The organism is Mesorhizobium sp. WSM4814, from assembly GCF_055811595.1.
Genome location: NZ_JBVVQT010000019.1, coordinates 1 through 111,221, shown reverse-complemented (window position 1 = coordinate 111,221; position 111,221 = coordinate 1). Strand labels below are relative to the sequence as shown.

The 111,221-nt window shown below is 63.6% G+C and carries 109 protein-coding genes and 1 pseudogene (1 of these 110 running past the window's edge); 67 read left to right on the top strand and 43 right to left on the bottom strand.

Features of this window, described 5'->3' with window-relative positions; genetic code table 11:
* The 5 genes from AC0L2V_RS24455 to AC0L2V_RS24435 all read left to right on the top strand — a co-directional run.
* Positions 1-67, top strand: the end of a protein-coding gene (locus tag AC0L2V_RS24455) for a FadR/GntR family transcriptional regulator (RefSeq protein ID WP_473521433.1). The gene continues 662 nt to the left of window position 1, outside the view; the window shows 67 of its 729 coding nt (coding positions 663-729); the start codon falls outside the window, past its left edge; the stop codon is at positions 65-67.
* A 2-nt stretch (positions 68-69) separates the two neighbouring features.
* A complete protein-coding gene (locus tag AC0L2V_RS24450) occupies positions 70-507 on the top strand; it encodes a VOC family protein (RefSeq protein ID WP_473521432.1) in 438 nt (145 codons plus the stop codon).
* A 68-nt stretch (positions 508-575) separates the two neighbouring features.
* Positions 576-1,622 (top strand): ABC transporter substrate-binding protein, encoded by a 1,047-nt coding sequence (locus AC0L2V_RS24445; protein WP_473521431.1) that lies wholly within the window; start codon positions 576-578, stop codon positions 1,620-1,622.
* Complete coding sequence (locus tag AC0L2V_RS24440) at positions 1,622-2,398, top strand: ABC transporter ATP-binding protein (RefSeq protein ID WP_031254866.1); 777 nt, start codon at positions 1,622-1,624, stop codon at positions 2,396-2,398. The genes AC0L2V_RS24445 and AC0L2V_RS24440 overlap by 1 nt, the downstream gene beginning before the upstream one ends.
* Positions 2,395-3,153, top strand: coding sequence for an ABC transporter permease (locus AC0L2V_RS24435; RefSeq protein ID WP_473521430.1), 759 nt, complete (start codon positions 2,395-2,397; stop codon positions 3,151-3,153). The genes AC0L2V_RS24440 and AC0L2V_RS24435 overlap by 4 nt, the downstream gene beginning before the upstream one ends.
* Positions 3,154-3,254: 101 nt before the next feature.
* Here the strand turns inward: AC0L2V_RS24435 and AC0L2V_RS24430 are convergent, their stop codons facing one another.
* On the bottom strand, positions 3,255-3,728 hold the full coding sequence (locus tag AC0L2V_RS24430) for an SRPBCC family protein (protein ID WP_473521429.1): 474 nt from the start codon (positions 3,726-3,728) through the stop codon (positions 3,255-3,257).
* A gap of 39 nt (positions 3,729-3,767) precedes the next feature.
* Complete coding sequence (locus AC0L2V_RS24425; protein WP_473492826.1) at positions 3,768-4,637, bottom strand: SDR family oxidoreductase; 870 nt, start codon at positions 4,635-4,637, stop codon at positions 3,768-3,770.
* A gap of 103 nt (positions 4,638-4,740) precedes the next feature.
* On the opposite strand from AC0L2V_RS24425, the gene AC0L2V_RS24420 reads away from it, so the two are divergent.
* The 5 genes from AC0L2V_RS24420 to AC0L2V_RS24400 all read left to right on the top strand — a co-directional run bounded on the left by AC0L2V_RS24420 (position 4,741) and on the right by AC0L2V_RS24400 (position 9,535).
* The gene (locus AC0L2V_RS24420) at positions 4,741-5,631 is read left to right on the top strand and encodes a LysR family transcriptional regulator (protein WP_473521428.1); all 891 of its coding nucleotides are present in this window, start codon (positions 4,741-4,743) and stop codon (positions 5,629-5,631) included.
* Positions 5,632-6,144: 513 nt separating this feature from the next.
* Positions 6,145-6,786 (top strand): peroxiredoxin-like family protein, encoded by a 642-nt coding sequence (locus AC0L2V_RS24415; RefSeq protein WP_473521453.1) that lies wholly within the window; start codon positions 6,145-6,147, stop codon positions 6,784-6,786.
* A gap of 339 nt (positions 6,787-7,125) precedes the next feature.
* Positions 7,126-7,308: a hypothetical protein gene (locus AC0L2V_RS24410; protein WP_413468436.1), complete on the top strand. Its 183-nt coding sequence runs from the start codon at positions 7,126-7,128 to the stop codon at positions 7,306-7,308.
* A 180-nt stretch (positions 7,309-7,488) separates the two neighbouring features.
* Positions 7,489-8,991 carry a serine hydrolase gene (locus AC0L2V_RS24405; RefSeq protein ID WP_473521452.1) on the top strand — a complete coding sequence of 501 codons (1,503 nt, stop codon included), beginning with the start codon at positions 7,489-7,491 and terminating at the stop codon, positions 8,989-8,991.
* Between the two features lie 124 nt (positions 8,992-9,115).
* Entirely contained in the window at positions 9,116-9,535 is a 420-nt protein-coding gene (locus AC0L2V_RS24400) for a DOPA 4,5-dioxygenase family protein (protein WP_473521427.1), read from the top strand.
* A 294-nt stretch (positions 9,536-9,829) separates the two neighbouring features.
* Here AC0L2V_RS24400 and AC0L2V_RS24395 read toward each other — a convergent pair whose 3' ends face one another.
* The 6 genes from AC0L2V_RS24395 to AC0L2V_RS24370 all read right to left on the bottom strand — a co-directional run bounded on the left by AC0L2V_RS24395 (position 9,830) and on the right by AC0L2V_RS24370 (position 20,494).
* A complete protein-coding gene (locus tag AC0L2V_RS24395; RefSeq protein ID WP_473521426.1) occupies positions 9,830-15,211 on the bottom strand; it encodes an NACHT domain-containing protein in 5,382 nt (1,793 codons plus the stop codon).
* A 363-nt stretch (positions 15,212-15,574) separates the two neighbouring features.
* Positions 15,575-15,820 carry a MoaD/ThiS family protein gene (locus AC0L2V_RS24390; protein WP_473521425.1) on the bottom strand — a complete coding sequence of 82 codons (246 nt, stop codon included), beginning with the start codon at positions 15,818-15,820 and terminating at the stop codon, positions 15,575-15,577.
* Positions 15,808-18,084: a xanthine dehydrogenase family protein molybdopterin-binding subunit gene (locus AC0L2V_RS24385; RefSeq protein ID WP_473521424.1), complete on the bottom strand. Its 2,277-nt coding sequence runs from the start codon at positions 18,082-18,084 to the stop codon at positions 15,808-15,810. The genes AC0L2V_RS24390 and AC0L2V_RS24385 overlap by 13 nt, the downstream gene beginning before the upstream one ends.
* Positions 18,085-18,086: 2 nt before the next feature.
* Complete coding sequence (locus AC0L2V_RS24380) at positions 18,087-18,563, bottom strand: (2Fe-2S)-binding protein (protein ID WP_027154241.1); 477 nt, start codon at positions 18,561-18,563, stop codon at positions 18,087-18,089.
* A complete protein-coding gene (locus AC0L2V_RS24375) occupies positions 18,563-19,423 on the bottom strand; it encodes an FAD binding domain-containing protein (RefSeq protein ID WP_473521423.1) in 861 nt (286 codons plus the stop codon). Before AC0L2V_RS24375 ends, AC0L2V_RS24380 begins: the two co-directional genes overlap by 1 nt.
* Before the next feature lie 135 nt (positions 19,424-19,558).
* Positions 19,559-20,494 carry a hypothetical protein gene (locus AC0L2V_RS24370; protein WP_473521422.1) on the bottom strand — a complete coding sequence of 312 codons (936 nt, stop codon included), beginning with the start codon at positions 20,492-20,494 and terminating at the stop codon, positions 19,559-19,561.
* 117 nt (positions 20,495-20,611) lie between these two features.
* On the opposite strand from AC0L2V_RS24370, the gene AC0L2V_RS24365 reads away from it, so the two are divergent.
* Positions 20,612-20,911, top strand: a complete 300-nt coding sequence (locus AC0L2V_RS24365) for a hypothetical protein (protein ID WP_139172690.1) — start codon at positions 20,612-20,614, stop codon at positions 20,909-20,911.
* A gap of 69 nt (positions 20,912-20,980) precedes the next feature.
* Here AC0L2V_RS24365 and AC0L2V_RS24360 read toward each other — a convergent pair whose 3' ends face one another.
* Positions 20,981-22,954: a putative bifunctional diguanylate cyclase/phosphodiesterase gene (locus tag AC0L2V_RS24360; RefSeq protein ID WP_473521421.1), complete on the bottom strand. Its 1,974-nt coding sequence runs from the start codon at positions 22,952-22,954 to the stop codon at positions 20,981-20,983.
* A gap of 21 nt (positions 22,955-22,975) precedes the next feature.
* Entirely contained in the window at positions 22,976-23,455 is a 480-nt protein-coding gene (locus AC0L2V_RS24355) for a putative pterin-binding protein (protein ID WP_473521420.1), read from the bottom strand.
* Here AC0L2V_RS24355 and AC0L2V_RS24350 point away from each other — a divergent pair.
* From AC0L2V_RS24350 to AC0L2V_RS24330, 5 genes are all read left to right on the top strand, one after another.
* Positions 23,454-23,597 carry a hypothetical protein gene (locus AC0L2V_RS24350; RefSeq protein WP_473521419.1) on the top strand — a complete coding sequence of 48 codons (144 nt, stop codon included), beginning with the start codon at positions 23,454-23,456 and terminating at the stop codon, positions 23,595-23,597. The two genes, AC0L2V_RS24355 and AC0L2V_RS24350, sit on opposite strands and share 2 nt — an antisense overlap.
* Before the next feature lie 235 nt (positions 23,598-23,832).
* Positions 23,833-24,705, top strand: coding sequence for a DMT family transporter (locus AC0L2V_RS24345; RefSeq protein WP_473518843.1), 873 nt, complete (start codon positions 23,833-23,835; stop codon positions 24,703-24,705).
* A gap of 176 nt (positions 24,706-24,881) precedes the next feature.
* A complete protein-coding gene (locus AC0L2V_RS24340) occupies positions 24,882-25,622 on the top strand; it encodes a 2OG-Fe(II) oxygenase (RefSeq protein WP_473521418.1) in 741 nt (246 codons plus the stop codon).
* Between the two features lie 460 nt (positions 25,623-26,082).
* The gene (pstS, locus tag AC0L2V_RS24335) at positions 26,083-27,168 is read left to right on the top strand and encodes a phosphate ABC transporter substrate-binding protein PstS (protein WP_473521417.1); all 1,086 of its coding nucleotides are present in this window, start codon (positions 26,083-26,085) and stop codon (positions 27,166-27,168) included.
* An 87-nt stretch (positions 27,169-27,255) separates the two neighbouring features.
* A complete protein-coding gene (locus AC0L2V_RS24330; RefSeq protein WP_473521416.1) occupies positions 27,256-28,986 on the top strand; it encodes a Na/Pi cotransporter family protein in 1,731 nt (576 codons plus the stop codon).
* Between the two features lie 185 nt (positions 28,987-29,171).
* Here the strand turns inward: AC0L2V_RS24330 and AC0L2V_RS24325 are convergent, their stop codons facing one another.
* Positions 29,172-29,930 (bottom strand): pseudouridine synthase, encoded by a 759-nt coding sequence (locus AC0L2V_RS24325; protein ID WP_473521451.1) that lies wholly within the window; start codon positions 29,928-29,930, stop codon positions 29,172-29,174.
* A gap of 256 nt (positions 29,931-30,186) precedes the next feature.
* Positions 30,187-30,402 carry a hypothetical protein gene (locus AC0L2V_RS24320; protein ID WP_287222894.1) on the bottom strand — a complete coding sequence of 72 codons (216 nt, stop codon included), beginning with the start codon at positions 30,400-30,402 and terminating at the stop codon, positions 30,187-30,189.
* 288 nt (positions 30,403-30,690) lie between these two features.
* Here AC0L2V_RS24320 and AC0L2V_RS24315 point away from each other — a divergent pair, with 288 nt between their 5' ends.
* From AC0L2V_RS24315 to AC0L2V_RS24295, 5 genes are all read left to right on the top strand, one after another.
* Entirely contained in the window at positions 30,691-30,954 is a 264-nt protein-coding gene (locus AC0L2V_RS24315; RefSeq protein ID WP_027154260.1) for a metal-sensing transcriptional repressor, read from the top strand.
* 1 nt (position 30,955) lies between these two features.
* On the top strand, positions 30,956-31,984 hold the full coding sequence (locus tag AC0L2V_RS24310; RefSeq protein WP_473521415.1) for a cation diffusion facilitator family transporter: 1,029 nt from the start codon (positions 30,956-30,958) through the stop codon (positions 31,982-31,984).
* 39 nt (positions 31,985-32,023) lie between these two features.
* Complete coding sequence (locus AC0L2V_RS24305) at positions 32,024-32,200, top strand: hypothetical protein (RefSeq protein WP_473521414.1); 177 nt, start codon at positions 32,024-32,026, stop codon at positions 32,198-32,200.
* Positions 32,201-32,508: 308 nt separating this feature from the next.
* Complete coding sequence (locus AC0L2V_RS24300) at positions 32,509-34,278, top strand: cation:proton antiporter domain-containing protein (protein WP_473521413.1); 1,770 nt, start codon at positions 32,509-32,511, stop codon at positions 34,276-34,278.
* Positions 34,279-34,506: 228 nt separating this feature from the next.
* Entirely contained in the window at positions 34,507-34,863 is a 357-nt protein-coding gene (locus tag AC0L2V_RS24295; protein ID WP_023799084.1) for a VOC family protein, read from the top strand.
* A gap of 25 nt (positions 34,864-34,888) precedes the next feature.
* Here the strand turns inward: AC0L2V_RS24295 and AC0L2V_RS24290 are convergent, their stop codons facing one another.
* Positions 34,889-35,254 (bottom strand): VOC family protein, encoded by a 366-nt coding sequence (locus tag AC0L2V_RS24290; protein WP_473521412.1) that lies wholly within the window; start codon positions 35,252-35,254, stop codon positions 34,889-34,891.
* Positions 35,255-35,403: 149 nt separating this feature from the next.
* On the opposite strand from AC0L2V_RS24290, the gene AC0L2V_RS24285 reads away from it, so the two are divergent.
* Both AC0L2V_RS24285 and AC0L2V_RS24280 read left to right on the top strand, forming a co-directional pair.
* Positions 35,404-35,715 carry a hypothetical protein gene (locus AC0L2V_RS24285; protein WP_023799082.1) on the top strand — a complete coding sequence of 104 codons (312 nt, stop codon included), beginning with the start codon at positions 35,404-35,406 and terminating at the stop codon, positions 35,713-35,715.
* Positions 35,716-35,725: 10 nt separating this feature from the next.
* Positions 35,726-36,616, top strand: a complete 891-nt coding sequence (locus AC0L2V_RS24280; protein WP_473521411.1) for a sigma-70 family RNA polymerase sigma factor — start codon at positions 35,726-35,728, stop codon at positions 36,614-36,616.
* 26 nt (positions 36,617-36,642) lie between these two features.
* Here the strand turns inward: AC0L2V_RS24280 and AC0L2V_RS24275 are convergent, their stop codons facing one another.
* The gene (locus AC0L2V_RS24275; RefSeq protein ID WP_473521410.1) at positions 36,643-37,740 is read right to left on the bottom strand and encodes an AraC family transcriptional regulator; all 1,098 of its coding nucleotides are present in this window, start codon (positions 37,738-37,740) and stop codon (positions 36,643-36,645) included.
* Between the two features lie 76 nt (positions 37,741-37,816).
* Here AC0L2V_RS24275 and AC0L2V_RS24270 point away from each other — a divergent pair, with 76 nt between their 5' ends.
* Entirely contained in the window at positions 37,817-38,929 is a 1,113-nt protein-coding gene (locus AC0L2V_RS24270) for a DUF1330 domain-containing protein (RefSeq protein ID WP_473521409.1), read from the top strand.
* Between the two features lie 56 nt (positions 38,930-38,985).
* Here AC0L2V_RS24270 and AC0L2V_RS24265 read toward each other — a convergent pair whose 3' ends face one another.
* Positions 38,986-40,143, bottom strand: coding sequence for a sulfite oxidase (locus AC0L2V_RS24265; RefSeq protein WP_473521408.1), 1,158 nt, complete (start codon positions 40,141-40,143; stop codon positions 38,986-38,988).
* 254 nt (positions 40,144-40,397) lie between these two features.
* Here AC0L2V_RS24265 and AC0L2V_RS24260 point away from each other — a divergent pair, with 254 nt between their 5' ends.
* The 3 genes from AC0L2V_RS24260 (at position 40,398) to AC0L2V_RS24250 (ending at position 43,547) form a co-directional block, all read left to right on the top strand.
* Positions 40,398-41,030, top strand: coding sequence for a DUF1326 domain-containing protein (locus tag AC0L2V_RS24260; protein WP_473510584.1), 633 nt, complete (start codon positions 40,398-40,400; stop codon positions 41,028-41,030).
* A gap of 8 nt (positions 41,031-41,038) precedes the next feature.
* Positions 41,039-41,938, top strand: coding sequence for a DUF2182 domain-containing protein (locus AC0L2V_RS24255; protein ID WP_473521407.1), 900 nt, complete (start codon positions 41,039-41,041; stop codon positions 41,936-41,938).
* A gap of 91 nt (positions 41,939-42,029) precedes the next feature.
* Positions 42,030-43,547 carry an FAD-dependent oxidoreductase gene (locus tag AC0L2V_RS24250; protein ID WP_473521406.1) on the top strand — a complete coding sequence of 506 codons (1,518 nt, stop codon included), beginning with the start codon at positions 42,030-42,032 and terminating at the stop codon, positions 43,545-43,547.
* A gap of 96 nt (positions 43,548-43,643) precedes the next feature.
* Here AC0L2V_RS24250 and dinB read toward each other — a convergent pair whose 3' ends face one another.
* A complete protein-coding gene (gene dinB, locus AC0L2V_RS24245) occupies positions 43,644-44,885 on the bottom strand; it encodes a DNA polymerase IV (RefSeq protein WP_473521405.1) in 1,242 nt (413 codons plus the stop codon).
* Between the two features lie 329 nt (positions 44,886-45,214).
* On the bottom strand, positions 45,215-45,583 hold the full coding sequence (locus AC0L2V_RS24240) for a hypothetical protein (RefSeq protein ID WP_473521404.1): 369 nt from the start codon (positions 45,581-45,583) through the stop codon (positions 45,215-45,217).
* A gap of 193 nt (positions 45,584-45,776) precedes the next feature.
* Here AC0L2V_RS24240 and AC0L2V_RS24235 point away from each other — a divergent pair, with 193 nt between their 5' ends.
* Positions 45,777-46,079 (top strand): hypothetical protein, encoded by a 303-nt coding sequence (locus AC0L2V_RS24235; protein ID WP_023799072.1) that lies wholly within the window; start codon positions 45,777-45,779, stop codon positions 46,077-46,079.
* 281 nt (positions 46,080-46,360) lie between these two features.
* Here the strand turns inward: AC0L2V_RS24235 and AC0L2V_RS24230 are convergent, their stop codons facing one another.
* Entirely contained in the window at positions 46,361-47,056 is a 696-nt protein-coding gene (locus AC0L2V_RS24230) for an XRE family transcriptional regulator (RefSeq protein ID WP_023799071.1), read from the bottom strand.
* 458 nt (positions 47,057-47,514) lie between these two features.
* On the opposite strand from AC0L2V_RS24230, the gene AC0L2V_RS24225 reads away from it, so the two are divergent.
* The 3 genes from AC0L2V_RS24225 (at position 47,515) to AC0L2V_RS24215 (ending at position 48,996) form a co-directional block, all read left to right on the top strand.
* Positions 47,515-47,907 carry a hypothetical protein gene (locus tag AC0L2V_RS24225; protein WP_473521403.1) on the top strand — a complete coding sequence of 131 codons (393 nt, stop codon included), beginning with the start codon at positions 47,515-47,517 and terminating at the stop codon, positions 47,905-47,907.
* A 110-nt stretch (positions 47,908-48,017) separates the two neighbouring features.
* Entirely contained in the window at positions 48,018-48,617 is a 600-nt protein-coding gene (locus AC0L2V_RS24220) for a DUF6456 domain-containing protein (RefSeq protein WP_473521402.1), read from the top strand.
* 106 nt (positions 48,618-48,723) lie between these two features.
* A complete protein-coding gene (locus AC0L2V_RS24215; protein WP_473521401.1) occupies positions 48,724-48,996 on the top strand; it encodes a DUF2285 domain-containing protein in 273 nt (90 codons plus the stop codon).
* 285 nt (positions 48,997-49,281) lie between these two features.
* Here the strand turns inward: AC0L2V_RS24215 and efp are convergent, their stop codons facing one another.
* Complete coding sequence (gene efp / locus AC0L2V_RS24210) at positions 49,282-49,848, bottom strand: elongation factor P (RefSeq protein ID WP_091598816.1); 567 nt, start codon at positions 49,846-49,848, stop codon at positions 49,282-49,284.
* A 129-nt stretch (positions 49,849-49,977) separates the two neighbouring features.
* Here efp and epmA point away from each other — a divergent pair, with 129 nt between their 5' ends.
* A complete protein-coding gene (gene epmA, locus AC0L2V_RS24205) occupies positions 49,978-51,021 on the top strand; it encodes an EF-P lysine aminoacylase EpmA (RefSeq protein WP_473521400.1) in 1,044 nt (347 codons plus the stop codon).
* A gap of 199 nt (positions 51,022-51,220) precedes the next feature.
* Here the strand turns inward: epmA and AC0L2V_RS24200 are convergent, their stop codons facing one another.
* Positions 51,221-51,841 carry a DUF922 domain-containing Zn-dependent protease gene (locus AC0L2V_RS24200; protein WP_473521399.1) on the bottom strand — a complete coding sequence of 207 codons (621 nt, stop codon included), beginning with the start codon at positions 51,839-51,841 and terminating at the stop codon, positions 51,221-51,223.
* A 231-nt stretch (positions 51,842-52,072) separates the two neighbouring features.
* On the opposite strand from AC0L2V_RS24200, the gene msuE reads away from it, so the two are divergent.
* From msuE to AC0L2V_RS24175, 5 genes are read left to right on the top strand one after another with little or no spacing between them, the layout of a single operon-like run.
* Positions 52,073-52,624, top strand: coding sequence for an FMN reductase (msuE, locus tag AC0L2V_RS24195; protein WP_128170707.1), 552 nt, complete (start codon positions 52,073-52,075; stop codon positions 52,622-52,624).
* A 59-nt stretch (positions 52,625-52,683) separates the two neighbouring features.
* Positions 52,684-54,048 carry an LLM class flavin-dependent oxidoreductase gene (locus tag AC0L2V_RS24190; protein ID WP_473521398.1) on the top strand — a complete coding sequence of 455 codons (1,365 nt, stop codon included), beginning with the start codon at positions 52,684-52,686 and terminating at the stop codon, positions 54,046-54,048.
* Positions 54,049-54,074: 26 nt separating this feature from the next.
* On the top strand, positions 54,075-54,923 hold the full coding sequence (locus AC0L2V_RS24185) for an ABC transporter permease (protein ID WP_473521397.1): 849 nt from the start codon (positions 54,075-54,077) through the stop codon (positions 54,921-54,923).
* Between the two features lie 57 nt (positions 54,924-54,980).
* Complete coding sequence (locus AC0L2V_RS24180) at positions 54,981-55,979, top strand: ABC transporter substrate-binding protein (RefSeq protein WP_473521396.1); 999 nt, start codon at positions 54,981-54,983, stop codon at positions 55,977-55,979.
* 13 nt (positions 55,980-55,992) lie between these two features.
* Positions 55,993-56,754: an ABC transporter ATP-binding protein gene (locus AC0L2V_RS24175; protein WP_236377479.1), complete on the top strand. Its 762-nt coding sequence runs from the start codon at positions 55,993-55,995 to the stop codon at positions 56,752-56,754.
* 75 nt (positions 56,755-56,829) lie between these two features.
* Here the strand turns inward: AC0L2V_RS24175 and AC0L2V_RS24170 are convergent, their stop codons facing one another.
* The 5 genes from AC0L2V_RS24170 to AC0L2V_RS24150 all read right to left on the bottom strand — a co-directional run bounded on the left by AC0L2V_RS24170 (position 56,830) and on the right by AC0L2V_RS24150 (position 61,171).
* Positions 56,830-58,797 (bottom strand): acyltransferase family protein, encoded by a 1,968-nt coding sequence (locus AC0L2V_RS24170; protein ID WP_287052908.1) that lies wholly within the window; start codon positions 58,795-58,797, stop codon positions 56,830-56,832.
* A 553-nt stretch (positions 58,798-59,350) separates the two neighbouring features.
* Complete coding sequence (locus AC0L2V_RS24165) at positions 59,351-59,713, bottom strand: SPW repeat protein (RefSeq protein WP_473517202.1); 363 nt, start codon at positions 59,711-59,713, stop codon at positions 59,351-59,353.
* 138 nt (positions 59,714-59,851) lie between these two features.
* Positions 59,852-60,073, bottom strand: coding sequence for an alkylphosphonate utilization protein (locus AC0L2V_RS24160; RefSeq protein ID WP_473521395.1), 222 nt, complete (start codon positions 60,071-60,073; stop codon positions 59,852-59,854).
* Positions 60,074-60,431: 358 nt separating this feature from the next.
* A complete protein-coding gene (locus AC0L2V_RS24155; RefSeq protein WP_128170714.1) occupies positions 60,432-60,659 on the bottom strand; it encodes a hypothetical protein in 228 nt (75 codons plus the stop codon).
* A gap of 248 nt (positions 60,660-60,907) precedes the next feature.
* Positions 60,908-61,171 carry a hypothetical protein gene (locus AC0L2V_RS24150; protein ID WP_473521394.1) on the bottom strand — a complete coding sequence of 88 codons (264 nt, stop codon included), beginning with the start codon at positions 61,169-61,171 and terminating at the stop codon, positions 60,908-60,910.
* Positions 61,172-61,460: 289 nt separating this feature from the next.
* On the opposite strand from AC0L2V_RS24150, the gene AC0L2V_RS24145 reads away from it, so the two are divergent.
* Both AC0L2V_RS24145 and AC0L2V_RS24140 read left to right on the top strand, forming a co-directional pair.
* Positions 61,461-62,390, top strand: a complete 930-nt coding sequence (locus tag AC0L2V_RS24145) for a hypothetical protein (RefSeq protein ID WP_473521393.1) — start codon at positions 61,461-61,463, stop codon at positions 62,388-62,390.
* A gap of 165 nt (positions 62,391-62,555) precedes the next feature.
* On the top strand, positions 62,556-64,571 hold the full coding sequence (locus AC0L2V_RS24140) for an AI-2E family transporter (RefSeq protein ID WP_473521392.1): 2,016 nt from the start codon (positions 62,556-62,558) through the stop codon (positions 64,569-64,571).
* Positions 64,572-64,594: 23 nt separating this feature from the next.
* On the opposite strand, the gene AC0L2V_RS24135 is transcribed toward AC0L2V_RS24140, so the two are convergent.
* From AC0L2V_RS24135 to AC0L2V_RS24105, 7 genes and pseudogenes are all read right to left on the bottom strand, one after another.
* Positions 64,595-65,524 carry a phosphatidate cytidylyltransferase gene (locus AC0L2V_RS24135; protein WP_473521391.1) on the bottom strand — a complete coding sequence of 310 codons (930 nt, stop codon included), beginning with the start codon at positions 65,522-65,524 and terminating at the stop codon, positions 64,595-64,597.
* A 177-nt stretch (positions 65,525-65,701) separates the two neighbouring features.
* A pseudogene (locus tag AC0L2V_RS24130) lies at positions 65,702-66,361 on the bottom strand (lysophospholipid acyltransferase family protein); the annotation flags it as partial.
* 8 nt (positions 66,362-66,369) lie between these two features.
* Positions 66,370-66,798 (bottom strand): hypothetical protein, encoded by a 429-nt coding sequence (locus tag AC0L2V_RS24125; RefSeq protein WP_473521390.1) that lies wholly within the window; start codon positions 66,796-66,798, stop codon positions 66,370-66,372.
* Positions 66,795-68,126, bottom strand: coding sequence for a phosphatase PAP2/dual specificity phosphatase family protein (locus tag AC0L2V_RS24120; protein WP_473521389.1), 1,332 nt, complete (start codon positions 68,124-68,126; stop codon positions 66,795-66,797). Before AC0L2V_RS24120 ends, AC0L2V_RS24125 begins: the two co-directional genes overlap by 4 nt.
* A gap of 2 nt (positions 68,127-68,128) precedes the next feature.
* Positions 68,129-69,910 carry a bifunctional alpha/beta hydrolase/class I SAM-dependent methyltransferase gene (locus AC0L2V_RS24115; RefSeq protein ID WP_473521388.1) on the bottom strand — a complete coding sequence of 594 codons (1,782 nt, stop codon included), beginning with the start codon at positions 69,908-69,910 and terminating at the stop codon, positions 68,129-68,131.
* Positions 69,911-69,940: 30 nt separating this feature from the next.
* Positions 69,941-70,543 carry a CDP-alcohol phosphatidyltransferase family protein gene (locus tag AC0L2V_RS24110; RefSeq protein ID WP_473521387.1) on the bottom strand — a complete coding sequence of 201 codons (603 nt, stop codon included), beginning with the start codon at positions 70,541-70,543 and terminating at the stop codon, positions 69,941-69,943.
* A gap of 130 nt (positions 70,544-70,673) precedes the next feature.
* A complete protein-coding gene (locus AC0L2V_RS24105) occupies positions 70,674-71,792 on the bottom strand; it encodes a nucleotidyltransferase family protein (protein WP_473521450.1) in 1,119 nt (372 codons plus the stop codon).
* Positions 71,793-72,061: 269 nt separating this feature from the next.
* Between AC0L2V_RS24105 and AC0L2V_RS24100 the strand changes: the two genes are divergently transcribed.
* From AC0L2V_RS24100 to AC0L2V_RS24075, 6 genes are read left to right on the top strand one after another with little or no spacing between them, the layout of a single operon-like run.
* On the top strand, positions 72,062-73,051 hold the full coding sequence (locus AC0L2V_RS24100; protein ID WP_473521386.1) for a TIM barrel protein: 990 nt from the start codon (positions 72,062-72,064) through the stop codon (positions 73,049-73,051).
* 39 nt (positions 73,052-73,090) lie between these two features.
* Positions 73,091-74,149 (top strand): sugar ABC transporter substrate-binding protein, encoded by a 1,059-nt coding sequence (locus AC0L2V_RS24095; RefSeq protein ID WP_473521385.1) that lies wholly within the window; start codon positions 73,091-73,093, stop codon positions 74,147-74,149.
* A gap of 56 nt (positions 74,150-74,205) precedes the next feature.
* Entirely contained in the window at positions 74,206-75,759 is a 1,554-nt protein-coding gene (locus tag AC0L2V_RS24090; protein WP_473521384.1) for a sugar ABC transporter ATP-binding protein, read from the top strand.
* The gene (locus AC0L2V_RS24085) at positions 75,756-76,733 is read left to right on the top strand and encodes an ABC transporter permease (protein ID WP_473521383.1); all 978 of its coding nucleotides are present in this window, start codon (positions 75,756-75,758) and stop codon (positions 76,731-76,733) included. Before AC0L2V_RS24090 ends, AC0L2V_RS24085 begins: the two co-directional genes overlap by 4 nt.
* Positions 76,730-77,608, top strand: coding sequence for a MurR/RpiR family transcriptional regulator (locus AC0L2V_RS24080; RefSeq protein WP_473510629.1), 879 nt, complete (start codon positions 76,730-76,732; stop codon positions 77,606-77,608). The genes AC0L2V_RS24085 and AC0L2V_RS24080 overlap by 4 nt, the downstream gene beginning before the upstream one ends.
* A 33-nt stretch (positions 77,609-77,641) precedes the next feature.
* Entirely contained in the window at positions 77,642-78,532 is an 891-nt protein-coding gene (locus AC0L2V_RS24075) for a ribokinase (protein WP_473510631.1), read from the top strand.
* 330 nt (positions 78,533-78,862) lie between these two features.
* Here the strand turns inward: AC0L2V_RS24075 and AC0L2V_RS24070 are convergent, their stop codons facing one another.
* Positions 78,863-79,399 carry an Hsp20/alpha crystallin family protein gene (locus AC0L2V_RS24070; RefSeq protein WP_473521382.1) on the bottom strand — a complete coding sequence of 179 codons (537 nt, stop codon included), beginning with the start codon at positions 79,397-79,399 and terminating at the stop codon, positions 78,863-78,865.
* 58 nt (positions 79,400-79,457) lie between these two features.
* The gene (locus AC0L2V_RS24065; protein ID WP_473510635.1) at positions 79,458-79,922 is read right to left on the bottom strand and encodes an Hsp20 family protein; all 465 of its coding nucleotides are present in this window, start codon (positions 79,920-79,922) and stop codon (positions 79,458-79,460) included.
* Between the two features lie 231 nt (positions 79,923-80,153).
* Here AC0L2V_RS24065 and AC0L2V_RS24060 point away from each other — a divergent pair, with 231 nt between their 5' ends.
* Positions 80,154-80,372: a hypothetical protein gene (locus tag AC0L2V_RS24060; RefSeq protein ID WP_023799042.1), complete on the top strand. Its 219-nt coding sequence runs from the start codon at positions 80,154-80,156 to the stop codon at positions 80,370-80,372.
* 130 nt (positions 80,373-80,502) lie between these two features.
* Entirely contained in the window at positions 80,503-80,751 is a 249-nt protein-coding gene (locus tag AC0L2V_RS24055) for a DUF982 domain-containing protein (protein ID WP_473510636.1), read from the top strand.
* 139 nt (positions 80,752-80,890) lie between these two features.
* Here the strand turns inward: AC0L2V_RS24055 and AC0L2V_RS24050 are convergent, their stop codons facing one another.
* Positions 80,891-81,160 (bottom strand): usg protein, encoded by a 270-nt coding sequence (locus AC0L2V_RS24050; RefSeq protein ID WP_473521381.1) that lies wholly within the window; start codon positions 81,158-81,160, stop codon positions 80,891-80,893.
* A gap of 364 nt (positions 81,161-81,524) precedes the next feature.
* On the opposite strand from AC0L2V_RS24050, the gene AC0L2V_RS24045 reads away from it, so the two are divergent.
* The 4 genes from AC0L2V_RS24045 to AC0L2V_RS24030 all read left to right on the top strand — a co-directional run bounded on the left by AC0L2V_RS24045 (position 81,525) and on the right by AC0L2V_RS24030 (position 84,223).
* The gene (locus AC0L2V_RS24045) at positions 81,525-81,842 is read left to right on the top strand and encodes a co-chaperone GroES (RefSeq protein WP_473510638.1); all 318 of its coding nucleotides are present in this window, start codon (positions 81,525-81,527) and stop codon (positions 81,840-81,842) included.
* Positions 81,843-81,900: 58 nt separating this feature from the next.
* Positions 81,901-83,529: a chaperonin GroEL gene (groL, locus tag AC0L2V_RS24040; protein ID WP_473492907.1), complete on the top strand. Its 1,629-nt coding sequence runs from the start codon at positions 81,901-81,903 to the stop codon at positions 83,527-83,529.
* A gap of 98 nt (positions 83,530-83,627) precedes the next feature.
* On the top strand, positions 83,628-83,843 hold the full coding sequence (locus tag AC0L2V_RS24035; protein ID WP_091598888.1) for a hypothetical protein: 216 nt from the start codon (positions 83,628-83,630) through the stop codon (positions 83,841-83,843).
* Positions 83,844-83,905: 62 nt separating this feature from the next.
* Positions 83,906-84,223, top strand: coding sequence for a DUF982 domain-containing protein (locus tag AC0L2V_RS24030; protein ID WP_473521380.1), 318 nt, complete (start codon positions 83,906-83,908; stop codon positions 84,221-84,223).
* 206 nt (positions 84,224-84,429) lie between these two features.
* On the opposite strand, the gene AC0L2V_RS24025 is transcribed toward AC0L2V_RS24030, so the two are convergent.
* The 5 genes from AC0L2V_RS24025 to AC0L2V_RS24005 form a co-directional block, all read right to left on the bottom strand.
* Positions 84,430-85,446 (bottom strand): ABC transporter permease, encoded by a 1,017-nt coding sequence (locus AC0L2V_RS24025; protein WP_023799033.1) that lies wholly within the window; start codon positions 85,444-85,446, stop codon positions 84,430-84,432.
* Complete coding sequence (locus AC0L2V_RS24020; protein ID WP_473521379.1) at positions 85,443-87,014, bottom strand: sugar ABC transporter ATP-binding protein; 1,572 nt, start codon at positions 87,012-87,014, stop codon at positions 85,443-85,445. The genes AC0L2V_RS24025 and AC0L2V_RS24020 overlap by 4 nt, the downstream gene beginning before the upstream one ends.
* Before the next feature lie 231 nt (positions 87,015-87,245).
* Complete coding sequence (locus AC0L2V_RS24015) at positions 87,246-88,196, bottom strand: substrate-binding domain-containing protein (RefSeq protein WP_023799031.1); 951 nt, start codon at positions 88,194-88,196, stop codon at positions 87,246-87,248.
* A gap of 308 nt (positions 88,197-88,504) precedes the next feature.
* A complete protein-coding gene (locus tag AC0L2V_RS24010) occupies positions 88,505-88,678 on the bottom strand; it encodes an EamA family transporter (protein ID WP_473521449.1) in 174 nt (57 codons plus the stop codon).
* A gap of 35 nt (positions 88,679-88,713) precedes the next feature.
* A complete protein-coding gene (locus AC0L2V_RS24005) occupies positions 88,714-89,163 on the bottom strand; it encodes a hypothetical protein (RefSeq protein WP_473510644.1) in 450 nt (149 codons plus the stop codon).
* On the opposite strand from AC0L2V_RS24005, the gene AC0L2V_RS24000 reads away from it, so the two are divergent.
* From AC0L2V_RS24000 to AC0L2V_RS23970, 7 genes are all read left to right on the top strand, one after another.
* Positions 89,153-90,592 carry a LuxR C-terminal-related transcriptional regulator gene (locus AC0L2V_RS24000; RefSeq protein WP_473510646.1) on the top strand — a complete coding sequence of 480 codons (1,440 nt, stop codon included), beginning with the start codon at positions 89,153-89,155 and terminating at the stop codon, positions 90,590-90,592. The genes AC0L2V_RS24005 and AC0L2V_RS24000 overlap by 11 nt on opposite strands.
* An 88-nt stretch (positions 90,593-90,680) precedes the next feature.
* Entirely contained in the window at positions 90,681-90,905 is a 225-nt protein-coding gene (locus tag AC0L2V_RS23995) for a hypothetical protein (protein ID WP_029351283.1), read from the top strand.
* 372 nt (positions 90,906-91,277) lie between these two features.
* Positions 91,278-93,764 (top strand): DNA ligase D, encoded by a 2,487-nt coding sequence (ligD, locus tag AC0L2V_RS23990; RefSeq protein WP_473521378.1) that lies wholly within the window; start codon positions 91,278-91,280, stop codon positions 93,762-93,764.
* Between the two features lie 89 nt (positions 93,765-93,853).
* Complete coding sequence (ku, locus tag AC0L2V_RS23985; RefSeq protein WP_473510648.1) at positions 93,854-94,768, top strand: non-homologous end joining protein Ku; 915 nt, start codon at positions 93,854-93,856, stop codon at positions 94,766-94,768.
* Positions 94,765-95,868 carry a tetratricopeptide repeat protein gene (locus AC0L2V_RS23980; RefSeq protein ID WP_473510649.1) on the top strand — a complete coding sequence of 368 codons (1,104 nt, stop codon included), beginning with the start codon at positions 94,765-94,767 and terminating at the stop codon, positions 95,866-95,868. Before ku ends, AC0L2V_RS23980 begins: the two co-directional genes overlap by 4 nt.
* A 229-nt stretch (positions 95,869-96,097) precedes the next feature.
* Positions 96,098-96,742 (top strand): alpha/beta hydrolase family protein, encoded by a 645-nt coding sequence (locus tag AC0L2V_RS23975; protein ID WP_473521377.1) that lies wholly within the window; start codon positions 96,098-96,100, stop codon positions 96,740-96,742.
* A gap of 9 nt (positions 96,743-96,751) precedes the next feature.
* Complete coding sequence (locus tag AC0L2V_RS23970; RefSeq protein WP_473510653.1) at positions 96,752-97,522, top strand: exodeoxyribonuclease III; 771 nt, start codon at positions 96,752-96,754, stop codon at positions 97,520-97,522.
* Positions 97,523-97,752: 230 nt separating this feature from the next.
* Here the strand turns inward: AC0L2V_RS23970 and AC0L2V_RS23965 are convergent, their stop codons facing one another.
* Positions 97,753-98,217 carry a GFA family protein gene (locus tag AC0L2V_RS23965; protein ID WP_473521376.1) on the bottom strand — a complete coding sequence of 155 codons (465 nt, stop codon included), beginning with the start codon at positions 98,215-98,217 and terminating at the stop codon, positions 97,753-97,755.
* Positions 98,218-98,435: 218 nt separating this feature from the next.
* On the opposite strand from AC0L2V_RS23965, the gene AC0L2V_RS23960 reads away from it, so the two are divergent.
* Positions 98,436-99,917 (top strand): WD40 repeat domain-containing protein, encoded by a 1,482-nt coding sequence (locus tag AC0L2V_RS23960; RefSeq protein ID WP_473521375.1) that lies wholly within the window; start codon positions 98,436-98,438, stop codon positions 99,915-99,917.
* 249 nt (positions 99,918-100,166) lie between these two features.
* A complete protein-coding gene (locus tag AC0L2V_RS23955) occupies positions 100,167-102,185 on the top strand; it encodes an amidase (RefSeq protein ID WP_473521374.1) in 2,019 nt (672 codons plus the stop codon).
* Positions 102,186-102,243: 58 nt separating this feature from the next.
* Here AC0L2V_RS23955 and AC0L2V_RS23950 read toward each other — a convergent pair whose 3' ends face one another.
* Positions 102,244-102,573: a hypothetical protein gene (locus AC0L2V_RS23950; protein WP_287178459.1), complete on the bottom strand. Its 330-nt coding sequence runs from the start codon at positions 102,571-102,573 to the stop codon at positions 102,244-102,246.
* Between the two features lie 176 nt (positions 102,574-102,749).
* On the opposite strand from AC0L2V_RS23950, the gene AC0L2V_RS23945 reads away from it, so the two are divergent.
* The 3 genes from AC0L2V_RS23945 to AC0L2V_RS23935 all read left to right on the top strand — a co-directional run bounded on the left by AC0L2V_RS23945 (position 102,750) and on the right by AC0L2V_RS23935 (position 107,553).
* Entirely contained in the window at positions 102,750-104,372 is a 1,623-nt protein-coding gene (locus AC0L2V_RS23945) for an ABC-F family ATP-binding cassette domain-containing protein (RefSeq protein WP_473521373.1), read from the top strand.
* 386 nt (positions 104,373-104,758) lie between these two features.
* Entirely contained in the window at positions 104,759-106,063 is a 1,305-nt protein-coding gene (locus AC0L2V_RS23940) for a mechanosensitive ion channel family protein (RefSeq protein ID WP_473521372.1), read from the top strand.
* A gap of 371 nt (positions 106,064-106,434) precedes the next feature.
* Entirely contained in the window at positions 106,435-107,553 is a 1,119-nt protein-coding gene (locus AC0L2V_RS23935) for a KamA family radical SAM protein (protein ID WP_473521371.1), read from the top strand.
* Between the two features lie 169 nt (positions 107,554-107,722).
* Here AC0L2V_RS23935 and AC0L2V_RS23930 read toward each other — a convergent pair whose 3' ends face one another.
* Positions 107,723-108,166, bottom strand: a complete 444-nt coding sequence (locus AC0L2V_RS23930) for a hypothetical protein (RefSeq protein ID WP_473521370.1) — start codon at positions 108,164-108,166, stop codon at positions 107,723-107,725.
* On the opposite strand from AC0L2V_RS23930, the gene AC0L2V_RS23925 reads away from it, so the two are divergent.
* The 4 genes from AC0L2V_RS23925 (at position 108,152) to AC0L2V_RS23910 (ending at position 111,041) form a co-directional block, all read left to right on the top strand.
* A complete protein-coding gene (locus AC0L2V_RS23925) occupies positions 108,152-108,493 on the top strand; it encodes a BA14K family protein (protein WP_287222783.1) in 342 nt (113 codons plus the stop codon). The two genes, AC0L2V_RS23930 and AC0L2V_RS23925, sit on opposite strands and share 15 nt — an antisense overlap.
* 125 nt (positions 108,494-108,618) lie before the next feature.
* Positions 108,619-108,948 carry a DUF2934 domain-containing protein gene (locus AC0L2V_RS23920; RefSeq protein ID WP_091600644.1) on the top strand — a complete coding sequence of 110 codons (330 nt, stop codon included), beginning with the start codon at positions 108,619-108,621 and terminating at the stop codon, positions 108,946-108,948.
* 3 nt (positions 108,949-108,951) lie between these two features.
* Positions 108,952-109,101, top strand: a complete 150-nt coding sequence (locus AC0L2V_RS23915; RefSeq protein WP_091600645.1) for a hypothetical protein — start codon at positions 108,952-108,954, stop codon at positions 109,099-109,101.
* Positions 109,102-109,268: 167 nt separating this feature from the next.
* Positions 109,269-111,041, top strand: coding sequence for an adenylate/guanylate cyclase domain-containing protein (locus AC0L2V_RS23910; protein ID WP_473521369.1), 1,773 nt, complete (start codon positions 109,269-109,271; stop codon positions 111,039-111,041).
* Positions 111,042-111,221: the final 180 nt, after the last annotated feature.

Sequence of the window (111,221 nt, the reverse complement as noted above, 5' to 3'; positions counted from 1 at the left end):
CCGGCACATCGAAGGCGCCGCATCGCGCGTAGGCGTCGAGCTCACCGCGATCAATCGAGGCAAATGACCATGTCGCTCGGGCAGACCAAGGCAATCACCGATATCTGCCTGCTCGTAGAGGATATCGACCGCACCATCGACTTCTACACGCAGAAGCTTGGCTACCGGATCAGACGCCGCGCCGAGGGCTTTGTCGATTTTCATTCCGAGCGCGTGACGCTCGCTGCATGGCAACTGGACCACATCAATCGCCACTGCGGCGTCTCGAATGTCCGCTCACCGAAGCGGGCGCACAAGGCATGCGTCGCCATGGAACTCGAAAGCGCCGGCGAGGTCGACCGGCTCTACGCCGAACTGTCGGACAAGGGCGTGCCGTTCGTCGGGCCGCCCGGCGACTATGTCTGGAACGCGCGCTGCGCCTACTTCCACGATCCGGACGGGACGCTGTGGGAACTCTATGCCTGGACCGGCGCGGGACCGGGCGACTATCACGACACGCAAGTGTGATTGGATCGCGACGGCCTCGCAAGAAAGGGCCGCGCCGCATGCAAGCAGTCCAACAAAGGAGCAAGAAGATGAGTGGGAACGCATCGCAGTGGAATCGTAGATCGATCCTGAAGGCCGGCGCCGCCGGCCTGGCGGCTTTCGGGCCGGGACTTCAGCTGTTCGGCGCCAGCGCCTCGGCAGCCGCCAAGCTCGTCGTCCAGTATGACTGGCTGATGTCGAACGGCCAGATCGGCGACGTCGCAGCCGTTGCCAATGGCTACTTCAGCGAAGCTGGGCTTGAAGTGGAGTTCAGCCCCGGCGGGCCGAACGCCGCCACCGTGCCGCCAGTGGTGTCCGGTGCCGCCCAGCTCGGCCAATTCTCCGAATCGCCTCAACTCTATGCCGCGCGGGCGAGCGGCGTTCCGGTGAGGATAATCGCCTGCGGCTATCGCACCGGGCCCTATGCGCTGACGTCGAAACCGGAGAAGCCGATCCGGTCGGTGGCGGATCTGAAGGGGATGCGGATCGGCACGCAGCCGACCGCGCGCTTCGCCATCGACGCGATGCTCGCGAAGAACAAGATCGACCCTTCCGAGGTCACCATCGTCAATGTCGGGTTCGACAAGGCGCCGCTGGTTCGTGGCGACGTCGATGCGATCGGCGGCTGGATCACCAACACGCAGGCGCTCAGCGTCGTCGGTGACGATCGCATCGATCTGCTGTTGTCGGAGCTCGGCCTGGCGTCCTATGCCAATGTCTATTTCGCGACCGACAGCGCCATCGAATCCGATTCCGCGACCCTGGCGAAATTCATCGGCGCGGTGGCCAAAGGATGGGGCTGGGTCCACGCCAATCCCGAGCAGGCGGTCGACAAGCTTGTCGCGGCCTATCCCGAGATCGACGCGGGCTGGGAAAAGAAGACGATCCCCCTGGTGCTGAAACTGTCGTTCGACGACAACACGAAAAAGGATGGATGGGGCACCTTCGATCCTGCCTCGATCGAGAGCCAGATCGCGCTGCTTGACCAGATTGGCCAATACCCGAACGGCAGGCCGAAGGCCGAGGACGTCTATACGACGAAGCTTCTCGAACTCACTGCGGCTGATCGGCCGAAGCTCGGCGCGCCCGCCTCTTGATGGCCGCGCCGGCCATCGAAACCTCCGGGCTCGACGTCGGCTATCCCGGCCGGCGCTCGCCCGTGACGGTGATCTCCGGCCTCGAACTGACAGTCGAGGCCGGGACGTTCCTGTCGATCCTCGGGCCTTCGGGGTGCGGAAAGTCGACCTTTCTGCGGGTTGTCGCCGATCTTCTGGCGCCGCTCGCGGGCACGATACGCGTGATGGGCGAAACGCCGTCGGCGGTGCGCTCCGGCCGCGGTGTGGGCTTCGTCTTCCAGGACTCGACCCTTTTGCCGTGGCGCACGGCGCGCGAGAATGTGCGGCTGCCGATCCAGGTCGGCCGCCGCAGCCTGTCGCGCATGATAGACGACCGGGCCGACGAGCTGCTCGAACTCGTCGGCCTGTCGGCGCTCGGTGAGCGCCTGCCGCATCAGCTTTCCGGCGGACAACGCCAAAGGCTGGCGATCGCCCGGGCGCTGCTTGGCGAGCCACGTCTGCTTCTGATGGATGAACCCTTTGGCGCGCTTGACGAGATCACCCGCGATCGCCTCAACGACGAACTGCTGAACCTTTGGCGGCGGACCGGAACGACCGTGCTGTTCGTCACGCATTCCATTGCCGAAGCGGTCTATCTCGGACAGCGTGTGATCGTGCTTGCCGCCCATCCCGGCCGGATCGTCGCCGACCACGACCTTCGTCCGCTGAAGGGGCCGGACAACAGATGCTCGCGCGAGGATCCGGCGATCGTCGCGGCAATGGCCAGGATGCGCTCCGCCCTCGGAGCGGCGTCGTGAACCAGGGCGCGCTTTCGCCATTCGCACAGGCTGCGCTGCCGATCCTCGGCGCCGGCTCGCTTATTGTCGCATGGCAATTCCTGCTGCCGCTCGCCGGCGTGCCCGCTTACATCGTTCCGACGCCGACCGCGATAGCGGGCGTGTTTGCCGGGAACGGATCGCTTCTCCTGTCGAACCTCTGGCCGACGGCCATCGAGGCGCTCTCCGGCTTCGTACTAGGCAACCTCGCCGCAGTGCTGCTGGCTATCGTCTTCGTTCACAGCCGTACGCTGCAGGCGGCCTATTTTCCGGTCGTGCTGTTCTTCAATACGATCCCGGTGCTGGCGCTGGCCCCGGTCGTCATCCTCATCTTCGGCCTCGGCATGCTGCCCAAGATCGTGATCGCGGCGGTGATCTGTTTCTTCCCAACGCTCATCAACATGATCCGGGGTCTGGAATCGGCGAGCCCCAGCGAGCACGAGCTGTTCCGCGTGCTGTCGGCGACGCGCTGGGAAGTATTCTGGCGCCTGCGCCTGCCGCGCGCGCTGCCAATGCTTTTCGCTTCGCTGCGGATCGCCTCGGCGACCGCGGTGATCGGCGCGATCGTCGGCGAGTGGATCGGCTCCGACAAAGGTCTCGGCGCGCTGATCATCCAGGCGACCTTCAACTACCAGTCCGACCGGCTCTACGCCGCCATCGTGCTCTCATCGCTGTTGTCGATCGGGTTCTTCATGACCGTCGTTGCCGCTGAGCGGTGGTCGGTTCGATACCGTTAGAGGCGGCTGAACGCGTCGGCGACGGACGTAGCATCATTTGTTCCCGCGAAGGCAGGGCGCCTCCTTGAGAGCCGCCCTGTTGCTTGTGTTTCTGGCGATGATTAGAGCTTTCCCGCTGCGAGCAGTTCGCGGGTCCGCTTCAGCGTCGACAGCAGGGCGGCCTTGTAGCCCTTTTCGCTGGCGAACTGAGCCTGCTCGGCCTGCTCCTCGCGACCGTTTGGCTCTTTGCCGCGCAGGCCAATGTAGCAGTAGAAGCGAAGCTGCAGTGCGCCTTCTCCATCTTCGAACAGTTCGTTGACAATCGCTCCCTCGCGCGGACCGGATGCCTGGAAGAAGGTGACCTTGCTTTCTGGCTCGAGCGTGACGATTTCGCGCAGGTCGTGGCCACCGATCGTGGCCTCACGCACGAAGTGGGTAGCGCTTTCCTCCACAACGTCGCAACGGGTGCAGAGACCCGTGACAAGGAACAAGCGGGCGTCGCGTGCTTTCAGCTCGAGACCCTTCCACACTTGAGCGCGCGTCAATGGGACTTCGCCTTCCGGGTTCACCGGAACTGTGGCAGTTGAATAAATCATGATGACAGTCCTTGTGATCAGACAGGAGCTGCGCTTCCGTCAGGCGGAGGCAGCGGTTTCCGAGGCGAAGGCTCGATATGGGCGCAGTGGACGTCCGAGCAGGGCAGTCAGGCGCTCGACGTCGCCGGCCCCAGGCAGCATCCCGTCGGTGAAGAAGCGCTCCCCCATCAGACGCATGTCGTAGGCCATCCAGGCGGGCACGAACTGCTTGAGATTTTGCTCAAAATCCTCGGTATTGTCGCCGCCGTAGTTGATCGGGCGGGCGAGCACCTCTGACCAGATGGCGGCGATATCTGCCCCAGTCAGTGTCTCTGGACCGACGAGGTTGATCCAGTCGATCGCAAGCGGCTCTGCGGCCTGTTCACGGCGCAGCAGCTCAAGGGCGGCGATCTCGGCGATATCACGGACGTCGATCATGGCGAGACCCTTGTCGCCGATCGGCATTGTGTAGGTGCCATAGCCGGTGATGACGTCTTTGATCATCAGATCGTTCTGGATGAAGTAAGCTGGGCGCAAGATCGTAGCCTTGAAGTCCATCTGCTCGATCATTCGCTCGACGCCGAACTTGCCAGCGAAATGGGGCACGTTCACGTAGCCGTCAGCGTGGATCACCGACAGATATACGATCCGCTCGATACCGGCCGATCGGGCGACGTTCAGCGCGACCAAAGCTTGGGTGAATTCGTCCGGAACTACGGCGTTCAAAAGGAACAGAGTGGAAACTCCAGACATGGCTTTGCGCAGCGAATCGACATCGAGAAAGTCGCCTTGCACGACGGATACGCCTGCCGGGAAGTTGGCTTTCGACGGATCGCGGACGAGAGCACGTACATCAGCGCCGCGCTTGACGAGGTGTTCGACGACTTGGCGGCCAATATTGCCTGTGGCCCCGGTAACGAGAATGGTCATGAAATTTCTCCTGTTGGGTTGCTTGACACGGCCAATATGTGTGGCTCACTGAGCGTCCAACAGGCTGAAATTTTAGACGCACCGTCTCGCTGGTGGAACACACATGGATCTTCTTGCCCTCGCCGATTTTAATCTCGTTGCCCGCCACGGTGGTTTCGGCAAAGCCGCAAGGGCCACCGGACGGCCTAAGGCGACCCTGTCGCGGCGCGTTGGAGAATTGGAAAGCAGCCTTGATCTGCGCCTGTTTGAACGGGGTGCGCGTAGCCTGAAGCTCACCGAAGAAGGACGGGCGCTCTTCGAGCGGACAGGGGCACTGCTTGCCGAACTGGACGAGACGGCTTCGGCGATTGCCTCGGGCGGTCAGAGACCCAGGGGCAGATTACGGATTAGCGCACCTTTGCTTTTTTCTCAGACCGCAATGGGGAGGATTGCTGCGGGGTTTGCCCTTAAATATCCGGAGGTGAGGCTGGAGGTTACGACTGAGGATCGGCCTGTTGACATGATCGAGGAAGGCTACGATCTGGTAATCCGAGTCAATCCAGATCCCGACGAAAGCCTGGTTGGACGGGCGTTTCTCCGCGACCGCCTGGTCGTAGTGGCGAGCCCTGACCTTCCTCGCGCGAGTGGTGGACTCGCCGCTCCTGGCGTCGCGCGCTGGGCGGGCGATCGGCAAACATGGCACGTGAAGACACAAGGTGGCCGGTCAACAATTGCAATCGAGCCTGTCCTCGCTTTGTCGATGCTCATCATGGTCCGGGATGCGGTGCGATCCGGCGTCGGTGCAGCACGTCTTCCCATTTCGTTGGTGGCCCACGACTTGGCTGACGGCACGCTGGTACTATGGGGGGATATCGACGGCCCCGAGATCGCTCTATGGGCGCTCTATCCATCTCGGCGGCTACTCAGCGCGCGAGTGTCGGCGTTCTTGAATTTTCTAAAACAGGCCTTCCCAAATGGGACGCCGGACGAACTAGCCGCCTATATTGGCAGGTGATGACCGAACCCGCGTTCGGGCGTAGAAAGTCCTATGCAACAAAAAAACGAAAACTGAGAAGCGCTTTGCCAGCGTCATGGATGAACTCACGTCCCATGCCAGCCTGCTTAGCAAAATGTGCTGGAACTATGGCCTGTCTTCCGATGCACTTTGTCAACAGAACCTAATGGTGAAAGTCTGACGCTTGGTGCCGGTGGACGGCAAGAACCGACCTGTTGACGACCTTGGGCGTTGCAGACTTGAACCTCCAAATCGAGGTCGGGAACCTGACCTTCAGCGCAAGAGCATTCGGGAGTGCGCTCGCGTAAGGTAATTCACCACATTTGGCGGCACCCGCGGATGCTTTTTCGTGTTAGGATGGGCTTGCAACGCGCGTAATCTCGACCTCGGCAATATGGCAGAGGTCGAAAGCTATTGCCTTGGCACAGGAAGCTTTCGCCCCAGCACTTGATCGCCTCCGAAACGCTGGGTGTGCTGCTTTCCCTGACTGACCCCGGGGCGAGGAGGTTGTCCATGTCCATGAGTAGTGTTGACCGCCCGCTGCAGCCGGGCGACCGGGCACCGAATGTTGTGCTCAATGCGATCTCACGCGAAGGCAAGATCGCGCTCGATGATTTTCGAGGCCGTAGCCCGTTGTTGATCGGTTTGTTCCGAGGCCTGCACTGTCCATTCTGCCGGCGCCATGTCGCGGCGATGGCGCAACTCAAGCCGGCCCTGCGTGAGAAAGGCGTCGAATGCCTGGCTGTGGTCAATACGCCGGTCGAGCGGGCGCGGCTCTATTTCCGTTACCACCCGGCACCCGATCTTCTCGCCGCATCCGACCCGGAGCGAGCCTCGCACCGTGCTTTCGGCTTGCGCGAGGTCGGGATGGACACGGTCATGGCGATACCGTTCCATCTCCCGGGCGAGTTGCCCGAGCCTATGGACGTCATGGCAATGAATGAATTTCTTAACAAGAAGGAAGGATATGAGATTACGGAAGTCGATCAGCAGGCGATGGCTTCCAGCCAGGCGCAGCTTGTCGGTCAGTTCCTAATCGACCGGGCGGGCATCGTACGCTGGAACTTCACTGAAGTTCTGGAGGATGGCCTCAACACCTTCAGAGCGCTGAATCCCGAGGAATTGATGTCGGCAGCTTCCCAAGTTGCACATTAATAGGCTGCGGAAATGGGCTGCTGAAAACTCGCTCGACGGCCACCGTCCTGTGGTGATTCTTTGGATTTAACAATCATCGAAATGCTCAGCGCAGGAGGCTAAGGTCTGCCCGTGGGCTTCGTAGCGATTTCGATTCAACGGTCTGCGGACCGCCCCGACGCTAGAGTGAGCAAGCCGCATAGGCGGGGCGACGTCCGCTCCTTGCCGCAATCACGTCGTTCCGACAGGCGCGCATACGGCAAGTTTCCACCCTGAGCTGCCCTACGCGTCGGGTAGCAAGCGTCAGGCTTTTACCACTAGGCGCCGCCTCCGGCGGCTTACCGCCGCGATGCGACCGCGGTGATCGGCGCGATCGTTGGCGAATGGATCGGGTCCGACAAGGTCTTGGCGACGATCGTCGACGCGACCTTCAACTATTGGTCCGACCGGCTCGACGCCGCTATCGTGCTCTCATCGCTGTTGTCGTTCGGGTTCTTCATGACGGTCGTCGCCGCCGAGCGATGGTCCGTTCGATATTTTTGACCGGTTGACACCCGGGGATGGCCGCTTGGCGTCGCGCAGCGGACTTTGCTGTATCGCGCAGGCGAGGGCTGGCCTTCCCTGCGTCGGCCTGTAGTATGACAGTGCTTGCAGGGGAGGAGTTCGAGCGTGGGGTGGGGTCGGAATTTCCGCCGTTGGGGGACGTTGGCCTTCATCGCCGTCATGGTGCTTTCGCCGCAGGCGGCGTCGGCCGACAGCCTTACGCCAGACCGGGTCGCTGCCGCCCTGTCGAAGCTCGAGGCGCTCGCCGAAGGCGTCGTCGCGGATGGCGGGGTGCCTGGTCTCGCCATCGGCGTCGTTCATGACGACAAGGTGGTCTTTCTCAGAGGGTTCGGGCATCGCGAGACCGGCAAGCCGGAGACCGTCGACGCCGACACGGTGTTCCAGATCGCCTCCCTCTCCAAGCCGGTCTCGGCAACGATCGTGGCGGCGCTGGTCAGCGAGGGCATCGTATCCTGGGATGCGAAAATCGTCGATCTCGATCCGGCCTTCCGGCTGTCCGAGCCCTATCCGACCAGTGAACTCACGGTCCGCGACCTGTTTTCGCACCGCAGCGGACTTCCCGGAACCGCCGGAGACGATCTCGAGGACATTGGCTACGATCGCGCGGAGATCCTGCGTCGTCTGCGGTTCGTGTCGCCATCGTCGAGCTTTCGCGCCGGCTACTCCTACAGCAATTTCGGACTGACCGAGGGTGCCGTCGCGGCCGCGAAGCCGACAGGCAAGTCCTGGGAAGAGGTCGCCGAGGAGAAACTCTACCGGCCGCTTAAAATGGTTTCGACCAGCTCCCGTCATGCGGACTTCATCAAGCAGGCCAATCGCGCTGCGCTCCACGTCAAGATCGACGGCGTCTGGGCCGCGAAGGTAAAGCGCGATCCGGATGCGCAGGCGCCCGCGGGCGGTGTCAGCTCCACGGCGCGCGATCTCTCGCAATGGGTGCGCCTCGTGCTCGGCAATGGGGTCTATGCCGGCGAGACGCTCATTAAGGCCGATGCGCTGGACCAGACGCATGTTCCGCTGATGGAACGCGGCAAGAACCCCGTCTCGGGCGGCACGTCCTTCTACGGCCTCGGCTGGAATGTCGAATTCGGCCGTCACGGCCTGAGCTGGGGCCATGCCGGCGCCTTCAGCGTCGGCGCCCGCACCCTGGTGACGCTCTTCCCGGAGGAGAAGCTTGGCATCGTCATCGTCGCCAATGCGTTTTCGACAGGCGTGCCGGAAGGCCTGTCCGAGAGCTTCGCCGATCTCGCCTTTGACGGAAGGGTCGAGAAGGACTGGGTCAAGGCATGGGACGATGCCTATGCGAGCCTGTTCGGCCCGGCGGTCGCGGCGGCCAAGGCCACCTATGCCGCGCCACCGTCTCCGGCAAGTCCGGCCCGGCCGGCCAGCGCCTATGCGGGCCGTTACTCCAACGATTTCATCGGCGATGCGGTCGTGTCGACTGCGGGGGACGCTCTTGCGCTCAAGGTCGGGCCAGCCGGCGCCCGGTCCTATTCACTGGAGCATTTCGACGGCGACATGTTTCTGACCTATCCAGACGCCGAGACGCCGGACAGGCCCTCGGGCGTAGGCTTCGACATCGGCCCCGACGGCAAGGCGTCGGCCATGACGATAGAGTTTCTCGACGATAACAATCTCGGCACGCTGCAGCGCGTCGGAGACTAGGGTCAAATGGTAGTGAGACAGTTGTCCCAGTTATCCCCCTGCAAGACGCGGCATCAACGCTGCCTCGACAGGGCCGACCTTCCATGCTTCGGGTCTGCCGGAATCATCGAAGGAGAGCACTGAGGTGAACGAAGACGCTGCCAGTCCAAGGCCGCTTTCGGAAATTGCCAGCTATCATGCGCATATCTACTACGACGGGCAGGCCGAGCGGCAGCATGCCGAGTGGCTGCGCCTGCGCATCGGCGAGCGTTTCCGCGTGCGCCTGGGCAATTGGCGCGACGAGCCGGTCGGCCCGCACGAACAGGCCATGTACCAGGTCTCCTTCGCCACCGGGATTTTCGCTACCCTCGTTCCGTGGCTGATGCTGAACCACGGCGGCCTGAGCATCCTCATCCACCCCAACACCACCAACCCCAAGCGCGACCATCTGGTCGACCCGATCTGGATCGGCCGGCCGCTTGGGGTGCACGGCGAGGTGCTTGGCGAGGAGCATGAGGCGGAGGAGGCGCTGGAGGTGAATACGGAGCCGACGCTGGGGGCGTAGGAGAGGGGGGGCCGCGTTCGGCAATGTTGGGGCTCGGCCTCGGAAATAGCATTCGCCCGCAGAGTTAGCTCAAGCAGAAGTGGCCCCCTGCTTTGCGCCGCAAGTCGGTCGTTAAGCATGTTCCTACAGGATCCGATAAGCGGACATCCAAACGCACCGCTGAAGTGGCATGTTGGAGCCAAAGCATGAAGTTGCCAGCTCGTCGCCACATTGGCTGCTCGTGGAAACAGGCTGCTCCAAACTTGGAGGATGCCGGGCTCGGTGTTCCTTGCTACGTGGAGAAACGAGAAGCGACTAGGCAATTGCCATCGGATCCGAGGATCGGGCCTGCACTCCCTTGAATGCCTCGGTTTGTTCAAGTCCAGCGCTTCTCCGATCGCCAAGGTCGATCAACGCGTCGAGAATCCGCAGCAGACCCTGAGCCTGATCGGGCCGCAGTGGGAAATTGGCGTCGGCGAGCCGTTGCACCGCCGCTGCCGTTCGCGCCGGAAGGCTGGTTCCCACCCAGTTGCCCTTTGCGTTGTCCAATTTCGCGAGTACTGCGCTGACCTGTTCGATGAAATGGTCGAGCGGGTACGCGGTCCCGGCGCGCTGACATAGCAGCAGAAACTTCGACATGACGAAGGTTGACCAACCGGTGGCGGTCACCAAGCGAGTGACCGTTGGCATGACCAGACCGATCTCGGACCAATCGCCATTTACGAAGCGGGCGGCTCCGGTAGCCCGTTCGACATTGACCATTAGGAGGGCCTTGATGAGCTTCGGCATATCGTGACCGGAGACTTCTCCCGCGCGGTATCCGCCCGGCCGAAACGTGCTGTCGGCGATTACGTGGTCGACGCAGAGCCCCAGCAACTCAAAAGTACCGGCGGGTATCCCTGCGGCGTCCAGAACGTGGCGCGTGACCAACCTGTCGGTGAACGCGGCGATAACATCAAGTTCGTCGTCATCGTGGTTTTGCAAGAAGGGCGCAAGAAGCTCAGCCTTGACGAGGGCAAGATCGAAGAATGGTGCTGCACGCACCAATACATCGCCCAGCGCATCGTTCCAACCAATCAGATCGGTGGTACGGTCGCGCCGCCGTCCTGTGCCTCCCGGCGGGTTCATGCGCAGCACCGTCCAGTTGACGAGGCTTCGGATCAACACGAGCACGAGCGGCTTTATCTCATCAGAAGCGCACCACTTCTCGATCGGAAAATTCTCGAGGTATTTCTCGGCCTGTTGCGGATCAAACACCGGATCAGGTTCAGTCCATCTGCCGTTATTGTCAGCATCATCGTCGTCGTCCGAAGCTGATGGCAACTTTACCCAAGCGGGCGGCAACGGACCAAAAGGTTCAAACTTCTTTGACTTGAGCCCTCTGAGCGCCTTATCAAATACCGCTTTCGCTGCCCTTTTTGTCGCACGGGTGTCCTGCTCGCCGTCCTGACTTATCGTCGGTCGGTGGTAGCGAGCCCTTTCCAGCGCAAATTGAGCCGCGACCCACGACACATGGGCATCGGGGTCGGCAAGCAGCGCTTTCAAAGCGAATTGTGCAGCCTCCACGTGCGGGTGAGCCACTATCCGGACCAATCGTCGCGCAGACCCGAGATCAGACGGATTGGTGCGCCGCAGGTGAAGCAATGCGAAGATCAATTGCAGCACAGGATGCCAGGCGATTTTCGAGCCGTAGAAAAAACCCACGGTCTCCTTCATCCCGTCGATCCGCGCCGTTACATTCATCGCCCATTTGTGGTCGTCGGACGCGGCGTCCCCGAAACAGATGACACATGCTGCGACGGCCGCGACCACGCTTTGGGGCGTGTGGCCTTCGACATCCAAGCGCACTGCAAAGAGCGTCGGGTGGTCCAGTGGGCGAGCAAGCGCGACCGCATCGACCAACGTCTTGTCGGGGGCGAGCGTGAAAGCGCGCAATGATTTCATCGCCCACACCAGGATACTATTTTGCTGCAAGTACACGCCCGCTGCCTCGCCGCGCTTAATAGTCTCCGGGGAAAGCGAGGGCTGATAAGCAACGATGATCTGTTCATCGGGTGTGCGATATCCTTGATAATTTTCGACGATGGCAAGCTCCGCATATTCTTCTGCCTGCTTGGTGAGAGCCACCTTCGCCGCCGGATTAGAGCGCTGCTCCTCCAGCTCGTAGGGGAGATCAGTCAAAAAGCCGGCCAATGCCTGCCTAAACCGTTCGGTGAGCGCATCGTCGCCATTCACCGCGAACTGCATGGCGAGCTGCTTCACGTCGCGGAACCGGCTTAGCCGCTTATCCAGGTAGTCCTGCGCGACCTTCTTGTTGCCGGTGAGTTGATCAAACAGTCCCAGTCCAAACAGGTCGATGTTTCGCGTCGGTTCTTGGCGCGCACGCGCAGTATCGAAAGGCCAAAGACGTTGGCATGCCACTAGTGCAAGAGTGACTTCGGATTTATGAAGCGTCTCCAGCGCCAAGCGAAGCGCTAGGCCAAGGGCGGCGATCGCCTCGTTGCCCTGCACGATCAGCTGGATCACCTCGTCAGCGGGTCGGCCGCTTTCGATTTGATGGAAGGCCCAATAGCTCATGGCCAGAAAGGCGCATTCAAGCGGCTGCGCACCGAGCTGGCCAAGCTGCCAATTGTAAGCGGTCCAATCGCCCCAAAACTGCTGCTCGCCCCATGGAAAGACAATTGTCACCGGAATCGGGGTACCATGTTGACGACGGGTGATGTTTGCGATCTGTCGCCAGCCGGTCGTTGCGCGGTTGGAGAGATCCCGAACCAGTTCGAGTGCAACTTCCGGCTTCTTGGCGAAGAGGCTGGCGAATGGTTCATGCGCCGCTGAGACCGGGTAGTAGAAGTTGTGGCGTCGGTCGATCCCGATTTCCTCACGACCATAGCCATCATAGCTGTGCGGGATGTGAAAGTACGGATGTTCTAACGCCCGCTTTTCATTGTCAGTGCGCTCGCTTTCCGGCTTGTTACGAATTCGTTTTATCCGCTCAACCCTTTCCCGCTGTTCGCGCTTCTCGCGGTCAATGTGATCCTGCGGCAGCTCCTGCTGCAGCTCTGCCTTGGTGACAGCCGCCAATCGTTCGGGCGACACCTCCGCCATCATCCAGGCGAGCGCCATCAGATCAGAATACGCGTCGCCGCGCATTCGCTCGTCGGTCACCGCCCGGTCGAAAAGCGCATTGGCGTGTTCAGGAAACGCCCGCGCGGCCCGAAGGATGACGATCCGCAGCGCGGTAGCAAACTGGTTTTGCGCGTCGCGACCAAGCTCGTCCCATCGGCCGCGCTCGAATGCCCGTTTGTCCGGGTAAGCAGCTTTCTCAAATTCGATCAGCCAGTTGGCGCAGGTGGTGACGATGGCTTTCGATCGCGCCGTGCGGAAATCTGAAAGGGCGTTCTGCCAAACGGAGAAGACTTCGACGATCCTGGGGAGGAGCCGGACGGGCAGTGTAGCCGCGAGCGGCAGGAGCCAGTCAAGAAAACGTCCCCAGCTTGTAAAATCCGAGGGCCAACTCAGAAGCTCGGCAAGGCCCACCTGATCGAGCCCTGATTGACCCGGCGAGGCCTGGGCAAGGACAGTAGGGCTCGGAATTGTGTGTTGGGCCTGGAACCATACCAAAAGCTTTTCGAGCAACGCGTAGTCGTTAGCCGTCACAAGTTCAGCGAATTCCTTCTGTCTATTGACGAATGCGCTTGTGAACGGTGGTGCGGTTAGCCATTCCCGACGCCATTGGGGCCGAAGCGCCGATCCATCAAGGGCGGCGTAGCTGGCCGACCACTTGCCCGGCTCGACGATGGAATGCTGGGCCAAAAGGCCGACAACGCGGCCGAGTAGCGGGGGCTCGCCAGCCTTCGCCAGCCCTTCGATCCACGTGTCGCCAAGGTCGATAAGAAGGCGGAAGAACGTCCACTCAAAGAATATGTCGTGCGTAAAAGAATATGAGGCGTCTCCATTGTTTCCACGCAAAAGCAGGTCGCTCTTCATCGCCGTGATGTGCTCGAACGTGGGTGGTGCCAGCGAGCGGGCCGCGACGTTCTTCCCAAGGTTTGCGACTCCTTTTTCCGCGATATCGAGCAGCGCGCGTTGCCGCTGCGGCACGACCTGCGCCGGGGCGTCGTGTCCTGCTCGGGCCCACCAAGCGTTGATGAGATCGACCTCTGTCTGCGGTTCGGTCGTCCCATCGCTAAAGTTGCGGGCAAGAACCGCGGCGAAGAACGGACGCCGCGCAATCGCCCTCACTGACGGCGGGCCCATCAAAAGGTGACGAAGACCAGGTTTTTCCTTCGCCAGGGCCTCAGCTTCGTCGTCGTTGAACGGCTCAACCTGAAAGTCAGCAATCTGAGTGCCGCTATAGAAGCTTGCTGGAAACCAAGCGCGATATGTTTCAAGACCTTGGTCGCGTGATGTGGCCAGAACCCGCCAATTGCTGAGGCCAGGGTTAGATTCGATAACATTGAGTATGTCGAGAATGATGCGCTTTTGGTCGGGGTTGATGCGATCAATTCCATCAATGTAGAGCGTGGCCGTGCCGGATGCGCTGATCTCTGCGAGGAGGTCATCAAGCTTTCGATGTTTGAGGCCTAGCGCTGCCGCAAACTCCACCCAGCTCTTCCCGGTCAGCCGGTCCGACTTCAGGAAAAGGATCGGCCCGCGCTGCCTAGCCTCTGTGGCTACCCGTTTGAGCATGACAGATTTGCCGCACCCCGGGAGTCCGCTGATGTTCACGACACGGCTGACGCCGAGCCGCTCACATACGTCTTGTTGAAGAGCAGCCCGGTCAACCTCGAACCCGTCGATGGTCTCGGCAATTTCGTTGAGACCATCAGTGGAGAACTGAACAAGGGTGTCGATGTCGTCGCGGAAGCTCGGCGAGACCTTTAGCCGGACGACCCCGCGAAGTTGCGCGAGCAGCGTAGCGCGGGTCCATTTACGGGCTGTGCCAGCGCCATCGCGAACAATGCGGCAGAGGCGATCAAAAAGCAGAACCACCTGCCCATCCTCATTGCTCGCAACAAGCTCTTGAAGACGGTTTGTGATCTCCGTCCAAACGATGCCGGTCTCGCTGAGGCCGTTAAGTCGGGCGGCAACAAACTGTCGGTAGAAATTCCATTCGTCCTCGGCGCTGCTCGCCTCGACTAGCGGGGCCAGCTCGTCCCGAAGAGCACGTTCGGCGGCTGCGGCTGCGCCATCTTCCACAAAGCGCCGATCAAAATCCGCAGGGGCGGGGCTACTCACGGCCCAGCCGATGAGGCGGTTGAGCGACCGATGTCCGGCCTCAGCTACATTCTCAACGACGTATCCGTAAGCGTCCCGATCGGCTTGAAAAGCTGGAGTCTGCCGGGTCTCTCGCGCCCGGTTGAGGATGTCGCGGAAATCCTTGTTTGTAGCGGCCCCGCTCACCGTGATCGTGGACTTCACTTGAAGCCCCAGGATTCTTGGGCCGTCAGTATCTCGAAACTCGACGATAAGATCATCCATCGGCTGGCCGTGGCCCGCCTGCTGGACGGCAACGCTGCTTACACTGCCGTGCTGAAGCATCGCCTTCTCACCGCGGAGAAGAGCTGCCAAATAATAGGCGACCACCTTGTCTTCGTAGGTGAAGCCAGCGCCACCGGTCAGTTCCGTGGATGTTGCCTGCTTTTTCTCCAGCGCTCCCTGTTGTGAAGCTTGTTTGTTCTTTGCCGATTTAGTCAAATCTGCCTCTACTCAAATCGTCAGCACTCGTCCGAGCCTGAAATGCGAGGGCCACACCCAACGAGCGCAATCCAAATTGGAATCGAGTCTAGCGTGGCGCGAACAATGAGGGAACGGGTCTCGTGCTAGCAGTAGCGCTGATACTTCCGCGACCCATAAGCGAAGGAAGCTGGCAGAATCTCGCAGACTCCGGCCTTAGGGCCAACAACGGAGTCCGTTTGGGGCAAATCCTGGACACAGCCTCATGGGTTCGGGTGTCCGCTTTTTCGCGCCGCAAATACCAACAGCGGGCAGTCCGCTAACGTGAAATCCAAGACGTTCGAGACTTGGCTGCTAGGCGAGGGTGGAGGCAGGTCCCCCACATTACCCTCCAGCCAATCTCGGCAGCAGAAAAATCTCCGCCCCCGGCGGCAGTTCCTTCGACCACGTATCCCTATAAATCGTCCCGTCGATCGCCACGGCAATGCCCTTCTCGATGTAGGGCGCGAAGCCGGGATACTGCTCAGCCAGCTTCCTGAACAGCTCCCGAATATCCTTCGCCTCGATCTCGACCTTGCTCTTGCCTCCGGCGATTGCGCCGAGCGATCCCCAGAGCGTTACTTCGACCATCGGCCTCCCCGTTCCGCCTCGATCGCCGCGAGAATCCGCGGCGGCGACATCGGGATATGCGTCATCCGCACGCCCGCGGCGTTCGACACCGCATTGGCGATCGCCGCCAGCGGCGGCACGATCGAGGTTTCGCCGACGCCCCGCACCCCGTAAGGGTGGTTGGGATTGGGGATCTCGAGGATCTGCGTGTCGATCATCGGCAGGTCGGAGCAGACCGGGATGCGGTAGTCGAGAAAGCCGGGGTTCTGCAGCCGCCCGTCCTTGCCGTAGACGTACTCTTCGTTGAGCGCCCAGCCGATGCCTTGCGCGGCACCCCCCTGGTACTGCCCCTCGACATAGGTCGGGTGCACCGCCTTGCCGGCATCCTGCACGACCGTGTAGCGCAGCACCCTCGTGGCGCCGGTCTCCGGATCGACCTCGATATCGCAGATATGGGTGGCGAAGGAGACGCCGGCGCCGTCGGCGACGAGCTCGCTGTGGCCGGCGATCGGCCCGCCGGTCTTTCCTGACCCGGCCGCGATCTCCTTCAGAGACAGCGCCGCAAGGTTGCCGTACTTCTCGCCTTTGGCGATGGCGTGGCCGTTTTCCCAGACCACGTCGTCGACGGGAACATCCCACATCTGCGCGGCGCGTTCCCGCAGGATCTTGATGGCGTTGCGGGCGGCCGAGATCGTCGCCATCGAGGAGGAGAAGGTACCGCGGCTGCCGTCCGTCATGTCGTTGTAGCCGAGGCTGGAGGTGTCGGCGACCACCGCCTTGACCTGCTCATAGGCGATGCCGAGTTCCTCCGCCGCCACCAGCGACAGCGACGCGCGGGAACCACCCACATCGACCGTGCCGACGGCAAGCGAGACCGAGCCGTCCATGCCGATGTTGAGGTCGGTGCAGGTCTGGCCGCCGAAGTTGAACCAGAAGCCGCAAGCCATGCCGCGGCCCTGGTTCTTGCCCAGCGGCGCCTGCATGTGCGGATGGTTCTTCGCCGCCTCCAGCGTCGGGCCGATGCCGATCGGGCCGTAAACCGGGCCGTAGGACGATCGGGTGCCTTCCTGGGCGGCGTTCCTGATCCGGAACTCGACCGGATTCATGCCGATCTCCTTGGCTAGCTCGTCGACGGCACTTTCCACTGCAAACGCCGCCATCGGCGCCGATGGCGCGCGATAGGCCGCCGTCTTTGGCCGGTTGACCAGCACTTCGTAGCCGACCGTCCTGACGTTAGCGAGATTGTAGCAGGCGAACGCGGTCATGGCGCCGAGCTCGGCCCACATGCCGGCATAGGGGCCGCAGGAATAGCGCAGCGTCGCCTCGGCCGCGGTGATCGTGCCGTCCTTGCGGGCGCCGATCCTGACGTCGATCGAGGTGGCACTGGTCGGCCCGGAGGCGCGGAACACCTCGTCGCGCGTCATCACCAGCTTGACCGGCCGGCCGGCCTTGCGCGAGAGCGCCAGCGCCACCGGCTCGGCCCAGACGTGGGTCTTGCCGCCGAAACCGCCGCCGATCTCCGACGAGGTGACGCGCAGCTTGGAGGCTTCCATGCCAAGCAGCTGAGCGCAGTGCTGGCGGTAGACGAAATGGCCTTGCGTGCAGACCCAGAGGTCGGCGGTGCCGTCGGAACTGACGCTCGCCACGCAGGCGTGCGGCTCGATATAGCCCTGGTGCGTCTGCTCGGTTTTGAAGGAGCGTTCGACGACGAAATCGGCCTGGCCAAATCCCTCATGGATGTCGCCATGGCCGTACTGGCTGCGTTTGGTGACGTTGGACGGCTTGACGGGCTTTTGCTCAAGGCCCTCGGTGAGGATGGTGTCGTCGAGCACGGGCGCCGAGTGCTTCATCGCCTCGTCGACATCGGTCACATGCGGCAGCACTTCATAGTCGACCTCGATCAGCTTCAGCGCCTGCCTTGCCGTGCGGGCGTCGACCGCGGCGACCGCGGCCACCGCATGGCCGTCATAGAGCGCCTTCTTGCGCGCCATGCAGTTGTCGAGGATGTCGTGCATGGCGGCATCGCCGTCGGTGAGGTCGGGCAGGTCGGCCGCGGTGATCACCGCCTTCACGCCGTTGAGCTTCTCCGCCTTCGAGGTGTCGATCTTCCTGATCGTGGCGTGCGCGTGCGGGCTTCTCAGGACACGCCCGACCAACTGGCCGGCCATGTTGAAATCCGCGCCATAGCGCGCGCGGCCCGTTACCTTGTCGACGCCGTCGGGGCGGATGGGACGCGTGCCGACGGAGGCGAAATTGCGTCCGGAATAGCGCGGATCGAAGTTCATCGTCAGGCTCCCTTCATCACGCTTGCGGCGTCCTGAACGGCCCGCACGATCTTGTCATAGCCGGTGCAGCGGCAGAGGTTCCCGGCGAGGCCGAAGCGGATTTCCTCCTCGGTCGGGTCGGGGTTCTTGGCCAGCAGGTCTTTCGCCGCGATCAGGAAGCCCGGCGTGCAGACGCCGCATTGCAGCGCTGCGTGTTCGAGGAACTTCTGCTGCAGCGGATGCAGCCTGTCGCCGTGCGCCATGCCCTCGATGGTTTCGACGCGCCGGCCCTCGGCCTCCGCGCCAAGCACCAGGCACGAGCATACCAGCCGGTCATCGAGGATGATGCTGCAGGCGCCGCAGTCGCCGGTGCCGCAGCCTTCCTTGGCGCCGGTCAGCCCGAGGCGGTCGCGCAGCACGTCGAGCAGCGTCTCGTCCGGGTGGCAAAGGTACTCGACATTGTCGCCGTTGATCGTCGTTGAGACTGCAATTGCGGCCATCACTTGCCTCCTGCACGCGCATAGGCGGTCGTGGCGGCCCGCCTGGCCAGCACACCCGCAACGTTTCTTCTGAACTCGACCGTGCCCCGCTTGTCGTCGATGGGGCGGCAGGCCCCCGAGCAGACCTTGGCGAGCCGCTCAAGTGCTGCTTCATCAAGTTTCCTGCCGATGAGGGCCTCGGCCGCCTCTTCCACCAGCAGCACCGTCGGCGCCACGGCACCCAGCGCCACGCGGGCCGATTTGACGACACCTTGCTCGTCGAGCGTCAGGTTCACCCCGGCGCTGACCACGGCGATGTCCATCTCCGTGCGTGGAATGAAACGCAGATAGGCATCGCCGGAGCGCGGCGCGCGCCTGTCGAGCAGGATCGCCTCGATGATTTCTCCCTTGGCGAGCGACGTCTTGCCAGGCCCGGTCGGCACTGCCTCCACCGCGACCGTGCGCCTGCCTCCTGGTCCGACAATCAATGCCCTGGCGCCGGCGGCCACCAGCGCCGGCACGCTGTCGGCCGCCGGCGAGGCGTTGCAAAGATTGCCGACGATCGTGCAGCGACCCTGCACCTGTTTAGAGCCAATCAGCTTGGCCGCTTCGACGACGCCCGGCCATTCCCGGTTCAAGGCCGCGCTCTCTCCCATCAGGGCGCAGGACACCGCGGCACCGATGCTGAAGCCTTCCGCCGTTTCCCTGATCTCGCCCAGTCCGTCGATTGCCTTGATGTCGACGATCAGGTCGGGCTCGATAAAGCCGCCTTTCATCCTCACCAGGAGGTCGCTGCCTCCGGCGAGAATGGCGGCGGTGCCGGGCGAGCCGGCCAACTGGCCAACGGCATCTTCCATTGAAAGCGGACGTATGTAGCGCATCGTCTCCCCTTGATCATCGCAATTCCATCGGCCCGTTATAGAGCCTTGGATCGGAATGGTCATCCGGTTCTGCATGAGCAGCGATTAGGCCAGGCCGCGGCGGGGCGGCGGGCCGCTTGCCGGCGCGTTCTCAACTCAGGGCGCCGGGTTGAACTGGAGCAATTTGAAACAATCGCCGCTTCCCGACTTCAACTGCGTCAGGAAGCGTTTCGACCGGTCGATCCATTCCTGGTGCGACCTGGCATCGGCTTCGATCTCGTCGACCGGTCCAAGCTTGACGAAGCTGCGCCCCTCGCTGAAAAGCCAGCACGCACGGCCGAGAAGTCTCCGGCTGCGCTGGCGCAAGAGGTCAGCATCATAAAAGATGTCGAGCACCTCCTGCTTGATCTTTGCCTCCTTTTCAGGATTTGCAATCGCAACCGCGATCGAGTCTCCGCCGATCGCATCCTGCAGGTCCTTGTAGTCGAGGGCGAGCTGAGTGGTGGCATATTTGATCTCGCTCTCATCCTGGACGATGTTGAACCACAGCGCGGGATCGAGCTCGTTGACGACGAACGATGCCTCGAAGTCGCGCGATAGGTTCAGGATCTCGAACCCTTGAACCTCAACATCGCGCTCAACCAAAAGGATCTCGGCGACCTGCTTGCCGAGTTCCGCCCCATGCGCGCTGATCGCGGCGTTGGTCCCGCCGAGTTCCGGACTGGTATAGGGTCCGCCATCATCCAGTAGCGCATCGAATTCGCCCAAATATTCGACGACGGCAGCCCCGCGCGCAATGCGTGCGGCCAGTTTGGCAAGAACCAGCTGGAGCTCCGTTTCGCGTTTGCGCTGGTCCTGATAATTCTGCTGAAAAAAGAAGATGAACAGAGAAACGCCAATTCCGATCAGGATGACGCCGAGCTGGGAAAAGATGTTGCGATAATATTCCAGCAGCTTTTCGCGATGGCGCATGTCGTGGCGCACGCTGTGCGCCACACGAGAATTGACGATCAGTGAAAGGATCAGCAGCCCGGCACCGACCAGGATGAGGCCGCCGATGAGGAAATAGCCTTGGCCTGAACTGAAATCCATTCTTTTGCCCGCGTCCCTTAAGCCCGAGACCGCGCAGACTAATCCCATTCCGTTTCAACGCCTACGGGCACCTCCCAAACCGCGCGCTCGCCTAATACTTTAGTTGTAATCTGTCGCGTGTTTGATATCGTGACAGTGGGAGGAATTCAGATGGCCGTGGAGTGCAAATCCGCGCCCTATATGGGCGTCTTTTCAACCATTGAACTGGATCTCTTGAGGGGTGTGGTTCGGGAAATTTTGCGGTCCGGCGAAGCGGAGCTCGACAACGAGGACGCCGAAATGATCGCGCGCGTGGTCATCGCAACCTACAAGGACGGCGCCTCGGGTCGCGAGGAATTGGTTGAAGCCGCCCGGATTGCCGCCAGGCGCTGCGCTCTCGACCATTTTTACGATCGAGCAGTCGGCTTGTTCGCATAGGATTTCGCATCTGGAGGCCGGCCGGCAGCGACCTTTCAGGCTCAGGACCACTTCCTCCGTGCAAATGCTCTACGCAGAAAGGCCCAGCCTGAACTTGTCCGTATCTTTCATCCTGCCTCGCCTCGCAGCCAGGTGGTTCGTCAGCCGATTTTCTTCGATCGGTTGTGACAGGAAAAACCCCTGAGCGCTGTGACAACGCTCGGCGATCAGGAAATCGAGCTGCGCTTCGTTTTCCACCCCCTCTGCCAGAACGGTCAAGCCGAGGGAATTGGCCAGTGCTATAATGCCTCGAACGACGTTCTGTTTTTTCTTCGACGCTTCCAGACCGCTCAAGAACGATCGGTCGATCTTCAACCGATCGAGGTTGAAATCGGCAAGGTAGCCGAAACTTGAATAGCCGGATCCAAAATCGTCGAGTGCCAGACCGACGCCGATATTTCGAATTTCCGTCAGCATGTTCAAGGCGTTTCGGCTGTTCTGGATAAGCACCCCCTCCGTTATTTCCAGTTGCAGGCGCGAGGGCGGCAGTCCTGTTTGTTGCAGCACCAGAACAAGGTGGGCGAAGTACGCATCGTTCTGAAGGCTTTTGCCCGAAAGATTGACCGAGCAAACGAAATCATCGGCAGATAGTGGCGCCCATCGAGCTGCCTGCAGGCAAGCCTTGCTCAGCACAGCCTTGTCGACTTCCAGTATCAGGTCGCTTCGTTCGGCAATTGGAATGAATGACATCGGCAGACGAATCGCTCCCGAAGCGGGGTCGCGCCAGCGCACAAGCGCCTCGGCGCCGATCATGCGGCCGGTTGCCAGCTCGAACTGCGGTTGCCAAACCAGAAAGAACTCGTCGCAGTTAAGCGCACGCTTGATCCCAGCTTCTTCGCCGAGCTGCATATCGAACTGATTGAGGATTGCAGGCGAGAACGTCACGAAGCCAGAGCGTCCTTCGGCTTTGGCGACATAAAGAGCGCTGTCCGCGTTGCGCAACAGGGTGGAAATATCCGAACCATGTTCGGGGAAACACGCCATGCCGATACTGGCTCCCATCCGCACGTGGTGGCCCGCGAGTTCGGCAAACCGGTTCAATTGCTCGCGAAGCCGATCGCCGAGCGCATCGGCTGCCGCGTGCCGGTCCCCGATCGCCATGACGGCGAACTCGTCGCCACCCAAACGGATGGCGACAACTTCGTCGGGCCGTTCGACCGATTGCAGGATTTCGGCGACGGCTTTCAGCAGCAGATCACCGATGTGATGACCGAACGTATCGTTCACGCCCTTGAAATGATCCAAGTCTATCAGGAAAAGGCGGAGTTGCTTGCCGGCCAGCCTTGCCCGGTCCAGCATCACGTCCCTGTTGGCTGACATCCAGGCACGGTTCTTCAATTCCGTCGTCGCGTCGCGCCAGGCCAGAAACTCCAGTTTCCTTATCGTTTCCCGACGGCCGATAAGCAATACGGCAGTTCCGATCGCCAGCAGCGACAAGACCGCCAGAGCGAATGCAATCTGGTAGTTGAATCTCTTCAGGCTTTTTTCCGCCGAATAGAGATCGACGTTGATCTCATCTCCATATTTGTAATATTCGTCGTTCATTCTCGCTACGAGATGCTCGAGTTCCAGCCCCATTTCCTTCAATATATTTTCATCGAGAGGCGGCCCGGCCGCAATCATGGCATCAAGCCGTGTCACCGCGTCAACGACACGCGGAACGATACTTGCGTAGGCGGGAATCTCGCTCGCTGTCCCGGTGCCGTCGATCCGCTTGAAACGGATGTAGACCAGGTCGTTCGCCGCCGATAACTGCTCAAGACTGTCTGCTGAGCCGGGGGCTGCCTGGGCGAGCGATGTCATGTCTTTGAGGTGGGTTACATCGCGTATCGCAATGTGGAACTCGCGGATGGCGAAAAAGCCGAACCGCGGCAGCGAATATTCGATCTTGCTGAGGCTGAGAAACAGTACGGTGATCAGGACGGCAGAGCTGGCTGCTGCAGCCGCAATGGCGGTCCCGTAGGTGACGGGAACGCGCCAGCCTCTCGATCCAAAGCGTGCCATTCGAGCCACGCCGGAACTCGATCAGCCGCCAGGCTCGAGCGTCTTGATCAGCCAGACCCACCGGGGTTTGTGGATTGGCGTATCGAAGGCCGGGTGGTCGTTGAGCGGATAGACCAGCCGGGTCGGACCTTGCGTGCGTCGGGTCAGCAATTTTCCGTTCTGGCGGGTGGCAAGCAGGAGAGGACCTTCCGTCCAATCTTGGCGCGGAATTATCTGCACATATTCGTCCACCGCCCGCAGAACAACGGAATCCTCGCCTTCCAATCCAACGAGCTTGAGCACATCGCGGAACAGGACGCCTTCAAATGTAAGCTGCCCCTTTTCAAATGGACTTGCGGTGGTGACCCGGTAGAGACCGAGCTTTTCCAGCTGTCGCAACGTGACTGGGACCGACTTGCCGTTGTTCTGAACATTGAAGGCCACAGTGTCTGGCGATTCCGGGAGATCAACGGGCTCCAACGCCCCGGCCGGCAGGATGCAAAACGCCAGGACTGCCAGCATGATCAGACTGCGCTTAAGCGATGAACGTCCTGTGTTGAGCAAGGATGACATGCGCAATCCTTTTCTTGTCGATGGGCCAGCACCCAGCCGTCGCCTGACCTTCATTCGGGCAGGCGGGTTTAACATTGCCATGAATGTCTGATTTTTCCGTTAGCCCTGTTCGGCCGGGAAGAGACGCGCAACGGCGAAACTGCCGATCTCCCCCCTCGTGGGGGAGATGCCAAGTGGGGGCAAAGAGGGCAGGCCAGAGGGGCGTGAAGGATCGCGGCCTCATTCCAGCCTGGGTTCCTCGCCACCACAGCTCGATGCCAGCGCGTAGGCGATCCGTAAGCGGGCATCTGCCAGCCTTCCCTCGACATCCAAGCGAGGGGAGGCCGATGTCGAAGCTCCATGCCAACCTTGTTCTTCTGTTTGCCGCAGCCCTGTGGGGCTTCGGCAATATCCCGCAAAAGACTATTCTCGACCATCTCGACCCGTTGAGCGCGGTCGGCATGCGCTGCCTGATCGGCGGGCTTATGGTCCTGCCGCTGATCGCCACCGAACCCCGACAGCCGGCAGGCGGCCTCTATCGCGCCAGCCTGGCAAGGGTAAGCGCGTTGTTTGCGGTCGCGGTCGTTTTTCAGCAGATCGGCTATCTCGGCACGTCAGTGACCAATGCCAGCTTTCTGGTCAGCACGTCGACGGTGATGACGCCGATTGCGGCGCGGCTGCTGATCGGCGAGCGATTGACGACGACCGTTGGGCTCGCCGCCGGCCTGTCGGTGGTCGGCGCGCTGCTCCTGTCCGGCGGCATCGCGAGCTTCAACCGCGGCGATGCGGCGATCATGCTGTCGGCGGTCTGCTTTGCGCTGTGGATGGTCGAACTCGGCCGCCATGCGCAAACCTACGGACGTCCGTTCACCGCCATGGCGACGCAATGCCTCGGCGCGGCGGTGGTCACCCTGCCGTTCGGCCTGTTGCACGGCAATCTGTCGCCTGCCACCGTGATCGACGCCTGGCCGCAATTGCTTGTGCTTGGCGTGTTCTCGACCGCCGTCGGCTTCAGCATCCAGACCGTCGCCCAGCGCTTCACCTCGGCCAGTCACGCGGCGGTGATGCTTAGCGCCGAAAGTGGGTTCGGCGCGTTGGGTGCCGCGCTTTTCATGGGCGAGCGGACGTCGTCGGCAGGCGTGCTCGGCGCGACGATCATGCTCGGCGCCGTCCTCTACCTCGCCACGTCCGGCGGCAAAACTGCCAAAGCCGGCGCCTGAGGAACCCGAACCGGTGCCTCGCTGGAGGCATTGAAATCGCTCGTCAAACAGGCCTAGGCGGGGGCGCGGGTGACGCTTCGCTCTGTGCAACACCCCTTGGCAGGAAACGGGTGGTTTGCACGCGCCGATTCACCCATCTGATTGCAGAAGCCGATGAAGCCAGAGGAGGCAGAGCCATGACCATACACACGGTTCCAGAAGCAGCGGTCCGATCGGCGGAAGCGCGCGTCGCCGGATATGACTGGCAGGCACTGGCCGAGGAGATGAGCGGCTATGGCTGCGCGGTGATGGAAAAGCTGCTGACACAGCAAGAATGCCGGGAGATCGCCGGGCTCTATCCCGACGAAAGCCATTTCCGCAGCCATGTCCACATGGCGCGGCACGGCTTCGGCAAGGGCGAGTACCGCTACTTCCGCTATCCCTTGCCAGAGCTGATCGGCGGCTTGCGCACCGCACTCTATCCGCGCCTTGCCGCCGTCGCCAACGACTGGAACGAGCGCATGGGCATCGCCCAGCGCTACCCGGACGAACAGGCCGCGTTCCTCAAGCATTGCCACGAGCAGGGCCAGACGCGGCCGACGCCGCTCCTGCTCCAGTATGGCCCTGGCGACTTCAACTGCCTGCATCAGGATCTCTACGGCGATCTTGCCTTCCCGCTGCAGGTGGCAATCCTGCTGTCGGAACCGGATAAGGATTTCACCGGCGGCGAGTTCGTGCTGGCCGAACAGCGCCCGCGCATGCAGAGCCGCGCCGAGGTGGTGCCGCTGCGCCAGGGCGATGCAGTCGCCTTCGCGGTCCACAATCGTCCGGTGCAGGGCAGCAAAGGCAGCTACCGCGTCAATCTCAGGCACGGCGTCAGCCGGCTTCGCTCCGGCCAGCGCCATACCGTCGGCATTATCTTCCACGACGCGAAATAGGGGCTGTCCCTGCGTGAGGCGACCAGCAACTTCGTGCCAAGGGGATCAGTTGTCGGAGTCGGCGCCGCCCCTCATCGCCCTGCCGGGCACTTCTCCCCGTTTAGTGACGGGGAGAAGGCGGGAGTCGCAACCTTGGCGTGCATTCTATAACATCTAAAATTGGCGAAACATCGATGAGAGCGCCCCTCTCCCCGTCACTATACGGGGAGAGGATGCCGGCAGGCAGGTGAGGGGCAGCGCAAAGCTGAAGCGATTGGCTGCCGAACAATTCTTCAGGCAACCGCGGCAATCGCGGAAAAATAAAAATCTCGCCCACAAAGATCTTTGTCATCCAATCGTTAACCAAGGTTCATACGGTGAGCGGTGTTGTTTCTCTGCCGGCGTTCGTTCGCCGGGCGGATGACTGTTGATATCTGCCAAGGCTGAAAACTAGCTATTTGTTCGCGCGTCGGGGATCGCCATGATGTTTCCAGCAAGCTTTGCGTCACTACGGCGCAAATCGGCGAAGATCAGCGGCGCCATCACGCTTGCTGTTGGCCTGATGATCGGGGCCGCTGCGCAGGCCGAGCCTATCCGCGGCGCCGGATCGACACTGGCCGCCCCGATCATCGGCAAATGGGCAACGGCCTACGAGAGCGCCCGCGCCGACGGCGGGGACTATGTCTCGCCCGACTGGAAGGTCGACTATGAAATCGTCGGCTCGCTCGCCGGCGTCCTGCGTCTCGATCAGCCGGACATCGACTTTGCCGCGACGGATGCGCCGATCAATGCCGCCGAACTCAAGAAGTCCGGCCGCCAGCAGTTTCCGATCGTGATGGGCGCCATCGCCGTCGTCGTCAATCTCGACGGCATCGGCCCGGGAAGCCTTCGCCTGACGGGGCCGGTGCTGGCCGACATCTATCTGGGCAAGATCCAGTCATGGTCCGATCCCGCGATCAAGGCGGTGAATCCGGATCTGACGCTGCCCGATCTCAGGATCAGCGTTGTTCACCGCAAGGATGGCTCCGGCTCGACCTTTGTCTTCACCGAGTACCTGTCGGCGGTCAGCGGGGAGTGGAAGGCCAAATACGGCGCAAATACACTGATCTCGTGGCCGCTCGGCACTGACGCGGAAGGCACACAGAACCTCATCCAAGCCGTGCACGACACGAAGGGCGCGATCGCCTATGCCGAATCCCGCCAGGCCCAGCGCGCCAGCCTTGCCTACGCGCTGATCCAGAACAGATCCGGCAAGTTCGTCAAGCCGGAGCCGGAGGGCGTGCAGGCTGCCGCGACATCCATCGACTGGGCGCAAACGCCCGACTTCTTCGCTTCGCTGACCGATCGTAACGGCGATGCCGCCTATCCGATCAGCACGGCGGTGTTCGCGGTCGTTCAGGTCTCGGGCCGTTCGGAACATCGCTATCGCCGCGTGCACGACCTTTTCCGGCTCGCCTTCGCGCACGGCGCGGATGACGCCGCCGCGCTCGGCTACGTGCCGCTGCCGAAGGCGCTCGTCGCCCGGATCGAGCAATACTGGGCAGGGCAGGGGCACGTCGCAAACTGAGCGGAAGAACCAGGCTGCTGCTTCGCGCAGCACCTGAACTGAAATTCATATCGCGCCGTGATGGCGGCTTGTTGGGGACTGCGTGACATGGACATCGATATCTTCAAGGACATCCTCGTGCCGGTGATCGGCGGGTTGGGCATCTTCATGCTCGGCCTCGACTTCATGGCCAACGGCATCCAGGCGCTGTCGGTCAACCGGATGCGCGCCTTTCTCGCCAAGGCCGCCGGAACGCCGATCAAGGGCGTGCTGGCAGGAACGCTGATCACCGGCGTCATCCAGTCGTCGACGGCGATGAGCGTCATGGTCGTCGGGCTGGTCAATGCCGGCGTCATTGCCCTTCGACCGGCGATCAGCGTGATCATGGGCGCCAATATCGGCACCACGCTCGGCAACGGGCTCATCGCCCTGCCGCTCGGTCCGCTCGGGCTGATCCTGGCCGGCGTGTTCTCGCTGATTTACTGCTTTGCCAAAAGCGAGAAGGTCAAGAACATAGCGCTTGCCGGCATGGGCTTCGCGCTGATCTTTTATGGCCTCAACCTGATGACCGGCGGCCTGCGCCCGTTGCGCAACCTGCCCGAAGTCATGGCCCTGCTGCAAACGCTGACGGCCGACTCCTACCTCAACCTGCTCAAATGCGTGTTCATCGCCGCCGGCGTGACCGCCATGATCCATTCGTCCTCGGCGACGATCGGCATCGTCATGGGCCTTGGCGCCGCCGGCATTCTCGACTGGACGACAGCCGTCGCCTTCTCGCTCGGCGCCGATCTCGGCACCACGATCACCTCGTGGATGGCTTCGCTCAATCTCTCGAAAAACGCCAAGCGCACCGCTTACGCGCATATCTCGTTCAACATCATCGGCGTGTGCATCACCATCCCGCTGTTCTTCGTCTCCATGCAGGTCCTGGAATGGGCGATGCAGTTCTTCGGCGGCGATCCCGCCATTCCGGTGATCGTCGACGGCAAGGAGACCTTTCCCCTGGTGCCGGTCGCGGTCGGTCTTTACTCGACCTTCTTCAACGTCTTCAACACGCTGTTGCTGTTTCCGTTCATCGGGGTGTTCGAGCGGGTTCTGTCGCGTGTCGGTCACACGGATGCCGAGGACACGGAAGATTTCTCGACGCCGCGATTCCTCGACCGCAAGCTGGCCGGCGATTTTGCCAAGGCCGTTCCCGCCGTCCAGCAGGAGACGGCCCGTCATCTGCAAGCCGGCGCCATGTTCCTCGACATCGCCCGTTCGTCGAAGAAGGCGCCGTCGGATCCCGGCGAGCACTATCTCGCAACCGATATCCTCAGCCGCGACATCCGCGCCTACACCGCCGAACTGATGAAGGAGGATTTGCCCTACGACCAGCTCGACCTGATCGCCAGCCTCATCGAGGAAGCCGACTTCACCGCCGCCCTGACGGAATCGATGCATCAGGTGGCGCGCCGCGTGCGGCGCGAAAAATTCAGCAGTCCGGCGCAGGCCATCGTCGACGTTGCGCTGAGCAAGCTCGATGCCTCGCTGCGGCAGATTTTGCCGACTTACGGCATCTCCGACCCGAAGGTGCCGGCCGGCCATGTCAATCTGCCGGAGGTCGAGGAACTGCGTGCCCGCACGCTGGCGCTCGGACCCAATGCCGGCGCCGCCGAACGCGGCACGATCCTGGCGCTGCTCGGGTCGATCGAGCGCGCGGAAATCCTGATCCAGCGCATCGATGCCGAGCGCAAATCGGTCAACCGGCAGAGCGTGCTCGCCCGGGCGTCGGCACGCAAGGAATCCAGGCCGCACGCGCTGGGCGATCCCGGCCTCAGCCCGGTCCCGGCCGAGTAGCGGGGCGCGCGTCCCTTTCCCTTCTCCTTGTGGGAGAAGGTGGCCTCGCGAAGCGAGGTCGGATGGGGGGTGTTCCAGCTTGGCGCCGACGGCGATCCTTCCAGCACCCCTCAACCGTCTTGGCGCTACGCGCCAATCCACCTTCTCCCACAAGGGGAGAAGGGAGCGCGCTTCGGCGCCTTCGCTCAGGCCGCAAACAGCGCCAGTTCTTCGGCCGTGAGGTGGCGGGCCTTGCCCTTGGCGAGGTCGCCGAGCCGCAAGCGGCCGATCGCCACCCGCACCAGGCGAAGCACCTCGACATCGTGCGCGCCGAGCAGCCGGCGGATGTGGCGGTTGCGGCCCTCGTCGAGGGTGACTTCCAGCCAGGCGGTGCTGGCGCCGCTGCGCAGGATGTCGATCGACCGCGCCGTCAAATCTTCGCCATCGACCGTGGCACCGGCGCGCAACCGCGCCAGCAGGGCCGCGTCGGGCAGGGCGCCGATCTGCACATGATAGATCTTGGCGACGTGCGAAGCGGGGTCGAGCAGGCGCTGGGCGAAGCGGGTGTCGTTGGTCATCAAGAGCAGACCTTCGCTGGCCTTGTCGAGGCGGCCGACCGGCGACACGAAGGGCAGGTCGAGTTCTGCCAGGCAGTCGTAGACGGTGCCGCGGTCCTGCGGGTCGTCGCGGGTGGTGACCAGGCCGCGCGGCTTGTTGATCATCAGATAGACCTTGCGCTCGGCGACGACGCGGCTGCCGTCGACCTCGATCCGATCGCGGCCGGGATCGACGCGCAGCGAGCCGTTGCGCACGATTTTGCCGGCGACCCGGACGCGCCCTTCGGCGACCAGAATTTCCGCCTGCTTGCGCGAGCACAGCCCAAGTTTTGACAGGGCACGACAAAGGCTGACGCTGGGGGAACTGACGCCTGGGTTGGGCCGGCCGGCGTTCGGCCGTGGCGCCATGGTTTTGCGTGATCGTTCCGGCAAGTCAGGTCTTTCCCGCCACCTGAGGTGAATATTTGCTAACAGAAAGCCGCCGGGGTGGATATCTGGATTTCTCGATAGGAGTATCCGGACGTGTGAGCTGCGGCCCTCCGTTGCGACAGGTCGCCTCCGGACATCATGGCAAAGTTGGCAGGACAGAGGGGGGCGCCGTAGAGCGCCAACATTTCGAGCCTCGCACGCGCCCCGACGCTGATCGCCGGGGACGCCACGATCGTCAGTTTGCCCTGGGCTCGTCCTCGACAACGAAAGATGCGGCAATCAGGTCGTCGGCATCGATCCGCAGGGAGCCTTCACCTGCTCCCATGACAGCGGCTACCTTCTGAAAAATCTTGATCTCGTGCTCGGTAATCCGGGCGCTCCGCATCCTGGCTTTGAGATCAGCGATGCGCAGCCCCAATGTGTGGGACGTTCCAATTTCACGGTTCGACATGACAACATGCTCCTCCCCGACCCATGCTTTTTGCCTCCCCACCGCTATTCGCCCGTCGCCTATCATGCTTGCCCAAAAACAAGGCATCGCGAATACAGCGCCCCGAACGCTGGTGCGAGGGGAAGGTTCCGGCGCAACATGGTCACGAAATAATACGGGCCGCCGCCACCGGCGGGTTACCCGCAGGAGGTGGCTGGCCGTCATTCTTCGATTTGTGACGGACTCGCCGGCAAAGTGAGCTCAAAAGAAGATTTGACTGGATCCTCCCGGGGAGGATACAAAACAGGCATGTCCGAAGGCATCCATCGTTCGCATCCGGCTATCGTGAAGCGTCTGAAGCGCGCGCAAGGCCATCTTGCGGCGGTGCTGTCGATGTTCGAGGCGCATCGTCCTTGCGTTGACCTGGCGCAGCAGCTCCACGCCGTGGAGAGCGCCATCAGCAGTGCAAAGCGCGAACTGATCCACGATCATATCGAGCATTGCCTGACGGACACCGCGGAAGCCGGCGGCAACTCGCTGGCGGAACTCAAGCAACTGGCGAAATATTTGTGAAATGCCTGTGCTCGGCGCGCGCATCCTCGACTGGTTCGGGTTCGGGCCGCGCGATCACGCCGCGCATGGTCATGGCCATCACGATCATGTGAGCGGGTCGCATAGCCACGGGGTCATCGATGCGACCATTGCCACGACCGACCGCGGCATATGGGCGATAAAATGGTCGTTCGTCATCCTGGCAATCACCGCGGCGATGCAGATGGTCGTGGTCGCGCTGTCGGGCAGCGTGGCGCTGCTGGCCGACACGGTCCACAACATCGGTGACGCCACCACCGCCATTCCGCTGTGGATCGCCTTCCTGCTGGCCCGGCGCAAGCCGTCGCCGACCTTCACCTACGGCCTGGGCCGGGTCGAGGACCTGGCCGGCATGATCATCGTCGGGATCATCCTGTTCAGCGCCATCGTCGCCGGTTACCAGGCCATCGACCGTTTGATCAATCCACGCGTGGTGACGCATCTGGGCTGGCTGGCGGCGGCGGGCATTGTCGGCTTTCTCGGCAATGAGGCCGTCGCGGTGTTCCGCATCCGCGTCGGCCGCGAAATCAACAGCGCCGCACTGATTGCCGACGGCTACCACGCCCGCACCGACGGCCTGACCAGCCTTGCCGTGGTCCTCGGAGCGTTCGGCGTCTGGCTCGGTTTTGCGCTGGCTGACCCGATTGTCGGCCTGCTCATCACGCTTGCCATCTTCGGCATCGTCTGGCAGTCGGCGCGCTCGGTGCTGACCCGCATGCTCGATGGTATAGATCCTGAAGTCATCGGCGACATCGACCATGCCGCCGCGCATGTGCCGCAGGCGCGCATTGTCGATGCCAAGGCGCGGTGGATCGGTCACAGGCTGCACGCCGACATTGCCATCGCCGTCGAAGAAAGCCTGCCGGTCAGCGAAGCGCAGAAGATCACCGCAGCTCTGGAACACGAGTTGTTCGAGCACATGCCGGCGCTTGCGGCGGCGAATATAAGATTGGCGAACGCGGATGCCGATCACCGCCACGGACATGGCCACGGCGAGCACGACGGCCACTAACGGTCGCTCCGACCGACTCGCTTTTGTTATCCTCAGCTGATGTTCCAAATTCTTGTCGAGTTGCAACGAACGATCTATCTGGCGGTCGGCGAGCAGATCAAACTGCTCTCGGCGGGAGGCGACTGGCTGGCGTTCATGGGCTTCCTGCCGATGGGCGTCGTCTTCGGGGCTGCGCAACGGCCACTCAATGCCGCTTCCGGGGATGAGGCAGAGTAGTATTGGGAAAGCCAAGCGGCGGAAATACTGCGCGACAGGTTTGAGGATTCCGCAGCCACGGCGCATCAGGTGAACGGCACCCAAGCCGCGACGTGACGCCTCCAACCTCTGTGCCGTTCGCCGGTATCTTGCGGACGACGCAAGCACTTGTCCAACCGTTGCAGAACTCCAGTTCGCCATTGGCGGGATCTGCTGCGCGAAAGGTGTTGAGACCGCCGCGTCTTAGTCCATTATCCCGGGTCCACTATTTCTTGCTCGTGCAACGCTTGACCCGAGCGCCAAACGTGGCCGGAAACCGGATTGGGAAGATGCCTCAGGCGCCACTTATCGCAACCCTTGTCGCCGGTCTCGGGCTCGCCTTCATCCTCGGCACGTTGGCGAACCGACTTCGCCTGTCACCATTGGTCGGCTACCTCGTGGCTGGTGTCTTGATTGGCCCGTTCACGCCCGGCTTCGTTGCCGACCAGGCGCTGGCGCGCCAACTCGCCGAGCTCGGCGTGATCCTGCTGATGTTTGGCATAGGGCTGCATTTTTCGCTGAACGATCTGCTGTCGGCAAGAAAGATCGCGATTCCCGGCGCTATCGGTCAAATGGCTCTGGTGACCATGCTCGGGCTCCTCGTGACGCAGGCGATCGGCTGGCCGATCGGAGCCGGAGTGGTGTTTGGGCTGGCCCTGTCGGTTGCAAGCACAGTCGTGGTCCTACGGGCGCTGCAGGAAATGCGGCAGCTCGAAACCGATGGCGGACGCATCGCAGTCGGCTGGCTGGTCGTAGAGGACCTCGCCATGATCCTCGCGCTCGTGCTGTTGCCGGCCTTCGCAGGCGTGCTCGGTGGCAATTTCGACGGGGCAAACCTTAACGGCAATGACCTGTTCACATTGTTTGAGCCGCAGACCATCTGGAGCGCGCTCGGGCTGACGCTGGGCAAATTGGCGGCTTTCTTCGCCATCATGGTTGTCGTCGGGCGACGTGTCATTCCGCCGATCCTTCACTACGTTGCTCACACTGGCTCGCGAGAGCTTTTCCGTTTGGCCGTGCTGGCGATCGCCCTTGGTGTCGCTTTCGGGGCAGCCGAGCTGTTCGGCGTCTCGTTTGCTCTTGGCGCGTTTTTCGCAGGAATGATCCTTGCCGAATCCCAGTTGAGCCAAAGGGCCGCTCAGGAAACACTGCCGCTGCGCGACGCATTTGCCGTGCTTTTCTTCGTCTCGGTCGGCATGCTGTTCAACCCGATGATCCTGGTCGAGCAGCCGCTGCTCGTCGGCGTGACATTTTTGATCATCGTCATCGGCAATGCCACGGCCGCATCGGCCATCGCATTGATGTTCGGCTATCCGTCCCACGTGGCCCTGACACTCGGCCTGAGCCTGGCGCAAATCGGCGAGTTCTCCTTCATCCTGGCGGGACTGGGTGTCGACCTCGCGCTTCTTCCAGAGGCGGGACGTGACCTGGTGCTTGCCGGAGCCATCCTTTCGATCCTCGTCAACCCGCTGCTGTTTGTGGCGTTGGATCGGCTGACGCCGTGGCTGAAAGCACGAGAGCGAACCATTGCCACGCAAGAAGGCAAAGCCGAACCGCCCGAACTCGCGGCTACCAGCCTGACAGACCACGCGGTGCTTGTCGGCCATGGACGGGTCGGAAGCCTGGTCGCGGAGACGTTGCATAAGGCAAGGCAGCCGTACCTGGTGATCGAGGAACGGCAAGTGATAATAGAACAGCTGCGTGCCCGCGGCGTTGATGTCATTGCGGGAAATGCCGCCCAGCCGGGCCTGCTTGAGGCGGCCAACGTTGCCTCAGCCCGGTGGTTGATCAGCGCCATTCCCAATCCGTTCGAGAGCGGCAATCTCATCGAGCAAGCCCATGCCATCAATCCAAGGCTCGAGATCATCGCCCGTGCGCATTCCGATGCCGAAGTGGATTACCTGAAGAAGTTCGGCGCCGACCTGATCATCATGGGCGAGCGGGAGATCGCACGCGGCATCTCGGATCACATTCTGAGCCGGATCGATGCCCCAGCCGCCCCGGTCGCCGACCAGAGCCAAAACGCGCGCCAGGTCGACCCAAAGCCGATGGCCGGGTAATGGCGGCAGCTGCGCCAACAGCATCTCCAGCTTCTTCCGCTGATAGCGTGAGGTCTGGCAGGCGTCGGTCTTTGAAGCAATGCCGGTTTCCGGCACCTGCAATCACGGCCGGCCGACCTATATCCAACTGAAGCTTGCCGATATCGAGCGGCTGTGTCGACGGCGGAAACGTCGTTTGCAACGGCAATAGCTTGTTTGTTCGCATCACTTTCAGGGAGATAAGGAGCCATGATTTCCGGCGCACACATGATCATCTACAGCACGGATGCCGAGGCAGACCGCGCATTTTTTCGCAATGTCCTACGTTTTCCAGCAGTCGATGCTGGCGAAGGCTGGTTGATCTTCGCATTGCCGCCGGCCGAGATTGCCGTTCACCCGGCCGCCGAAGTCGACAGCCACGAGGTCTATCTCATGTGCGAAGACATCAATGCCACGATCCAAGAGCTGAAATCGCACGATGTTGAATGCACTTCGGTCACCGATGAAGGCTGGGGCCTGCTCACGCATGTCTCGCTTCCCAGTGGCGGCTCGCTTGGCCTTTACCAGCCGAGGCATGCTTTGGCGCACAAAGCCGGGGCTGCTTAAGTGGCCGCTCTCCGGCTGCACCCGCTTATTGGCTGCCGATCACCATGCGGTTGCCCTCGCTGTCGCGAAATTCCGCCACCGTGCGGCCTGGCTGCCAGGGCGCCTCCTGCGGTTCGCTGATGATCTCGACGCCGCCCGCCTTCAACGCCGCGATCGTCGCCTCGACATCGTTGTCGACCAGCACCAGCACCGGCTCCGCGCCTGGCGTGTCGTCGGCGCGCCTCACGAAATGCAGGTTCGTCACGGCGTCGGGAAATTTCAGCTCGATCCAGCGCCAGCCGCTATCGCCCATCTTCTCGTCGGCCGTCACCTTGCAGGCGAAATGCCTGGTGTAGAACGCCTTGGCGCGGTCCTGGTCGAATACCGGCAGTTCGGCAAACTGGATGTGCATGGTCGTCGCTCCCTGCTCCTCGATGGCTGCTGCCTAGCCGTCCGCAGGTGGAAGTCGATCCGGGCGGCCGAAAAAATTTATAGCGTGCGAGAATCTTTTCGGGAACGCGAAACGTCTTCTGCTCAGACCAACCATTCAGGAGACGAACCATGGGCTACAAACTCATTCGCTACAGCGTGAAAGACACCGGGCTGGAAGAGAACCGCGCGCTGGTGGCAAAAGTGTTCGAGACGCTGGATGAAACGGCGCCGCAGAGCGTGCGCTATCTCGTGCTCGAACTCGACGACGGCGAGTTCGTCCATGTCGTCGGCGAGGGAAATGACACATCCGCGCTGACCGGGCTTGCGGCCTTCGAGGCGTTCACGCAAAACCATGCGGAACGGCGCTCGACGCCGGTCAAGCGGTCGCCTGCCAAAATCATCGGCAACTACCGTGTGCTTGAGGAGAGCAAGGCCGGATAGAATGGACGCCATGATCCAACCGAAATTCGATCGGCCTGCGCTTGAGGCGATGCTCTCCGGGTTCCGCCCAAAACTGCACCGCTACTGCGCCCGCATGGCCGGCTCGGTGATCGACGGCGAAGACATCGTGCAGGAGACGCTGATCAAGGCGCTGCAGGCGGTCGACGGCAGCATGACCGTCGAGCGGCCCGAGCAATGGCTGTTTCGTATCGCCCATAATGCCGCGCAGGACCATCTGCGCCGGCGCCATCGGGAAAGGTCGCGCATGACCGAGACCGACATGACCACGATCGAGGATCCTTCCGGCAGCGCCGACTCAAGGCTCGCCGCGGCGGCCGGCCTGCGCAGCTTCATGCAGCTCTCGGTGGCGCAGCGCAGCGCCGTGATCCTGGTCGACGTGCTCGGCCTTTCGCTGCATGAGACCTGCGAGGTGACCGGCGCGACGCTGGCCGCCACCAAGGCGGCGCTGCATCGCGGGCGGGCGCAGCTGCGCCTGCTGGCGTCGCAGCCTGAGCACGTCGTCGCACCCAAGCTCGACGCCGATGACGAGCGACGGCTGCGCCGCTATGTCGATCTGTTCAACGCGCGCGATTTCCACGCGGTCAGGGCGCTGATCGCCGAGGATGTCCAGCTCGAATTGGTCAGCCGGCTCCGCATGCGCGGCAAGGCTGAAGTGTCGACCTATTTCGGCAATTACGAGCGCATCAGCGACTGGGCGCTGTCGCTGGGTTTTGTCGACGGCCGGCCGGCGATCCTGATCCGCAACCCGCAGGAGCCGGACGGCGCGGTGCGCGGCTTCATGCTGGTCGAATGGCGGGAGGAGCGGGTCGTCCAGATCCGCGATTTTCGTTATGCGCCCTGGTGCCTGATCGATGCCGAGATCAGCACGATGGAGGGGTAGGGGGAGGGTCGGCCTCCGGCCGCCCGCTATCCGCGCCGGCCGTCGCGCCAGCCAGCCGGCGAGACGCCCGCGAGCTTCTTGAAGCTCCGGCTGAAGGCCGCTTCGGACTCGTAGCCGACATCACGCCCGACCGCCGAGACTTTGGCCAGCCCATCAGTGAGCAGTCGTGCGGCCAGTTGCACGCGCCATCGCGTGAGATACTGCATCGGTGGGCAGCCGACGAGACGCGTGAAGCGGGCCGCGAGGACGGACCGCGAGACGCCGGTTTCGCGTGCGAGTTCTTCAATTGTCCAGCCACGCGCCGGATTCTCGTGGACAAGCGCAACAGCCCGGCCGACGGCGGGGTCGCGCAAGCCGGCCAGCCAGCCGGTCTGCTCCGGCGGCAGTGCCTCAAGATAGCGGCGAACGACCTCAACGAACATCAACTCGCTGAGGCGCAGGCGGATGCATTCAGCGCCTGGCCGTTGAACGGACACCTCTGCCAGCGTTAGCTCGATCAGCCGGTCGAGCAGATCGCTCGGTGCGCCGGCCGCGCGCCGGATGCGTATCAGCGGAGGCAGGGCCCCGAGCAGAGGATTGAACGGCCGTGCATCGCAGCCAAGGAAACCGCAGACATATCTGGTCAGGAGGAGGCCGTCGCCACCTTCGTTGATCACGAAGGGCAGTTGTCCGGCCGCCATGGCGCGAAAGAAATCGAGCGAATCTTCCGGGCTCAAACCTGATCGCACTCCGGGCGCACTGCACATCGCGTACGAATCCTCATGCGGGATCACAAGTATGTCGCCTTCGGCAAACTCCATCGGCGGATCGTCACCGATGCTGACCGAGCCCGATCCTTGGGTGATGATGTGGTAGGAAATCACATGTTGGGCGCGCGGCAGGATAAGATGCGCAAATGAACCCGCCCGCGGCACTTCCACGCTCCAGGGCGAAGAGGCATCGACCCAGAAGAAAAGCGCGCCGGTGAGCTTTACCACGCGCAGCACATCCGAAAGCACATCCTTGTCCGGCGCGGCCGAAGGTGCGGCGTCGGCAACGATCTCTTCCGGTGGCCGCCCAGGCGATCGCGCCAGAACGGACGCTGCAGCAAGCGATTGAGACGCTGGGTCATGGAGCGTGCCCATGGCCAAGTCTACTATGCGCCGAACAGTATATCCACCGCGCATCCCGTGGAGTCCATGCGATCAACGGAGGTCGGCCATGTCTACCTATTGCTTCTTCGACGTGCGTGAAATCACCGACCAGGCCAAGGTCGAGCAGTATCTGGCAGGGGTCTTTGCAACGGTTGAACAGTATGGAGGGCGCTATCTGGTGCTGGGCGGGAAATCCGACCTTGTCGAAGGAGACTGGCAGCCGGTCTATCCGGTCATCGTCGAATTTGCCGACGGCGAGCATGCCCGGCGCTGGTATTCATCGCCCGAATACGAGCCGCTGAAGGCGCTACGCGTCGCCGGAACCCGATCCAACGCAGTGTTCCTTGAAGGTGCAACGCCGGGATTGGAGCAAGCGGCGGCCCAGACCCGCCGGGGCAAGACATCGAAAACTCCGGCTGAAATCTACGACTCACTGTTCGTTCCAGCGCTGTTCCGACAATGGGGGCCTATCGTCGCCGCCGAGGCTCGAATAGGGAGGGGCGACTGCGTCATCGACATTGCCTGCGGTACGGGTGTGCTGGCGCTCGCGGCCCTCGACCGCGTTGGCGCGGAGGGCAAGGTGGTCGGGCTTGATCCCAATCCCGATATGCTTTGCGTTGCCCGCCGCAAAAGCACTCGCATCGATTGGCGAGAAGGGCGCGCCGAGCAGATCCCTTTCCCGGATGAAAGCTTCGACGCCGCGGTCAGCCAGTTCGGCCTGATGTTCTTCGACGATCGAGCAGCCGGACTGCGGGAAATGATGCGCGTGCTTAAGTCCGGCGGCCGGCTCGCCGTCGCGGTCTGCGGACCGCTCGACCAGTCGCCCGGCTATGCCGCAGTGGCGGATATGCTTGAACGGCTGTTTGGAGCCGACGTTGCGAACGCGTTCCGCGCGCCCTTCGTACTCGGCGATGCGGAGTTACTGCGCTCGCTCTGCGCGAAGGCAGGCATAGAGCGTGCCGAGGTGAAGCGGCACCGCGGAACGGTCCGTTTTGCCTCGATCGAGTCGCTGATCTCGACTGAAAGAGCCTGCATCTGGACGTTGGGCGGGCTTTTGGACAACGAGCAGTTCAAGCGGCTCCTGGAGGAGGCCGAGCGGGCACTTATGCCTTACGTGACAGCAGCCGGCGCCGTCGCTTTCGACATGCCGGCGCTCGTCATCACGGCATCCAGGGACTGACGCTGGCGACCAGTCTGCGATCAGGCGCTGCCTGCTTCACCTTCCCGCAAAGTCTATCAAGCGACACGCACGCGGCGCGTCACCTGGCCATTGCTTTCCCAGTATGTGTGTTTCTTGGCAATCACGGGATCGTCCATTGCCGGTTGAACCTGTCCCGTGGTGCTGACCGCGCGCGAGGTCACCGTGTGTTCTCCAGGCGACGGATTTGGCCAATCCAGGGACCAGATCTTCCAGGCGTGTTCGGCCTCCTCGCTGCGGTCGATGGTCGCCGGTGCCCATGGCGCTTGATCGATTTGCACTTCGACCCGATCGATCGGTGCCCCCCAGGCTGCCCCAATGATGCGGTAGTCCGAATCCTTGCGGGTGACCTTCGCGGGCGCGGACTTGATCAGCGCTCGTCCGACTGAGTCCTCGGTCCACACGGTCTCACCATTGCGCTCTTCCTCCCGGATGGTGACATAGTCACGCGCCATCAGAAGGCTCATGAAGCGGGTGTCGCGCACCTCGATGCGCTCCAGCCACTTGACGTTGGCGATGCCGTACCAGCCCGGAGCAATCAGCCGCAGCGGAAAACCATTGGCCGCCGGCAAGGCGGCTCCGTTCATTTCATAGCAGAGCAGATTGTCTGGGTTCGTCGCTTCGGCAAGCGACATGCTGCGCGCGAAGTTCTGCTGCATCTTGACGTCGCGGATGGCGACCTCGCCGGTGTCAGTGCCGAAAAAGACCACCTCGATGCCATCTTCCAGAACGCCGGCTTCCTCGAGGATCGGGGCGAGCGGCGTCCCTGCCCAGCGGGCATTGCCGATGCCGCCGGTGAAAAACGGAAAACCGTGGTTGCCCGAGCATTCTACTGTGAAAACGACCTCCTGGCGCGGCCGCGCCTTGATGTCGGCGAGAGTCAGTTTCAAGGGCTTCTTGACCAGGCCGCCGATCTCCATCGACCACGTCTTCTCGTCGATCGTTGGTCGATTGAAATGCGAGATGCTGAAGAACTTGTCGTTCGGCGTTATCCAGCTATCCAGATCCTCCCAGACAAGCTGCTTCTGGATCCCGACCGGATCGGGATTTTCGGTCGGCTGGTCCAGCCACCGAACAACCTCCTCGCTCGGCCGTGTTGGAAAAGCGTAAGCCCGACGCGAGGTATAGAGAGCAGCAATTGCGGCGAGGGCAGCACTTCCCTGAACAAGAAGTTCTCTGCGTTGAAGATCAGGCATGTTGTTTCCTCCCAGTTGATCCGGAAACAGGCTGCAGGTGCCTTAGGCCGCAGCCTGAACACGGATAGGCGCAATGAACGTTTGCCCCACCCGGAGATTATCCGGACAGGTCAACAATCAGCGGCGCATCTCAAACATGTGAAGCCTTGGACGAAACTCTCGCTTGGGTTTCGCCTTTTTGAGGGTGCGCCTTTGAGAGGGAAGAGTCCAGGTGTATGATGATGGTCTAATATTTCGAGATGAGGGAGGACAGTATGACGTCTTGGGAAATCAAGGGACGCGAACTTGTCAATTGCACCTGCGAATATGGCTGCAACTGTCAATTCAATGCGCTGCCCGACAAGGGCCATTGCCATGCCGTGGCCGGCATCCAGATCGATGAAGGTCATCATGGCGAGACCGTTCTCGACGGCCTGCGCATCGCCGCGATCTTCAAATGGCCCGGGGCGATCCACGAGGGCAACGGCGAAGCCATCGCTTTCGTCGACGAGAAGGCAACCGAGCGGCAGCGTAACGCGCTGCTGCGCATCATGACCGGCCAGGACACCGACCCGTTCGCGACGATGTTCGCCGTCTACGCCTCGACCGTGACAAAAATGAACGAGCCGGTCTTCACCAGGATCGATCTCGACCTCGATGTCGACGGCCGCAGGGGCCGCATCTTCGTCAAGGACTACATCGAAACGGTCGGCGAACCGATCCGCAACAAGGTGACGGGCGCGGACTCGCGCGCCCAGATCGTGTTGCCGAACGGCTTCGAATATGCGGTCGCCGAGATCGGCAGCGCTTCGAGCACAACCAGCGGGCCGGTTCAGGTGACCACCAAGGACAGTTACGGCCAGTTCGCGCGGCTGCATCTCAACAATCACGGGGTGGTGCGGGCCTGACGCGGCGCATGAACGGCGGGTCGCCACTGGAACGGCTGCTCAGACGCGACCGCGTCATCACGATTGCGGGCGTGGTGGCGCTGTGCCTGCTGGCCTGGCTTTACATCGCCGCCGGCGCAGGGATTGGCATGAATGCGTGGGAGATGTCGAGGCTCGCGTTATTCCCCCACCTGCAAACTCCGAACATGACATCCGATATGACCTCTGACATGCCCGGCATGGACATGTCTGGCATGGATATGTCCGGCATGGACATGAGCGCGATGGCGACGGAATCGCGGGTCTGGGGGGCCGCGAACTGGGCGCTGATGATCGCCATGTGGTGGGTCATGATGATCGCCATGATGTCGCCGAGTGCGGCGCCGACCATCCTGCTCTATGCGCGCGTGCATCGCCATGCGCTGGCACAGGGTCAGATCCAGGACAAGCTCGCGCCGACCGGCGTGTTCATGGCAGGCTACCTCCTGGTCTGGCTGGGGTTCTCCGTCGCCGCAACCGCGTTGCATTGGCTGCTCGAACGCGAAGCCTTCGTTTCCGCGACGATGATGAGTTCGCAAAGCCGCTGGCTTTCAGCCATCGTCCTGATCGGCGCGGGGATCTATCAGCTCTCGCCCTTCAAGAACGCCTGCCTGTCGCATTGCCGGGCACCGACGGCGTTCCTTGCCCGCCACTGGCGTCCCCACGCCCTTGGCGCGCTGCGTCTGGGCGCATTGCACCGAGCGTTTTGTGTCGGATGCTGCTGGATGCTGATGGCGCTGTTGTTCGTGGGTGGCATCATGAACCTGGTGTGGATTGCCGCGCTCGCCATTCTGGTGCTGGTTGAAAAGGCGTTTCCTGCCGGCCAGTGGGTTGGCCGGGCAGCTGGCATCGCCCTGATCGCTTGGGGCAGCGCAACGCTTTTGGTCTGATGCCAAGCTGCCTCTGTCGGCATTCAAAGGCGTCGAGGAACTTTGAATCCTCGCATCCGTTACCGAATATCGTGGATGGGAGGCTCCGCCGATGAATGTCAGCGATGAAAGGACTGTATCGCTCTGGGCGGCGACCGAAGTCGTGCCCGATGCGGTGCCGCTCGGGCAAAGCGAACAGGTCGATGTCGTGGTCGTCGGGTCTGGGATTGCCGGACTTTCGGTCGCCTACGAACTGGCCGTCGCCGGGCAAAAGGTGGCTGTCCTCGATCGCGGCCGGATCGGAAGCGGCATGACGGCTCGCACCACTGCGCACCTGTCATCTGTCTGCGACGACTATTTTTCGGAGCTGACCAAATTGCGCGGCGAGGACCTGGCGCGGATTTTTTACCAAAGCCAATCGGCCGCTATCGACCGTATCCAATCCATCCGGGAGACCGAGCGTATCGCTTGCGATTTCCGGCGCCTTGATGGCTTTCTCTTTCCGGCTTCCGGCAGCCAGGAATCCGATATCACGCGCGAACTGGACGCCGCTCTGAAGATCGGTGTCGAGGTCGAGAAGACCAGGGGCGTGCCATTTGCAGGCTTTTCGGATGTGCAGGCCCTTCGATACGCCAATCAGGCGACCTTCCACCCGCTCAAATATCTCCGCGGGCTGGCCGCGGCCATCCGCGCGCACGGCGGCGTGCTTTATGCTGATACTATCGTCGAAAAGGTCGAGGAGACTGATGGCGGCGTGCGTGTAACCACGGTTTCGGGCTTTACCGTGTCTGCCAGATCGGCCGTTGTCGCCACCAACTCGCCGATCAACGATCGGGTCGCGCTTCACACCAAGCAAGCGCCCTATCGAACCTACGCGATGTCGTTCGAGATCGCGCGCGATACCACACCGGATGCGCTGTATTGGGATACTGAAGACCCTTATCACTACGTTCGGCTTCAGCCTGGCGACGGTCGGACCGACTTCCTGATCGTCGGAGGTGAAGACCACAAGACAGGACAGGCCGATGATGCCGGTGACCGTTTCGCGGCCCTGACGGCCTGGACCAAAAGGCTGGTGCCCGATGTCGGCGTGGAAATCAACCGGTGGTCCGGGCAGGTGATGGAGACCGTCGATTATGCGGGGTTCATCGGCCGCAATCCTGGCGACAGCCGCGTCTTTGTGGCGACCGGGGATTCCGGCCAGGGCATTACCCATGGCGTTGTCGCCGGCCTGTTGATTTCAGACCTGATTCTGAAGGAGGAAAGTCCCTGGCGCGAACTCTACGAGCCGTCGCGCAAGACGGCAGGCGCGATCGGCGATTACCTGTCGGAGAATGCGACGGCGATCAAGAGTTTTGCCGAATATATCGCGCCTGGCGAGATCGATTCCGTCGATAAGCTGCGACCGGGAGAAGGTGCCATCGTCCGCGAAGGGCTCAGCAAGATCGCCGCATTTCGCGATGACGACGGCACGCTCTACAAGCGCTCGGCCGCATGCACGCATGTCGGCTGCCACGTCCACTGGAACTCGCTCGAGCGCTGCTGGGACTGCCCCTGCCACGGCTCGCATTTTGCAATCGATGGCACGGCCTTGAACGGACCGGCGGTGGCGCCGCTGGGAAGCGAGTAGGGCAGTCGGCAGTAGGCAGTGGGCAGTGGGCAGTGGTGAGGAAGCCATTCCAGGGGCCATTCCCCTACTCCCCTGTTGCCTACTGCCTTCCCTTACTTACAATTCCTTCTCGGCCAGCTCGCGAAACGCGTCGGGAACCGATCGCGACTGCCCGAGCGCGACCGATGCGTAGCCGACCGCCTCCCAGCCAAAACGGTCGCGGATCTTGTCGATGGCGCGGTCGGCGGTCCAGCGTGCCGCGCCTTTCCTGGTGCCGGGGCGGCGGCGGTCGTCGTCGAGGCCGAGCGGCAGTTCCAGCTGCAGGGCAGGTTGCTTCTCCAGATGCGACACGGCGATCGCCAGCAGCGAGATGGTCTTTTCGTGCGGATGATCGACAAGCACCTTGCGCACCAGCGCCTCGGCAATCTCGGCCAGCATCGCGGTTGCCGAAATCGGCTGGTCGAGCGTGACCGAACGCGTCACCGAGCGCAGATCGGCAAAGCGGACGCGGACCGTCACCGTGCGGCCGGGCCGCGATTTCGCCCGCAGCCTGGTGGCGACCCTGTCGGCCAGATGCAGCAGGGTGGGCATGAAGATTTTTGCCTCGGCCGGCTTCCTGCCGAGCGCCGATTGCGCGCCGGCCGATCGCGCCCGGCGCTGCGTTTCGAGTTTTCGTGGATCGCGGTTCCAGGCCAGCGCGTTGAGCTTTTCGCCCGCCGCCGGCCCGAGCAGGCGCTCCAGCGATTGGGCGTTAAACTTCGCCAGCTCGCCGATGGTGCGCACACCAATGCCGACCAGCCGCTCCCTGGTGACCGGACCGACGCCCCACATCAGTTCGACCGGCAGATCGTGAAGAAACTCCAGCTCGTGGCGCGGATCGACCACCACCAGCCCGTCGGGCTTGGCCACCTGCGAGGCGATCTTGGCCAGGTGCTTGGTGCGCGCCACGCCGACCGAGATCGGTAGCCCGAGCTCCGCCCGCACGCGGCGGCGGATGGTTGTGGCGATCTCGGCAGGCGGGCCGAACAGATGGGTGCAGCCAGCGACGTCGGCAAAGGCCTCGTCGATGGAAATCCGCTCGACCACCGGCGTGAAATCGCCGAGCACTTGAATAGCCGCATTGCCGAGCCGCTGATAATCCTTGAAATGGCCGCCGACGAAAATCAGCCCGGGGCAGAGTTCCCGCGCGCGCCGCCCCGGCATGCCGCCGCGCACGCCAAAAGCCCTGGCCTCGTAGGACGCGGCCAAGACGACGCCGCCGCCGACGGCGATCGGCTTGCCGCGCAGGTCGGGGTCTAGCAACTGTTCGACCGAGGCATAGAAAGCGTCCAGATCAGCGTGGAGGATGTTGGCTTCCATCCGGCCCGTTCGCCCGCGGCGGTTCGAACGCCGCATTGTCTTGAGGGTGGGGTTTTTGTGGAACATAAAGAGAACAAATGGGGCGGATTGTCAAGGAGCGTGGAGGGCAGGTGGAGGGCAATCGCTTCAGGTCTGCGCTGCCCCTCATCGCCCTGCCGGGCACTTCTCCCCGTATAGGGGACGGGGAGAAGGACGCCGTCGCAAAGGATTTCGCCAATCTCCGGCGTTGCAGAAGTGGAGCCGACGCTGCGGCCAGCCCTTCGCCCGTCACTATATACGGGGAGAAGGTGCCGACAGCGGGGAAGCGCCGACGTACCTCAACCTCCAGCTTACGCCGCCTGCCGTGCCCAGAGGCGGTGGCCGTAGCGGCGGAAGAAGCGCGCCAGCAGAAGCTGCTGCCTGGCGCGGGCGAGATCGGCGCCGCGCCTTTCCTGGCGCCAGCGCGGCATATTGCGATAACAGGCAATGAAGCGGGCGGCGTCCTCGAGCGCCTCCTCGGCCGACTGCGCCGGGCGGATCGCCGCCAGGAACAAGGCCTCGCCGAGCTTCAGCCGGTCGACCAGCGCCTTGCGCTGGCCATGGCCGAGGCGCGCCCGGCCTATGCCGTCGCGGCGGATAGCGGCGAAGGCGGCGAGCATCGCCGGGCTGTCGCCGGTATAGCCGCAATCGCGGGCGAACTGGGCGGAGAGGGCGTCCATCTTCGTCTCCTTGGCTGGCGGCGGCGCGACGGAGACCCGGTCCCGTCGCCCATTCATCTGGGATATCGCATGTAAGCATAACTCAAAAAATGGCACAAGTTAAACTTTTGCATGGGTTGAGTGGAACCGACTCGACTCTTCGGGAAAAACCCCTAATGTTGTGAACAAAACAGGAACTGAGGCATCAGGGACGATGGCATTGCCGGGCAAGGAAGCAACGATCGCCGAGGTCGTCTCGATCGCGGTCGAGTGTATCGATTGCGGTCGAAACAGATGGTGGAAGCCGGCCGAGCTGAGGCGATTCGGGGTGACCGCGCAGACGCCGCTGGCGGCGCTGTCGGGGCGGCTTCGCTGCTCGGCCTGTCGCGCCGATGGCCTGCCGGGCGCGGCGGTCTCGATCCAGGCGGCGTTCATCGACGAGCGGCAGCAGCGCCGCGCCGAGGCGCGGATGCTTGGCGAGCGCGAGGTTCCGCTGGAGAGATCCAGGCGGGCTTGATGGCGGCGATTCTTGACCGGCAGGGTTATCGCATGGGAAGCTGAGGCTTTCGCTCTACGATGTACCCCCACCCCTAGCCCCTCCCCACAAGGGGGAGGGAGACTTCCGTTGGTGCTGACCTCGGCAGATTGCCTGACTCGGTGCTAGGGAAGTAAAGGCGCGCGGCAGCGTTCCCTCCCCCTTGTGGGGAGGGTTAGGGTGGGGGTCCTCTTCGCAAGAATCCCTATTGCCCCTGCCGGCGATGCCGTTGCGGGGAGAAGGAGCGCTCCGCCGCCGCCGCCCTAGTAACCCAGCAGTTCCTTGAGCGGGATGACCCGCCAGACGTGTTTTATCGCGTAGCGGTTGAAGGTCAGCGACTTCGGCGGATTGTACTGCTCGACGACCAACTCGGCGGCGGTCCGCTTGACCAGCTTTTTGATGAAGGCCTTGCCGTTGCGCTCGTTTTCCTCGGGAAACATCTCGATCACCACGTGGTCGCCGGGCACAGCGTCGCGGCCGCCGCAATAGAGCATCTCGCCGGGCTCGTAGCGCGGCACCATCGAGTCGGAGAGCACGTGCAGCGCGAACACCTTGCGCAGATGGGCGATGCCGGGCGGGCGCTGGACATAGCCGGCGACCTCGCCGTTGAAGGTGAAGTCGCCGTCGTCGCCGCCGACCGCGGCACCCAGAAGCTCGATGTCCATCGGGCCGGCGGGCAGGGGGGCGGCGTCGGTGACGATCTCGGCGTCGGCGACATTGTCGGCGTCGTCAAGGAAGACGACCTCGCCCTTGCCGAGCGCCACCGGGTCGACGCGCAGGAAGGCGGCGGTCTTCAAAAGGTTCTCGGTTTTCGGCAGGTTGCGGCCGGTTTCCCAATTGCCGACAGCGGCGACGTCGGTGTCGTTGTGCTCGGCAATATGGCGCATCACCAGGCCGCGCTGCTTGCGCGCCTTGCGGATCGCCGCCCCGACCTTGATCGACAATGAGGTTTTCGCCATGGCGCCATCTGAAACATAAGAATCGGTTTCGTCCATGAAAGAATGGCTTGCATAATTTTTTGAGTTATGCTTATATATAGCCATGCACAAGCCACGCTCCATCTCGCTTTTCCATCCGTCCCGGCTGTCCTCCTCCCCGGCCGGGACGAAGCCCGAGGGTCGCGCCTCGGATCCGGTCGCCCTGCCGTCAGCGGCGGCGACCGGAACGGCCGGAGCCGTCCCCTCACGGCTCCGGCCCCGAATTTCGGCGCGTGCAATGCGGGCCTTTCGTGCATCCGCACCGAGGCGGCACGGTCATCGTCTTCGACCGGCGCACGGGCAGGGCGGTTTCCCCTGGGAGAGGTAATCGGCGACGCCGCGCCGCCCCTCACCGCCTGCCGGCATCCTCTCCCCGTGAACGGGGAGAGGCGGCAGCTTCGGCATCTACGCAACCCTTTCGATCTCGATGGAAGAACATCATGCTCGCCTATACCGACACAAAATTGCAAAGCATCGCCCGCACGCCGGCCAGGCTGGCGCCGCCGGTCTGGCTGCCGCAGCGCCCGTTGGTGCGCGAGATCCAAGGGCCCGACGGCGAGGCCCTCAAGCTGCCGTCGCCGCGCCCCGCTGCCGCCGTCGGGCGCCAGCCGCATGTCGCGGCCATGCGCTTCATCGACTGCCTGTTCAACCGCTGCCGCGCACCGCTCGACCTGACGCTCGAGCAAAATCCCGAAAACGACGCGCCCGGCAGCCGGCCGGCACTGGCGATGCTGTGCTGCGGCCTGCACACGCGGCCGCTGAAAAGCTACTGCGCCTATCACGCGGCGCGGTTCTGCGACCATCGCCGTACGGCTCTCGCGGACGCAGCGTGAGCGGCATCGGTCGAGAGTCTTCTCGCCAAGCACGGCGGCCCGGTTCCTCGCCCCCGCTGCGCGGAGGAGCCCAGGTTCTGCGAAGACAGCAATGAAACGAGGAGCCACAGATGAGCAAGAAGACCGCCCAAAAGGCCAAACCGCCCAAATTACCCACTGATGAGGCCGAGCAGGTGCGTATCCGCAAGCAGGTCGGCCATGATTTCGCGCTGAAGGACGATGCCTTCGGCCGCAAGCGGCTGGCGACCGGCACGCTGGAGGCGAGGCGCGTCTATGAGGTGTCCAATAGCGGCCACACCGCGACCGGCGGCATTGTGCGCGTGCGCAACGTCGACCCGCTGACCGGCATCACCTCGCTGTCGCGCCAGCAGCGCGAGGCGGGCATGCGCTACCGCGAGGATTTTCGCGTCTCGGCACAGGACGGGGTCAAGCCGATGGCGCTGACCGAGCGCGTCGACGGCGGACGCATCGGCGGCGGCGTTGCCGACCGTATCCTGTCCGCCGGGTGCGCCTATGCCGACGCCACCAGGGCGCTTGCGCATTGGGAGGTGTCGGTCGTGGTGCAAAAAGTCTGCTGCGCCGGCGAAACGGTGAAGAGCCTCGCCGAACAGACCGGCGAGCCGCGGGATGTGCTGTCGAAACTGCTCAAAATCGGGCTGGACTTGCTGGCGGTGCATTACGGCATGATGCTGATGCGGCGGCCGCGGTGAAGGGGCAAACGGGGCGTTTGGCAATGCGTTTTGGCCAGCGTCCTCCAATTGAAGGGCGCGGGTTTCCCGACGGACTGTTACGCTGCGCCATTGCTGGTAGATCACAATGCCAAAGATGCCGCAAAACGCTCATTTCGCAGATACGGCGCCGACGTCTTCGGCGCTGACCGCGTATGATGAGCACTGCATGCTGACTTACATCCGGCTGCTCGATGCTTCGGCGGACGGGGCCGATTGGCGCGAGGTCGCCCGCAGCGTCCTGCATATTGATCCGGTGCAGGAGCCGGAACGGGCATTCCGGGCTTGGGCGACGCATCTGGCGCGTGCCCGCTGGATGGCCGGCAAAGAGACGATCGGCACGACAGACGGCATGGAATGACGGTGGAGATTTTTCGTGGAACTGCCGTCACGGTCTGCCCGTTTAGATAGGAAACCAACTGGGAAGCGCCCGATGAACCCTTGGCAAATCAACACGTTGGAGGCCTGCTGCCTGCTTGCCGTCCCGCTGTCGATGATCCTTACGGTTCTGGTGGCGGGTTTTATCCTTGGCTGAGTCTGCACCGTTTCAGTAAAGGAGACGGCACGCATCGCGCACCGGCGCGAGTTGCGCCTTGGCATTCATCGCGCGCGACACCTTCAGCGACGACAAAAATGATCCTGCCTCTCAGTCCTTGGCGCGCTCCACATAGGCGCCATCAGCCGTCATCACCACCACGCGGGTGCCGGCGGTGATGTGCGGCGGCACCAGCGTGCGCACGCCGTTGGACAGCGTCGCCGGCTTGTAGGACGAGGATGCCGTCTGGCCCTTGGTGACCGGCTCGGTGTCGACCACCTCGAAGGTGGCGCGTTGCGGCAGCACCAGCGAGATGGCGATGCCGTTGTACTGCGAAATCTGCACCGCCATGCCTTCCTTGAGATAGGGCGCCATCTCGCCGACCACGCTTTCCGGCACCGCGACCTGGTCATAGCTTTCCGGATTCATGAAATGATAGCCTTCGGCGTCGTGGTAGAGGAAGGTATGCTCGCGCTCCTCGACATAGGCGCGCTCGACCTGCTCGGTGGTGCGGTAGCGCTCCGAGACTTTCACCCCGTCGGAGATGCGGCGCATATCGAGCTGGGTCACCGGCGTGCCCTTGCCCGGATGGATGTTTTCGGCAAAGAGGATCACATAGAGCTTGCCGTCCTTTTCGACGACATTGCCTTTGCGTAGGGAACTGGCGATGACCTTCACGGGCTTTATTCCTAACAGCGTTGATTGGCCTGGGAGCGCCGAATGGCGCAAATCGGCTGCGGGAGCCGTTCGGTGCGGCCTAGCGCATCTTGGCGGCAATCGCCAGTCCCCGATGCAAATCCTGTCGCCATGACCGCCGCCTCGCCCTGGTGGACGCCTGATGTTCACGCCGACCGGCGGCCGCGGTTGATCCTGCGCAACGCCATCACCGCGGCCGTGCACGACTGGTTTGCCCGCCGCGACTTCGTCGAAGTCGAGACGGCGGCACTGCAGGTCTCGCCCGGCAACGAGGCGCACCTGTCGGCCTTCGCCACCGAGGCGATCGGCCCGGATGGGCAGCGCCTGCCGCTCTATTTGCACACCTCGCCGGAATTCGCCTGCAAGAAGCTGCTCGCCGCCGGCGAGAAACGCATCTTCAGCCTGAGTGCCGTCTATCGCAACCGCGAGCGCGGTCCATTGCACCACCCGTCCTTCACCATGCTCGAATGGTACCGGGCCGATGAGACCTATGAGAGCCTGATGCGCGATTGCGCCGGGCTTGTCGCGCTGGCCGCCGAACGCGCCGGCACGAAACGCTTCGCCTTTCGCGGCCGCGAGGCCGATCCGTTCGCCGAGCCGGAACGGTTGAGCGTCGCCGAGGCTTTTATCCGCTATGCCGGTATCGATCTGTTGGTCACGGTCGCCGCCGACGGCAGCATCGATCGCGAGGCGCTGCATGCGGCTCTGGTCCAGGCGGGCTTGCGCACCGCGCCCGACGACAATTGGGCCGATCTGTTCAGTCGGGTGATGGTGGAAAAGATCGAGCCGGGGCTGGGGCAGGGGCGCGCCACCATTCTTTACGGCTATCCGATCTCGGAGGCCGCCCTTGCCCGGCCGAGCGCCGATGACCCGAGGACCGCCGAGCGCTTCGAGCTCTATTGCTGCGGCGTCGAGCTGGCCAATGCGTTCGGCGAGCTGACCGACGCCGACGAGCAGCGCCGGCGCTTCATCCTCGAAATGGACGAGAAGCAGCGCATCTACGGCGAACGCTATCCGATCGACGAGGATTTCCTCGCCGCACTGGCCATCATGCCGCAGGCAAGCGGCGCCGCACTCGGCTTCGACCGGCTGGTGATGCTGGCGACGGGGGCGGGCAGGGTCGAGGATGTGATGTGGACGCCGGTGGCGGAGTGAGGCGAGGCCTGCACTCTACGGCGCCCCCCTCTGTCCTGCCGGGCATCTCCCCCTCAAGTGGGGAGATTGGCAGCTTCAACGCCCGGCTCACTCCTGAGACGGTGGAGATTAGCGAAAGCGGCGGTGACGGCCGATCTCCCCCCTTGAGGGGGAGATGCCCGGCAGGGCAGAGGGGGTGCTTCGCTCAGGCGTCACAATACTACCGCCCCATCAGCAAATCGACGATCAGCTGCTGCAGATTGCCGCGCGGGGCGAATTCTACCCGGTCGAAATCGCGGCTTGCCTTCTGCCGAGCCTGGGAGAGTTCGGCGAGCCGCCTGGTCATTTCGGTCCTGATCTTTTTGCAGCCGGGATCGTCGGGGACGGACAGGCCGACGGTCGCCGCCTCGATCTTGCGCGCCATGTCCGTATACATCTCGCCATGCACCTTTTCATGGGCGGCAAGGCCAGCAGCAAAAACCTCCCAGCTTTTTTGAACGGCGTCCGGTAGCGACCCGGATGGCTTGGGCAAGATGTAGGTGATGATGAGCTTCGGCCGTGCCGACATCAGCACGCAGGCATCGCCTTGCGGCTGGTAGTTTCTGACCCAGGTCAGCTTGTAATCGGTGTATGCCATGACGCGGCGCTTGCTTTTGCCGATGGTTGGCCCCTGCTCGCCCATCGAGGCATGGAGTTCCGGCCCGGTCTGCCCTGAAATGGCGTAGGTTTCGACCTTCTCGACCGGCTTCCACTGCGACTTCGACTGCGCCCCCATCTGCGCCTGCCCCGGCGATGCCAGCAAACAGGCCAGGAGCAGATACTTCAGAACGGCTGTTTTCATGCGAATCCTCCGGGGCGATGCCTTTGGTGTGAAATCATCAACGCATGGCCGGAATGCGGTCAAGGCGCCCTTGCCAAACTCGCCTATCGCATTTCGCGTCGAAAGAACCAATCAACGGCGATGTGCCGCAAACTCAATCCGCTTGGCGGGTTCGTTTTGAAATCTTCTTTCTCACTAAACTCTATAAACTTAGTAGAGTTAGTGCACACAAGCGTTTTGCGAGGAGCCAAAATGTCGAAAAATCTGGTGGTGGGGCTGTCGGGCAACCTGACCCGTCCGTCGAAGACCAAGGCGTTCATCAGCCACATCGTTGCGGAGGTGGCGAGCAGCACCGGTGCAGCCTCAACCGTTTTCGACATCGAGGATCTCGGTCGGTCCTTTCCGCTGGCAAGGCGCATTGGCGATCTGGATCCATCGGCCAGGAACATCGTCGAGCGATTGCTGGGCGCCGACGTCCTGGTGGTTGGCTCGCCGACTTTCAAAGGCAGCTACACCGGGCTTTTCAAGCATTTCTTCGACCTGCTCGACCCGTCATCCCTGCGGGGAAAGCCGGTCATCCTTGCTGCAACCGGCGGCGGCGATCGTCATTCGCTGGTGGTCGAACATCAGCTGCGGCCGCTGTTCGGCTTCTTCGAGGCGCTGACCCTGCCGACCGCGATCTACGCCTCCGACAAGGACTTCGCCAACGGCGTGCTGGTGTCCGAAGCCATCCATGCGCGCGCCAGGCAAGCGGTCGCCGAAGCATGCCGGGCGGTGCCACGCAGCGTCGGTCTTGCCGCCTGAACACGCCACCAGCCCAGTGTCCTCAATCCGCTTCCCGCACAGCTCAGAAGGAGCCCGCAATGACCAGACCCAGCAAGTCGAGGCAGATCAAGCTTGGTGCTTTCCTGCCCGGTGGCGGACAGCATATCGCAGCCTGGCGCCATCCTGACGCGCCGGCCGACGGCGCGACGAATTTCGAGTTCCACAGGCAGCTCGCGCTGACCGCCGAGCGCGGCCTGTTCGACGCCTATTTCCTCGCCGACAATCTGACCGTCGGCCTCGGCGCCCGCGAAGGCGGCAATGCCAAGATCGCCGGGTTCGAGCCGGTGACGCTGTTTGCCGCATTGGCGCCGCTCACCACGCATCTGGGCTTCATCGCCACCGCCTCCACCACCTATGAGGAGCCCTATACGCTCGCCCGCAAGTTCGCCTCGCTCGACCTGCTGTCGAACGGCCGGGCCGGCTGGAATGTGGTGACCTCGGCGGGTGACGAGACCGCGCGCAATTTCAATCGCGAGGCGCAGCCTGCCCACGCCGAGCGTTATGCCCGCGCGCATGAACATGTCGAGACGGTCAAGGCGCTGTGGGACAGCTGGGAAGACGATGCCTTCATCCGCGACAAGAAGTCGGGGCGCTTCTACGACAAGGACAAGCTTCACGACATCGACCACAAGGGCCGGCATTTCAGCGTCAAAGGTCCGCTCAATGTGCCGCGCCCGGTTCAGGGCCACCCGGTGGTGGTGCAGGCCGGGCAGTCGGAGGACGGGCGCAAGCTCGCCGCCCAGTCGGCTGAGGTCATCTTCACCGCCCATCAGAACCTGGCCTCGGCGCAAGAATTCTACCGCGATATCAAGGCGCGCGTGGCGGCAGTCGGCCGCGATACCGGGCAGGTGCTGATCATGCCGGGCGTAGCCCCCTTCGTCGGCCGCACCGAAGAGGAAGCCCGCGCCAAGTACCAGCAGCTGAACGAGCTGATCCTGCCCGAGGATGGCGTGGCCCTGCTCAATGGGCTGGCCGGCCAGACGCTCGACATCCGGGGTTACCCGCTCGACGGACCGTTGCCGCCGAGCCGGGAAACCGAAGGCATGAAGAGCCGCCAGGCGCTGATCCGCCAGATTGCCGACGAGCACAACTTCACCATCCGCCAGCTCTACCAGTGGGTGGCGACGGCCCGCGGCCACTACACCGTGATCGGCAGCGCGGCGCAGGTTGCCGATCAGCTGGAGGAATGGTTCGGCAACGACGCCGCCGACGGCTTCAACATCCTGCCGCCGTGGCTGCCCGGCGGGCTCGACGATTTCGTCGACCTGGTGATCCCCGAGCTGCAGCGTCGCGGCCTGTTCCGCACCGCCTACGAGGGCAGGACGCTGCGCGAGAATCTCGGCCTCAGGCGGCCGGAAAACCCCTGGACCGCCGCCCGCTCCAAGGTGCTGGCTGCCGAATAGAGTCTCTTGAAGCAAAGGGTAAGACGATGAGTTTGCAACACATCGAGCAGCGGGTGACGATCGATGCACATGGCGGCAGAACTGGCCTTGGCGCCGATTTCCCGCGCCTGGCCAACCGCACTGTCATCCGCTTCCTGTCCCGCTACGGCATCCTGATCGCCTTCCTCGCGATCTGGCAGGTGTCGAGCAGCGCGGGATGGGTCAACGCCGCGGTGCTGCCGCCGGTCGACACGATCGTCTCCGCACTGTGGAATGGTCTGGCCGGCGGCACCTTGCTTGGCGATATCGCCATCAGCCTGCAGCGCGCCGGCCTCGCCTTCGCGGCGGCGGTGGCGGTTGCCATCCCGCTTGGTCTGTTCATGGGCCAGGTGCGCGCCGTCGAAACCGCGCTCGACCCGATCCTGCAGGTTTTCCGGCAGACCTCGGCGCTGGCGCTCTATCCGGTGTTCATCCTGCTGCTCGGGCTGGGGGAGGCATCAAAGGTCTTCGTCATCTTCTGGGCGACGCTGTTTCCGCTGCTGCTCAACACCATCAGCGGCGTCAAGCAAGTCGATCCGAAACTGCTCGAGATGGCTCGGGTCTACGGCGCCACGCGGCTCACCGCGTTTCGCCGGGTCGTGCTTCCGGGGGCCGTCCCTTCGATCTTCGTCGGCTTGAGGCTGAGTGCGACCACGGCGCTCTTGCTGCTGATCGCATCCGAAATGATCGGCGCCAACAAGGGCATCGGCTTCCAGGTGATGAACGCGCAGTACAACTTCCAGATCCCGCTGATGTTTGCAGCGATCGTCATCCTTGCCGGCCTCGGCTTGATCGCCAACCAGGCGCTGGTCGGCCTGCAGCGGCGGCTCTGCCGCTGGAGCAATCCCATCGACTGAACAGCTTTCAACCATCCTCACCAACAGGCCCCATCCTCCAACACGAAAGTCCGGACCATGCCAATCACTCGCCGTTCCCTGCTTGCGGGCGCTCCCTTTGCCGCCGGTATCATCGCCACCGGCCTGCCTCGCTTCGCCGTTGCGCAAGCCGCGCCGGTCACGTTGCGCTACCTCGCCAGCCGTGGCAGCATCTCGCCGCATGAGCTGGCGGACGCGCTCGGCTATTTCAAGGACGTCGGCGTCAAGGTTGAGAATGTCGGCTACTCCAGCGGCGGCCCGGAATCGCTGTTCGCGCTCGCCTCCGGCAGCGTCGATCTCGGCTCGGCCGCAACCGCTGCGGTGATCAATTCGATCTCCGGCGGCAACGACTTCGTCGCTGCCTATCCAAGCAACGGCATCAACGGCCAAGTGCGCAGCGTCTTCTACGTGCTGGAAGACAGTCCGATCAAATCGATTGCCGACATCGCCGGCAAGACCATTGCGGTCAACACGCTCGGCGCCCATCTCGACTATACCGTGCGCGAGGCGCTGCACGGCGTCGGCCTGCCGCCTGATGCCGCCAACCTCGTCGTCGTGCCCGGGCCGCAGCTTGAACAGACCTTGCGGTCACGCCAGGTCGATATCGCGGCACTGGGCTACTGGCAGGCGACGTTTGCCGGCGCGCTGGTCGACAAGGGCGGTGTGCGCGGCGTGTTCAACGACACCGACGTGCTGGGCGAACTGGCCGGCGGCTTCATTGTCCTGCGGCGCGACTTCATCGCGGCGCATCCGGACGGCGCCCGCAATTTCGTCGAACAGTCGGCCCGCGCCGCCGACTGGTCGCGCCAGAACCCGAACGAGGCGCGCAAGGTGCTTGCGGAGATTTTCGATAAACGCGGCGAAAATGGCGAGCTGGCGCGCTACTGGACCGGCTTCGGCCTGCGCGAAGGGGCGAAGGCCGACGACCGCGACATAGACTTCTGGGTCGGCGTGCTCGAGCGCGACGGCCGGCTGCCCAAGGGCAGGCTGAAAGCCGCGGATATTCTTTACGGGCGCGGCGAAACGAAAACCAATTGATCGGGAGACGGCCATGGCCAGCACAAGCGGCGGCGAGGTCACGATACGCGACCTCTCCAAATCCTTTACCCTCGGCGGGCGCCCGCTTGCCGTGCTGAGGGCGCTCAACCTCGATATCCGTTCCGGCGAATGTCTCGTCATCGTCGGCGCCAGCGGATCGGGCAAGACCACGCTGCTGCGCATCCTTGCCGGTCTTGAGGCCGCCGACAGCGGCGGTGTCGCGATAGACGGCAGGCCGGTCCATGGCGTCGGCGCCGAACGCGCGGTCATCTTCCAGGAACCGCGCCTGCTGCCCTGGCTGACGGTGCTCGGCAACGTCGCCTTTGGCCTCGAAGTGCGGGGCGTGCCCAAGGCGGAGGCCGAGGACAAGGCCCGCTTCTATACCGCGCTCGTCGGCCTGGCCGAATTCAGCGATGCCTATCCCAGGCAGCTTTCGGGCGGCATGGCACAGCGCGTCGGCATTGCCCGGGCCTTGACCGTGCAACCTGAAATCCTGCTGCTCGACGAGCCGCTAGGCGCGCTCGACGCCATGACCAAGATCGGCATGCAGGAGGAACTGGCGCGCATCTGGAGCGAGGAGAACGTCACCATGGTCATGGTCACCCATGATCTGGAAGAAGCGATATATCTTGCTGACAGGGTGCTGATCCTGCCCAGGGAGAAGGGCGGCACAGCGCGGCTGGTCGAGGTTGAACTGCCGCGCCCCCGCGATCGCAGCGAGAGCCGGTTCGTGCGCTACCGCGAAGAACTGCTGCGCGAGTTTGGCTTGCACTGAGACTGCGGGCACTGAGACTGGGGGCACTGAGACTGGGGGCACCGAGACGCTGGTGAAAGGCGCGTCTTGCGCGCCTTACTTCCCGGCCGCCCCGGTCGAGAAAAGCGCGCGCTCGACCGTCGGCTCCAGCGTTTGCGCAAAGGGCGTCGCCATGTGGTGGCGGTCGCGATAGGCCAGCTTGCCGTCGATGAAGACATGGCAGGTCTTGGCGTCGCAGAACCGGTCGGTCATGTCGATGTAGGTCGCGTTGGGGACGGCGCGCACGATGTCACGCTCCACCGCGGCCATGGCGTCGTTGGCGGCGTCGGTTCGCGGCGCGTCACATACCGATGGCGTCTGTCCACGCCACAGCGCGCGGGCCACGCAGGTGTCGACAAACAGGGTGTTGAACGGCACATCGCGGATGAAGGCGACTTTCAGCCCGGCCTGGCTGAACGCCTCCAGCGTTGCGCGCAGGCCGCCCTGCCAGTCCTGATCGAGGCTTTCGGATTGCCGGGCGTCGGGCGACAGTTTGCGCGAACTGGTCAGCGAGATCTCCGAGATCACCACCAGGCTCGGGCGCAGGGCGATGATCTCCTTGATCGATTGCTCGCGCCATTGATCGCACTCGGTGTAGTCGCGCTTCAGCTTCGAGCTCCAGACCGTCAGCCGCGACGCCCGGCAGGCGGCTTTGAGCCAGGTGACGACCTTGTAGTCGTTTCTCTTCGCCGCCTCGATCAGCGGCGTCGACCAGTGATCGGCATGCGAATCGCCGAACAGCGCGATCGAGCGCTCGGCATTCTTGGCGCCGAACTCGCAGGCCTTCGGCGTCACGGTCTCGTAGTCGACAACGCAGCCTACCTTGGCGCGCGCGGTGGAGGGCTGCGCGGCAGTTTCGGCAATGATGCGTTGCGAGGGGTCGAGGCCGTCCACGGCAAGGCGCGCATTGGCGTAAGTCGCCACGACGCCGGCGCCGGTCAGCATTGCGGCGGGGATTAGTGCGCGCGCCGCGTTCGCCATCAGCCAGCCATTGCGACGGATCGGGTTTTCGATGAAATTATAGGTGAAGAGCGACAGCGCCAGCGTCAATGCCGCGCAGGCAAGCCGCCCGGGCCAGGACAGGTCGGGCACCATCATCGTCGCATAGACGATGACCGGCCAGTGCCAGAGATAGAGCGAGTAGGAAAGTTTCCCCACCCATTGCAGGGGCGGCAGCGCCAGCATGGCGCTCGGCCCTCTTTGGACATTGCCGGAGCCGCTGAGCAAAAGCAGCACGGTGCCGGCCACCGGCACCACCGCCGCGAAGCCGGGGAAGGGGGTGTCCTGCTCGCTGAAGGTCAGATAGGCACCGGCGATCAGCGCCAGGCCAAGCCATGCCAGTGCTGCGCCCAGTTGCGGGCGCTCTCGCCAGAATTTTGCCGGCGCCATCGTCGCCAGGCCGCCGGCGGCGAACTCCCAGGCCCTGAGCGGCGAGAAATAGAAGGCCCAGGGCTGCGCCACGGTGGTGAGCCAGGCGCAGACGGCGAACGACACCGCGCCGGTGAGGCCGATCACCAGGATCGCCGTGCGCTTGCCCGGGCGCAGCCATGCCGCCAGCAGAAGCAGCCCCGGCCATACGAAATAGAACTGCTCCTCGACCGAGAGCGACCAGAAGTGGATGAAGGGGTTGTTCGCCGCGTCGGGGGCGAAATAGTCGAACGACCAGCGTATCAGCCAGAAATTGATCGCATAGGCCGAGGCGAACATGGCGCCTTTCGAATAGAGCGACTGTTCGTCCGGCGACAGGATGAAGTAGCCGGCGACCAGCGTGGCGAAGATGACGAACAGCGAGGCCGGCAGCAGGCGCCGGGCGCGCCTAGCATAGAACCGCCACAGGTCCAGCCTGCCGTCCTCGGCGATTTCCCGCAGCAACTGGCCGGTGATCAGGTAGCCGGAGATGACGAAGAAGATGTCGACGCCAGTGAAGCCGCCGGGCAGGTCCGACAGACCAAAATGGAACGCGACGACGCCGGACACCGCTAACGCACGCAGCCCTTCGATATCAGGCCGAAACGATGCTGACACGGCAAAACCTCGCGAAGTCGTTGAAAAGCCACCCGTGCGAAGACTCGACGCAATGCATTGATATTGCAATGCAACAAATCTAACGCAGTGCAACATAAGTGGAAGTTTGCCGGGTGCAGCGCGGCATGCTCGTCGGCGTGTCCTAAGCGAACGCCGCGCCAGCGCTGCCATCCGCATCCGCGGCGGCGGATTTTGGGCGGCGGGATTTTGGCGCACAAAAAGACAATTTGGCCGGGATACGGCGGGCGGGAGGCGTGCGAATTTGACTGGCGCCCGCTCCATCTGTTCGCTCTCGCCGCATTTCTGCAACGTGAAGCGATTCCGCCTGGCTGCAAAAATACTCTAGCGAGCCCGGTCTCAGGCTTTAGAAGGAGCCCGCCGCTCGCGCGCCAGACTCCTTCTCAGGCTTTAGAAGGAGCCCGCCGCTCGCGCGCCAGACTCCTCCCCTTAGAGCGCCTCGCGTTCGAAAGGAAATCGACGCGCTTCAGGTCTTTGTTTCTGTGCATGTCGCCCGAGAGCATGCTTTTGGGCGACATGCATCAGTCGTCACCGATCACGCATGCGCTGGCGGATGATGACGGGAGTCCCAGACTGCCCAGGCCGATGCCGCAACCACCAGCACGCCGAGGACAACGTGGGTCGCCATTGCGTTGGCGTTTGCCACGAAGCCGAGCAGCCAGGGCGAAGCGATCAGCCAGAGCCCGACGACAAGATTCACCCACTCTTCCCATTCGGCGAATACTGAAAGCGCGGCGAGCGCCAGGGCGCCGAGCAAGACTGCGGCAATCCAGGCGTTCCAGGCAGCAGCGGTTTCAGCAGCGAAGCCGATAACCCAGGGTGAGATGAACAGGCATGCCGCAAGGATCAGGTTGATCCAATCCTGGGCCTTCTTTCCTTCCATCAGATCGTTTGCCATGACAACCTCCACAGATGAAGCTTGACCAAAGCACTACGTCGCGTGCAACGCACGCTTAGTCATTGATATATCGCACTTTCGCGCGCTTTCAAGGAGTGGCTCCGGGGCGGCCGGTTAGGCACTGAGTGCCGGGCGCGATCACGCCTTCTTCAGGAACTCGGTCTTAAGCACCAGGCCCTTGACTTGCTTGGTGCTGCACTCGATCTCGCCGGGATTGCCGGTGAGGCCGATGTTCTTCACCAGCGTACCGCGCTTGATCGTCTCTGACGTGCCCTTGACCTTCAAATCCTTGATCAGGGTGACGGAATCGCCCTCGCTCAACTGGGCGCCGTTGCTGTCTCTTACGATCGTGTCTGTCATATCAAGGTCTTTCATCGAAGCCGGACAAACGGACTATCCGGCGGATGGCGGCAAGGTCAAGCGTGGTGGCAACTGTGCCATCGCTGGCGCGTGAAGCGGGCAGGGCACCCTTGTTGCTCATGTCAGGTGGCCGCATCGCCCGTCGAAGTCGGCGATGCCTCGTGGTTGAAGCCGATTTCAAGGGAATGTGGAGGATCACAGCCTGGCGCGCCGCCGGCCAAGCCTGTCGATCAAGTGGCCTGTCGAACAAATGACTTGTCGAACAGGTGACCTGTCGAAATGCGGACCCGTCGATCGCGGACACCGCAAGCAGCGTACGGCCGGTTAAAGATTGAGCCCCACAACGGATGGAGGGACTCTAGAAATTGAAATAGATCGCCGGCGGATACAGACTGGATCCATTGTTGTCGGCTGGCGCGGCCGTCGCATCAGACGACGTGATCCCGCTGGTGGACTTGTTGTCGAGCGGCGGCCGGTTTTTCTCGGCTGAGGACGCTTTGGCATCGGTGGCAACGGCTTTCGTCTTGGCCTCCACGGCTTGCGAAAGTGCGAGCACCGCGAGAAGAGCAGACAGGGCAAGTTTCATGACGAGGTCCCTCCATGGTTAACGTAAGGTTAACCGCGGCCGCCGGCCCGAACACGGCCGCTGTGTGGAAGGACGTGGAATTCTCCGGAATTTCTGGAATATTAGCTTGTGGAAAGTACAATGTGAGCAGGTGCCGGCACGTGTAGGCTTGCAGCCGCATCAGGCCGAAGCTTGGAGCGGCCGCGACAGAACCCAGACATCCAGTTGCGCTTGGCCGCTCAATGTCGCGGCCAACGCCGGTGTTAAGATCAATCCCTGAAGCCGTTCGAGTCGAGCAGGGCGACCTGCTTGCCGTCGATGAAAAAGCGTATCACGTGCGCGCCGCCGTCGACTTCGATGCGCGTCGGATCGATGTCCGGCGCCGTAGGAGCCGCCTTGCCATATGTCGCTGCCGCGCGCGAGCCGGCAGCGGCACGCGACGGTCCATCCGGCCCGAAGGTCAGCAGCAGCAGTGCAGCGGATCCAGCCGCAACCGCGGTGAAAGGGATTTTGGGGGAGGCAATCCAGGACATCGAATTATTCCTTCCTTGTTGAGGCGGCATCTACGCTGGTTTGTGCCGGTGCCGAGAGCTCGGCTTCGCCGTCGTTCAAATGACTGAGGAAGGGTGTTGGTGTTCAGGCCTAAATAGCGTGAGTTTCATAACTTGCCCCTGCCCTGCGCGACCTTAGCGCCGCCCGGCGGGGCGAAAAGCGCAGGCGCGTGGAGGGGCGTGGAATTCTCCGGAATTTCTGGAATATTAGCTTGTGGAAAAGTATAGCCTGCGCGTGCTATCCTCGCGGTGGCATAAAGGGGCGGGTAGGGTGGCACAGCATATCGCGCAAAAATTGCGGCTGACTGCGGCCGTGCTGGGAACAGTCACCCGCAAGGACCTTGCGGCGGCGTTCCGGGGCGTCAACCCGAAGACGGCGTTCGATCTCGGCCGCGCCGACAAATGGCTGCAGGGGCGCGCCCAGCCACGCGAGTTCAGCGTCTACGACGACTGGACGAAGCTGCTCAAGCTGGAGCAGACCGGCGCCTGGATCGCCGAGAGCGACCTGCAAGGTTTTACCGCGGCGATCTGTGCCCGCCACGGCATCGACAGGGCCGAACTGGAGCGCCGCGCCGGTGCGCATTTCGAGACCGCTGCCGGGCATGAAGAGCGAAGCCCTGGATTGGCCCTTGTCGGAACCTACGCCTGTTATTCGCGCGCCTTGTCGCCCTACTATCGCGGCCAGCTGATCAGGGGCAGCCTGTCGATTGAGGCCGGGCCGGGGGCGCACGGCCTGACCGCCGCCTATCGCGAGGCCTTGCCGACCGGGCAGCTGCTGCTCGGTGGGCAGATGACGTCGGCAAAACGCGGGCTTTATGCGCATCTGAAGGAAGCCAGCGGCGAGGCGCAATTCTTCTTATGCCTGTTTCCGCACTCGCGGCCGGGAAGCGTGCTAGGCGGCTATTTGTGCGGCACCACCATCATCGGCCCGGAGCCGCAGCCGTCGCTGACCCGGATCCTGATGGTCCGCTTGCGCAATCCGGCGCCCCAGGGTTGGGGCGGGTATCTGCCGCCCGACGGGTCGATCGCCGCCGATCTGGCATCGCTTGGCCTGTCCGTCGAGCAGACGGAAGCGGTTGACCGGCAGCTGGCGCAATTCCTCGTCGGAGACAGCGACGGCGGCGCCAGCCAGATCCCGCCGGCCGAGTTCCGCGCCATCGTCGACGTGTTCGACCGTCATTGGCTGAGCCATTCCGCCTGAAACCGGGCCGTCTGACACCGGGCCGCCTGGCACCGGGCCGTCCGGCACCCGGCTGAGGGGAAGACCCTTGTCGCTGGCGAGGTCGGGCTCGCTGGCACGAAGGTGGGGACGTTGCATGCCGGCTCAATATGCCTGATCATGGCCATGGCGGGGTGGAGGCATCAAGTGGCGGCCAATCGGCGAAACGGCATGCATCCGTCGGAGCCCGGGCTGGTGGGCGTTGTTTCCGCTGCCATGGCCCTGCCGCGGATGTCGCTGCCCACCGTCGCGACCGTCGTGGCGGCGGTTGCGGCCCTGTATTTCGGGCGCGAGGTTTTCCTGCCGATCGCAATCGCACTGCTGCTGACCTTTGCGCTTGCACCCTTGGTTTCGGCACTCAAACGGGTCGGCATTCCCCGTCTTCCTGCGGTCATCGCCAGTGTGCTGGGCGCATTCACGGTGCTTGCGCTGTTCTCCTTCATTGTCGCCACGCAGGTCAGCGAACTGGCGCAGAACATCCCGCTTTACCAGTCGAATATCCTGACCAAAGTCCGATCCCTGAAGGAGACCGGCGTCGGCGGCGGCGTCATCGCCAGGCTGAGCGAGGCGATCGAACGCGTTGGCCAGGAACTCGACAGGCAGGAAACCTCGCCGCCCGCCGCGGATCAGCCACGGCGCGAGCCGGTGCCTGTCGAGATCATCGCACGCGAAAGGCCGCTTCAGGTTCTGCAGAACCTGATCGGCCCGCTGATCAGCCCGCTGGCATCGGCCGGCCTGATCGTCGTCGTCGTCATATTCATGCTGCTCGAGCGCGAGGACCTACGCGATCGTTTCATACGCCTCGTCGGCTACGGCGATCTTCATCGGACCACCGAGGCGCTCCAGGAAGCGGGCAAGCGGGTCGGCCGATATCTGCTCATGCAATTGGTCGTGAATATCGTCTATGCCATACCGGTTACAGCAGGGCTTTGGGTTCTCGGCATACCCAATGCACTGCTGTGGGGGTTGCTGGCGCTGGCGCTGCGCTTTGTTCCCTATATCGGCCCGATCATTGGTGCGCTGCTGCCGCTGTTCCTGGCGCTTGCCGTGGCGCCCGGCTGGTCGCTCGTGCTGTGGACCGCCGGACTGTTCGTGGCCATGGAAATGATCACCGGCAACGTCGTCGAACCGTGGCTCTACGGTTCACGAACGGGGCTGTCACCATTGGCCATCATCGTCGCGGCGATCTTCTGGACCTGGCTCTGGGGCCCGCTGGGCCTGGTCCTGTCGACGCCGCTCACGGTCTGCCTCGTCGTGCTCGGCAGGCACGTGCCGCAGTTCGAATTCCTCGACGTTCTGTTCGGCAACGAACCGGTGCTCGAACCCCAGGCCCGGCTCTACCAACGGCTGCTGGCCGGCGATCCAGAGGAAGCCACGGATCACGCCGAGGAGATGCTGGAGGAAAAATACCTGTTCGAATTCTATGACAAGGTCGCCATTGCTGCGCTGCTGCTCGGCGAGCAGGATCGTGTGCGCGGCGTCATGGGCGATGAGCAAAGACGGCGGGTGGCGGCCAGCGCGCTGATGCTGGTGGCGAACCTCGACGACATCGCACGGGAGGAAGCAGAGGAGGACGATGATCCGGCCACAGTCGAGCCTGCCACGGCGGACAAGGACAAGGACAAGGACAAGGACAGGGACAAGCAGGCTCAAGCGGAGGGCGAGGACGACACTGAGCTGCCGGACGGCACGGACATCACGGTGCTGTGTGCCGGCGGCCGCGGCGAACTCGACGATGCCGCCGCCGCGATGCTGGCGCAGGTGCTCGAAGTCCAGGGGGCAACGGTCTCGAAGGCGAGCTTTGCCGATATGGATCCGACTGGCATTCGCCGGCTCGAGCTCGACGCGGTCGACACCGTTGTGGTCGGATTCCTGAACCGTGACTCCGTCAAGCACGCCCGTTTCCTTGTTCGTCGGCTGAAACGTGCCAGGTCGGCGCTGCGGGTAGGCATCGTGTTCTGGTCGAAGGACGGCGACGACAAGGAGGCAGCCGTCGAATTGGCCAATGACATCAATGCCGATTTTGTGGCGTTTGGCATGGTCGAAGCCGTTCTGGGCGCATTGTCGAGCGATCCGCCGGTGGCGCTGAAGGTCGCTGCCAAGCGCCGCATGCGCCGCCGGCCGCGCCCGGCCAGGAAGGCGCCGCTTGCCGCTGCAAAGTGAGAGACTGTGACCGCAACTCGCCCTCACGTCCAGAAATAGCGCACCGTGTGAAAGAAAACCGGGGCGGCGAAGACCAGGCTGTCGGCGCGGTCCATCATGCCGCCATGGCCCTCGATCAGATGGCCCCAGTCCTTTACCCCCTGGTCGCGCTTGATGGCGGAGGCGACCAGCCCGCCGAGGAAGCCCATCAGGCAGGCGATGAAGGCGACGGCCGCCGCCTGCAGCGGCGAAAACGGCGTCAGGAACGACAGCAGCGCGCCAAGCAGGCTCGACGTCGCCAGCCCGCCGACCAGCCCTTCCCAGGTCTTCGACGGCGAAACCTTCGGCGACATCAGATGCCTGCCGAACAGCTTGCCGAAGATGTATTGCAGCACGTCGCTGCCTTGCACGGTGATGATCAGGAAAGCGACCAGCAACAAGTTGCGGCCTTCGAAGCCGGGCACATCGAGCGTCAGCAGCGCCGGCACGTGGCTGACGCAATAGACCGAGATCATGACCGCCCATTGCTGCGCCGAGACGCGCTCGAGAAAGCGCTCGGTGTCGCCGTGCAGCGCCGTGATCGCCGGCATCAGCAGGAAACAGTAGACCGGGATGAAGATGGTGAACAGCCCGTACCAGGCAGTCCACACCAGCCAGTACTGGAACGGGATGATGATGCCGAACATGCCGAGCAGCACCCAATGGTCGCTGCGGCGGCTGTGCGTCAGCGTCACGAATTCGCGCAACGCGGCAAACGAGATCAGCGCGAACAGGATGGTCATGCCGGCGCGGCCAAAGAAGAAGGCAACGGTGATCGCCACCACCATCACCCACCAGGCGTTGATGCGCTGGTTGAGATTGACCAGCGTCGAGGACAGCGGCTTCGGCGCGCGCCACGACAGGATGCCGGCGACCAGGCTTGCCGTGGTCAGCACCGCAGTTAGGCCGACAACCATGATAAGGGTCTCGTGCATTGGCATGTTGTTCTAGTCGTCTCTTGGAGCGTAGTGGCTGGGAGCATCGTGGCTGTGAGGATCGTGCCGGATACCGGATCCGGCACGATCTCCAGCTCTTTGGGCTCTACGCTGTTTGGGCGCGACGCTGTTTTGGTCGCATGATGTTTTTCGGAAAACCGGATTCCACTTTTCCGCATCATGCGTTGGCGGGCGGGGGTTCAGCGCCAGCAGTGTTTGGCGGGCGCGCTCGAGAAAGGCGCGGCGTTCCTCGCCGGGCGCAATGGCGATCGGCGCGCCGAAGACGACGCGGCAGAGCAGCGGCACCGGCACGAACTCGCCCTTGGGCAGCACCCGCGACATGTTCTCGATCCAGCACGGGATGAGTTCGACGTCGGGCCGCGCCATCGACAGATTGTAGAGGCCGGAGCGGAACGGCAGCAGCGGCTGGTCGGTCATGTTGCGCGTGCCCTCGGGGAAGATGATCAGCGAATGACCCTCGTCGAGCACCGACAGCATGATCGAGATCGGATTCTGCGCCTCATCGGTCCACTGCCGGTGGATGAGCACCGAGGACAGCATGTCCTGCGCGACGAACCGGCGCAGCCGCGATTTTCCCCAATAGTCGGCGGCTGCCACCGCATGGGTGCGGGCGCGCTGCTTCTCGCTAAGGCAGGCCGACAGCAGGATGAAATCGCCGTGGCTGGCATGATTGGCGAAGTAGATGCGCTGCCGGTTCGACGGCTGGCTGCCGTTCCAGATCGGCCGCACGCCGGTCACCGCCCAGGCCAGCGCCGACAGGCCGACCGAAGTCACGGTCTGCAGCAGGGTGAAGCTCCTTGTGCCGAGCGTGCTCATCGTCGGGCTCAGAAAGACAAGGCGACGAGCGACGCCGCCACGAACAGGCCGAGCGCGATGCGCTGCTTCGTCAGCAGGCGCTGCGTGCCCGCGATGCGCCGGTCGAGCGAGCGGATGCCGGCTGCGGCCGGTTTAACGCGCATGCGCGCCAGCACGTCGTCTACCGAGGTACCGCCGGCGGCCTCGCTGATGTGGCTCGCCATCAGCCAGAACAGCAACGCGTCGAAGACAAGCAGGGCCGAGACGGCGAGAGTGACCACGCCGCTCGCTGCCGCGACCAGCCAGGCCGCTGCCGCCAGGGTGATCGCCTGCGGCTGCGCCGCCACGGCAATGACCGGCGCGGCCGCCAATGCGGCCAGCACCAAAAACAGCGGCCACACCGCCTGCGTCATCAGCCCGGCGGCGAACGCTTCGGCCTTGTCTCGATGGGCACTCATGTCGGCTGGTCCACGTGAAGATGCACCGGCCGGCCCGCGGTGGCGAGCTTGGTTCGCGCTTGCACCAGCGTGTCCGCGCGGCCGGTGGCAACCAGCCAGGCGGCGACGGCGCCGGCGCTGCGCTGGAAGCCGAGCGCGCAGCAGACAAGCACAGTGCCGTGGCTGCTCGCGTCCTCGATCGCCGCCACCGCTTGCGCCTGCGACTCGGGCGAGGGCGGCAAAAGATCGACCATGGCGACAGCCGTCCAGCGGCAGGCGACGCCGCGCGGCCGCTCCAACTCGCCGGCAAGGTCGATCACCGTGCCGAATGCGCCAGCCTCGGCGACGGTGGGAAAGCGGCCGAGGAAGACACCGTCGGCAATGGCGACATGCGGCGGCAGCTTGCGCGTCCATATCCATGCATTGATCCTGGCGCCAAGCCGGTGGGGCAGCAACAAGACACGGCTGGCCAGCGAGACGCTGCCGTCGGCCGTTTTCTGGAACACTTTGGCGCCGGCTCCGGCATAGGCGAAGGCAACGATGGCCAGCGCCAGCGCCGGCCACAGCAGGATGAGCCACAGCGCCGAAACGAAGGCGCCGGCAGCGGCGCCGGCCAGCGCCAGCGCTGCGACCAGCGCGTAGAACAGCGCCAGCCGCCGCGCGCCGGCGTCAGCGGTCAGCCGGAAGCCGGCGAACGGCAATTCGCCGTGGCGCGGAAACAGCCACAAGGCGAAAAAGCCGAGCAAAGCGCCGGTCGGGATATCGATGACATGGTGCTGCCACGTCGTCAGCACCGAGGCGCCGATCAGCAGACACCAGGCATGCCAGACGACGCCGGCCATGCTTTTCAGCCGATAGCGCCAATGATCCCAGATGATGACCAGCAGCGCGATGTGCAGCGACGGCGCCTGGTTGAACGGCTTGTCGAAGCCGCCGAGCACCGCGAACATGAAGTCTGGCAGGCCCGATGTCTGCGGCCGCACGAAGGTCGCCGTCAGCGGGAACAGGATGAAACAGGCGACGGCGACGATCTGCGCCGTGAGATAGCGGAAGGCGAGACGATCGACGCCGCGCTTGGCATCGTTGAGCAGCAGCGACAGGCCGTAGAACAGGTTGATCGACCAGTAGGGCACGATCGTCCAGGCGATGAACGGGATGTTGCGCTCCCAGGTGAAGACGATGCTGCCGACATCGTCGCGCCGCGATGCCAGCCAGTTGGCGAAGCCGTAGCTCGCGTAGAAGAACGGCGCCAGAAAAGCCAGCCATAACGCCGCGCGTAGCACGATGCCGGCGTACGGCTCGCGCGCAGGGGCAGAAGGGGCGGCAGGGCCAAGGACAGGCAAGACCATGCTCAGACGCGCCGCGCGACCGATGCGGTGAAGATGCCCCACTGGTCGATGCGCTGGTCGAGCTTCTCGAAGCCGGCCGCCGCCACCAGCTGGTCCATCTCGCCTTGCGTGCGCCGGCGCATCACCCAGGCCTGCCCGCCGCGATGCGAGGTCAGGCTGCGCGCGATCATTTCGAGCTGCGGATGCCAGGGCTGGTTGGTGTAGACAAGCAGGCCGCCGGGCTGCATCGCCCTGGCCAGCCCGCCGAGCGAGCGGGCGACCATGGCGTTGTCGGCAAACAATTCGTAAAGCCCGGAGACGATGGCCAGGTCCGGCGCCGGCTCGAGCCCGGCAAGCATCTCGGCGTCGAAGGCGTCGGCCTGGTGGAACGAGACATTGGTCGGCAGGTGCCGCTCGGCGATCAGCTTGCAGCCGAGCGAAACGTTGAGCTTGGAAAAATCCTGCAACCGCACGCTGGCCGGCGGCTCGGTGCATTTGGCGACGGCGTCGAGCACGTAGCGGCCGTGGCCGGCAGCGATATCGACGATATGGACCGTGCGGCCGGCGGCCTTCAGCGTCCCGGTAGCGCTGCCGATCAGCTCTTCGAGATGCAGCTTGCGCTGGCGGATGCCGCGCCAGCCGATGGCGTCGAGAAAGGTGCGGTCGATCATGCGGCCGAGCGGACCGGCGCCCCGCGCCTGGTTCTCGTAGACATAGTCGAGGGTCGAGCCGGAATCGAAGCCGGTGGCGATCCCGGTCTTCATGCCTGACGACAGCCAGGCGCCGATACGGATCGAGGCGCGGCTCATTGCCCAGTAGAGGCCTTTCGGTGACAGCAAAGCGAGCGGCGAGGCCAGCCGGTCGGCCTCGTCGCGTGTGTAGCCGGCGCGGTCGGCCGCGGTCAGGTCGACCGGCATCTGCGACGTCGAGAACTGGCTTTCGAGGAACGGCTTGATCAGGTCGAGCGCCTTGCGGCGGTCGCGTTCGCCCAGCGTGTCGTGGAAGAAACCCGGCAGCACATGCCGCTGCTTGGCCGGGCTGGCGAGATTGACGAAGAATTCGTGCTGCGGTCCATGCCGCACAACCCAGTCGCTGCCGGAGATCAGCAATTGCGTCGGCACGGTGATGGCGCGGGCATCCGAGACGATGCGGGCGGCGTGGTCGTAGAGCTCGACCAGGATGTTGGAAGCGATCGGCCGCGTGATCAGCGGATCGGCCTCGAAGGAGGCGATGCGTTCGGGATCATGCGTCAGGAACTTGGCCTTGACGTAGGAATTGACGAAGAAGCGGCCCTTGATCTTCTGCCACAGCGCAATGCCTTGCTTGGCGAAAGGCACGTAGAGCTTGACCGAGAAGGCTGGCGAGGCCAGCACCAGCGCGCGAATCTGCGGTGCATAATCATGCATCCAGGCGGCGGCGAGCACCGCGCCGAATGATTGCGCGATCAGCGCGATGTCGCGCTGGGAAAAACCGTCTCTGCCGATCTCACGCACCAAACAATCGATGTCGCGCACAAGTGCTGCAAAAGACGGCGCATAGCCGCGCTCGCCGGCCGAGCGGCCATTGCCGCGCGCGTCCCAGGCGTAGAAGGCATGGCCGGGCATATCGAGTTCGTCGACCAGATGCGCCATGCGGCCGCCATGCTCGTGGCCGCGGTGGAACAGCACAATCGCGCTCCTGGCGGGTTGCCCGACCGCCGGCCAGTAGCGGTAGAAGATCTCGGTGCCGTCATGGCTGCGGAAGCTGCGCTCCTGCGCCACCCGCTGCTCAACTGCGGAAGCAGCAATCGTCGGTTCGTGAAGCATGTTTTTCCCCAGGCGGATGCGACCGGAATTTCAGTCGCCGCTCCCGTTAAGGCCGCTGCGTATCCGGTTGATGGCGGTCACCAGCGAGAGTGTAGCCATTGCCGGAAACACGAACGGCGTGATCGCGTTCACCCATAGGCCGCAGGCGACGAGGACGGCGACGATGCCGAGCGCCAGCGCCCGGTCGCTCTTGCCGAACGGCCCGGCATAATTGCGCCCGGTGCCTGCCGCGATGCCGAGCACGCCGGCGAACTCCACAAGCACTGCTGTGACGGCAAAGGCGACGACGCCCCAAGCCGGGAACAGAGCGGCAAAGGCCAGGATCAGCGCCAGGTCGGAGACGGCGTCGCAGAGCTCGTTGAGATACATGCCGAGTTTTGAGGCCTGGCCATGTTCCCGCGCAAGCATGCCGTCGATGGCGTTGAGCGCCATGCGCGCAAACAGCACCACCGGCATCAGCAGCAAGATCGCGCGATGGCCGGCAAGGGCCGCGACCACAACGCCGGTGGCAACCGACAGGGCGGCAGCCAGCAGCGTGATCTGGTTGGCGGTGACGCCGGCCGCGGCCAGCCGGTCGGCGAGCGGCCGCAGCCTGGCCTGGAAGGCCGGTTTCAGCGCATAAAGCGTCGGCATGTGCGAACCCCCCGGCCGCGGTGCAACTGCGGCGAGGATGATCAATTGGCGCGCAAGACGCAAGGGCGGCCAGCGGTTGTACAGGGTTACGATCAGCAGCGCCCGCCCGGAACCTTACCATGCGCAGGCCCTACGGCTTCGGTGCGGCCGCCGCGTCTTCAAGGTGGAATTCGCTAGGATCTCTTTCCAGCTTTCGAATAGCGCGGGCCAGCGCCGGCAGGACGGTTTCGCGCGTGCCGTGGTTAATCTGGGACAGTGTCTTGCGTATGGCTTCCTTCCAGGCCGCACCGCGGCCATATGCCTCCATGAAAGCATCGGCCAGATCTTCCGACTGCCGTTGTTCGATCATGGCTTCCATGATGGTTGCAGCCTGCATCTTGTCCTTGCGGCTCTTGGCGGTGCCGTCGTTATCCGTTCGGCGGCGGCTGGCGATGATGAGCTTATGGATCGCGTACCGTTCGGGCGAAGGCACGTTCACCGACACGCCGGCGCCGTGCAGGAGAACGGCCCGGATCGGTTCGTATATCAGGAAATCGAGAAAGCGCAGGGGCTGCGCCGACGCGCCACCAAGCGCGGGCATGGTTGTAGGATGACCCTCGTAGTCGGCCGAACCGGTGTTCGGAGTGAGGAATTCGACCCTGTATCCGGAGCGAGACGAGTATTGCGTCGTGAAGCGGCCATCAGCCTGGTGCGGAATCTCTCGGAATGTCGGGTCGACTTGCCTCAGCGTATCGAGCACGGGTGGCATTTTGTCATCGACGGCCGTCGAGATCGAATGAAACTGCGCAAAATCGGCATCGCCGGTGACCATTGACGTGCTAGGTAGGCGAACGCCAAGGACGGCTGGATAGCATTGGTAAGCGACGGTACCGACCAGGACGCCACGAAGTCTGAAGAAGCCAGCTTCGGCGAGTGCCTGGACAATGTCGCCGGTCTTCCTTTCCGGCCGTGGCAGGTAGGCTTCGCGAACGAGTGTCGAAACCAGTTTTCGCCGCTCTTTGATGTCGGCTTTCAGGTCTTTGAAGTTTTCGACCCTCCTGGTGATTTCAGGATCGTCGACGGGGCCGACATATCTGCGTGTTTTGCCGCCGTCAGGGCTAGGTAGGTCGAGATACCAGTAGCGGCGGCCTTTCACCTCGGCTGTGACAAAGCGGCCGCCGATGTTGAATTCCGTCGAAAACGCGGCGTCCAGCGACCGCTGCGCCAGCTCGGAATAGAGCGTCTGGTATGTGTGGGGTATTTGCTGCATGGGCGTTGTTACCGTTTTCGCGAAAAGGGTAATAACACAACTTCGCTGCCACGGCCATCGTTGAGTTGTTACCGTTTTTGCGAAAACGGTAACAGCTGCGCTTAAAGCGTCTTGAACGCGGATCAAATCGTGCGTCAGCAGTTCGTCTCTTCGTGGCCGCCTGCTCCTCGCTATGTACGCTGTACCGTCGCCCAGTCTTGAATCAAACGGCACATCCTACTTTGCAAATAAACTATAGTATGTGAAGTTATGTCCAAGAAAGGTCGTCCATGACAGTCAATCGTTTCGCCACACGCCTCAATTCTTTTGCCTCGCGGCCGCAGGCCGAATGGCCGGATCTTGTCGGCAAGCCGTCCATGCTGCAGATGGCGGCGCGTGCGGCGAAAGTTGCGGGGCTGACCGACCTTGACCTCAACTTTCCCGATCATGTCGAGGAAAAACCTGCGGAAATGGCACAAAAACTCGGCGATCTCGGGCTTTCCATCAATGGTTTCGCCATGCGCTACTACTCCAATCCGGCCTTCAAGCTCGGCGCCTTCACCAATCCGGATCCGGCAGTTCGCCGCGAAGCCATCGACCTGACCAAGGCCGGCATCGACGCCGCGCGTGAGGCCGGCGCCAATCTGATGACGCTGTGGCTCGGCCAGGATGGCTTCGACTATGCTTTCCAGGCCGATTACGCGACGCTATGGCAACACGAAATTGATGGTATTCGTGAAGTGTCAGCGCATGATCCCGACTGCCTGATCAGCCTGGAGTACAAGCCCAACGAGCCGCGTTCCTACAGCCTGATGCCCGACGCGGCGACGACATTGCTGGCGATCCGCGAGATCGGCCTGCCCAATCTCGGCGTGACGCTCGATTTCGCCCATGTGCTCTATGCCGACGAGCAGCCGGCCTTTGCCGCAGCACTTGTGGCGCGCCACAGCAAGCTCTTGGGCGTGCATCTCAACGACGGCTACGCCAAGCGCGACGACGGCCTGATGGTCGGCGCGGTGCATACGCTGCAGACGATCGAGCTGCTTAGGCAGATCCGCCGCGACGGCTACGCCGGCGCCATCTACTTCGACACATTTCCCGACATGACTGGGCTCGATCCGATCCACGAATGCGAAGTCAACATCGCCACTGTCAAGCGCATGCTGCGCGTCGTCGAGCGGCTGGAGAAGGACAATCGCCTGTCCACCGCCATCGACCGCCAGGACGCGGTCGCGTCGCAAGCCATCATCCAGGAAGCCATGCTCGGGCCGGAGAACTGAGGCTCGGCCTCAAAATCGTTCAACCAGGGAGGAAAGACCATGAAATTTCTGCTTGCCACCGCCACCGCTGCGTTGATGGCGCTGTCCATCGGCTCCGCCTATTCCACCGACCTCGCGCCGCTCAATTCCGACACCGAAAAGGACCGCATCGACTGGTCGCAACTCGAGGCCAAGTTCGGCGCGTTGCCCAAGCTGCCCGACGGCACCAGGGCGGGCGCCGTCTCCAAGACGCTGACCAACGAATACTGGCGCTCGCTGGGTGAGGGCTACAAGTCGTTGGGCGATCGCGTCGGCGTTCCGGTCGTCTACCAGGCGGCGCAGAGCGAGGGCGACCAGCTCGGCCAGCTGACAATCGCCGAAGGCCTGGTCACGCAAGGCTACAACGTGCTGCTCGTCTCACCGCAGACCGACTCCAACCTGCAGCCGATTATGGAACAGGCCAAGGCCGCCAACGTGCCGGTGGTCAATGTCAATGACGCGGTCATCCCGCAGGCCGAGCACTATGTCGGCAATGTCCAGCGCGACAATGGCGTGCGCGTCGCCAAATGGTTCATCAAGAACCGGCCGGATGGCGGCAAGGTCGCCATCGTCGAAGGCCAGGCCGGCGTCTATGCCGCAGTCCAGCGCACGGATGGCTTCAAGGCCACGATCACCGAGACCGGCAAGTTCGAGGTCGTCGCCAGCGTGCCCGGCAACTGGGATCGCCAGACCTCCTACGACGCTGCCAGCAACATCCTGCAGCAGCACCCCGACCTGATCGGCTTCTATGCCAACAATGATGGCATGGCACTGGGCATCGTCGAGGCGGTCAAGGCCGCCGGCTTGCAGGACAAGGTCGCCGTCTTCGGCACCGACGGCATCTCCGACGCCTATGCCTCGATCCGCGCCGGCGAACTGACCGGCACCGTCGACAGCTTCCCGGTGCTGACCGGCGAGGTGGCGCTGGAATCGGCGCTGCGGCTGGTGGCCGGGCAGAAGCTGCCGCGCGTCGTCGCCACACCGCAGGCGCTTATCACCAAGGACAATGCCGACCGCTATTCCGGCGCCGGCGACGCCGTGCGCAAGGCGCTGCTCGAGGACACGGCAGCGGGCAATTAAGGGCAGGACTGCGGGTGCCGGCCGGGCTGGCGCCCTTTGCCTGGAGAATAGAACCAATGTCTGTCCCGCGGCTGCAATTCGAGGGCATTTCCAAGGTGTTTCCGGCGGTGCGGGCGCTGAGCGATGTGTCCTTTTCCGTCGGCGCCGGCGAAATCCATGGCCTGCTCGGAGAGAACGGCGCCGGCAAATCGACGCTGCTGCGCATCCTGTCGGGGGTCTACAGGCCGACCGCCGGAAGCGTGCTGATCGACGGCAGACCGGTGGCGCTGAACAATCCGGTCGCGGCGCGCGCCGTGGGCGTCGCCATGATCCATCAGGAATTGCAGCAGGTGCCGCATCTCAGCGTCGCCCAGAACATGTTCCTCGGTCATCCGCTGACGCGCGGCGGCATCTTCGTCGCCCGGCGCGAGCAGGAGCGCCGCGCTGCGGAAGCCCTTGCCGCCCTCGATCCGACCATCGATCCGGCAGTCCCGCTCGGCAGCCTGAAGGTCGCGCAGCGGCAGATCGTCGAGATCGCCCGGGCGCTGCTCGATCGGGCACGCGTCGTGGCGATGGACGAGCCGACATCGAGCCTGACGCCGAGCGAGTTCGAGCGGCTGGCCGAAGTCATTGCCGGGCTGGCGCGCGACGGCGTCGCGGTCGTCTATGTCTCGCACAAGCTGGACGAGGTGTTCGGCATCTGCCAGCGCGCCACAATCATGCGCGACGGCGTCGTGGTCGGATCCGTCGATCTGGCGCAAATGTCGGAAAAAGCCGTCGTTTCGATGATGGTCGGACGCGAGCTTGCCCAGGAACAGCACCGCTCGCACGCCTCCAGCGAGGTCAGACTGAGCGTGCGTGGCCTCGCCTCGGCAACCAAGGTCCATGACGTCTCGTTCGACCTGCACCGCGGCGAGGTGCTGGGCATTGCCGGCCTGGTCGGCTCGGGCCGCACCGAACTGCTGCGGCTGCTGGCCGGCGCCGACCGCGCCTCGTCGGGCAGGGTCGAGATCGACGGCAAGGCCATAAAACTCGCCAATCCGCGCCACGCCATCGCCGCCGGCATCGGCTTAGTGCCGGAGGAGCGCAAGCGCGAAGGCATCGTGCCGTTGCGGTCGATCTCCAGCAATATGGCGCTGGCCTCGATGGGCGTGTTCGCACCGCGCGGCGTCATCGATCACACCAGGCTGAAACGGGTCGCGGCCGAGAAGATGAAGCGGGTCAATTTGCGCCCGTTCCTGCTCGACCGGCCGATCCGGCTGTTCAGCGGCGGCAACCAGCAGAAGGCGATCATCGGCCGCTGGCTGGCGGCGGGAACGCGCATCCTTTTGTTCGACGAGCCGACGCGCGGCATAGATGTCGGCGCCAAGGCGGAGATCTACCATTTGATCGAGGAGCTCGCCGCCGAAGGCCATTCGGTCGTCGTCGTGTCGTCGGAGCTTCCCGAGGTGATCCGGCTCGCCGACCGCGTGCTGGTCATGCGCGACGGCACGGTCGCCGCCGAGCTCGATCGGGCTGATCTCAGCGAACAGGCGATCGCGGCGCACGCCATACCCCAATCTGAGACGCAAGGCCGGCAAGGCGCAAGGCCATCGGGCCGGCAAGGCATAACGGACAGGACCAGCGGATGACTGATGTAACCGAACGCACAGCAGCGCGCCCACGGGCTGAATTCCTGCATCGGTTTTCGCTGCGCGACGCCGGCACGCTGATCGGCCTGGTGGTGATCCTCGCCGTCTTCGGCGCGCTGGTCCCGGGCTTCTTTGCCGAGCGCAATTTGATCAACATCCTGCAGCAGTCGAGCATCAACGCCTGCCTGGCGTTGGGCATGACGCTGGTGATCATCTCGGGCGGCATCGATCTGTCGGTCGGGCCGACGGCAGCCCTTTCGGCCGTCATCTCGGCCTCGATGCTGGTTGCCGGCGTGCCGTTCCCGCTGGCCATCGCCGCCGGCTTCGCCATCGGCCTCGTCTGCGGCCTGCTCAATGGCGTGCTGGTCGCCTATGTCGGGCTGCAGCCTTTCATCGTCACACTGGGAACGCTCAGCACCTACCGGGCGCTGGCGCTGATCTATACCGGCGGCAATCCGGTGCTCGGCCTGCCAGCCGGCTTCCGCGCCATCTTCAACGGCTCGCTGTTCGGATTGCCACTGGCGGTCATCATCGTGGCCGTGGTCGCGCTGATCGCCTGGATCATCCTCAAGAAGACGCCGTTCGGCGAATATCTGCTCGCCGTCGGCGGCAATGAGGAGGCGGCCTACATAGCCGGCGTGCCGATCGCTCGCACCAAGATCGCCGCCTACATGATCTCGGGCCTGCTGGCGGCCCTTGCCGCGCAGATCCTGATCGGCCGGCTGGGTGCTGCTGAGCCCATTCTCGGCAACCTCTGGGAGCTCGATGCCATTGCCGCGGCGGCCATCGGCGGCGCCTCGCTGATGGGCGGCAAGGGCAGCGTCGTCGGCACCATCCTGGGCGCCGTCATCCTCGGCGCCATGCGCAACGGCCTGACGCTGATGAATGTCCAGTCCTTCTATCAGCTCTTGGCAACTGGCCTTATAATCCTCGCCGCGATGCTCATCGATCGCGTGACGAGGGGACGTGGATGACCTTGACCAGCCTGGATCTGAAAGCAGTAGGACCGCGGATCCGCATGATGATGCCGCATTTGACACCGCTCGAGGCGAAGGTGGTGGAAACCGTATTCGGACGGCGCGGCTTCGACGAGACCATTCCGCTCAAGCAGATCGCCGAAGAAGCCGGCGTGTCGGAGGCGATGGTGGTGAAGATCGCCAAGAAACTGGGCTTTTCCGGCTATCGCGACTTCCGCACCGCGGTTTATGAATACAGCCGCCTGCCGACCGCCGAAATGCACCAGGAACTGTCGGTCGACGACAGCTCGGCCGAGATCGTCCAAAAAGTGTTCCGCACTTCGATCCAGGCGCTGGAGGAAACGCTGGCGATCCTCGACATGGACGATTTCGACCGCGCCGCCGATCTTTTGTACCGCGCCAGGAACCGCGATTTCTATGGCGTCGGCGGTTCGGCGCAGATCGCGCGCGACGTCTCGCACAAATTCCTGCGCATCGGCATCCGCGCATCCGTCTACGACGATTCGCACATGATGCTGATGTCGGCCTCGCTGCTCGGCGCCGACGACATCGCGGTCGGCTTCTCGCATTCCGGCAACACCAGCGCCGTCATCGATGCCATCCATCTCGCCCGCAAGAGCGGTGCGCGGACGCTGGCGATCACCAATTACGACAACTCGCCGCTGGCCGCCGTCGCCGACATCGTGCTGTGCTCGACCGCGCAGGGCTCGCCATTGATGGGCGAGAACGCGGCGGCGCGCATCGCCCAGCTCAACATTCTCGACGCGCTGTTCGTCGCGGTGGCACAGCGCGACTACCAGGCGGCGGAGCGCAATCTCGGCCGCACGATGTCGGCGGTGATGTCGAAACGCCGGGAAAAGGGCGGTTCATGAAAGATTGGGGCGGCTCATGAAAGATCGGGGCACATGACGGCTCCGCTGGTCACCGTGTTCGGCAGCCTGCATTACGACATCATGGTCGAAGCGCCTGACCGCCCGCGCAAGGGCGAAACCGTAACCGGCCATGCCTGGCAGCCGAAATGCGGCGGCAAGGGCGGCAACCAGGCGGTCTCGGCGGCGCGGGCCGGCGTGCGCTCGGCAATGATCGGCGCCGTCGGCGATGACGATTTCGGCCGCGCGGTTGTCGGCAATCTCGCGCGCCGCGGCGTCGACAGCCGCTTCGTGCGGGTCGCACCTGGCGCCGGCTCGGGCATGAGCGTGGCGATCTTCGACGCCGGCGGCGATTATGGCGCGGTGATCGTCTCGGGCAGCAATCTCACCTTGGGCGAGAACGACATCGTGGCCGCGACCGAGATGGTTGCGCAAACGGCGGTGCTGCTGCTGCAGAACGAGGTGCCGGAAGCCGCCAACATTGCTGCAGCGCGGGCGGTGAAGGCGCATGGCGGCCGCGTCGTGCTCAACGCCGCCCCCGCGCGAAAACTGTCCGGCGAATTGATCGCACTCACCGATATCGTCATCGTCAACGCCATCGAGGCGGAATTTTTGGCCGGCGTTGCGGTCGTCGATACGCTCGAGGGTGCTGCCGAGGCGGCACGCATGCTGATCGATTTCTACCCGGCGGCGATCGTCACGGCCGGCGGGGAGGGCGTTGCCTATTGCGGCCGCGACGGCCAGGCGTTCGAGCGGGCCGCCCTTCCGGTGAAGGTGGTCAGCACCCATGGCGCCGGCGACGAGTTCGTCGGCGCGTTCGCGGCAGGCCTTGCCCGCGGGCATCGGGTCGAGGCCGCACTTGCTGCCGCCAACGCCGCCGCGGCCTTGCTGGTCGCCACGCCGGAACGGCAGCGCGAGGCGATCTGAGACGGGTGGCTGCCTCCGCCCGCTGTTATAACTGGCGACAAGAAGCGGATGGCGAGGACTTTTCGCTCGGCTCCGACAGGCCGATAAAGTTCGACAGTTGAAACGAAAGCCCGCCAACCCAAGGGATGGCGGGCTCCGTTGCCTGGATGCCAGGAACGCCACGGTAGCGACGCTGCTACTCAATGCTCCGTAGATACTCAATATTCGGCCTTCGCGCCGTCAGGCGCATCGGCCGAACAGATGAAGCCCGCGCCTCAGCCAGAGGCGCGGGCCGATCGGGATGCAGCCCGATTGCGCAGCCGGCGCGTGCGCGTCCGGCTGCCGATGTCGTCAGTGCTTGCTCTTGCCGGGGCTGGCGCCGCCGCCACTGATGGCGATGCGCTTGGCCTTCGACTGTGCGCGCTCCGTCTTGGGCAGCGTCACGGTGAGTACGCCATTGTGGAAGGCGGCGTTCACCTTGTCCTCCTCGACCTCGTAGCCGAGCGGGATGCGGCGCTCGAAGCGGCCGTAGAACCGCTCGGAGAACTGCCTGTCCTTGTCTTCGGTCTCGGAGCGCTTCTCGCCACGCAGTGTCAGCACGCCGTCGTCGAGCATCACGTCGACGTCCTTTTCGTCCATGCCGGGAATTTCCGCGGTCACGCGGATCTCCTTCTCGCCGTCGGCGATTTCGACGCTCGGCCAGCTGCCGCGCGCCGACGAAAATCCGCTGAGCATCGGCATGCGCGTTTCGAAGCCGCGGAAGGCGTCGTCGATCAGTCGGTTCATCTCGCGATGCAACGCCATGAACGGGTCGCGGTCCTCGTCACGATAGAAGCTGGGAACCGGACTGTTCTCCCGGCCCCAGGGAATGAGATCACGAATAGCCATTGCTGTTCTCCTTTCTCGACTGGTTGTGTCAAAGGCGAACGCCAGAGATCGACTTCGCTCAGGCGGCCTGCTTCGGCTTCTCGACCTGTCCGGCCTTCGGCGCGCCGTCTTGCTTGGCGATCGTGATGCGACGCGGCTTCATCTCTTCGGGCACTTGGCGCACGAGGTCGATCGTCAGCACGCCGTTATTGAGCGAGGCGCCGGTGACCGTCATGTGATCGGCAAGCTCGAAGCGCCGTGTGAACGGTCGCACCGGAAGGCCGCGATGGAGATATTCCACCTCGTCCTGTTCCTTGCGCTCGCCCGAGACGATGAGAAGGTTCGGCTCGTGGCTGATGTCGAGATCGTTCTCGGAAAAGCCGGCGACGGCGATCCTCACCCGATAGGTGTTCTCGTCGCTTCGCTCGATGTCATAGGGCGGCCAGGTTTCGACTGCCTGAGGCGCGTTTTCCAGCAGGTTGAAGATGCGGTCGAAACCGATGCTCGACCGATAGAGCGGGGAAAAGTCGAATGCGGTTCTCATAGCTACATCCTCCGTGGAGCAACATAGTACGAGGGGCGCCAAAGAGCTTGGCGCTCCCTGGGTTCTGCCAGTCCCATTCGGCAACCGGCAATTTTCATTTGGTTATTGTCAGGCCGAAATCAAGACCCAGATTCTGTCCCGCTGCCACAATTTTTGTTGCCGGATTGTACTGGTAATGCCGGTTTCAACCGTCGTTTGAGGGTCGCGCCGGCACGCCGCATGGAGGACATCATGACCATGACACGCGACGACATCATTTCGGTGCTGGGCCCGGTCGACGACGCCGTGATCGCCGACATCGCCTCGACCGGCGCGACGATCGAAGAGTTGCGCGAGGCCTTTGCCTGGGTCGGCGCCGATGAGGCGCTGGTCAACGAGGGCCGCCCGCTGCCGTCGGCAAGGGTGGCGACGCTGATCGGGCTTCTCGAACCGCCGGACGACGACATATAGCGCCGGGTTTCGGCAAGCAGACTGGGAGACGGGGGAGGTCTTGAAGCGTGCAGCCATACGAACCATCTCGTCAGTCGGGCGCCGATCGGGCCGCCTTCCTGGTTATTCTCAAAAAGAAAAGGAGGAAGTGATGAACGACGTCCCATTTTCCGAGCCGATCACGCTCAAGCTCCAATCCGTCGGAGAGCGCAAGGTCGCCAGCAGCTGGGAAGCCATCGAATGCATGCAGCAATGGCCGGACCGGGCGTGCGGCCGCAACTGGCGCGCAGCCTATCGCGCCTGCCGCGACGCGCTCGACGGTTGGCGCACCGCCCGCGAGGCGCGCACCGCCTTCGTCAAGGCGGCACGCACCGCCGGACTGCTGGTCACGGGACGTTAATCCACCTGAACATCAATCCACCTGAACGCCAATGATCCTGAAGCCGGGGGAACCTCAAGCCGGGGAACCTGAAGCCGGGGCGGACGCGCTGTGCTGCAGAGGCGGCGCCTTTCATGAAAAGCGCCACCTTTTCTCTATTTCACTGCAGCGTAATGACGCCGTCCACCGCCCGCCATTCGGAGGGCTGGATCAGACGATGATGGGCGACGCGCACAGAATGCAGCGGGCCCTCGATCTCACGTTCCCAATAGTCGAGGAAATGCTTCAGCGTCGGGAAATCCGGAGCGATGTCGTATTCCTGCCAGATGAAGAGCTGCAGCAGGTCCCGGTAGTCGGGAAGACGATAGTGGATCTCCGCCGTTGTCAGGCCAAAACCCTGCATCTGGAGCTGGAACTCCTTGCTGACCATGCACGTCTCCTTTCTGTGGTGCAATCCGCACCCAAAACGCCTCCGCTTCCTCATCGGTTCCGGCCGCCGGCAGACGGTGCCGGGATCGACGACGATGTCGGAAGGTTGCGCCCCGGTTTCAAGTCGCATCCGTCGTTTCAAATCCTGGAATAGCGCCATTATTACAGTGCGTTATTACGGTGCGTTGGCACTCGACAACGGCGAGTGCTAAAATTTTTTCGGCGTCCTCTTGAAAGGCTGGATAGGCAGACTAATTCGATAGGCGCGTGATGCCTGAGCAGGGGTCGCGCACCGTCGCACCGACCCACTGGTCGGCTGCGAAGGGAGGTCCAAGAAAATCTGTTTGTCCCATGAGGAGAACGACATGGCGTTCCGTCCATTGCATGACCGTATCCTGGTCCGCCGCATCGAGGTCGACGAGAAGACCGCTGGCGGCATCATCATTCCTGACACAGCCAAGGAAAAGCCGCAGGAAGGCGAGGTCATCGCCGCCGGCCCCGGCGCGCGCGACGATAGCGGACAGTTGCAGCCGCTCGACGTCAAGGTCGGCGATCGCATCCTGTTCGGCAAATGGTCGGGCACCGAGATCAAGCTCAACGGCGAGGACCTGCTCATCATGAAGGAAAGCGATGTGCTGGGCGTGATTGAAATGACCGACCAGATAAAAAAGCAGGCCGCCTGAGCGGGGCCTGAACAAGCCATCAGTCAACGAAAAGCTGCCTATTTGAAGGAGTTATCCAATGGCTGCCAAGGATGTGAAATTCCATACCGAAGCCCGCGAGAAGATGTTGCGCGGTGTCAACATCCTCGCCGACGCGGTGAAGGTGACGCTCGGTCCAAAGGGCCGCAATGTCATCCTCGACAAGTCGTTCGGCGCCCCGCGCATCACCAAGGACGGCGTTACCGTCGCCAAGGAAATCGAACTTGAGGACAAGTTCGAGAACATGGGTGCGCAGATGGTGCGCGAGGTCGCCTCGAAGACCAGCGACGTCGCCGGCGACGGCACGACGACCGCCACCGTTCTGGCGCAGTCGATCGTCCAGGAAGGCGCCAAGGCGGTTGCCGCCGGCATGAACCCGATGGACCTGAAGCGCGGCATCGACAAGGCGGTCGACGCCATCGTCGCCGAACTCAAGGCCAATGCCCGCAAGGTGACAAGGAACGACGAGATCGCCCAGGTCGGCGCCATCTCGGCCAATGGCGATGCCGAGATCGGCCGCTTCCTCGCCGAAGCGATGGAAAAGGTCGGCAATGAGGGCGTCATCACGGTCGAGGAGGCCAAGACCGCCGAGACCGAGCTCGAAGTGGTCGAGGGCATGCAATTCGATCGCGGCTATCTCTCGCCTTATTTCATCACCAACCAGGACAAGATGCGCGTCGAGCTCGAAGAGCCCTATGTGCTGATCCACGAGAAGAAGCTGTCCAACCTGCAGGCCATGCTGCCGGTGCTCGAAGCCGCAGTGCAATCGAGCAAGCCGCTGCTGATCATCGCCGAGGATGTCGAAGGCGAGGCGCTGGCGACCTTGGTCGTCAACAAGCTGCGCGGTGGACTGAAGGTCGCCGCCGTCAAGGCGCCGGGTTTTGGTGACCGCCGCAAGGCGATGCTGGAAGACATTGCCATCCTGACCGGCGGCACGGCCATCAGCGAGGATCTCGGCATCAAGCTCGAAAACGTCACGCTGGAGATGCTCGGCCGCGCCAAGAAGGTGCTGATCGAGAAGGAGAACACCACGATCGTCGACGGTGCCGGCCGCAAGGACGAGATCCAGGCACGCATCAGCCAGATCAAGGCGCAGATCGAGGAGACCACCTCCGACTATGACCGCGAGAAGCTGCAGGAGCGGCTGGCCAAGCTCGCCGGCGGCGTCGCCGTCATCCGCGTCGGCGGCTCGACCGAGGTCGAGGTCAAGGAGCGCAAGGACCGCGTCGACGACGCCATGCACGCCACCCGCGCTGCGGTCGAGGAAGGCATACTGCCCGGCGGCGGCGTGGCGCTGCTCAGGGCAGCGAAGGCGCTCGACAATGTCGCCGTCGACAATCCCGACCAGAGGACCGGCGTCGAGATCGTGCGTCGGGCCATCGAGCAGCCGGTGCGCCAGATCGCCGAGAATGCCGGTGCGGAAGGTTCGATCATCGTCGGCAAGCTGCGCGAGAAGACCGAATTCGGCTATGGCTGGAACGCCCAGACCAACGAGTTCGGCGATCTCTACGCGCAGGGCGTGATCGACCCGGCCAAGGTGGTGCGCGCCGCTCTCCAGGACGCCGCGTCGGTCGCCGGCCTGCTGGTCACCACCGAGGCGATGGTGGCCGAGAAGCCGAAGAAGGAAGCTGCCGCACCGGCAATGCCCGGCGGTGGCATGGACTACTAAGGTCAGGCACCCAAAGCGAGGCTTCTGAACGGCAGATGGACCGTGTCCGCCAAAGCGGGCACGGTCTTGCCGGTCCGGACCAATGCGGAGCAGGTGCCATGGATGTGATGGACAGTTTTGGAAAGATCGCGGCGCCGACCCGCCCGAAGAACGATTTCAACTATGAAACCGATTGCAGGGCGGCGCTGGCGCCCTTGGTCGACGGCTTGCTGGACATGGCCGAGCAGGCCGGCTGGGATCGCCGCAAGGCGGCCTATACGCTGATGTTCCTGTCGGCCCAACGCGTCGGGGCCGGCCAGGAGGAGCGTAAATGATTGCCGCGCAGGCGCGCATGCCTGCGCCTGTTGGAGACAGTTGAACCGGAAAGGAAAGTGTCATGGACCGTTCTTCTTTTGAAAAGCCGGTCACCATCCTGACCGGCCTCGGCACGCCGACCAGGATAGAAAGCGCGGCTGAGGCCTATGCGCTGCTTGCCGACTGGCCGCGGGCGAGCCGGACGGCCGCGCATGACATCGCCGCCAAAGCCCGCCGGGCCGCGATGGACGGGGAGATCGACGCCGAGACGGCGCGGGCGACCTTCGTGGCGTTTGCCCGCCGCAACGATCTTCTCGCGCCGCTGACGAGATCTACGGTTGGGGGTGGACCGGTCATCGATTGGGCAACGCGTTCGCAGCGTGTCAACGCACCGGCGTGAACGCGGCTTTTCCTTCTCCCCTTGTGGGAGAAGGTGGATTGGCGCGAAGCGCCAAGCCGGATGAGGGGTGCTGGAAGGAATGAGGCGGCGGCGATTTCAAGAAAATTGCCAAGCTGGAACACCCCTCATCCGACCTCGCTTCGCGAGGCCACCTTCTCCCACAAGGGGAGAAGGTAAGATCGCGTCGGCGCCGCGCCTTCCAACCCTCACCGCCTTACCCGCGATTTCAGCCAGCGGTCGAAGGCCACGGCGAGGATCAGGATCAGGCCGATGACGATGCTTTGCGTGTAGGACGAGACGTTGTTGAACTGCAGCCCGTTCTGCAGCACGCCGATCAGTGCCGCGCCCACCACCGTGCCGCCGACCGAGCCAATGCCGCCGAACAGCGAGGTGCCGCCGATGACCACCGCCGAGATCACCGTCAGCTCGTAGCCGATGCCGGCGACGGCTTCCGAGGAATTGAGCCTGGCCGATAGCACGAAGGCGGCAAGGCCGGCGAAGAAGCCGACGATGATGTAGACCGAGATCAGGATGCGGTCGACGCGCAGGCCGGACAGCCGCGCCGCCTCGGCATTGCCGCCGACGGCGTAGACGGCGCGGCCGTAGCGCGTGTAGCGCAGGACGATGTGGCAGAGGATCGCCGCCGCCGCGAAGATGATCGCCGGCACCGGCACCGGGCCGATCAGCCCGGTGCCGAACCAGCGCATCGAAGCGTCGAAGCCGGAGATCGGGCCGCCATTGGAGATCGTCAGCGTCAGGCCGCGAAAGACGGTGAGGCCGCCGAGCGTGACGACGAAGGGCGGCACTTTCAGCCGGGTGATGGCAAAGCCCTGGACGCCGCCGGCCAGGGCGCCGACGACGACGGCTGCCAGAAGGGCTGCGAACCAGCCATAGCCTTGTGCGCCGGACGTCGACAGCGACAGCGTGTTGGCGGTGCCGCCCTTGGCCACCACCGCCGCGACCATGCCGCAGAAGGCCAGCAGCGAGCCAACCGACAGGTCGATGCCGGCGGTGAGGATGACGAAGGTCATGCCGAGCGCGATCAGCCCGGTGATCGAGATCTGCCGCATGATGTTGAAGATGTTGATCGGGTCGATGAAGCTCGGCTTCAGCACGGTGAAGACGACGATCAGCAGCGCCAGGAACATCAGCGGTCCGAAGCTCATCAGCAGGCGCGCGACATTGATGCCGCCGCGCTGGCTCTGTTCGGTCGTGCTGGTCATTGCGTCGCTTCCTGCGTTTGATCGAGCGCCATCAGTTCCATCAGTTTTTCCTCGGTCGCCTCGATACCTGGCATCTCGCCGGTGATGCGGCCGCGCCGCATGGTGACGATCCTGTCCGACACCGCAAGCACTTCGGGCAATTCCGACGAGATCATCATGATGGCGATGCCGCGCCCGGCGAGCTGCACCAGGATCTGGTGCACCTCGGCCTTGGCGCCAACATCGACGCCTCGCGTCGGCTCGTCGACGATCAGCACCTTGGGGTCGCGCGCCAGCCAGCGGGCGAGGATGACCTTCTGCTGGTTGCCGCCGGACAGCCCCTCGATGGGCTGCTCGGGCGAGGCCATGCGGATCGACAGCGTTTTTCTGTAGCTCGCCAGCGCCTGGCGCTCGCGGCGCTCGGCCATGAAGCCGAGAGCGTTGGAGTAGCGGCCGAGCGCTGCGACGGAAAAGTTCGTGAGAATGCCGAGCGCGGCGAAGATCGCCTGATGCTTGCGGTCTTCCGGCACCAGGCCGATGCCGAGGGCGATGGCGTCGGCGGGTGTTTCAGGCGCGATCGTCTTGCCGTCGAGGGTGATGGTGCCGGCGGCGATGCGGTCGGCGCCGAAGATGGCGCGGGCAAGCTCGGTGCGGCCGGAGCCGACGAGACCGGCGACGCCGAGGATCTCGCCCGCCTTGAGGTCGAGATCGATGCCTTCGAGCACGATGGCGTGCGGCGCCTGCGGATCGCGCACCGTGCGCAGACCGCGCACGGAAAGCCTGACGTCGCCGGCGACATCGCGCAGCGTCGGCCTGGCATAAAGCTCGGACGCGGCGCGGCCGACCATTTTCTCGATGATTTTCGGCAGCTTGATCGGCCCGCCATCGCGGTCGAGATGGCCGGCCAGCCTGCCGTCGCGCAGCACCGTCATGCGGTCGCAGATCGCGGAGGCCTCTTCCAGCCGGTGGGTGACGAACATGATGGCGACGCCGTCCTTGCGCAGCCGGCCCATGATCGACATCAGTTTTTGCACTTCGGTTTCGGTCAGCGCCGAGGTCGGCTCGTCCATGATGATGAGCCGGCTCTTAAGCGACAGCGCGCGGGCGATCTCGACCAGCTGCTGCTCGGCCACCGACAGCGCAGACACCGGCGTCGCCGGGTCGAGGTCAAGGCCGACGCGGGCGATGATCGCGCGCGAGTCCACCTCCATCTTCCGCCAGCTGACCAGGCCGAAGCGCCCGAGCGGCGCGCGGCCGATAAAAATATTCTCCGCCACGGTCAGCGTCGGGATCAGGCTCAGTTCCTGGTAGATGGTGACGATGCCGAGGCGCTTGGCATCCTGCGGATTGTGCGGATTGAATTCTACGCCGTCGAAGACGATGCGGCCGCTGGACGGCGGCATCACGCCGGACAGGATCTTGAGCAGCGTCGACTTGCCGGCGCCGTTCTCGCCGAGCAGGCCGAGGATTTCGCCGGGCCGAACCTCGAGCGAGACATCGCTCAGCGCGGTGACGCCGGCAAAGCGCTTGGTCACGCCCTCGACGGCGAGGAGGGGGAGAGATGGCGCGATGGCTTCAGTGACGGACAAAAGTTGCTTCCTCGATGCAGTTTTTCACGCCATCTCTCGGCGCTTGAACACCCCCTCTGTCCTGCCGGACATCTCCCCCGCAAGGGGGGAGATCGGATGTCGTCACGGCTTTCGCCAATCACCAACGTTGAAGAAAAGGCGCAGCCAGCGAAGCTGCCAATCTCTCCCCTTGCGGGGGAGATGGCCGGCAGGCCAGAGGGGGGTGCTGTCCCACCGACCTCACCAATTGGCCTACTTCGTCTCGCCCAGCCTTTCCGCCTTGTCGAGATTGTCCTTGCCGATGACGATCGGCGTCAGCAGCACGAGCTTTTCCTTCGGCTCGGTCTTGTCCCTGGCATAGGCGACGGCGATCTGCACCGCGGTGCGCGACTGCTCGCCGGGGAACTGTTCGACGGTGCCGGCCAGCTTGCCGTCGCGCACGGCGACCAGCGCTTCGGGAAGCGCATCGAAGCCGTAGATCTTGACGTCGGTGAAGTTGCGCGCCGCGCAGGCTTCGACCGCGCCCAGCGCCATGTCGTCATTGGCGCAGATGATCGCGTCGGGCTTGCCGTTGGCGGCAAGGCCGGCCTCGGTGACCGAGAGCGCCTCGGCGCGGGCGAAATTGGCGGTCTGCTCGAAGATGATCTGGTACTTGTCCTTCATCGGGTCGAGGACGTTGTGCACGCCCTTGTTGCGGTCGATCGCCGGCCCGGCACCTGGCTGGCCCTGCAGATGGAAGATCTTGGCGCCGTTCGGGAAAGCCGCCACCATGGCCTGCGCTTCGGCCTCGCCGCCCTTGACGTTGTCGGCGCCGACATGGGCGAGGATGCCTTCGACCCCGTCGACGCGGCGGTCGATGGTGACGACGGGGACGCCGGCCTGGATCGCTTGCTCGATGGCCGGGGCCAGCGCGTTGACGTCGAGTGGCGAGATGACGATGGCGTTGACCTTCTGCACGAGCGCTGCCTCGATATCGGCGGTCTGCTTGGGCGCCGAGTTCTGGCCGTCGCTTTCGACAAGATTGACGCCCTGCGCCTGAGCTTCCGCCTTGATCTGGTTCAGCATGTGCACAAAGAACGGAAAGCCGAGGCTCGGCACCGAACCAAGGATGGTCAGCTTGTCCTGGGCGAAAGCCAGTTGCGGAGCGGCCAGCGCCATCGTGCCCATCGCCACGGACGACAGCAGGAATTCACGTCTGTTGATCAATTTAGTCTCCTCCCACATGAGCGCATGAACCCGAAAACCGGTTCCGGTTTTCCGAAAATTCCTGCGTCGATCCAGAAATGGAGTGTCCTTTGAGCGCCCAGGGGGACGCAACGGCGCTCCAGCCGGTCCACCGCGACGTTCTCCTCCGCTCGGCGCCGGCGGGCGGATGCTAGCCAAGGCCGGAGATTTGCGCAAGGAACGGGCGGTATTCGGTTCCGGTCGGGTCCCCGGCCTGTTGTTTGGCGGCTTCGCTGGGTTCGCCGGGTTGCCCGATCTCTCAGTCTGCCACCGCCGGCTTGCTGCTGTCAGCGACAGCAGGGTGATTGATCCAGATACGACCGCAGGACCATGAGCCCCGCGATCAGGCAGCGCATGCCCACGGCGCTAAGCGGATCGAGATGATCCAGCACAGTCTTCTGCGCAACATTGCCGAAGCCCCAAAAGGCAGCGGCAAGCAGAAGCAGACAGTTGGCCTGCACCAAAGCTTGCGCCGCAAAGGGCGGATCGCTGGTTGCTAGCGGGCGGCGAGCTTGTCCCACCGCTTGCAATACAGGCGGACGCCGACGGGCATGATCTCATAGCCGGCGTCATTCAACTGCAGCTTCATCTCCTCGAAATGCCGCTTTGAGCCGCTGACGATCGATTCAGGGGTGTAGTCCCGGCCGTTGCGGGCGGCATTGGCCAGGATGTCGGCATAGAGGCGCATGCTCGTGATTTTCACATCCGATTCCAGCACCTGCCTGCATCCTCTAGCGAACGACGGCGACTGGGCGGCGGAAAAACTCAAGATCGTGCATGCCAGCATTATCGAAACAGGACGCATGGAAACCTCCCCCGGATTGCCGCTTTTTGCGGCAAACGACCTTGCAATTTGTGCGCCTGCGACGGGATCGGGCAGATGCAGTATTCGGCCTCCTGCATTTGTAGTATTCTGTCTTGGGACGGGTTCCACCATGACGGTCAATGACGCTTCGAAAGCGCAGACGCTCGATGCCTTGTCGGGTCGCGAGCGCGCGGTCGCGGAAAAATTCGCAACCGGCATGACCTATCGCGAAATCGGCAATGCACTTTTCATTGCCCCAACCACTGTTCGCACCCACCTTGCGGCCATCTACGAAAAACTTGGCGTGCGCACCAAGATCGGGCTCGCGGCGTATTTTGCCGGCGCTTCCGGCGCTCGGCCGGGCGGGCAGTCACGTCAGTCGGACGCTCCGCCGGTGCTCGCCATATTTCCGATCGAATGCCTGAATTCCGAAGAGCGCTGGCGCCGCTTTGCCGACGGCCTGTCGTCAGACATCACCATCAACCTGGCGCGATACGCGGGCTTGCCTGTCATCGCCTTCCACACGATGAAATCGCTGGGCAGCAAGCCGGCCGATTTCGCGGCTGACGGCAAGGCGCTCGGCGCCACCTATTTCGTATCGGGCCAGTTGCGTGCGGACGACCAGAGGATTCGCTTGACGATAGAGCTTGCCGATGCCCGCAGCGGCGTCGACCTGTGGAGAGAGCGCTACGATCGCCCGGCCGAGGACATTTTCGCGCTGCAGGACAGCCTGGCCGAAAGCATCATCAACGTGTTCGCCGGCAGTTATGGAACGCTGGCCACGGTCGGCCGCAATGCGGCTCGCCGCAAGCCGCTGGCCAGCTTGCGGGCCTACGATTTTTATCTGCTTGCCCTCGAACAGCACACCATGTTCAGCCGCGCCAGCAATGCCGAGGCGATCCGCTTGTTTTCGCGCGCGCTGGAGCTTGATCCTACCTTCGCAAACTGCTGGGCCGAACTCGCCTACGCCTATTCGATCGAGGCCTGCAACGGCTTTGGCGACGACGTGCTGACGTCGATCGAGAACGGGTGGATCACGGCCGAAAACGCCTTGCGCCTCGACCCGACGGACAGCTGCGCCCACGCATGCCTTGGCAATGTCAGGGCATGCCTTGGCGATCTCGAAGGAGCGGAGCGCGCGCACCGGCGGGCTCTCGAATACGGCTCCAACCACGCCGGCATACTGCTGCTGCTCGCCGGCAGCAAAGCGCTTGTCACCGGCGATCCAGCCGAGGCGATCCCGCTCATCGAGCGTGCCATGCGCCTTAATCCATTGGCCCCGCCCTGGTATTTCGGCATGCAAGGCCGCATCCTGTTTGCCGCCGGCAGGCATCGGGAAGCTGTCGCGGCGCTCCGCAGGAGTTCGCCGGAGTCGCCGGACGTGCTGATGTTCCTGGCACTTTCGCATGCGGCCATGGGCGAGACCGGCGAGGCGGCGCGCGCCGCGGCCCGCTTGAGAGCCGATTTTTCAGGCTTTTCGGTCGAACGCTTCATCGCAGGCTATCCGGTGACCAACCGGGACGCCTTGCTTGCCATCCGCCACGCTGCCGAACTGGCGAAGCTGCCGTAGGCAAGTTGAAAAATTGACACGACCGTCTGTCTCGGCCATCCTTATGCCAGCCGTCTTCTCCTGCGGCGGCGTGTGTATGAGCGAGTCCATGGCCAGTTCCGTCACCAGCCAGAATTCCAAGCGCGCTGCAGTGCGCAAGGCGCTCGACCGCCACAAGGTCTACATCACCGCGCAAAGTTTTTCAGCCGGCGCCTACAAAGCGCGTGTCCTCGTCGACGGCGAGGCTTATTGGGTCGACGAATTCCGGCTGAGCCAGCTCCAGCAGGGTCTGTCGCCTGCCGAGCTCGAACTGACGCCGGCCACCGACGATTGAGTGTGACGTTCATCCCTTCGTCATCCCAGGAATATTTCGGGGCGCAGGCGGGACAGTACCCCCCTCTGGCCTGCCGGCCATCCCCCCCGCAAAGGGGGAGATTGGCAGTGTCACTGTGGCCGCCCTCTTGGCAACGTCGGAGGTTGGCGAAAGCATTCGTGACATCCGATCTCCCCCCTTGCGGGGGAGATGTCCGGCAGGACAGAGGGGGGTGTGAAGAAACTCGACGGAGGGTGATCGGTTCTGGACCGCTGCATTCTTCGGCAGATGTCACGGCATGGAACCCAGGGCCTGCACTTCGCTTGGCGTTCGCTCCGTCCTGGTATGACGAAGGCGCGAACGCTCGCTCGTTCGCCACCACCGCCTAGCCCCATGCCAGCTCCCTCCAAACTCAAGGCCTATCGCGCCAAGCGCGAATTCCGCAAAACGCCGGAGCCCGCCGGTGGGCCGGTTGCCGCAGAAGGCAATCGCTTCGGCGTGCACAAGCATCACGCTGCATCAGACCATTACGATCTTCGCCTGCAGGTCGGCGATGTGCTGAAGAGCTGGGCGGTGCCTCGCGGCCCGTCGCTCAATCCGGCCGACAAGCGGCTGGCGGTCGAGACCGAGGACCATCCGCTTGAATATATTGACTTCGAAGGCGTCATTCCCGAGGGCGAATATGGCGGCGGGCCGATGATCGTCTGGGACACCGGCGTCTGGGCGCCGATGGACGATGTCGAAAATAGCCTGCGCACCGGCTCCTTCAAATTTCGTCTCGCCGGCGAGAAGCTGAATGGCGGCTGGATGCTGACCAGGCTGAAACCGAAGCCCGGCGAGGATGAGGGCAAAAAGAACTGGCTGCTGTTCAAGGAGCGCGACCTCGCCGCCGACGCCAGGCTCGACATACTGGAAGCCCGGCCGGAAAGCGTCAAATCCGGCCGCCGCATCGAGGAACTGGTTGCAACCCCGAAGCCTGCCGCAAGGCGGGCGAAACCGGTGGCGCTGAAACCCGGTGCGCTGGCGGGTGCGGTCAAGGCGCAGCTGCCTTCCCGGATCGAGCCGCAGCTGGCCACGCAGGTTCCGAAGCCGCCGGGCGGCGAAAGCCCTGCCGAAAAAACGCGCGAAATCTGGCTGCACGAAATAAAATTCGACGGCTACCGCACCATGGCGCATCTGGCCGACGGCGCGGTCAAATTGATCACCCGCGCCGGCCTCGACTGGACCAGGCGCTATGGCGACCTGTCGCTCGCCTTTGCCGGGCTGCCCTGCCGCGATGCAATCATCGACGGCGAGGTCGTTGCGCTCGACGCCAGGGGCATCAGCCGCTTTGCCCTTTTGCAGGAGGCGCTGGCCGAGGGCGCCGGCAACAAGCTCCACTTCTATGCCTTCGACCTGTTGTATCTCGACGGCTGGGACCTGACAAAAGCGCCGCTCGGCCGGCGCAAGGCGCTGCTGTCGCAATTGCTGTCCGGCCTGGGCGCCAACTCCGCCATCCAGTTCTCCGACCACGTCGAAGGCGATGGCCAGGCGCTCTACGACCAAGCCTCCGAGCTCGGGCTGGAAGGCATCGTCTCCAAGCGCGCCACCGCGATCTACCAGAGCGGCCGCACCAAGACGTGGACCAAGACCAAGGCGCTGAAGACCGGCGATTTCGTCATCGCCGGCTACACCACTTCCGCTGCAGCCGAGGGGCTGGCCGCGCTCGGGCTCGGCGAATTCGAGGATGGCGAGCTGCACTATCGCGGCAAGGTCGGCACCGGCTTCGACGCCGCCACCGCCACCGCGTTGCTGGCCCGGCTGGAGCCGCTGCGCGCCGGCGCGTCTGCACCCGAAGGCGTTCCACGCGAGATCATGCGCGAGATGAACTGGGTGCGGCCGCTGCTTTCGGCCCATATCCACTATGCCAACCGGACCACCGATAATGCGCTGCGCCATGCCGTGTTCCGCGGGCTGCGCGATGTCGGCCTGTCGACGCCTGTATCGGCCAAGCGCAAGCGGCTGATCGCCGAGGCCGACCTCGCCACGATCTGGGTGACCAACCCGACGCGGCGGCTGTTCGGCAGAACCGGACCGACCAAGCTCGATATCGCCGTCTACTACGCGCTGGTCGGCGACTTCATGCTGCCGCACATTTTGGGCCGCCCGGTGTCGCTGGTGCGCTGCCCGACCGGCAAGCCGCAGGACTGCTTCTTCCAGCGCCATGCCTTCACCGGCATGCCGAAATCGGTGGCGACTTTCGAGGCGACCAATTCCGAGGGCGAAACCAAATCCTACCTGTCGGTCGAGGACGCCAAGGGCTATCTGGCGCTGGCGCAGTTCGGCGTCGTCGAGTTCCACACCTGGGGCACCCATCGCACGCGCCTCGACAAACCCGACCTGATCGTCTTCGACCTCGATCCCGGTGAGGGGGTTGGCTGGCGCGAGGTGGTCGAGGCGGCGGTGCATATCCGCGCCGAACTGGAGGCGATGGGGCTGGTGCCGTTTGCCAAAACCTCGGGCGGCAAGGGCATCCACATATCAGTGCCGGTGACGCAAAAACAGAACTGGAAAAAACTGCACCAGGCGACCAGCGCCATCTCCTCGGCATTGGCCGCCACGGCGCCCGACACCTTCACCACCACCATGGGCAAGGACAACCGCAAGCGGCGCATCTTCATCGACTTTCACCGCAACGCGCGCGGCCACACTTCGGCGGCACCCTATTCGCTGCGCGCCCGCACAAACCTGCCGGCCTCGACGCCGGTGAGCTGGTCCGATCTGGAATCCATCGACGCTCCGGAAGATTTGAATTATTCTTCACTGCCGGGGCTTCTGGCCACCTCCGGCGATCCCTGGGCCGACATGGAAGATTTCGCTAGGGATTTGCCGGTATTGTGAGGGCGATGTAGGTTTTGCGCAGCGTCGTTCGTCCTTTGGACGAGGCGCTGCGAAATGTTCGACGGTGCACGGCCGCGTAGGAGAGTTTCATGGCGCCCAGGGCAAGTTGGAAAGGTTACCTCAAGCTCAGTCTCGTCAGCTGTCCGGTTCGGCTGTATCCGGCGACGAGTGCCAGCGAGCGCATCAGCTTCAACCAGCTGCACAAGGACACCCACAACCGCATCAACATGAAGCCGGTCGATCCCGAGCTCGGGCTGGTCGAGCGCTCGGATCTGGTCAAGGGCTACGAATACGAGGACAAGCAGTACATCATCATCGAAGATGCCGACCTCGAGGCGGTGCGAATCGAATCCAACCACACGATGAACATCGAAGCCTTTGTCGACGAGCATTCGGTCGACGTCATCTATCAGGACGCCCCCTACTACCTGGCGCCGGATGGCGCGATGGCCGAGGAAACCTTCGCCGTGCTGCGCGAAGCGATGCGCAAGTCCGGCAAGCTGGCGATCGCGCGGCTGGTGCTGTCCAGCCGCGAGCGCGTGGTGACGATCGGCGCGCGCGAGAACGGCATGTTCGTCTGCACCTTGAGGAACCCGAACGAAGTGCGCGGCACGGCTGAATATTTCGGCAACATCCCGGCCGGCAAGCCCGACCCCGAAATGCTGCAGCTTGCCGAAGCGCTGATCAAGCAGAAGGAAACCACCTTCGATCCGAAGAACTACGAGGATCGCTATGAGATCGCGCTGATGGCGATGATCCGCGAGAAGCTCAAGGGCCACAAGCCGATCATCGCGGCAGCGCCCGAGCGCGGCAATGTGATCAATCTTATGGATGCGCTGAAGGCCAGCCTGTCGCAATCGGCCAAGCCGCCGGCCAAGAGCAAGAGCAAGGCCGATGAAGCGGCGAAACCGGCAACGAAATCCGCCAAGGGCGGCGCCGGCGCGGCCAAGGAAAATCCGCTCAAGGCCAATCTGCTCAAGGCCGTCGGCAAGAGCAAAGGGTGACAGCGCCCACCGGTATAATTTCCGGCAGCGTCTTCGGCGCCATCGGCGCGCTGGCGGCGTTCCCGCTGAGGCTGGCGGCGCGTGAAGTCGAGCGCCGGCAGGGCCAGTTGCGACGCGGCGTCAACAGGCGCACCAGCCATGTCGTGTTCGGCCGCACGCTTCTGGCCAAGGCCGGGGATGCCGAGATCGAGCGCCGCGTCGCCGCCGAGCGCGCGGCCGGCCGCAAGCTGATCAGCGAAAACGGTTTTTTGCGCCTGCTCGGGCTGATCAAGGCGCCGGAGGCTTCGGCGCTGCCCAGACAGTCGCTCATTGACCAGTCGCGGCTTGCCGCCGCCGACCTCGACCTGTTGTCGCTGTTCGATGCCTTCGAGCATGATGGCGAACCCTATTCGTTTCGCGACCTGATCCTGGCCCGCAAATATGCCGGGCTGATTGCCGGTGGCGCCTCGTGGGGGGCGATCGCGCGCTCGGTGCACCGTTGCGGTCCGATCGCCTCGCTGACCGCCAAGTCGCTGAATGTCGGCTCGCAGCATGGGCGCGCCGATCAGATCTACCTTGAAGGCGGCCAGAGCGAACTCGACGGCCAGCTGCTGTTCGATTTGGGATCGCCGGATGACGACACGCTGGAAGAACTGTTCGCCGATGCTGAAGCCGCGGAACAGGCTGAAGACCACGAGCAGGCGGCGGCACTCTACCAGCGCTGCCTGGCCATCGATCCGGGCGATGCGATCGCCGCCTTCAACCGCGCCAACTGCCTGCGCGCCGCCGGACGCGCGGCCGAGGCGGCGCACGACTATGCCCGCGCCATCAAGTGCGACCCCGGCTTTGTCGAGGCCTGGTTCAATCTGGCCGGGCTGATGAGCGATGAGGGCCGCGACGGCTCGGCGCGCCGGCATCTGCAAAAGGCGATCGCGCTCGATGCCAATTATGCCGACGCGGTGTTCAACCTGGCACGGCTGGAGTTCGACGCCGGCAATCTTGCCGAGGCGCGGCGGAACTGGGCGCGCTATCTCGAGCTCGACGCCAGCTCCGAATGGGCGCGCATGGCGGCCAAGGGTATTCAGTTCATCGATTTGCAGCTGGCGCGGATGTCGGGGTGAGGGCTCGTTTGGTCGCGCTTGAACACCCCCCTCTGGCCTGCCCTCTTTGCCACCACTTGGCATCTCCCCCGCAAGGGGGGAGATTAAGCACTCAGCCGCTTTCGTCATCCTTAAACGTTGCAAGAGTAAGCGGGGCGCCCGAGCTGCCGATCTCCCCCCTTGCGGGGGAGATGGCCGGCAGGCCAGAGGGGGGTGGGACGGAACGCGGCCTTCAAAAGTGGGCCGCCCCATGACCACCTTCCTCCTCGACGGCCCAGACACCGCTCCCATCACCATCCTGCTCGCCCATGGCGCCGGCGCGCCGATGGATTCTGCCTCGATGACCGCCACGGCAAAAGCGCTGGCCGAAGCCGGGTTTCGCGTTGCGCGCTTCGAATTCCACTACATGGCGGCCCGCCGCTACGGCCACCGCAAGCCGCCGCCGCGCGCCGAGACGGTGAACCCGGAATACATCAAGGCGATCGCCGACCTCAGGGCGAAGGGCGTGAACGGGCCGCTCATCATCGGCGGCAAGTCGATGGGCGGCCGCGTCGCTTCGATGATCGCCGACGACATGTTTTCGAAGGACGAGATTTCAGGGCTGCTTTGCCTCGGCTATCCCTTCCATCCGCCGGGGAAACCGACGCAGCTTCGGACAAAACACCTCGCCGGTCTCAAGACGCCGACATTGATTTTTCAGGGCACACGCGACGAATTCGGGACCAGGAACGAGGTCGCGACCTACGATCTTTCCGACGCCATCGAGATGCGGTGGCTGGAAGACGGCGACCACGATTTGAAGCCGCGCAAGAGCATCTCCGGTTTTTCGGCCGCCGATCATCTGAAGACTCTCGCCGATGCGGTGAAGGCGTGGACCGAGCGCATCGTGCGCTGAAGCAGGCCGATGAAGATCGCCACCTTCAACGTCAACAACATCAACGGCCGGCTGCAGAACCTGCTCGCCTGGCTGACTGTCGCCAAGCCCGACATAGTCTGCCTGCAGGAGCTGAAGGCAAGGCAGACGCAGTTTCCGCGCACAGCACTCGCCGCGGCCGGCTATGGCGCGGTTTGGGTGGGACAGCCGACCTGGAACGGCGTTGCCATACTGGCGCGGGGTTCAGAACCCGTTCTGACCCGCGAGGCGCTGCCCGGCGACGACAGCGACAACCAGGCCCGCTACATCGAGGCGGCGGTCAGCGGTATCGTCGTCGCCTGCCTCTATGCGCCGAACGGCAACCCGCAGCCCGGCCCGAAATTCACCTACAAGCTGGCGTGGCACGAGCGCCTGAACGCGCATGCGGAAGAACTGTTCGACACCGGCCTGCCGGTGGTGCTGGCCGGCGACTACAACATCGTGCCCGAGCCGCGCGACATCTATCCGACCCGCTCCTATGACGACAATGCGCTGGTGCAGCCGGAGAGCCGGGAATCCTTCGCAGCGCTGCTCGACCAGGGCTGGACCGACGCGCTGCGCAAAAAACACCCGAAGGAGACGCTCTACACATTCTGGGATTATCGCCGCAACCGCTGGCAGCGCGACGCCGGCCTGCGGCTCGACCATATCTTGCTGTCCAAGAAACTGACGCGCCGGCTGGCCGGGGCAGGCATCGACCGCGACATCCGCGGCGAGCCCGGCGCCAGCGACCACGCCCCGGTGTGGGTTGAGTTGCGGTGAGGGGTGGGAGCCAATCTCCCCCCTTGCGGGCAAGGCAATCGCATTTGGATTCTTGCGAAGGTGGACCCCCACCCTAACCCTCCCCACAAGGGGGAGGGAACGCTGCCGCGCGCTTTTTAACTTCCCCTTTGGCGCCGAAAGGCAGGCAATTTGCCGAGTTCGGCGCCAACGAAGTCTCCCTCCCCCTTGTGGGGAGGGTTAGGGGTGGGGGTCCATCGTAGAGCGAAACCTTAGCCCGGTCGCGCGCCTTCGCGGGCGAAGGCCTCGATCAATGGCGTATACCCCTCAAGGTCGGGTTGGGTGGCGAAGCTGTGGCTGGCGGCGGTCGTTGCCCAGGGCAGGCTTTCCGACGTGAAAACCTCGACGAAGGGCACGTACCAATTGTGCTCGTCGAGCATGGTAGCGCGAACATTGACGAAGAAGTCCAGGCCGTGCGGATGCGTGAACATCCAGTTCTTGCAGTGCGGGCAGTAGAGTTGCCGGTGCGGGCCGTTCATGCCGCCGACCACCGGCTCGCCTTGCGTAACGCTGAAGCCGCTGCTTGGCACCGCCATGGTCAGGGAATAGGCGCTCGCGCTCAGCTTCTGACAGCCGGTGCAATGACAGGCCATGGTCAGCAAGGGCGGCGCACTTATGCGAAAGCGTATCCCGCCGCACAGGCAGCCGCCGTCCCAGGGTAGTTTCCAATCATCCATCACTTGGCCTCGGTGCTGAGTTCCCTGGCAGGCGATTCTAGCGCGCGACCGGGCAACATTGCGGCGACCAAGAGTGTCGCCAGGCCATATCGAGCGATTTGGCGCAGCCGCGCGTTTTGCGCTCGCTGTTTCGCTCTTCGGAATTGACCGGGCATCGACAAGCCCGGCGCCGCCCTGCATCATTGCGGACGAAGCGACAGCGGCGCGAGGGGAGCCCGATGAACAGGTTTGTCGACAGGCTGCTGGCAATGCTGCTGCTGGCGATCGGCATGCTCTGCTTCACACGCGTGTATTTCGCGCTGGGCGGCGGGGATGTCGGCGACGCTTTCGCGTCGGTGCGCCTGGCTTTCTTCGGGACAGCGGGTGTTGTCTCAGCTCTTGCAGCCCTGCTGTTCTGGGCCGGCCTGTTGCCGGGCCGATCGACGCTGGCTCCGAAGATGCCTCTGTTCGGCAGGGGCGCCGACCTGCAACCCGCCGGAAGACCACGCCTGCGGCGGCTCCTTGCCGTCGTTCCGTTCCTCGCCGTGCTCGCTCTGGTGGCCGACCAGCTCAGCCCGTGGTCGCGGCAGCCACAGGACGCCGGCAAAAGCCTGATCGCCGAGCAAACCGTGCCGAGCGCGCCGGAAAGCCAAGAGGTCACCAGCGCACCGGCCCCGGAACCGGAAGCGGCTCCTGCCTCGCCATCCAAGGTCGCGCTTGCCCCACCTGTCTCACCGCCGGAGCCTGCTCCAGCCCCGGCTGCGCCACCGCAGACCGTCGCGCCGCTGCCTCAGGCTCCGCCGCCGCAGCCGACGCAGCCCGATGGCCACCGCGAGCCCGTCGTCTGGCTGGCGGTGGCGTCCGACGGTCACTCGATCATGAGCGCCAGTGCCGACCGCACGATCAAGCTCTGGGATATCGACGGCAAGCGCCTGATCCGCACCCTCGGCATCCACAAGGACATGGCGCGTACCGCGCTTTTCCTGCCCGGTGGGGCGCGGGCGCTGACGGCGGGCGACGATGGCGAGATCGTGCTGCGCCAGCTCTCCGATGGCGCGGTGCTGCACGTCTTCTCGTCAGGCCAGAACGGCGGCGTCAACAAGCTGGCGATCAGCCCCGATGGCAAACGTGCAGTCAGCGGGCACGACACCGGCAGGGTCATCGTCTGGGATATCGAGAAAGGCTCGGTGCTGCATGTGATGCCGGGGCACGACTGGTCGATCAGCGGGGTCGCCGTCTCACCCGACGGCACACGCGCGATCAGCGGCAGTATCGAGGGCACACTAAAACTATGGGACATTGACACTGGCAAGCAGCTGCGCAGCTGGCACGGGCATGAGCGCGGCCCCTATGGCATCGTGTTCATGGCCGACGGGCGCCATCTGATCACCGGCAGCGGCGATTATACGATCAAGCTCTGGGATCTCGACAGCGGCCGCGAAGTCCGCCGCCTCGAGGGCCATTCGGGCACGGTCTATGCGCTGGCGCTGTCGACCGACGGCAAGCGGCTGCTGTCCGGTTCGCTCGACGGCACGGCACGGCTGTGGGACATGGAAACCGGCAGCGAGACCGCGCTGTTCGACAGCCGGTCCGGACCGGTCTACGCCGTGGCGTTCGCCGCCGACGGCACAGTGCTGACCGGCGGCTACGACCGCACCATCCGAGACTGGCCGGCAGGCGGCGGTGATGCGGTGGCGCTGTTCCCGGGCGCGCCGGAGTGATCAATTTCCTGATCGCGCTTGAGCACCCCCCTCTGTCCTGCCGGACATCTCCCCCGCAAGGGGGGAGATCGGATGTCACTTCGGCTTTCGTCAATCTCCAGCGTTGAAAAGTTGGCGCTGTCGAGGACGCTGCCGATCTCCCCCCTTGCGGGGGAGATGCCCGGCAGGGCAGAGGGGGGGTGTGAAAGAACGCGACCTGTGCAATATCGGCGCTAGGCCCCATCGTCGCGCAGGGTGCAGGGACCGAACATGACGACCAACCTCCACATCGTCGAGGCGTCCATCGCACAGCTGCGGCAGGCGCTGGAGGCCGGCACTGTCACCAGCGTCGAGCTGGTCGGCGCGTGTCTCAGGCGCATCGCCAGGTACGACCGCCATGGCATCGCCCTCAACGCCGTTCCCGTGCTCAATCCCAAAATGTTCGAGGAGGCGGCCGCGTCCGACTGGCGCCGCAGGAACGGTGCTGCGCTCGGGCCGCTGGACGGCATCCCCTATACCGCCAAGGACAGCTACAAGGTGTCTGGCCTCACAGTGGCCGCCGGCTCGCCGGCCTTCGAGCATCTCATCGTCAACGAGGACGCCTTCACCATCGGGCGGCTGCGGGCCGGCGGCGCGGTGCTGATCGGGCTGACCAACATGCCGCCGATGGCCAATGGCGGCATGCAGCGCGGCGTCTACGGCCGGGCGGAAAGCCCCTACAATGCCGATTACCTGACCGCCGCCTTCGCGTCGGGCTCGTCGAATGGTTCCGGCACCGCGACCGCCGCCAGCTTCGCCGCCTTCGGGCTTGGCGAGGAGACATGGTCGTCGGGCCGCGCGCCGGCGTCGAACAACGCGCTGGTCGCCTACACGCCGTCGCGCGGCGTCATTTCGGTGCGCGGCAACTGGCCGCTGGTGCCGACGATGGACGTTGTGGTGCCGCATACGCGCAGCGTGCCCGACATGCTCGAACTGCTCGACGTGATCGTTGCCGACGACCCGAACACAAGGGGCGATTTCTGGTGTGCGCAGCCCTGGGTGGCGCTGCCGAAGAGCTCGGATGTACGGCCGCCACGCTACACCGGCCTCGAGCTGGAGGGAGCGCTGCGAGGCATGCGGCTCGGCGTGCCCCGCATGTATATCGGCCGCGATACGGAGGCCGAAATTGCGATCCAGACCCGCGCCTCGGTGCTGGAACTGTGGCAGCAGGCGGCGGCTGATCTGCGGCGGCTCGGCGCAGATGTGATCGAAGTCGATTTTCCCGTCGTCTCCAACTACGAGCGCGACCGGCCGGGAACAAAAAACATGGTCGATCGCCGGCTGATTCCCAAAGGATTCGCCGAGCGCGAGATATGGGACCTGTGCGTCTTCGCCTGGGACGATTTCCTGCGCGCCAATGCCGACCCTACCATCCCCGATCTCGCGTCGGTCGACGGCGCAAAAATCTTTCCGCAGCCGCCGGGCACGCTGCCGGACCGTTATGAGGACAGTTTTGATGTGGCGGAATATGTCGAGCGGGCCAAGCGCGGCGTCACGCCATTCCTGGCCATTCCCGAGCTGGAGGCCGGCATGAAAGGCCTGGAGGCGACGCGGCGCATCGATTTCGAGGATTGGCTCGACGCGCAACGGCTCGACGCGGTGGTGTTTCCCGCCGTCGCCGATGTCGGTCCGGCCGATGCGGATGTCAACGAGGCCTCCGCAGCGCTGGCCTGGCGCAACGGTACCTGGGTCGCCAATGGCAATCTGGTGCCGCGCCATCTCGGCATTCCGACCGTCACCGTGCCGATGGGCGCGATGGCCGATGTCGGCATGCCGGTCGGCCTAACCTTCGCCGGCAAGGCCTATGACGACATCCGGCTGCTGCGGCTGGCCGGCGACTTCGAGCGTTTTGACCAGCGCCGCAGCCGCCCGCCGCGCACGCCGGAACTCCCCGACGATGTTTTTCTCGCCCGACACAACGCGAGCATGCCCGGCGAGGCGCCGCCGCTCACCGTCGCGCTTGCCGCCGAGACGCGCCATGCCGGTGATCAGGATGAGATAACCATCATGCTCGACATCGATGGCAAGGCCGGGACCGACACTCGTGTGAAAGTGCACGTCAACGGCGAGCCTGCCACCATGCAACAGACCGGGGCGCGCTTCACCGGGCGCGCGGTGGTGCCGGCCAAAGAGCATGAGAGAATCCACAGCGTCTGGCGCGGCTCGTACGGCTCGATCGTCACCGCTGTCGTGCGTCTTGAAGACGGACGCGCCGCCGGCGCCTACGTGGTGACCGGCGGGATCGGGTGACCATCGCGCTTCGCCTTGTGCTGCGGCGCGCCGTCTGCAAACGGCTTTTCAATTCGCGTCAGTCCGGCTTGCAGGGGTCGGCCTTGGCCGCTGCTGTCTTCTCGCCCTCCTGCTGCGCCTCGACATCCTGCTGCGAGGTGGCAAGGTTTTTATCGCCGCCGGCTTCCTGGTTGGCAAGCGGCATGGTGTTGCCGGTCTTGTTGGCCGGGCCGCCCTTTACCCTGTTACCGGTATTCGCGTCGGTTTCGAGGGGCGCGCGCGTTGCGTCTTTTGCGACGCCTGATTGAGCTTCGACCGATGCGGTCGTGTCGTGGCAGGTAGCGCTTGCCGTGCCGGCCGTCAGCCCGATCATTGAGGTGGCGAGCAAAATAGCGGTTAGGGTCTTCATCTCGTCCTCCTTCGCTGTTTGAGGTCATCTTTCTAAACTGCCGGCACTATCCGAGGTTCCGCCAATTCAGTTCGAACTTCGAATGTGGCGTCCTATTCCCGTGATTTGCGGGCTTCCGCAGGCGCCGCCTATCGCGTATTGGCGCGGGGAAAATCCCTTGGGCGCGCGTGAAAAGCATGATTCGACTGGAAAGCATCAGCAAGCAGAACGGCCGGCAGATCGTCTTCATCGAGGCCTCCGCCTCCCTGCAGAAGGGCGAGAAGGTCGGGCTGGTCGGCCCCAACGGCGCCGGCAAGACGACGCTGTTTCGCATGATCAACGGCGAGGAGCAGCCCGACGAGGGCCAGGTCTCCGTCGATCGCGGCGTCACCATCGGCTATTTCAGCCAGGACGTCGGCGACATGGCGGGCCGCAGCGCGGTCGCCGAAGTGATGGACGGCGCCGGGCCGGTGAGCGAAGTGGCGGCCGAGATGGGCGAACTCGAAGCCGCCATGGGCGATCCCGATCGCGCTGACGAGATGGACGCGATCATCGCCCGCTACGGCGACCTGCAGGCGCGTTTCGAGGAGCTCGACGGCTATGCGCTGGATGGCCGTGCCCGCGAGGTGCTGGACGGCCTCGGCTTCAGCCAGGAGATGATGGACGGCGACGTCGGAAAACTTTCCGGCGGCTGGAAGATGCGCGTGGCGCTGGCCAGGATCCTGCTGATGCGGCCCGACGCCATGCTGCTCGACGAGCCGAGCAACCATCTCGATCTGGAAAGCCTGATCTGGCTGGAACAGTTCCTGAAGAACTATGACGGCGCGCTGCTGATGACCTCGCATGACCGCGAGTTCATGAACCGCATCGTCGACAAGGTGGTGGAGATCGATGGCGGCTCGTTGACCGCCTACTCCGGCAACTACGAGTTCTACCAGCAGCAGCGGGCGATCGCCGACCGGCAGCAGCAGGCGCAGTTCGAGCGCCAGCAGGCGATGCTGGCCAAGGAGATCGCCTTCATCGAGCGCTTCAAGGCACGCGCCTCGCACGCCGCCCAGGTGCAGAGCCGGGTGAAGAAGCTGGAGAAGATCGACCGCGTCGAGCCGCCAAAACGCCGCCAGAAAGTGTCGTTCGACTTCCAGCCGGCGCCGCGCTGCGGCGAGGACGTGGTGACGCTGAAGAACGTCCACAAGGGCTATGGCAGCCGCCCGATCTATCAGGGGCTGGATTTCCAGGTGCGCCGTCGCGAGCGCTGGTGCGTGATGGGCATCAACGGCGCCGGCAAGTCGACGCTGCTGAAGCTGGTCGCCGGCGCTTCCGCGCCGGACAATGGCACGGTGGCACGCGGGCCCAGCGTCAGGATGGGCTATTTCGCCCAGCACGCCATGGAAGTGCTGGAGGGCGAACGCACCGTGTTCCAGACGCTGGAGGATGCGTTTCCGCAGGCAGGCCAGGCGCCGTTGCGCGCGCTGGCCGGCTGCTTCGGCTTTTCCGGCGACGAGATCGAAAAGAAATGCCGGGTGCTGTCGGGCGGCGAGAAGGCGCGGCTGGTGATGGCGTTGATGCTGTTCGACCCGCCCAACCTGCTGGTACTGGACGAGCCGACCAACCACCTCGACATCGCCACCAAGGAGATGCTGATCACGGCACTTTCGCAGTATGAGGGCACCATGCTGTTCGTCTCGCATGATCGGCATTTTCTGGCGGCGCTGTCGAACCGGGTCCTGGAACTGACGCCCGAGGGGGTTCATACCTACGGCGGCGGCTATACGGAGTATGTCGAGCGAACGGGGCAGGAGGCGCCGGGGCTGCGGAGCTGAGCTGCCGCGAGGGCAGCAAGGGCCGAGCGGCCCGGCGTCGTTGGCCTGAGGGGGGCGGGACTGGCGCCGAGCCTAACCGGTTGGGGGGTAGATCACCGGCCACCTGCATACATACGCTAAATCTAATTTAAGAGCAAGCTAATGTAACAGTGATTCAATGTTGCGCGTTGGCGATTTTCCAGCGGTTGTTTCCAATCGGTTGTTGTTTCTGGCGGCCGCTGCCTGGCCGCGTGCGTCACTCTTATGACGGCGGCTATACCCGACATGTTGAGCGCACCGGCCAAGAGGCGCCGGGGGCGCGCGGGCTGAAGCGCAGAGCGCCGGCTTGACCCTTCACCAGGCCGGCGACATTGTGCTGTTCGCCAATCCATAACGGTCGTGTGGGAATGGATTTTCGCAACGCCATCGATGAATCGCTGGCCTGGGCCAGCCGATGGTTCGACTTCGCCGTCACGCCGTGGTTTTTCTATCAGGCTGCCATCATCGTCATGCTCTTCCTGGTCGCGAAGCTCGCGGCGCAGCGCATCGAACCGCTCGTGGAGAACCGGGCACGCCAGATCAAGGGGCATCCCGGACTGTTGAGGGTGGTCGTTGCCCTGTTGCGGCGCACCGACTGGATCCTGTTCACGGTCTTCCTGCTTGCCGCGCTCGTTCTCATGCGCGCCGTCACCTGGCCGAGCCGGACCCATTTCATCTATATCGCGCTCTCGCTATCGCTTGCGTGGCTGTTTGCGTCGGTGCTGTCGCGCATCATCCGCAATCGCTTTGTCGCGCGGGCTCTCGCCTGGCTGACCTGGATCTATGCGGCCCTCGTCATCCTGGGCATCGATGACGACGCTGCGACTTTCATGGAAGGCCTTGCAATACCTTTGGGCGCGGTGCGCCTTTCGGCGCTCATGGTGCTGAAAGCGGCGCTGCTGCTGATCGCCACGGTTTGGCTTGCGGTGGTCGTCGGCAAGTATATCGACGAGCGCGTCCGCATCTCCGAAGAGCTGACGCCCTCGATCCGCGTCCTCGTCGGCAAGGTCGCAAAGGTCGCCCTTGTGCTGGTGGCGGGTGCCATCGCCCTGTCCTCCGTCGGACTAGACCTGACGGCCCTGACGATATTCTCCGGCGCCGTCGGCGTCGGCCTGGCTTTCGGGCTGCAAAAGGTGGTTTCGAATTTCGTCTCCGGCATGATCATCCTGCTCGACAAGTCGATCAAGCCGGGCGACACCATTTCGCTCGAAGGCACTTTCGGCTGGGTGCGCGAATTGCGGGCGCGGTTTGTCTCGGTGGTGACGCGCGACGGCCGCGAGTACCTGATCCCGAACGAAGACTTCATCACCCAAAGGGTCATCAACTGGTCGTTCAGCGACAACCTCGTGCGGCTCGACGTGAATTTCGGGGTCTCTTACGACGCCGACCCGCATAAGGTCAGTGAACTGGCCATCAAGGCCGCCATGAGCGTCGGCCGGGTCGAAGCGGACCGGCGGCCGGTCTGCTGGCTCACCGACTTCGGCGAATCCTCGCTCAATTTCGTCCTGCGCTTCTGGATCCACGACCCTCAGCAAGGCCTGACCAATGTGCGCGGCAGGGTGCTGCTGGCGCTGTGGGATGTTTTTAGGGAAAACGGCATAGACATCCCCTATCCGCATCGCGAGATCATCATGAAGCCGGATGGGCGTGCTGAGAAACCAGGCGGGCGCTGAAGCTGCCAATCTCCCACCTTGTGGGCCGGTCAATCGCATTTGGATTCTTGCGAAGGTGGACCCCCACCCTAACCCTCCCCACAAGGGGGAGGGAACGCTGCCGCGCGCCTTAACTTCCCCTTTGGCGCCCGAAAGGCATGGCAATTTGCCGAGGTCAGCGCAAACGGAAGTCTCCCTCCCCCTTGTGGGTGTTTGGACCGGAGACATCGCGAACAGGGGTGGGGGTACATCGTAGAGCGAAAGCCTCGGCTTTCCACCTGCAATAGCCCTGCCTTCGCGGGGGAGATTGGCAGCTTCGCCGCTGAGTGCATCCGGCAAGGGTTCGCACCTCGGCTCCAATGCTGTACAGCCCCGAATTCAAGGAGCTTTTGATGACCTCACACCTCGACACCCCCGACACCGGCATGGCGGCCGACGACGACGCCGCGTGGCAGGGCGATGTTCGCGCCGGCGTGCGGCAGGTGCGCGATCTCGACTCCCTGCCGCTGTCGCCAGCCGAGCGCGCGGCGGCTCAAGCCGCGGCCACGCGCCACAAGGTTCGCATCCCAAAAGCCTATCTCGACCTGATCGACTGGAGCGACCCCGCCGATCCGATCCGGGCGCAGGTCATCCCGTCGCCCGAAGAGCTGGCCGAGCAGGAGGGCGAGCTCGACGATCCGATCGCCGACCACGCTTTCAGCCCGGTGCCGCGATTGACGCATCGCCATGCCGACCGGGTCCTGCTGTTTGCGACCTACCAGTGCGCGGTCTATTGCCGGTTCTGCTTTCGCAAGGAGTCGCTGACCTCGATCGGCCGCGGTTTTTCGCGCGAGGCGCTGGAGCCGGCCTTCGCCTATATCGAGGCCCACCCCGAAATCCGCGAGGTGATCCTGACCGGCGGCGATCCGCTGTCGCTGCCGGACAAGGCGCTGGCAGAAATCCGCGCCCGCATCGAGGCGGTTGCGCATGTGCGGCTGTTGCGCATCCACACACGCGTGCCCGTAGCGCTGCCCTCGCGCGTCACGTCAGGAATGGTTCGCTCGCTGCAGGGCCGGCTGATGGTCACAGTCGTCACCCATTTCAACCACGCGCGGGAGATCACGCCGGCCACCGAAGAAGCCTGCCGCGCGTTGCGGCAGGGCGGCTTCGTGCTGCTCAATCAGAGCGTCCTGCTGAAAGGCGTCAACGACACCGTCGAGGTGCTGGAGGAGCTGTGCCGCGAACTGATGTACCGCCTCGGCATAAAACCCTATTACCTGCACCACGGCGACCTCGCGCGCGGCATGGCGCATCGGCGCACCACGATTGCCGAGGGACGGGCGCTGGTCAGCGCCTTGCGGGCGCGCCTGTCGGGCATCTGCAACCCGGTCTACGTGCTGGACCTGCCGGACGGCGGCGGCAAAGTGCCGCTCGGCCCGTGCCATGTCGAGGCGCGGGACGGCGATACCTGGCGGATTCGCGGGCAGGATGGCGAACTGAGGACCTATACCGATCTTGTCGGCGATCCTTAGAAAGCTGGGTTCCTCGCCCCGCGAAGCGGGCAGAGGTGGCCCGGCGAAGCCGAGACGGAGGGGGGCTTCCTTTGCGCACGGAAGTTCATGCTGCCGCGCTTGGTTGGAACCGGATCCAATGCCTCGCATTTTAACAGATGACGGGGCAAAGGAGCGCAAGGTGAAAGCTTTATCGGCGGTACTTGGCGGCTTCGTGCTGACGCTGGCGGTTTTCGCCAGCGGATTGGCCTTCGCCCTCTGGATTCTCTTCGCCGAACCGGTGCGGCCGGTCGCTCCGACTTCCAGCGTTGCCGAACTGTGGCCGAGGGAGCCGCGGAAGGTGAACCCCGCTTCGCAGCAGCTTGAGCGCCTTCCCGCCCGCGCGGCCCCAGAGGTCGCAGAGGTACCAGAGGTACCAGAGGTCCCAGAGGTCCCAGAGGTTGCAGCGGTCCCGGCTGATCAGGCCCCATTTGATCAGGCCCCATTTGATGAGGCCCCAGTTGATGAGGCCCCAGTTGATCGCGCCGCGAAACCTGCCGATGCCGCATCTTCGTCGCCCGACACCACCGCTACCGCCTCCATCAAGCCGACAACGCCGGCAACCGACGAGCAGCAGGCGATGCCCGCCGCCCATGTGGAGTGGTGCGCAAGCCGCTACCGCTCCTACAGGCCAAGCGACGACCACTACACATCCTACAGCGGAGAGCAGCGTCCCTGCATCTCGCCCTATCTCGATGCCGGTGCGGCCGACCGCGCCACGCAGCCTGCCGACGATGGCCCCAGCTATGTCGAGGCGACCGACATGTCGCCAATGGATGGCGAGGTTGCGTCGGATGAAACCGGCGGCGCCTGGCTTCCGCCCGACCACGTAGAATATTGCTTCAGCCGCTACCGCTCCTATCGGCCGGAAGACAACACCTACCAGCCCTATTCCGGCGGCCCGCGCCGGCAGTGCGAGTAGCCGGCAGGTGGCGGACTGGCGGCCGCAGCGCATGGCGCCTGGGCAACCCGTCCAACGATCACGCAGACTTCTTGGATCGTTCGGGTTGGCGTGGCGTTCATCCGATACAAAAAGGAGGAATCAACATGGGCGACGACCGGGAAGACAGGATTCGTGAGCGCGCATACCAGATCTGGGAACGCGAAGGCGGGATTCATGGCGATCCCGAGCGGCACTGGCACCGGGCCGAGGCCGAGATCGACAGGGAGGCAGCCCTACCGCTGACCGCAGGCGATGCCCTGCCGGAAACCCGCGAGGTCGCGAGCTCCGACGTCTTGACGGTGGAGGCCCTGGCTGTGCGCACCGGCATATCGGGCGAACAGGCGCAGGAACTGATCGACAGGCTGGGCAACGACCGAGCGGCGATCGAACAAGCCGCGCGCAGCCTCAAGGGGAAGCAGCGGCTCGGGGAGTGATAGATGATCAGAAAACTCAAAGACGGAAAATACCGCCTCCATTCGAGCAAGAAGGACGAAAAGACCGGCAAGCGCCGCAATCTCGGGACGTTTGACAGCCGCGAGGCTGCGCAGAAGCACGAACGCGAGGTGCAGTATTTCAAGAGGCATTGAGGCGGGCGCTGATGGCCGTCCCTTGCCAGGCAGCCGCGCCGGATGACCCCTTACTTCGGCGTAGGGTGTAGAATTCTAGCGAGTGCAGGATACCGCTCTGATGGGGACAGCGAACTTTTATATTTCCCTGCCTCTTCGTGTTATTGTGGATACGAGGAGATTGGCCCGTGAGCGAGAGCCGCAAGCTAGCCGCGATCCTTGCCGCTGATGTGGTCGGGTACAGCCGGCTGGCGAGCGCGGATGAAGATCGTACTTTGGCCCGGTTGCGGGCACTTCGAAGCGACCTGATCGACCCGACCATCGCCGTGTACAACGGTCGTATGGTCAAGCGCACAGGCGATGGTGCGTTGGTTGAATTCCGCAGTGTGGTAGATGCCGTGCGCTGCGCCATAGAAGTGCAGGATGGCATGGTCGAGCGCAACGCCGGCGTGCCCGAGGATCGCCGCATCGAGTTTCGGATTGGGATACATTTGGGCGACGTGGTCCAAGAAAGCGACGGCGACCTGATGGGCGACGGCGTCAACATCGCCTCGCGTCTGGAGGGTGTCGCGGCCCCGGGCACCATCTGCCTGTCCGAAGACGCCTATCGGCAAGTCAAGACGAGACTAGACGTTTCGGTCAGTGATCTCGGCGACACCCAGCTCAAGAATATTGCCGAACCGATCCGGGTTTATTCACTCCGAGTCGGCACCGCGGCTCACGCAAAGGCGCCTGTGACCCACGAACTTTCGGAAGCTCTGCTTTCCACAGCGGCACCGCCTCAGTTATCGATCGCCGTGCTGCCCTTCGCCAACATGAGCGGTGATACCGAGCAGGAATATTTCGCCGACGGAATCTCCGAAGACATCATCACAGCTCTCTCAAAGCTGTCGCAGCTGTTTGTGATCGCTCGCAATTCGTCCTTCACTTTCAAGGGCAGGAACGTGAACGTTCAGGAGGTCGGCCGGAACCTCGGCGTGCATTACGTGCTGGAGGGCAGCGTTCGCAAATCCGGCAACAGGGTACGTATCACCGCGCAGCTTATTGACGCGACCACAGGCGGACATCTGTGGGCGGAGCGCTTCGATCGCAACCTGACCGATATCTTTGCCGTACAGGACGACGTCACGCAGCAAATTGTCGACGCGCTGGCGCTCAACCTGACAAAGGGCGACCAGCAGCGGCTCGCGACCGAGCAAACCGGCAACCTGGACGCGTATGACTGCTTTCTTCATGGCCGAGAGCAGCTATGGCGGTTCACGAAAGCGGAAAACATCAAGGGCCGGGAGCTGTTGCAGCGCGCCGTCGAATTCGACCCGAAATTCGCTCCCGCCTACGCGTTCCTCGCGTTCGCAAACATACTGGACTATGCAAACCAGTGGAGCTCGTCGTGGTCGAACGCAATGGCACAAGCGGAAATGTTCGCGGCACGGGCAGTGGCGCTCGACGATCGATACCCTTACGCACATTGGGCGCTGGGCATCGTCGAATTGTATTCGCGACGGCATGAGGCGGCCATCTGCTCGGCTAAACGCTTGATCGCTCTTGCGCCAAATCTTGCCGAGGGGCACGAAAATCTCGGTTACGCACTGCATTATTCCGGCAAGCCTGAGGACGCACTCCGGTGTTTCGACAGGGCAATGGCCTTGAACCCGTATTATCCGGACGTGTACCTTCACTTCCAGGCGCAAGCGATGTTCCAGTTGCGCAGGTACGAAGAGGCAATTGGGATCCTGAGGCGGCGACTTGTTCGTAACCCTTCCACCGACGTCTCACGCGTGCTCCTGGCGGCGAGCTACGGCCATCTGGGTCGGTTCGAAGAAGCCCGTCGCGAGTGGCAGGAAGTGTTTCGCGTCAACCCCCAATATTCACTGGAACATCGCCGCAAAGTGTTGCCCTACAAGGATCCCAACGATTTCGAGCTGATCGTGGATGGCCTTCGCAAAGCCGGCCTCGTATGAGCACCTGACCGGGCGAGGTCCGGTATTGAACCTTCTGTAGCCGCTGCTTCGAAGGAACAGCACGACCGCTGTGCGGCGCGTTGATGACTGGAGCGGGGCCGACGAACGAACCCGCTGCGCGGGATGGGCGCGTGGGGTGAGGTAGAGATCACGAACCGGACGTCGCGCTCGCATTGAGGG

Excerpts from the sequence above, each read along its gene's own strand:
- AC0L2V_RS24155 (WP_128170714.1), bottom strand. The coding sequence starts at position 60,659 with ATGAAACTTGCCCTGTCTGCTCTTCTCGCGGTGCTCGCACTTTCGCAA.
- AC0L2V_RS24405 (WP_473521452.1), top strand. The coding sequence starts at position 7,489 with ATGGTGCTTTCGCCGCAGGCGGCGTCGGCCGACAGCCTTACGCCAGAC.
- AC0L2V_RS24050 (WP_473521381.1), bottom strand. The coding sequence starts at position 81,160 with ATGGTCAGCAAGGAGTTCCAGCTCCAGATGCAGGGTTTTGGCCTGACA.
- AC0L2V_RS24310 (WP_473521415.1), top strand. The coding sequence starts at position 30,956 with ATGCCTGTGCTCGGCGCGCGCATCCTCGACTGGTTCGGGTTCGGGCCG.
- AC0L2V_RS24355 (WP_473521420.1), bottom strand. The coding sequence starts at position 23,455 with ATGCTGGCAGTCCTGGCGTTTTGCATCCTGCCGGCCGGGGCGTTGGAG.
- AC0L2V_RS24220 (WP_473521402.1), top strand. The coding sequence starts at position 48,018 with ATGAGCAAGAAGACCGCCCAAAAGGCCAAACCGCCCAAATTACCCACT.
- AC0L2V_RS24025 (WP_023799033.1), bottom strand. The coding sequence starts at position 85,446 with ATGACCAGCACGACCGAACAGAGCCAGCGCGGCGGCATCAATGTCGCG.
- AC0L2V_RS24045 (WP_473510638.1), top strand. The coding sequence starts at position 81,525 with ATGGCGTTCCGTCCATTGCATGACCGTATCCTGGTCCGCCGCATCGAG.
- AC0L2V_RS24095 (WP_473521385.1), top strand. The coding sequence starts at position 73,091 with ATGAAATTTCTGCTTGCCACCGCCACCGCTGCGTTGATGGCGCTGTCC.
- AC0L2V_RS24340 (WP_473521418.1), top strand. The coding sequence starts at position 24,882 with ATGACCATACACACGGTTCCAGAAGCAGCGGTCCGATCGGCGGAAGCG.
- AC0L2V_RS24345 (WP_473518843.1), top strand. The coding sequence starts at position 23,833 with ATGTCGAAGCTCCATGCCAACCTTGTTCTTCTGTTTGCCGCAGCCCTG.
- AC0L2V_RS24030 (WP_473521380.1), top strand. The coding sequence starts at position 83,906 with ATGGACCGTTCTTCTTTTGAAAAGCCGGTCACCATCCTGACCGGCCTC.
- AC0L2V_RS24375 (WP_473521423.1), bottom strand. The coding sequence starts at position 19,423 with ATGCGCTACATACGTCCGCTTTCAATGGAAGATGCCGTTGGCCAGTTG.
- AC0L2V_RS24390 (WP_473521425.1), bottom strand. The coding sequence starts at position 15,820 with ATGGTCGAAGTAACGCTCTGGGGATCGCTCGGCGCAATCGCCGGAGGC.
- AC0L2V_RS23935 (WP_473521371.1), top strand. The coding sequence starts at position 106,435 with ATGACCTCACACCTCGACACCCCCGACACCGGCATGGCGGCCGACGAC.
- AC0L2V_RS24215 (WP_473521401.1), top strand. The coding sequence starts at position 48,724 with ATGCCAAAGATGCCGCAAAACGCTCATTTCGCAGATACGGCGCCGACG.
- AC0L2V_RS23920 (WP_091600644.1), top strand. The coding sequence starts at position 108,619 with ATGGGCGACGACCGGGAAGACAGGATTCGTGAGCGCGCATACCAGATC.
- AC0L2V_RS24425 (WP_473492826.1), bottom strand. The coding sequence starts at position 4,637 with ATGACCATTCTCGTTACCGGGGCCACAGGCAATATTGGCCGCCAAGTC.
- AC0L2V_RS24385 (WP_473521424.1), bottom strand. The coding sequence starts at position 18,084 with ATGAACTTCGATCCGCGCTATTCCGGACGCAATTTCGCCTCCGTCGGC.
- AC0L2V_RS24240 (WP_473521404.1), bottom strand. The coding sequence starts at position 45,583 with ATGGACGCCCTCTCCGCCCAGTTCGCCCGCGATTGCGGCTATACCGGC.
- AC0L2V_RS23950 (WP_287178459.1), bottom strand. The coding sequence starts at position 102,573 with ATGAAGACCCTAACCGCTATTTTGCTCGCCACCTCAATGATCGGGCTG.
- AC0L2V_RS24105 (WP_473521450.1), bottom strand. The coding sequence starts at position 71,792 with ATGCAGCAAATACCCCACACATACCAGACGCTCTATTCCGAGCTGGCG.
- AC0L2V_RS24235 (WP_023799072.1), top strand. The coding sequence starts at position 45,777 with ATGGCATTGCCGGGCAAGGAAGCAACGATCGCCGAGGTCGTCTCGATC.
- AC0L2V_RS24160 (WP_473521395.1), bottom strand. The coding sequence starts at position 60,073 with ATGACAGACACGATCGTAAGAGACAGCAACGGCGCCCAGTTGAGCGAG.
- AC0L2V_RS24200 (WP_473521399.1), bottom strand. The coding sequence starts at position 51,841 with ATGAAAACAGCCGTTCTGAAGTATCTGCTCCTGGCCTGTTTGCTGGCA.
- AC0L2V_RS24080 (WP_473510629.1), top strand. The coding sequence starts at position 76,730 with ATGACCTTGACCAGCCTGGATCTGAAAGCAGTAGGACCGCGGATCCGC.
- AC0L2V_RS24265 (WP_473521408.1), bottom strand. The coding sequence starts at position 40,143 with ATGCCTGATCTTCAACGCAGAGAACTTCTTGTTCAGGGAAGTGCTGCC.
- AC0L2V_RS24420 (WP_473521428.1), top strand. The coding sequence starts at position 4,741 with ATGGATCTTCTTGCCCTCGCCGATTTTAATCTCGTTGCCCGCCACGGT.
- AC0L2V_RS24255 (WP_473521407.1), top strand. The coding sequence starts at position 41,039 with ATGAACGGCGGGTCGCCACTGGAACGGCTGCTCAGACGCGACCGCGTC.
- AC0L2V_RS23940 (WP_473521372.1), top strand. The coding sequence starts at position 104,759 with ATGGATTTTCGCAACGCCATCGATGAATCGCTGGCCTGGGCCAGCCGA.
- AC0L2V_RS24150 (WP_473521394.1), bottom strand. The coding sequence starts at position 61,171 with ATGTCCTGGATTGCCTCCCCCAAAATCCCTTTCACCGCGGTTGCGGCT.
- AC0L2V_RS23965 (WP_473521376.1), bottom strand. The coding sequence starts at position 98,217 with ATGGATGATTGGAAACTACCCTGGGACGGCGGCTGCCTGTGCGGCGGG.
- ku (WP_473510648.1), top strand. The coding sequence starts at position 93,854 with ATGGCGCCCAGGGCAAGTTGGAAAGGTTACCTCAAGCTCAGTCTCGTC.
- AC0L2V_RS24450 (WP_473521432.1), top strand. The coding sequence starts at position 70 with ATGTCGCTCGGGCAGACCAAGGCAATCACCGATATCTGCCTGCTCGTA.
- AC0L2V_RS24260 (WP_473510584.1), top strand. The coding sequence starts at position 40,398 with ATGACGTCTTGGGAAATCAAGGGACGCGAACTTGTCAATTGCACCTGC.
- AC0L2V_RS24090 (WP_473521384.1), top strand. The coding sequence starts at position 74,206 with ATGTCTGTCCCGCGGCTGCAATTCGAGGGCATTTCCAAGGTGTTTCCG.
- AC0L2V_RS24110 (WP_473521387.1), bottom strand. The coding sequence starts at position 70,543 with ATGCCGACGCTTTATGCGCTGAAACCGGCCTTCCAGGCCAGGCTGCGG.
- ligD (WP_473521378.1), top strand. The coding sequence starts at position 91,278 with ATGCCAGCTCCCTCCAAACTCAAGGCCTATCGCGCCAAGCGCGAATTC.
- AC0L2V_RS24270 (WP_473521409.1), top strand. The coding sequence starts at position 37,817 with ATGTCTACCTATTGCTTCTTCGACGTGCGTGAAATCACCGACCAGGCC.
- AC0L2V_RS24100 (WP_473521386.1), top strand. The coding sequence starts at position 72,062 with ATGACAGTCAATCGTTTCGCCACACGCCTCAATTCTTTTGCCTCGCGG.
- AC0L2V_RS24000 (WP_473510646.1), top strand. The coding sequence starts at position 89,153 with ATGACGGTCAATGACGCTTCGAAAGCGCAGACGCTCGATGCCTTGTCG.
- AC0L2V_RS24320 (WP_287222894.1), bottom strand. The coding sequence starts at position 30,402 with ATGTCGAACCGTGAAATTGGAACGTCCCACACATTGGGGCTGCGCATC.
- AC0L2V_RS24070 (WP_473521382.1), bottom strand. The coding sequence starts at position 79,399 with ATGGCTATTCGTGATCTCATTCCCTGGGGCCGGGAGAACAGTCCGGTT.
- AC0L2V_RS24290 (WP_473521412.1), bottom strand. The coding sequence starts at position 35,254 with ATGCACATCCAGTTTGCCGAACTGCCGGTATTCGACCAGGACCGCGCC.
- AC0L2V_RS24440 (WP_031254866.1), top strand. The coding sequence starts at position 1,622 with ATGGCCGCGCCGGCCATCGAAACCTCCGGGCTCGACGTCGGCTATCCC.
- AC0L2V_RS24285 (WP_023799082.1), top strand. The coding sequence starts at position 35,404 with ATGGGCTACAAACTCATTCGCTACAGCGTGAAAGACACCGGGCTGGAA.
- AC0L2V_RS24125 (WP_473521390.1), bottom strand. The coding sequence starts at position 66,798 with ATGAGTGCCCATCGAGACAAGGCCGAAGCGTTCGCCGCCGGGCTGATG.
- AC0L2V_RS24135 (WP_473521391.1), bottom strand. The coding sequence starts at position 65,524 with ATGCACGAGACCCTTATCATGGTTGTCGGCCTAACTGCGGTGCTGACC.
- msuE (WP_128170707.1), top strand. The coding sequence starts at position 52,073 with ATGTCGAAAAATCTGGTGGTGGGGCTGTCGGGCAACCTGACCCGTCCG.
- AC0L2V_RS24380 (WP_027154241.1), bottom strand. The coding sequence starts at position 18,563 with ATGGCCGCAATTGCAGTCTCAACGACGATCAACGGCGACAATGTCGAG.
- AC0L2V_RS24120 (WP_473521389.1), bottom strand. The coding sequence starts at position 68,126 with ATGGTCTTGCCTGTCCTTGGCCCTGCCGCCCCTTCTGCCCCTGCGCGC.
- AC0L2V_RS24295 (WP_023799084.1), top strand. The coding sequence starts at position 34,507 with ATGATTTCCGGCGCACACATGATCATCTACAGCACGGATGCCGAGGCA.
- pstS (WP_473521417.1), top strand. The coding sequence starts at position 26,083 with ATGATGTTTCCAGCAAGCTTTGCGTCACTACGGCGCAAATCGGCGAAG.
- AC0L2V_RS24085 (WP_473521383.1), top strand. The coding sequence starts at position 75,756 with ATGACTGATGTAACCGAACGCACAGCAGCGCGCCCACGGGCTGAATTC.
- AC0L2V_RS24415 (WP_473521453.1), top strand. The coding sequence starts at position 6,145 with ATGTCCATGAGTAGTGTTGACCGCCCGCTGCAGCCGGGCGACCGGGCA.
- AC0L2V_RS24185 (WP_473521397.1), top strand. The coding sequence starts at position 54,075 with ATGAGTTTGCAACACATCGAGCAGCGGGTGACGATCGATGCACATGGC.
- AC0L2V_RS24300 (WP_473521413.1), top strand. The coding sequence starts at position 32,509 with ATGCCTCAGGCGCCACTTATCGCAACCCTTGTCGCCGGTCTCGGGCTC.
- AC0L2V_RS23975 (WP_473521377.1), top strand. The coding sequence starts at position 96,098 with ATGACCACCTTCCTCCTCGACGGCCCAGACACCGCTCCCATCACCATC.
- AC0L2V_RS24175 (WP_236377479.1), top strand. The coding sequence starts at position 55,993 with ATGGCCAGCACAAGCGGCGGCGAGGTCACGATACGCGACCTCTCCAAA.
- AC0L2V_RS24350 (WP_473521419.1), top strand. The coding sequence starts at position 23,454 with ATGATCAGACTGCGCTTAAGCGATGAACGTCCTGTGTTGAGCAAGGAT.
- AC0L2V_RS24275 (WP_473521410.1), bottom strand. The coding sequence starts at position 37,740 with ATGGGCACGCTCCATGACCCAGCGTCTCAATCGCTTGCTGCAGCGTCC.
- AC0L2V_RS24430 (WP_473521429.1), bottom strand. The coding sequence starts at position 3,728 with ATGATTTATTCAACTGCCACAGTTCCGGTGAACCCGGAAGGCGAAGTC.
- AC0L2V_RS24075 (WP_473510631.1), top strand. The coding sequence starts at position 77,642 with ATGACGGCTCCGCTGGTCACCGTGTTCGGCAGCCTGCATTACGACATC.
- AC0L2V_RS23915 (WP_091600645.1), top strand. The coding sequence starts at position 108,952 with ATGATCAGAAAACTCAAAGACGGAAAATACCGCCTCCATTCGAGCAAG.
- AC0L2V_RS24230 (WP_023799071.1), bottom strand. The coding sequence starts at position 47,056 with ATGGCGAAAACCTCATTGTCGATCAAGGTCGGGGCGGCGATCCGCAAG.
- AC0L2V_RS23995 (WP_029351283.1), top strand. The coding sequence starts at position 90,681 with ATGGCCAGTTCCGTCACCAGCCAGAATTCCAAGCGCGCTGCAGTGCGC.
- epmA (WP_473521400.1), top strand. The coding sequence starts at position 49,978 with ATGACCGCCGCCTCGCCCTGGTGGACGCCTGATGTTCACGCCGACCGG.
- AC0L2V_RS23925 (WP_287222783.1), top strand. The coding sequence starts at position 108,152 with ATGCCCGCCGCCCATGTGGAGTGGTGCGCAAGCCGCTACCGCTCCTAC.
- AC0L2V_RS24325 (WP_473521451.1), bottom strand. The coding sequence starts at position 29,930 with ATGGCGCCACGGCCGAACGCCGGCCGGCCCAACCCAGGCGTCAGTTCC.
- AC0L2V_RS24370 (WP_473521422.1), bottom strand. The coding sequence starts at position 20,494 with ATGGATTTCAGTTCAGGCCAAGGCTATTTCCTCATCGGCGGCCTCATC.
- AC0L2V_RS24180 (WP_473521396.1), top strand. The coding sequence starts at position 54,981 with ATGCCAATCACTCGCCGTTCCCTGCTTGCGGGCGCTCCCTTTGCCGCC.
- AC0L2V_RS24035 (WP_091598888.1), top strand. The coding sequence starts at position 83,628 with ATGGATGTGATGGACAGTTTTGGAAAGATCGCGGCGCCGACCCGCCCG.
- AC0L2V_RS24225 (WP_473521403.1), top strand. The coding sequence starts at position 47,515 with ATGCTCGCCTATACCGACACAAAATTGCAAAGCATCGCCCGCACGCCG.
- AC0L2V_RS24280 (WP_473521411.1), top strand. The coding sequence starts at position 35,726 with ATGATCCAACCGAAATTCGATCGGCCTGCGCTTGAGGCGATGCTCTCC.
- dinB (WP_473521405.1), bottom strand. The coding sequence starts at position 44,885 with ATGGAAGCCAACATCCTCCACGCTGATCTGGACGCTTTCTATGCCTCG.
- AC0L2V_RS24305 (WP_473521414.1), top strand. The coding sequence starts at position 32,024 with ATGTTCCAAATTCTTGTCGAGTTGCAACGAACGATCTATCTGGCGGTC.
- AC0L2V_RS24190 (WP_473521398.1), top strand. The coding sequence starts at position 52,684 with ATGACCAGACCCAGCAAGTCGAGGCAGATCAAGCTTGGTGCTTTCCTG.
- AC0L2V_RS23955 (WP_473521374.1), top strand. The coding sequence starts at position 100,167 with ATGACGACCAACCTCCACATCGTCGAGGCGTCCATCGCACAGCTGCGG.
- AC0L2V_RS24065 (WP_473510635.1), bottom strand. The coding sequence starts at position 79,922 with ATGAGAACCGCATTCGACTTTTCCCCGCTCTATCGGTCGAGCATCGGT.
- AC0L2V_RS24250 (WP_473521406.1), top strand. The coding sequence starts at position 42,030 with ATGAATGTCAGCGATGAAAGGACTGTATCGCTCTGGGCGGCGACCGAA.
- AC0L2V_RS23960 (WP_473521375.1), top strand. The coding sequence starts at position 98,436 with ATGAACAGGTTTGTCGACAGGCTGCTGGCAATGCTGCTGCTGGCGATC.
- AC0L2V_RS23930 (WP_473521370.1), bottom strand. The coding sequence starts at position 108,166 with ATGGGCGGCGGGCATCGCCTGCTGCTCGTCGGTTGCCGGCGTTGTCGG.
- groL (WP_473492907.1), top strand. The coding sequence starts at position 81,901 with ATGGCTGCCAAGGATGTGAAATTCCATACCGAAGCCCGCGAGAAGATG.
- AC0L2V_RS24360 (WP_473521421.1), bottom strand. The coding sequence starts at position 22,954 with ATGGCACGCTTTGGATCGAGAGGCTGGCGCGTTCCCGTCACCTACGGG.
- AC0L2V_RS24055 (WP_473510636.1), top strand. The coding sequence starts at position 80,503 with ATGAACGACGTCCCATTTTCCGAGCCGATCACGCTCAAGCTCCAATCC.
- AC0L2V_RS23970 (WP_473510653.1), top strand. The coding sequence starts at position 96,752 with ATGAAGATCGCCACCTTCAACGTCAACAACATCAACGGCCGGCTGCAG.
- AC0L2V_RS24445 (WP_473521431.1), top strand. The coding sequence starts at position 576 with ATGAGTGGGAACGCATCGCAGTGGAATCGTAGATCGATCCTGAAGGCC.
- AC0L2V_RS24060 (WP_023799042.1), top strand. The coding sequence starts at position 80,154 with ATGACCATGACACGCGACGACATCATTTCGGTGCTGGGCCCGGTCGAC.
- AC0L2V_RS24165 (WP_473517202.1), bottom strand. The coding sequence starts at position 59,713 with ATGGCAAACGATCTGATGGAAGGAAAGAAGGCCCAGGATTGGATCAAC.
- AC0L2V_RS23945 (WP_473521373.1), top strand. The coding sequence starts at position 102,750 with ATGATTCGACTGGAAAGCATCAGCAAGCAGAACGGCCGGCAGATCGTC.
- AC0L2V_RS24330 (WP_473521416.1), top strand. The coding sequence starts at position 27,256 with ATGGACATCGATATCTTCAAGGACATCCTCGTGCCGGTGATCGGCGGG.
- AC0L2V_RS24115 (WP_473521388.1), bottom strand. The coding sequence starts at position 69,910 with ATGCTTCACGAACCGACGATTGCTGCTTCCGCAGTTGAGCAGCGGGTG.
- AC0L2V_RS24315 (WP_027154260.1), top strand. The coding sequence starts at position 30,691 with ATGTCCGAAGGCATCCATCGTTCGCATCCGGCTATCGTGAAGCGTCTG.